This is a genomic window from Streptomyces sp. NPDC001204 (assembly GCF_053598035.1).
Genome location: NZ_JBSFJL010000023.1, coordinates 1 through 115,343 on the forward strand (window position 1 = coordinate 1; position 115,343 = coordinate 115,343).

Below are 115,343 nucleotides of genomic sequence, written 5' to 3' on the forward strand. Positions count from 1 at the left end.
ATCCGCCGCTACATCATCTGGCGAAACAAGCACGCTGCCGACGAACGCCTCCGCAAGGTCGTCAACAGGGCGAACGTTGCCTGATGCGGCACTAGGCTGATACTGCTCGGGGGCTGGAGGTGTGTCATGCCCGCGAGCGTGTGGAATGGTGCCATCTCGGTCGGGCTGGTCAGCGTCCCGATCGCCGTCCTGGGCGCAACCGAGGATCACAGCGTTCGCTTCCGCCGGATCCACACCGTCGACAACGGCCTGGTGCGCAACCGCTACTGGTGCGAGATCGAGGACCGTGAAGTCTCGTACGGGGAGATCGGCCAGGGCTACGAGATGGCCGGCGGCCGCATCATCCCGCTCACCTACGAAGAACTGCGGCAGCTGCCGCTGCCCACGGCACGCGCGATCGAGCTGGTCGGCTTCCTCCCGACCGCCGACATCGACCCCCTTCGGATCGGCCCCGGCTACTACCTCCAGCCAAAGGGCAGCATCGCCGCGAAGCCGTACGTGCTGCTGCGCCGGGCACTTGAGCGCAGCAGCAAGGTCGCGGTACGCGTGGCACGGCCGTGAACGACTCGGCCTGCTACGGGTCCGCGGGGACGTGATCGCGCTGCACACGCTGCTGTGGCCAGACGAGATCCGTGACCCTGCCCAGGTAACCCCCGGCCCCGTTCATCTGGAACCGGGCGAGATCGACGAGGCCATGACCCTGGTTGAGGTCATGTCCCGCGACAATGTCGACGGCCCGGAGTTCACCGACCACTACACCCAGGCCCTGCGCGAGGTCGTCGAAGCCAAGCAGGAACACCGCCGGCTGCCACAGGCTCCGCATCCGGCAGCCCAGCCGGGCCAGCTGGTCGACCTCATGGCCGCGCTGCAGCAATCCGTCGACAAGGCCCGGACCGCACGCGGCCACAACAGCGCGGACGTCTCCAGCCCGCCGACAACCCCTGCCCAGGTGACCGGCTGCCCTGGTGTCGTGATCTATGAGCCCGGCAGTGCCATGCGCCAGATGCGCGCCCAGACGGAGGCGTACTGCCGTACCAGCCGCCCCGTCGTGTAGGGGACGCCGTGCTTCTCGCACAGTGCGCGCACCCGTGGGGCGATCCTGGCGTAGCGGTTGCTGGGCAGGTCGGGGAAGAGGTGGTGCTCGATCTGGTGGCTGAGGTTGCCGGTGAGGATGTGAAAGACCGGGCTGCCCTCGATGTTGGCGGAGCCGAGGGCCTGGCGCAGGTACCACTCGCCGCGGGTCTCGCCCTCGATCTCGTCCGCGGTGAAGGACTCCGCGCCGTCGGGGAAGTGGCCGCAGAGGATGACGGTGTGCGCCCAGATGCTGCGGGCCGTGTTGGCCGTGAGGTTGCCGAGCAGACAGGGCAGTGCTGAGGGGCCGGCCAGCAGCGGGAACAGCAGGTAGTCCTTGCCGGCCTGCCGGGCGGCCTTGCGGAGCATGTCCGTCAGGTCGCCGAGGAAGACGCGCAGCGGTTTGCGGCCGTCGAGGACGGCGTCGTGCTCCAGGTCGTACAGCGCGATGGTCCACTCGAAGACCGGGGCGATCGCGGCAGCGTAGAGGGGCTGGGCCAGGTGGGCGGGGTGCCAGGGCTGGTCCGCGCTCATTCGGAGGATGGTGTAGCCGAGGTCGCGGTCGCGGCCGACGACGTTGGTCCAGGTGTGATGGAGGTCGTTGTGGGTGTGCTTCCACGCCGCGGACGGGGTGGGAAAGTCCCATTCCCAGGTGGTGGAGTGGATGGCCGGGTCGCGCATCCAGTCCCACTGGCCGTGCAGGATGTTGTGGCCCAGCTCCATGTTCTCCAGCACCTTGGCGACGGTCAGCATCGCCGTGCCGGCCAGCCAGGCCGGCGGCAGCAGGGAGACCGCGAGCGCGGCACGCCCGCCCGCCTCCAGGCCGCGCTGCACGGCGATGAGGGTGCGGATGTAGCGGACGTCCTCGGCCCCGCGTTCGGCGAGGACCTCGCGGCGGAGGGCGTCCAGCTCGCGGCCGAAGGATTCCACGTCGACGAGGGCCTCGGGGGCGCTGGATCGGACGGCGTACAGGGGCATGGGATCGCCTCTCACTCTCTCGGTACGGTGGCTGTGTGAACGGGCCGCGCAGATCTCGCGGGTCTCACAGGTCGAGGGCAACGGCGCCCGCGGCGGCCGACACGCAGGTCTGGACGAGTTCGCCGGGCTCGCCGGAGACCTCGCCGGTACGCAGGTCACGGACCCGCCCCGCCACGAGGGGGCTCACGCAGCTGAAGCAGATGCCCATACGGCAGCCGCTCGGCATGAGGACTCCGGCGGCCTCGCCGATGTCGAGCAGCGGCGTGTTCGGACCCGCGTCCGTCTCGACGTCGCTGCGGAGGAAGCGCACCCGGCCGGGCGCCCCCGTGCGGGCCGGGGGAAGCAGCGCCAAAGGGCGGAAGCGTTCGAGGCGCAGCCGGTGCCCGCTGCCTTCGCGCTGCCAGTGCTGCTGGAAGGACTCGAGCATCGCATCGGGGCCGCACATCCAGGTGTCCCGCTCGCGCCAGTCGGGGCACAGTGCGGACAGTCGGCCCACCGTGAGGTGCCCGGCAGGGCGGGTGCGGTGCTCGTACAACCGGAACCACGGGAGCCCGGCGTGCAGTGCGCGCAGCTCCGCCCCGAAGACGGTGCGTTCGGCGTCCGGCGCACTGTGCACCATCACCACGTCCACGTCCGCCGTGTCGTGACCCCCGGACCGGGCGAGGGCGCGCAGCATGCTCATCACCGGCGTGACGCCGATGCCGGCGGTAAGCATCAGCACCTTCCCGGGCAGCGCCCCGGCCGGCAGGACGAACTCCCCTTGGACCGGGCCGAGCCGCAGCACGGTGCCAGGGCGCACGCGGCGTGCCAGGTGCGTCGAGACCCGGCCGCCCGGAAGCGCCTTCACGGTGATGGCGAACGGCTCTCCGGGCCGCCGCCCGGGGGCAGAGGAGATCGTGTACGTACGCCAGGTGAGCACCCCGTCGATCTCGGCCCCGACCGGCACGTACTGCCCCGGCCGGTGTCCGGACCAGCCGCGCCCCGGCCGGATCACCAGGGTCGTGGCCTCCGGGGTCTCCTGCAGCATGGCCTGCACCCGCCCGGCCGGCCACCTGGCCGACAGGAGGGGGTCGAGCAGCGCCAGATAGTCATCGGGCAGGAGTGGAGTGGTCAGCCGGCCCGCGGCCTGGTGCGCGAGCCGCCCCGCTTGATCGCGCAAGGTGGAGAGAACGGGCAACGCCATGCTCTGGATTCCTTCGTTCGCCCCGGTCGCGGGGTTCGATCGTCGGCGGTCCAGCCCGGTGAGATTCGGACACCACAGTGAGGCGTTGCTGTCCCGTCCGGGATCAATCGTGCGCCAGTCGTACGCACTCCGCGAACCGGGCGGGCGCGTTGGCAGGATCACCCGATGGGCCTAACAGACGCGGTGCTGTGCGCGGGCGGCCCGGTGGTGTCGCTGCCGGAGTTGTCGCTCGAGGCGGTGCACCGGCGTGGGAGTCGCACAACGGGCCAGGAGGTCGCCGGTGTCGAGTATTGCCGCTGGAGCCGCTCGCCGGGAGGCTGGACCGGGTCCGGGCAGCTCGGCGGTCTGCTGGTCGTTGAGCCGTTCGGCAATGTCCTTGCCTGCCCGACAGGTCGCCAGCGCCCGGGCTGCGGCCGGGAAGTGGCACACCAGTCGCCCCATCAGCGGCGACGACATCGCTGGGGCGCTCAAGGAGCAGCCCGGCGGCAACTGCGTCACCGCCCTGTAGGACCGTCGCCGTGGTCGCCTACATCGAGGTGTAGCGACAAGGCGGGCGGGCCCGTGCACTCGCCACTGTCGTTAGGCGCCCAACTCGAGTACGGCCGCACGTATAGCGGGTATGCGAATAATGCCCGCTTTTATAGTCATGGCCGCGGGTAGGCCACCGTGAATGGGAGGCATTGACCTGAATCCCCCTGGCCGCCGGGTCTCTTTACGCGGTTCAGGCGGTCCGACAGGCACGCCGGTCGTGGGAGGCGTCATGAGGTGGTCCAGCCGAGCGACGACGGCCGAGCCGCAGGTGCTACCTCTGGGCCCGTGCCGCCGCGCCTTCAGCGTGCCGACGGAGCCGGCATCGGTTCATCAGGCACGCGTCTGCACGCAGGCGGCGCTCGCGGAGTGGGAAGTGGCGCCAGGTTCCGCTCTGGTCGACGCGGTGCTGCTGGTCGTCAGCGAGTTGGTCACGAACGTGGTGAGGCACACAGGTGATCGCTCTCCCAGCGCACAAGTCGTCATTACGGTGGGTGCCGATTACCTGGTGGTGGGTGTCGCGGACCGTGACCCACACATTCCACCCACAACGCGCGCGGACGAGGGCGAGGGGCTACGCACGGTTGTCGACCTCGCCAAGCTGTACGGAGGCGGAGTGACCGTTGCTCCGGTTCAACACGGAGGCAAGATCATCTTCGTCCACTTCCGGTGCCCCGAAGCCCTTGCCTCCCACAATGCATCGCTCCAGCTGTGATCTTGACCTGCGGCTCCCCATTTCCGCCTGTGTCCCGCTGCCGGACCTTGCCTGAAAGCCGCACAGTCCGGTGGTCCACGTAATCGGGAGGGGCTGGGCGATCGGGCGGGCTGCAGGAACCGTCCCGCCCTCGCTCCGCCCGCAATCGGGCGAGCTGCTCAGGAGGAGCGGGCCGCGGCGGTGGGTCCCGACTTGTGGGACCGCCGCGGCCCGGTAGCCATCGGCGCTCGCGTAGAACGCGGAGTCGGCGCGCAGGACCAGCAGGCCGTGGTCGGTGACGGGTCCCTTGCTGGTTGGCGGCGCCGTGTCGGGGCACCCTTCGGCCATGGAGGACAGCCGGCCCACCCGCCCGCCGACCCGTGCCTTCGTGCTGGGCGGCGGCGGTGCACTCGGCGCCTACGAGGTTGGCATGCTCAAGGCGCTCTTCGCCGCCGCCGTGCACCCGGACCTCGTCGTCGGCACCTCGGTTGGCGCGATCAACGGCGCCGCCGTCGCGGCCGACCCGTCGCGGGCGTCGGTAACCCAGCTCGCTGACCTGTGGACCGGCCTTGGGCGTGCCGGCGTATTCTCCGGGTCGCTGCTCGGGCGGCTGAGCACCGCCGTGCGCAGTGGCACTCACCTGTACCACCCCACGCCGCTGCGAGAATTGCTCTCCTCCCACCTTCCGGTGACTGATATCGAGGGTTTGGCCCTGCCGTTCCAGTGCGTCGCGGCGAACATCGAACGGGCCGCCGAGCACTGGTTCGCCGCCGGGCCGCTGGTGGACGCGGTACTCGCCTCGTGCGCAGTGCCCGGGCTGCTGCCGCCCGTCCGGCTCGACGGCGAGCACTTCGTCGACGGCGGCTTGGTCAACAGCATCCCCGTCGGCCGCGCAGTGGCCCTCGGCGCGACCGAGGTCTACGTCCTGCAGGTCGGCCGTGTCGAGCGAGCCCTTTCCCCGCCGCGGGCTCCCTGGCAGGTGGCGCTGATGGCGTTCGAGATCGCTCGCCGACACCGGTTCGCCCGCGACATGGCGGACCTGCCGCCCGGCGTTACGGTCCGCGTGCTGCCTTCGGGCTCGGGCCCCGAGGAGGGCACAGCCACTCTGCGGCAGCTGCGGTACCGCAGCTTCGGCCGGACTGCCGAGCGCATCGAGCGCGCCTACGCGGCCACCTCCCGGTACCTCGAGACCGCTCTCAGCGCACCCGACGGCGCGCCGTGACCGATGCGGGTGTGCCCCGAATACGCCCGGCGCGGCTGACCGGTGCGGTGGTCACCGGGCTGCGCCGCACGACCACCACCGCGCTGCTGGTCGTCCTCATCCCCATGGTGGCCGCGCTCCTCGTCGCCTCGGGCGTGCTCTGCGCGCCGGTCTCGCTCGCCACGCGCGGCCCCTGGAGGCCGGTTCGGATCACCGGCTTCGCCCTGGTGTACCTCCTGGTGGATTTGGCCGGGCTGGTGGCCGCCACCGGCCTGTGGGCGCGGCGACTGCCCGACAGGCGGGACCGCCAGGAGCGGCGCGCCGCCGATGCATTCGCCGTGCTGGAGAGGCTGCTGCGGCTGCTACGACATGCGGGCGAGCGGGTCTTCCGGCTCCGGGTGGAGGTGACGCCCCCGCCGCCAAGCGGGACCGGAAAGGCGGCGGCGCCGGTCCTGATCTTCGCACGGCACGCCGGGGTCGGCGACTCCTTCCTGCTGCTTCAGACATTGCTCAGCCAGGTCGGACTGCGCCCCCACACGGTCCTAAAGCGGACACTACGCACCGATCCCGCTCTCGACGTCCTCATCGGGCGGGTCCCCCACTGCTTCCTTCCACCCTTCGGCGGCCAGGCCGAGGACGCGATCAGGGGCCTGGCGGCCGGGCTGGGCCCGGGTGACGCCCTCGTGATTTTTCCGGAGGGCGGCAACTTCACGCCGCGCCGCCGCCGACGCGCGATCGCCTCGCTGCGGCGCCGGGGGTTGCCGCGCCGGGCGTCCCGCGCGGAACAAATGCACCATGTCCTGCCGCCGCAGGACGCCGGTGCCCTCGCCGCGATCGCCGCCGCGCCCACGGCCGACGTGGTCTTCGTCGCCCACACCGGCCTCGACGTCGTCCACTCGGCGCGCACCGCTTGGAGCCGGCTGCCGCTACGCGACAGCGTGCGAGTGTACTGGTGGCGCATGCCCCCAAGCCGCGTCCCGCCGGGCGACGATGCCCGCAGCGAGTGGCTGCTCGCCCAGTGGGCCCGCGTCGACCACTGGATCGCCGATCACGCCACCCCGGACGCGACGCACGCGTGAGGTCCAGACCCGCACTCCCCCAGCCCCGGAATCCACCAACTCCCGCCCACGCAGGCGTCATCCACCCCACCCGGTGAAACGACAACAATCTTCACCAACCAGACGACACCATCAACACCAACCACCCACCACAACCCGCCCCGCAGCAGTGAAAACAGATGACGCCCATCAGCGACCATCAAATCGAGGCCGTGAGCGCCATTGTGCGCGGCTTCGATATCCCGCCGGTACTACAGCCGGAGATCTTGAGGGTCGGTGATCGGCGGGATAGGCCGGTGGCGCTCCCAGGGCCGCAGGCGGGGCGGTAGCGGGTCGCCGCGGCGTCGGTAGTGGCTGACCATGGCACGGGTCTGGTGCAGGCGGCGCCATAACTCGCAGGTCAGGACAGTCTCGACGGGGTGGCGGGGGTTGAGGTGGGTGGCGGCCAGGCAGTGCCGGATGGCGTGGACGGAGGGCCGCAGGAGCGGGCCGGGGATCAGCCGGTGGCCCCGCTCTCGCCGGTGCTCTGGTCTTTTCCCAGGTCAGGAGCTTGTTCCAGCTCGGGGTCCTGGTCGGGTTCGGGGAAGGCGGCGCGTTGGACGGCAAGGAACGCGGTGGCCAGCATGCAGGCGGTGACGTGGCGGTGCCAGGGGGTCCACTTGCGGACCTGGTACTGGGCCAGGCCGACGAGCTGCTTGTTGATCTCGTTGTCCTCCTCGATCTGCCAGCGGCCGCCGGCCCGGGCGATGATCTCCGAGATGGCAGTGTCGGCGGGGGCGTGGACGAGGAAGTAGGCGATCTCGCGGTGGAGTTGGCCGTCCTTGCCGCGCCGGTTGGGGTGAAGGGACCGTCGCAGCACCAGCCAGTGTGTGAAGGTGTCGGCCGGGTCCTCGTCCTTCACGGTCACGGCGAAGGCCGTCCAGTCGTAGAGGCGGGTTGCCCTTGGCTCCGTCGCCGCAGTGGAGCAGGTCATCGGCGCGCTTCACGGCTGGGTGGCGGGGTTTGCCGGGCGGGCCGTCGAGGGGCAGGTTTACCGGGACGCCGAGTACATAGGGCACCACTCGTTGGTGACACCAGGCCCGCAGCTGCGGGTCGCGGCCGTAGCCGGCGTCGGCCAGCACCCAGGCGAACGGAACGCGGGCCGCCCGGGCCTGTTCGAGCATGGCGATGGCCAGCTCGGGCTAGGTCGCGAAGGCGACCTCGTCGGGGACGCCCGCCTGGCGGCACCGCTCCCGGTCGGCGGTCCACTCTTCGGGCAGATACAGGCGGCGGTCGATAAAGGCGTGTCCGGCGGCGGTGGCGTAGGTGAGCATCACCATGGTCTGGCAGTTGCGGACATCGCCGGTCAGTCCGCAGTGCTGGAAGGCCACCCCGACCGATTTCGTGCCCTTCTTCTGGGCCTGGGTGTCGTCGATGACCAGCGAGGCGTCCGCATCGCCCAGGTGCGAAGGCACGTAGTCACGCACCGCGTCGCGCAGCCGGTCCGCCTCCCACACCGAGCCGTTGAGCAGCCACTGCATCCGGTCCGCGGTGACATGCCCCGCCCGCTCCGACAGCGTCCAGCCGTTCTTCTTCGGCAGCTCCGCCAGCAGTCCCTCGATGAACTGCGCGAACACCACCCGCGGCTCCGGACGGTTGAACAAATACCCCAACGACCCGGTCAACACGGACAGTTCGGCATGCCACTCGGCTATCTGCTCAGCCGTCACACCCAGCATCATGCCCGGTCAACGACGCGCCACAGAACCCGTCACAAGATCTCCGGCTGTAGTACAAGGGGCGGTGCAACACACATGCTCCGCCGAGCACTCTCTCACAAGATTCGTAGTTCGGCTTGATGCGGAGAAAGCGAGAACACCACCGCTGGCGATGAAGTGGAGTTGCCCCGGTCTGACAGACACTGATGGGCTTGCGCGCTATGCGGCTGCGTAGAGCACTCTATGTGGTGTCTTCGCGGCGTGACGACGTTCGTACTCGGCCGGGCTGAGCTGGCCGTTCGCCGAATGGCGGCGTCGGGGATTGTAGAAGCCTTCGATGTAGGCGAAGAGGGCCTGCTCGGCGCGGTGTCGGGTGGGGAAGGCGGTTCGGTCGATGAGTTCGGTTTCCAGGGAGGCGAAGAAGCTCTCGGTGACGGCGTTGTCGAAGCACGAGCCGGTGCGGCCGGTGGAGGGCCGGATGCCTGCTTCCTCGCATCGCTGACTGAACGTCAAGCTCGTGTACTGGGAGCCTTTGTCGCTGTGATGCACGAGGCCGGGGCGGGGTCTGCGGGCCGTGACTGCCATGGCGAGGGCATCGGTGACCAGCTCGGTTCGCATGTGGTCGGCCATCGCCCAGCCGACGATGCGGCGGGAGAACAGATCCATGATCACGGCGAGGTAGAGCCAGCCCTCGTCGGTGGGCACGTAGGTGATGTCGGCGGTCCAGCGCAGGTTCGGCGCGCTCGCGGTGAAGTCCCGGCCGATCAGGTCGGGAGCCGGCTGGGCCCGTCGGTCCTGGCGGGTCAGTGATGCCCTGCCGGTACGGCGGTGCACGCCGACCAGCCCGGCCTGGCGCATCAGGCGAGCGACACGCTTACGGCCTACCTTCAGGCCGTCGATCTCGCGCAGGTCGGCGTGGATGCGCGGGGCGCCGTAGGTGCCGTGGGACCGCACGTGGTGCCCGCGGATCTTCTCGGTGATCTCGGCGTCCTCGCGCCGCCTGCGGGACGGGCCGCGGCCGCGCCAGGAGTAGTAGCCCTGCCGCGACACACCCAGCAGCCGGGCCATGAGGGAGACGTCGTGGTGTGCCCTGTTCTCGTCGATCAGCCGGTAGCAGATCACCGGCTGGTCTCCCGGACGAAGAAAACCGTGGCCTTGCGGAGGATCTCCTTTTCCTCGCGCAACTGCTTCACCTCACGGCGGAGTTGGGCGAGCTCCTCCCTTTCGTCGCTGGTCAGTTCCGGGCGTTCCCCGGCGTCCACACGGTCCTGGTTGGCCCAGGTCCGGATGGTCTGGGCGGACGGCTCGAACTCCTTCGCCAACTCCTCCGGCGAACGGCCGGCCCGAACCAGCTCGACTATCTGGCGACGGAACTCCGGCGGGTAGGCCGGACGCGTCCTCGGCACGATGAACTCCTCCTTGCGGGACCCAGTGTCCCAAAGCGAAAGGTTGTCCATCAAACCGGGGCAACTTCAGAAGGACTTTCGGAGGAGCTCAAGGCCAATGCCGCAGCCGAGCGGCAGCTTGCGACCACCGCCAGGTGGACCCCGCTGTACGAGACGTTGCCGCGGCTTCCTCCAGCGCCGAACACACCAGAAATTGATTGTCACACCTCGAGCAGGGGAAGCATTACATCCTCCTCTCCGCCCGGACGTTTCGATAGAATGCGCCAACTCTCTAAACAGCCAACTGGTAGGACGCAGCCGAGGCCCCGGATCGCAGAAGCTGGACCGTCGGTTGAGAGAGAGCCACCTCAATCCCTGATCGGGTCCGTGTGAAGTTCCGTTGCAGCCGGAGCCTGACGTCCAGGGGTCCGTCTACCCATCCGCCATCCCGTGTGATCTTGCGGAGCCAAAGGCACAAACCCCATGAAGTCAACTCCATGTAGATAGGGCCAACGGCGGGTGCAGATCGGAGGGTGAACAGGAACGCCGCTTGAGGAGCTTCCCTATGACGCTTGCGGACGATTGACTCGCGGCAGATCATTCCGAAGTGGCAGCCACAGAGGCACCCGTACCTTTCATTTCGCATCACCCCTCCGCCCTCATGACAGGAACATTGCTCACCCGCCCCGTCCAAGAGCTCCCGGCCGCCAAGCACGGAGCCAGTGTCTTTTATTCGTATCGCAACCTCATCCGCCAGGACAGTCCGTACGAGCCCACAGGATTCTGGAGACCCGTCAGACCGCTCCGTCGGGAGGGCTTCGGCGATCGCCTGGTCGACCAACCGGTCTCGCGACGTGATCGTCCACACCCCATCGGAAGCCGTGTGATCAACTCACAACTCTGCCACTGCACTCTCACGCAGTTTCGCCTCGTCCATCCAGCCGCCTCACTCGCCTTGCCGCTTTTCCGCCGTGTTGAAAGCCTGGCAGCGATACTCGGCTTGCATAGGCCGGAGTTGCGCGGTAGTGGGCTTACGTGGGTGATCCGCCCGTCGGCGCATCACCCACGTGAGTCTTCCCCTACAGCGTGTCCGTCGAACTCTGCTCGGGGCCATGCAGGAAGCCGGGCACCCAGCGAACCGGTGCGATGGCCGGGAAGAGTGTTACCCGGACGCCGAAGTCGATCAGAATCTCCTTGCGGGCCTGCACGTCAGGAGCACCGAACCAGCGGTCGGCGACGGTCTCACCCGTCGGCCGCCGGACCATGCCGGGTGCCCGCTGGGGCTCAGCCTCGAGCGCAGCCAACTCACGACCCAACGCAGCGTACCGATCCCGGAACCAAGCGGCGTCGTCCGGCGAGTCGTAGAGCCCGGCCTCACGGTCGGCTCGAAGTCGTTCGCGGCTGGCTCGTGTCTCCGCTATCCGCTCGGGGATGCCGTTTCCCGGGTCGTACACCGTCTCGTAGATCAGGCCGTCTCCCAGCTCGCGGAGAAACCATTCCTCAACGTACGAGTCGAGGAGGTGAGCGTTGATGAGCGGTGCAGGACGACAGTGCTGGGCGTGCCGCCAACCCTTGTTCCGGGCTGTACAGGTATAGCGCGGAGGTGCATCCTGCGACGTCTGGGTGTACAAGCGCGTGTGGCACTGTCCGCACAGGGCGACGTACGTCAGCAGGTAGTCACGGTTCGAGTGACGCGTCCAAGGAACCTTCCGGTCGAGTACAGCTTTCTTGAGCGCCTCATGCGTCGCCCGGTCCCACAGTCCTTCGCAGAGCTTTACGGGGTTGCCGTCCCTCCCAAGCACCGGCTTGTTCCGGTGCATCAGGTAGCCGAGCGTGGCCTCCGACAGGAGGATGTTCTTCAGGCTCTGCGGGGACCATGGCCGACCCCCGGCCAACTTGCCGTACATCACGGCCAAATGATCTGCGGGCGACAGTTCCCCAGCACGGTTGAGGCGGGCAGCCTCACTACTGGTGGTGTTTCATTGTCGGGATCGGCCACAATGCGACGCGCTACCTCGCGTATCACCTCGGAGGCATGCGGGTGCAGTTCGACGTGGTCGATCTTGCCTCCCATCACCTTCCGCACGTACTGGAAGCCATAGGACGGCTTGCCCTTGGGGCGGCCGGCCGCACGGGTCTTGATCGTCGCATCGCGGTTCCGGCGCTGGATCGCGCGGAGTTCCATCTGTGCGCCCCACGCTTCCATGGTGAAGCGATTCTCGTCAGCGGGGTCATCAAGATCCCAGGCGCCGTCATGCCCATACGTGACGAGCATCTTCTTCTCGTCCCGCATCTTGTATCCGGTGTTCAGGCAGTCGACGACGTTACGGCCGAGCCGGTCCACCGCGGCCGCCACCAAGCCGTCGTAAGGTCCACTCTCATCGCGGAGCCAGGGGCCGAGCTTCGGGCGTGTCATGGGGTCGGTGGCGCCCGAGACCTCCCAGTCGTCCGCCCAGCCGACAATGTGCGCGCCGACTGAGGCGGCGGCAGTGAGCACGTTCTCCCGCTGACGCTCGGGGGACGACGTCGCCAGCTTCACGCGCGACAGCCGCCTCACTCCGAGCAGACATTTGCCGCATCCGTCATAGGGGCGTTCGATCACACTTGGGTCCGTACCGCGCAAGTTTCTCTCCGTTCGCGCACGCATGGTACGGAGAATTGGCGGCACGGCCCCCGGCAGCGATCTTGGTCAGCCGAGGAAGCTCAGACGAACCTGACGGTTGTCTTTAGAGATGTTCGTGTCGGGAGACGACACGTCCGGGATCCGGGTGATGCAGGTCGTCGCTCCGGCGGGCGTCGACATCAGCGGTCTGGGCATCGAAGTGATGGTTGGCGCCGGTGAAGGACTGCCGTTCGAAGGCGTGCTGCGGCTCGCGTTCCCGCGCCCAGGCTTCACCCCGTGCACATGGCTGACCACTGTGTCCCGGGACGACCTGATAGAGCGGGCGGCCGTCCTGTCCTCCGCGAAGCTCAGCGAGATTGACGACGCCCTCCGACTCGCTGAACAAGCGCAGGAGCGGACCCCAGCGACAACCGCGAAGCTCAGCGAGATAAGGGACGCCCTCCGTCTCGGTGAACTCGGGTAGACGAGAAGGAGCCGACGCCCGCGACGGCGTGGCGATATCGGCCAGATGATCGACGCTGGCCACCTGCCGCCTCAGCGCCCCTCACCATCGAGATCACGATCTACGGCTGGAGTACTAGGTTCGAAAATGCAGTGCCGGTCCGGCCGTTTCGGTGGTCGTGGGGTGGGCGTCATTTCCCGGGGTGGTACTGGGCAGCGACGACGGGCAGCACGTCGGCTTTGAGTCGTGGTTGGAGCGGGACCGGCTGGTTCTCATGGACTTCGGTCCTGCGACCGGCCGCGCTCCTAGCTTCCGCGCAGGACGAACTACACACGTACTTGGACGCCAGCCGGGCCATTCGCCCCTCACCAACAAACGACGGCGGCCCAACCTCAGCGGCGCCCTTCCCGCCGGGCAGTTGAGTTCGCGACGTCCGCTCCCCCCGCACAGCCGTGCGCGCCGCCCCTTAAGATCGCAGGTCACGGTGGAGCACAGAAGGCGGGGAGGGCGGGGAGAGCCGTGCGATTCGCAGTAATCAATGACGACCGTCGCTGGGCCGACGGTGGCGCCATACCGGAGGACGCCTTCGATGCGCTCCTCGTCCGCGACGCCTGGGACGACTTCGGGTACCGCACCATGTTCACGTTGCGCGTTCGTACGAGGGACGGCTGGACCGAGGTCGGCACCGTAAAGATCGGCCACGTGGCGATGGACGGCGAGGATGGAGCCAACGTGCTGCTACCGGAGCGCTTCAGCCGACTGGACAGCTCGCGGTACTTCTCCGTGGGCCAGGATGAAAGCTATTACTACACGCTGAGCGAGATGCCCGGCGCCGTCCGGGAGGAAGTGCTCACCGCGCTCCGGGACATCGCCTACGACGAGAACTCCTTCCGCCTCGCGCGGAACCAAGATGTGACCCGCACTTCACTCCTGCGCTTCGTCAAGATGTCGACCGTGCGCGGGCAACTGCAGCGCATCGCACGCGGTGGAGCGCGCCGGGTGAACTTCGACATCGCCTACGAGCCGCCGCTGCCGCCGGCGACGGATCCCGTGCGGTTCCGATTCCAGGTCGAGCCCGGTTCCCGTCCGGCCAGCAACGTGCACGCCCTGACCGGGCGGAACGGCGTGGGGAAGTCATACGTCCTTTCCCACTTGGCCCGCGCCGTCGCTGCGGTCGAGCCGCAGCCGCAGGAGCTCGGGCAGATCATCGAGTACGGCCGCGAGGGCCGCTCCTTCAACAACCTGGTGGCCGTCTCGTTCAGCGCCTTTGACGACTTCCCCCTCGTCGAGGGCGACGAGATGTTCATCGCTTCCTATGTGGGCCTGCGTGTTCAGGGTTCACGGTCCCCCAGGTTCAAGACCCCCGGCGGGCTCAGGAAGGACTTCGCGCAGGCCATGAAGGCATGTCTGACGCGTGAGCGCAGCCCACAATGGATCAGGGCACTGCGCACCCTCGACTATCCGGGCAGCGGGCTCCTGGCGGAGGGCTGGCTAGAGAACTTCGAGAACACCGCCAGCCTGAACAGCCGCGAGAACAAGGCCCGGCAGCTCTTCCGCCGCCTCAGCGCCGGCCACCGGCTCGTTCTGCTCACCATGACCCGGCTCATCGAGCACGTGAGTGAGCGGACCCTCGTCATCATCGATGAGCCGGAAACCCACCTCCATCCGCCCCTGTTGGCCGCGTTCATGCGTGCGCTGTCCGATCTGCTCGCCGAGCGCAACGGGCTGGCCATCGTCGCCACGCACTCGCCGGTTGTGCTCCAGGAGATTCCGGCCCACTGCGTCTGGAAGCTCTGGCGCTACGGCGGGCAGCTCGGAGCCGCACAGCCCCGCATCGAGACGTACGGCGAGAACGTCGGCGTGCTGACTCACGAGGTCTTCGGTCTGGAACTCACCGAGGCTGGCTTTCTGCACGAGCTGCGGCGTCTGGTCGACGTCGGCTACTCCTACGACGCTGTCCTGGAACATTTCAGCGGACGGCTGGGCAGCGAGGCGCAGTTGGTGCTCAGCGCCTTGCTCGGCCAGCGCGACGACGTGGAGGGGCACGGCTGATGCAGCACATAGACCCTCCGCCCTTCGACGCTCGCGACGTCTACACCACCTGCATCGGCAACGCCCGCCCCAGCAGCCGAGAACGGCTGGAGTCGTTCACCGACGCGGTGGCCGATGCGGCAAGCGCGTACGAGGTAGCCGCTCAGGGCCAGGCCCTTCACACCCTCACCGGCCTCGCCGCCGCGCCTACTGCCCCTCGCGACCGCAAGGCCCTGGAGGGGGTCTACACCGACCGGATGGTCAAGGACCGCACTCCGGGCCGCCGCATCTACGAGGCGCTCAGAGGTACGACCGACGAGGAAGGCCGTCGACGGGACAACCGGTGCCCCCTGTGCGGGGAGGGCCTGGTGACCACGCTCGATCACCACCTACCCAAAAACAAGTACCCGCTGCTCAGCGTGGTCCCGGTTAACCTCATTCCGGCCTGCCGCGACTGCAATACAGGCAAGCTCGCCACAGTCCCCGTCAAGGCGGGTGATCAGACCCTGCACCCCTACTTCGACGACTTCTCCCACCACCCCTGGCTCCGCGCTCGCCTAAGGAGGCCACGCGGCAACGAGCAGCCGTCCATGAAGTTCTTCGTATCCCCCCACTCCGATTGGAGCGACACACTCACCGAACGCCTCCAGACCCACCTGAAGGTGTTCGACCTGGATTACCGGTACAGCCTTCTGGTCAGTAGCCATATCGCATCCACCAACTACGACCTCACGATGACGCACACCAACGACATCGCCTTCTGGCTTGAGCGCAAGGCCGAGGGCTGGCGCTACCGGGGTAACCCCAACACGATGGGCTATGCCCTGTTCAAGGCCCTGGCTGCCGACGAGTGGTACGTCAACGGCGGCTGGCGCGGCTCAAGCGCGGAGACGAACCCGCCCGGCCGCCAGTCTCCGAGGCCGATATGAGGGCATGCCACCACTTCGGAGAAGACGGTGCCACGGCTCACGGGGGCTGGACGTGACGCCGCCACCTTCCGAGTTGACCTCCACGACATGAGATGTCTTCGTGGTCAGTCCGCCGCGGGACCGGCCGACGGCGTGGTCATCGGGTTCGCCGACCGGGGCCCCCTTTTACGAGCCCCGGCCACGTGCTGAGGTCGACGGCTTGTCGTCGGTCCTCTCTCGTGTCGTGGTTCTGGGCGCGCCAGATGCGGCACGACTCGGTTCGATGGCAAAACGACTGGGTTCGATGTCAACGGACAACTGCCACGCTTCCTCGCTGCAGGTGGCCCTCCAGGCAGCGCCGAGCGCAGCGAACCGTCCTCGCAGCACCTCTCGCTCCTCCAGATCCTGCGAGGTGGGCGAGAGGAGAAGGGCATTGTCCCGGCAGAGACGGAACCCGATCTGCTCCCATCCGTGGGTGATCTTGGCGTTCACGCAGTCTCACTCGGCACGGCCCTCGGTATGAGAACGCTGTTGCCACGGCAGCAAGCCGCGCACTGAAGGGCTCACTGGCGTTCGGTCTTCCGTGCCCCGGAGGGGCAAAGTTGTTCACTCTTGAACGGTGAAGGCCCTTACCGTCTCCGCAGATTGGCTGGGCTGACCAAAACTCTCGGCAGCGTGGCGATCCTCTGCGGTGAGGATTCGGTCACCGCGGCAGCCTGGCCACCCTCGAGGCGACCGGCTCCCGTGCCGTCCAGCATGAGGTGGCCTCTGGTGTCAGCGGCCGTCAGTATCGTGCCCGTCGTGACGGTAGGAACTGAAGAGACTCGGCTGATCGTCCTGCGCGGCAACAGCGCCTCGGGGAAGTCGTCCATCGCGGCTCGCCTACGCGAGCAGTTCGGCCGCAACCTGGCCCTGGTCGGCCAGGACAACTTGCGCCGCGTCGTGCTGCGCGAACGCGACCGGCCCGGCGCAGCCAACATCGGCTTGATCGATATGACAGCGCGCTACGCGCTGGACGCCGGATTCCACTCGGTCGTCGAGGGAATCCTGTATGCCGACCGTTACGGCGCGATGCTTGAGGACCTCGTTCGTGACCACCGGGGCACCTCTCGCTGCTACTACCTGGACGTGCCGTTCCAGGAAACGCTCGTTCGGCATGCGACGAACCCTAATCCGGCGTACCTGGCGCAGGTCACCGACCAGCAGCTGCGTGATTGGTACCGCGAGCGGGACCTGCTGCCCAGCGGGATCGAGACCGTCATCGACGCCGGCAGCACCCTGAGCGAGACCGTGGAGCGCATCATGCACGAGACCGGCCTGGACCGGGTGCCAGCCATCGACCGCTGAGGACATCGGTTGCTGGTGCAGGACGCATCCAATTCCGCGCCAGGAGGTTTGCGGACCTGCCAGATGCTGGCTGCGGGCATGCCAAAACCCCCGAAATCGTAAGGATTCCGGGGGCCAGGTTCAGTGGGACAGGCGGGTCAGCCCTCGTCGGAGCCGTGGTCGTCGGAGTCGTCGGTGCGGCGTCGGCGAACGGCCACGACAACGCCACCACCAGCAACGAGGAGCAGTCCGGCTCCACCGAGGAGCCACGGGGTGGCGTCAGCTCCGGTGTGCGCGAGGGATCCGCTGGGGGCGGGGGCTGAGGTACTCGACGCGGTCTTGCCTGTGATCGGCGTATGGGACGGGCTCTTCGACGGGGCCGAGGAGCTGTCGTCACCGGACTTGCCCGTCGTCGGCTTGTCGGTCGACTCGTGCGTGGTCTTGTCAGTGGGTTTATCTGAGGGGTCGGAGCTCGGCGGTGTCGTATGGGTCTTGGCGTTCGTGAGGGTCACGGTGACCGGGTCGCCGGGCTTGGCCTTGAAGTTGATCTGGCCCTTGTAGAGGTCATATCCGGTCGGCGCCTTGATCTGCTTGACCCAGAAGTCCGTGCCGATGCGGCTGGTGACAGGCAGCTTCGCGGTGGCTGTGCCCTCGGCGCCGGTGGTGAGCGTGAGGAGGGTCTTGTCACCGCTGCCGATGTTGACGGTGGCACCGGGCAGCAGCTTGCCGGTCTTGTCGTCCTTGGCCTTGAGGGTGACCTGGGCGGGTTTGAAGGGGTCGACGATGGTCACCTGGGCGATGGCGCCGGGGGTAACGATCACGTCCTGATCTGCGATGACCTCGTGGAACGGGCTGCCCGAGGCGGTCTCCTTGAGCCGATAGACGCCGGGTGGGAGGCCGGTGAAGGTCAACTTGCCGTGGGCGTCGGTCTTGCCCAGGCCCGCTTCCTGGCCCGTGGCGTCGAGCAGGAGGAACGTGGCTCCCTGCAGGACCTCCCCGGCCGGATCCTTCTTGGTGATGGCGACGCTGCCGGCGTCGGGCTCGGGGCTCTCCATGGGGGCGCTGGGGGTGGAGGGCGTCGGCTCGTTCGGCAGGGCGGACGCGATGGGGGCCGAGGTGAGTGTGCCGGTCACAGCGGCGGCGATGGCGGTCGACCGGACGGCACTGCGGACGATACGGGCGTGCACGAGGGAGGGGGCTCCTTGATCGGTTAGAGAGCGAAGTCAGCGGGTCCGGCTCGGAGCCGAGCACGGCGGGGACGGGACCTTGCAAGCGGTCCGAGCGGTAGCACGGACCGGCGCGGGCGGCGGCCAGGAGCCGGGGAACCAGACGGAGGCGTACTGCTCGATGGCGTACCGCAGTCCGTTGGTGTGGGCGCCTTTCCACGGCACCCGGTCAGGGGCGTCCCTGTGCTCCTTGAGCACGGCGTATCCGGACGTACTTGGCGTCCGGCCGTACGCCGAATCGCGGTGGTCGAAAGTCTTATGGTCCGCGAACCGCAGGTGGACGACGTCGAGTTCGCCTCGGTCCTGGTGGATCGTGGCGAGCCGCAAGCCGTCGTACTCGCCTGCGCGGATGGTGGGGCTGAAGTCGATCCGCAGCCGCAGCGGCCCCTCGGCCGTAGGGGTGGCGTAGTAGGTGTTGCCGACGACGGTCGCGTCGGCGAAGGGAAGGTTCAGTTCGGCGAAGAACTCCCGGGCGTACATCGGCATGCGGGTCTCCGGGTGCTGGTCAGCGACGGGGTCCCGGTAGAGCCGGGCGGCTGGTGGTGCTCCAGCGCGGGACGCTGGAGGCGGGGAGGGCGGCCGGGCGACGGGCCGCGGCGCGCTGGACGTCGAGCGGCGTCGGGGCCGGTGGGCGCGGCAAGAGGATCGGGGCGAGGCGGGCCATGCTCTCGACGTAGCTGTAGGTGTCCTCCCGCCAGCGGGGCAGGGGTGCGGGGTCGGAGACGCACTCGGTGACGGCCCGGACGAGGGCGACGGGGGTGTCGGTGCTGGCGGTGGCATACCAGGCGGGGCGGTCGATGGAGGTGCCGGCCCACAGCTGCCAGCGGGCGTCGCGGGTGGTCAGCTCGGCTTCCGGGTCGAGGCCGCCGGTGGTGAACTCCAGCCCGGCGAGCCCGTCGGCGGACTGAACGGCGAATACTCCCCAGCGGGGGCGGTCGATCTGCCAGCCGCGGTTGATGAGCGGTACGACCGCGAGGAACGGGTCTCGGTCCTTGCTCCTGGGGTCGGGGGCGGCGAGGTAGGCGCCGGGGCCCTGCTCGTACGCCTCGGCGAGCGCGGTGGTGAAGGCGGTGACGAACTCCGTCGGACAGGAGTCGTTGAAGCAGACGCCCCAGGCCGGCGGTCCGAACGGGTCCTTGTAGGCGTTGATGCGCCACAGACCGTCGTCCTCGCCTTCCGGGAGGTAGCCGAGGCGGACCTTGCGGTCCGGCGCGTTCAGGTAGGCGTTGCCGAGATCGTCGTTTGCCAGTTCCCAGCCAAGGTCGCGGAGCGGGGCGAAGCCGGGGTCGCCGATCGCCGTGGCACGGGCGAGGTAGCGCGGGGAGACGTAGACGTCCCCGTCGATGGCGTGAAGGTCGTCGTGGAGTGGCACGCGGCTCCTGAGGGTGGACGGGGATGGGTCAGCCGGTGGTGGTGTGCAGGAGGGCTGTTTCGAGGGCGTCGGGCCGGCCGGTGTAGTGCAGGGCGCGCAGCCCCAGGCTCCGGGCGGCATGGCAGTTGTCGGCGCGGTCGTCGATGAACAGCACACGCTGCGGGTCGCTGGCGCCAGTTGCGGCCAGGGCGTGCCGGTAGGCGTCCGGGGCGGGCTTGCAGATCTCCAGCCGGGCCGAGTAGAGGGCGCGAGTGATCAAGTGGCGGCACCAGTCGGTGGTGTCGAGGACGTCGCTCAGGTGGTGCGGTGCGTTGGACAAGAGCACCATCGGCAGCCCTGCCTGATGGGCGCGGTGCAGGACATCCAGGACGCGGTCGTCGGTGGCGGTCCACATGTCGGCGTCCGCGGCGCGCAGTTCGCGCAGCAGGCGGGGGCCGGGGTGGGCGCCGAGGACCTTGGCCCAGTACGCCAGGTCGCTGAGCTGACCGGCGTCGTAGGGCTCGCGTGCGCTCCAAAAGGCGCGCTGGAAGCCGGTGAGGTCGTCCTCGGGCCAGGATGCGGTGCGCGCGAGGCGGAGCCACTGACTGCGGGTGGGCTGGAGGCCGATGACGCCGTTGTAGTCGAGGACGACGGCGTCGAGGGCGGCGGTGTTCGGTCTCACGGGGTGGGTTTCTCCAGGGCTCGGTGGGCGAGGGCGGCGACGGTGGCTGCGAGCAGGGCGGGCAGCAGCAGTGCCGTGGGCAGGGTGGTGATGCTGGCGATGGCGCCGATGAGGGCGGGCCCGGCGAGTAGGCCCAGGTAGCCGGTGACGGCGACCGTGGCGACGGCGCCCGGGCCGCCGGTGCCGGCGGCGCTGATCAGGCAAGGAACCGTGGTGGACAGGCCGAGTCCGAAGAGTGCCCAGCCGGCCAGGGCCACGGAGGTGGTGGAGGCGAGGACGCCGGTAGTGAGCCCGGCCGCCGCGAGGACGGCTCCGGCCCGCACCACCGCAGCGGGTCCGAAGGCGGCGGTGAGCCGGTCGCCGGTCAGCCGCCCGGTGGCCATGGCCGCGCTGTAGAGGGCGAAACCGGCGGCGCTCACGGCGGCGGATGCGTCCAGGCTGTGCAGATGGACGGCCGCCCAGTCGGCGGCTGCTCCTTCGCCCAGCAGGCTGGCGGCAGCCAGCGCCCCCAGCAGCCACAGCTTGGCGGACGGCAGCAACGCTCCGCTCTCGTCCTGCTCCGTGGTGGCTGGTGGCCGGTCGGTGCCTGTCAGCGTCCGGGTTACTGGGGCGGCGGCCAGCGCGGCGCCGGCCAGGACCAGGCCGGTCGTCAGGAAGAGGGTGCGGTGCGTGGTGTGAGCGGTGACCGCGGCCAAGGCGGCACCGCCGAGGGCGCCGAGGGAGTAGGCGGCGTGCAGGGACGACATGATGGGCCTGCCGTAGGCGTTCTGGCAGCGCACCGCCGCAGAGTTGGCGGCGACGTCCAGCACGCCATGGGTGATCCCGAAGGCGAGAGCGGCCGCGAACAGCGAGGGGAGGTTGCCGCAGCGGCCAAGGAGGGCGAGGCAGCCGGCGAGGCTGGTCGCGCCGCAGGTGAGCAGTGTCGGCAGGCGCTCGGGGCGGGCGATCCGTCCTCCGGCCTGCAGCCCCGCCACCATGCCGAGCGCGACGGCCAGCAGGACCAGGGACAGTCGCGCGGTGCTCAGGTGGGCAGCCTGCTGGACGGCCGGCATCCGGGCGCCCCAGACGGCCATGATCATCCCAAGACCGAAGAAGTAGCCCGTCAGCAGACCGCGGCTGCGCCGGACGGAGTCGGTGGCCCGGTTCATGCGTTCGGGCCGCTGCGGGAGGTCCCGCCCGCGGTGCGGGGAGAGATCTGGATGCCGAGGGCACGAACGGCCCGTTCAGCGCGGGACTGGGCTAGCACTGCCGTGGGCGCTGTGGTGATCACGTAACCGATGCGCGCGGTGAACATGTCGCCGCCGTCGCCGGGCAGGACCAGCTCGTCGCCCGGATGGTGCTGGAGGTGGACGCGCTCCAGCCACTGCGGGCGGGGCCCGTCGAGGCGGAGGCGGGTGAGGATGCCCGAGGTGTCGGGGTAGATCAGGCGGATCGCGGCGGCGGAGGACCTGGTCGGGGTGAGGTCGGGGGCGCGGTCGCAGGCGATGTCGGCTGCGGCGCGCGGCAGGTCGATGCCGGTGGCGAGGCGGGCCAGGTGGCCGATCATGTCCCCGGCCAGTCGGCCGTTGACCTCGACGAGCCGGGGCCGTCCGCCGACGAGGCGCATCTCGACGTGGCTGACGCCGTCGGTGATCCCCAGGGCACGGATCGCGGCCCGCGCGACGGGTGCGACCTGGGCAAGGAGCGGGTCTGCGGCATCGACGGAGTGCGCCAGTTCCTCGAAGTACGGCGGGGTGCTGACGGTCTTGCGGGTGACGGCGACGACGGTGGTCTCGCCGCGATAGGTGACGCACTCGGCCGAGACCTCGGGTCCGTCGAGGTACTCCTCGACCAGCACGGCGGTGCTCTCCAGGCCCAGGCCGGCGGCCCGGTCGGCGAACGGGTAGGCGGCGATAAGCTGGCCGGGGTTGTCGACGCGGATCACGCCGATGCTGGCGGCGTGGGCGGCCGGCTTCAGGACAACCGGGTAGCCGATCCGCGCGGCCGCGGCCTGCGCCTCATGGAGAGTGCGGACGCTCACCGATGCGGCCGACGGAACACCGTGGCGGGCGAACAGGCTCCTCGCGGTCGCCTTGTTGCGGCATGCCTGCATCACCTCCGGGGCGGTGGTCGGCAGGCCGAGCTGGCGTGCGAGGCGGGCGACCGGGACGAGGTACCACTCGGTCCACGTGAATACCCCGGCGACATCGTGGCGTTCGGCCAGGGACCGGCCTGCGGCGGACAGTGCCGCCTGGTCGGTCGGGTCGGGCACAACGATGCAGTCCCGGATGTACGGGACCTCCCACGACGGCTCCTCGCCGGTGATGAGGACGACGTCGTAGTCGGCAGCGACGCTTTCGAGGCAGTAGCCCCGGTAGCCTTCGGCTTCCATGTCGGCGGCAGCGACGAGCAGGACGACGGGACGGTCGGACAAGAACAGGCTCCTTGAGGGTTCTGAGGGTGGAAGGTTTGTGTGTGCTGCCGTTCACGGGCTACGCCGGCGGACCTCGATGGCGGGGGCTCACTCGGGGTGGGCGGCGAGCAGTTCGCGTGCGTACGGGGCCGTGTAGTTGTTGTTGAGGCCCTTGACTCCGTGCGGGTGGTGCTAGCGCAGGGCCTCGAACAGGGCTTTCACCCCACGTGCTTCGCGCCTGCGGCGAGCTGTTCCAGGGACCGGTAGACCCATGGGTGTTAGGAGTCGAAGGCGTGGAACTGCTCGGTGATGGTCGGCCCCTGAGGGGAAGCGAAGGTCAGCATTCCGTCCTGGCTGATGGTGGACATGAGGGACGGGGACCTTGTCGTGCAGAGGGTCAGGGCGCCGGTGTCAGCGGGGCGGGCAGGGTGCGCAGTCGGATGAAGGCGGTTGCGAGACCAGCGGCTTGGAGCAGCGCGGCGACGGTGACGGCGTGCCCGAGCTGGGAGGGTGGGAGGGCGGTGACGAGCAGTCCGGCGGCGGGGAACGGCAGCAGGAGCAGCAGGATCGTCAGGCTGAGGGTGCTGCCGAAGACGTCGGCTGGGATCAGGTGGGAGCGCAGGGTGCGCAGGACGACGGTGAGGCCGCCTTCGCCGGCCATCAGGACGGCGATCAACAGCAGGTAGCTGTGGTAGGCATCGGCCTGGGAGACGGCGAGGGTGGCTCCGGCAGCGAGAACGGCGGCTGCGGTGCCGACCGGCCACAGGCCCCAGCGGTCGATCGCCCGGCGGGCGGCGGTGATGGCGAGCAGGGAGGCGACGGCGGCGGCGGACCAGATGAGTCCGGCGTCCGCACTGGAGCGCCGCAGTTCGGTGACCACGATCACCGGCATGGCCGCCTGCAGGACGGCGATGGCCGTGTTGGAGACCACGAGGCCGCCGACCAGCCAGGCCAAGGCGGGCAGAGAGCGCAATGTCGCCCACCCCGCCCTCAATCCTCCCTTGGTCAATGCCGCGCTCGTCGGCGTGTTCCGTTCCCCGGATCCAAGGGCGGCGGCGAGCAGGGAGAAGGCCGCGAGCGTGTCGAGCATGGCGGTCGGCCCGCCGTGCTCCAGCAGCAGGCCAGCGACCAGCGGTCCGGCGAGCATGGCGGTCTGGTCGATGCCCAGCAGCATGGACTGCACCCGGTGGGCCTGAGCGCCCGCGCTCCGGCTCGCGGCGCCGCCGGCGGTCTCGGCGGCCACGTAGCTGAACTCGGTGAGGATGCCGGTGGACGCGGCCAGCAGCATGACCGTGGCGGTCACCGCCAGCGACCCGGCGTCGAGCGCGGTCAGGACGCCGGCGGCGGCGAGCACGGCCAGGGCCCGCGCGAGGCAGGCTACCTGGAAGACGCGGGCCGTGCCGTGGCGGTCGACGACGGTGCCGGCCACGGTGAAGGCCGCAATGCGCGGAATCCATTCCAGTGCGAAGGCGAGGCCGGTCAGTGCGGCCGACCCGGTAGCGGCGAGGACGAGGAGGGGGATGCCGTAGGTGGCCATCGCGAAGGCGGCGCCGTCGGCGCTGCGCGGCAGGTAGATCCCGCGCAGGAGGCCAGGGGTAGATGTCACGCGGCGACGCCGTGGGTGCCGCGGGTTCGCTGGTGGGTGTGGATCCACTCGGCCAACAGCCGGTGAACACGGTCGAGTTCGGCATCGTGCTCGCTGTCGGAATTCTGCGTGTCGGCTGCCGGCGTGACCAGGAGGGCGAAGGTGTGCTGGATCCGTCCGGCGAAGTCGCACAGCGAAGCGGGATAGTTGTGCCGCCGGGCCCACCGCGCGGTCGCGTCGTACACGTCGGCGAGGTCTCGGCCGGCTGCCGAGAGGCCCACGCTGCCGGGAGTATGGGTGAGGAGGCCGAGGGCTTCTGCCTGTTCGATGGCCTGGCGGATCTGGTGGGTGGAGAGGTCCGCGAGGGTGCGTGTCATTGCGCGCATCGGTATCGCTCCGTGGTCGTCGATCTCGCTGACCAGGCGGATCAGGCCGGCGGAGGACAGCGCCGTGCACGTGTCGCGGAGCTGCTGATGGGAGAAGGCAGGGATCATCGGCGGGCTCCCCCAACCAGGAGGGCGGTCTTCACTTGGGCGGGGATGGCGTGGGAGAACAGCTCGCTGGGCTGCCAGCCGGGGCGGCGTGCGGGCTGCGGCGGTACAGCAGGGGCCCAGGGGACGGCGAGGGCCGGGAGCCGCGACTGGTGGCTTGTCCAGGCGCGAGCAAGAGCCATAGGTTCGGGGACAGGTTGCCCCCAGAGCGGATGCCGGGCGGCGTGGTCGAGTGGTCGTCCGGCGGACCACATGGACAGGGCTCCGAAAACGGGGCCGAGCGCGTCACCGGCCCGCGAGAGGCGGTAGGGCTGTCCGTTGCCCGTGGTCTTCACAAGGCCGTCATCGATGAGTTGCCGCAGCGGCGGGTAGATGTTGGTCCAGTAGCCGTCGGGGATGACGATGCGGGCCAGGGCCCGAGCACTCACCTCCTGCCGTGACTTGAGCACCCAGAGGATCGCAGGGGCCTGTCGGCGGGTGAGGAGGGTGAGGCTGTCCTCGACCTGCTCGATCACGGAAAGCGGCTGCTCCGACTTCTCCAGGTGTTCCTCGGCCCAGGCGGCCATCACGGGGAGCACCGGCAGGAGCTGTCGGCCCCGGGTGGTGAGGCCGTAGGTGACGTGACGCGCGGAGTGTTCGGCGCGCTCGGCCAGGCCGGCGTCGCACAGCGAGCGGATCTTGGGGTGCAGCTGGCCGCTCTGGAGGTACGGCAGCTTGGCTGCGATCTCCGTATAGCGCTGGGGCGGCTGGTTCAGGGTCAGCAGGATCCGCACGTTCCAGCGCGGGGTGATCATCTGGAGAGCTTCGGTGACCCGGGCGACGTCGGCGTCGTCGGCGGGCGGCAGACCGGTGGTGGCCAAGGGGGTGAACTCCTGTGTGCAGAAGGCCGGGCGCTGTCGGGTCAGCGGCTCGGGGCGGGGCTCGCGGCCGGTACGGGCGGAGGGGGAACGGGTGCTGCCGCCGAGGTGGTGGGCGGCTCCGGTGCCGGAGTGCGGCCGAGGCTGCGCAGGACCGCGTCGGTGGTTGAGGCTTGTGTGTCTCGGACGGCGACGGCTTCGGCGAGGCGGCGGGCGCAGTCGAGGATGTGGGAGACCTCGTGGGCACCGATCTGCCGCTCAGGGTGGGTCAGGTGCTGCAGCCGCTCTCGGTGCACGGTGATGCTCTGCTCGGCGAACGCCAGGGTGTGGTGGCTGCCGAGGAGCGCGGCCAGCATGCCGGGAGCCTGGTCCTGGGCGTGTGCTTCGAGGCTGGGCAGTTCGGCGCCGTACAGGTCCTCGATCCGCGCGGCGATCTCAGCGGCGGTGGGGTGGGTCAATCGGCGCTCATCGTCTTCGGCTGCGGGCCGCCCCGGCACGCGCGAGTGCTGGGGCGGCGGAGGCCGGGGGCAGGGTGGTGGTGACCGTCTGCTGGGCGAATCGGGCGGGGCGGGCTTGCTGGTGGAGCGGGGGCATGGTGCGCAGCAGGTCGTCCAGCGCGGCGCGGTAGCCGTCGCGGGCTGCCAGCGCTGCTTCCAGCCACTGCGTGTCCATCCGCAGGTCGTCCGCAGACAGTTCGTCCATGTCGCGGTCGGGCGCCATTGCCTCGTGCACGCGGTCACGGATCCGGGCGACCTGCTCCTCGGCCAGGGCGAGGAAGCTGCGCAGTTCCAGGGCTCGGGTGATGGCCGCGGAGGCGTCCGGGTCGGCTGCCTGCTCGTACAGGTCGGTGACCGGAGTGCCGAAGACCTCGTGAAGCCGGGCGTCCTGGGTGCAGGGCTTGTCGCGGACGCTCATCGCAGGGCTCCCCGGCCGGTGGTCGGCGCCGTCGCGGACCGGGCCGGTGCGCTGGTGGGCACGGCCGGGCCCGGACGCTGGCCGCGGTTGAGGCGGGCCAGTCGGTCGGCTTCGGGGCTCCGTTTGCCTGGTGCGTGGGCGAGCAGCCACCGTACGACCATGGCCCGCCCGTCGCGGGCGGTAACGGCCGTGTTGACGCGGTGGGCGAGGTCCATCGTGGGGTCGTCGACCTCGCTGGGCTGCGTTTCCAGGGCCCGTAGCAGGTCGTCCTCCGCGCGCTCCAAAGCGGTCTGGGATTCGGTGAGCAGACCGTGCCAGCGCACGACGTCGGTGGCCTGGAGATTAGCGTCCGGGGCGGCTGCGACGGCGGTCTTCAGCACGCCGATGCTCATGCCGAAACGTTGCTCGATCTGCTCGGTGAGCACGCCCACGACATCGTCTGCTTCGTCGGACACAGGGCTTTCCTTCCTGGGAGGCACACGGGATACAGGCAGGCAGAGTTCGAACGCTGGGTCAGTCCAGGCACATGCGGACGTCGCGGTAGACGTAGGTGCCGGAGACCCAGCCCTTCACGCCGGTGGTCGTGTCCGTGATGTAGTGCCAGTTCCCGCTGGTCTTGTGGACGGTGAAGCGGTGGCCGCGGTAGAGGATGCCGAGTCGGGTTGACTTGGCCGACGCCTTGGAGCGGATGACGACGGCCTGCGTGCCCACGACCCAGGGGCCGGGCCGGTCGCATGCCCGGGTGGCCGACATCGTGCTCGGCGCGGAAGCCGGAGCTGCTGTGGCCGCCGTCGCGGACACGAGCGGGAGGGCGAGCGCGCCAATAACGGCGGCGGACAGCGCTATTCGGGTTGAGCGCATGCGGAAGTAACCTCCATACGGAAAAAGGGGAATGCAGAGGCAAGTGGACCGGGCATTCGCCCTGTCGGCCGCTACTAGAGTCCACGGATTCGCCGGTTTGGCTAACCGGCGATCGTCGTCTATATTTCCGGCCGCTTCACGGGCTTGACTTCAGCGGCTGCGGCCCGTGGGGCGTTGGGCGGGGGCCGGAAGGGAATAGTCCGACCGTGGGACGGACCGGGCCGTGGGCTGGACTGGCGGCAGAGGAGGAGCCTCGCCGCTGAGGGCGTCTTCGCACCACTGCAGGGCTTCTGCGTAGGTGGCAAAGCCGCCCTCGCGCAGGGTGTGGGTCCAGGAGTCGGTGTCCACGTCCTCGTGGAGCACGCGAAATGGAGAAGGGCTGCCCTCGTCGAGGGAGCGCAGGACCACGACGGTCACGGCGTTGTCGGGGTCGTCGTCGGTGTAGCTGTGCAGAAGAGCGAAGTGATCGCCATCGTTCCTGAGCCGCTGTTCCAGCGCACGGGTCGTCTCGTCCGCTGGGGCGGTTCCCATGCCGGGCGCCAGGCTGATCTCCTGGGGCGGGCAGCCGCGGTGGATGAGCCAGGATTGTGCCATTGCCGGCAGAGGCAGTGTCGCGTGAGCGAAGCGGAACGTCTTCGTCTCAAGGTCGCGCTGCAGGTGCAGGGCGACGAGCTGTGGCTCCCCGGGGGTGCCCCAGGTGACGGCACCATTGTGGAGGACGTGGTAGCTCGCGCCTTCGGGGGCGTGATGCTCGGCCAACGGGGTGAGTTCGCTCTGCTCGATCTGGATCGCGTGCCAGAACGCTTCCTGGGTCTGCTCGTCGGCGGCTTCAAAGCCGTCCAGACGAAGGTCGAGTTCGGGTGGATGCATAGGCCCTTTCGGTGGGCGGGGCTGGGGCTGGTGTCAGTGGCGGCTGCGTGGGGTACCTCTTCAGGTCAGCGGGCCTGACGGTACGTGGGCGCCTGAGCCAGGCGGGGAGGGCCGGGCATCGCGGAGGGCAGCGGTCCGGGCTTTGGAATGGGCCCGCGGGTGGTGAGCTGCGGGGAACGGGAGCGGGCTGCATGGGTCCGGGCGCTGAGCGGCCTGCGGCTCATCTCCAAGCGCTTGCCGACGGTGTCGTATACGTCGTTGCCAGCCCGAGGCCGTACCGCGACAACGTGGATCTCCCGTCGGTGTGCGGACGTCTCGGGCGCCGGGCGGATGCCGTAGACGACGCGCCACTCCTTGCGGGAGTCCACGAACAGCTTCCGGTAGCCCTCCAGGTCGCCGGTGAGTCTGGTTCCGAAGCATTCGGCGTTCACGACTTCTTGCAGGTGGGCGAGGGTGAGGTCGCGGATGTCGCTGGGGGCCTGGACGAGGTCGGTCAGGGCGCGCGGGTCGAAGCTGAGCCCGAAGGCCGACTGCTGCCCGGCGCTCATGACGCCGGCTCGCCCGACATGCCGGCCTCCGACGCGTTTTCCTTCTCCGTGCGGGCCGAGGGCGGCGGGGCGGGCAGGAGGCGGTGCGCGGGCCGGTCCGGTGAGGTCATGCACGCCGACAGCGGACCTCCCGGTCCTCTGACGGCGACCATGGTGTGGGTGAGGAAGTCGCGGTGCCACACGAGCAGACCGCTGAGACCGGCCTCGGGGTCCTTGTGCTGCTGGTAGGCCAGCCACAGGGCGTGCAGCCAGGCCACGACGTCGCTGTGCTCCTGCCACTGCAGGCACCACGGGGCGGCCGTGGTGACCTCGGCCCCGTAGACGGGCAGCAGGAAGTCGTCCACCCAGTCCGACAGGGCATCCAGTTCGTCCTCGTACTCCTCGCCCTCCAGCTCCAGGATCGGCCGAGGCTCCGGCGGCGCCGCCGGCGGTGGTCCGCCGAGTCCCGGCATGCCGAAGGCGGCAAAGGGCGACGCACCCGTGTGCGGTGCGGGGGCGGAGGCGAGGTGGTCGAGCTGCTGGGCCTGCTGGGCGGACTGCTCCATCAGTTTCCGGACGCTGGCCTCGATCCCTTCAAGGTGAGGATCGGGGATGCGAACCGGCTCCAGCTCGCCCTCATCGGGCGGGTTTACGGGTTCAGACATGACGGGGCAGGGCCTCCTTACGCCGTGGCTGTCGGGGGAATGCGGCACCAATGAGCCGGCACCGGCTGGTGAGCTGCGGTGGTGTCAGACGGTCAGGACGACGTCGTCCTGGGTCAGGGTCTGGCGGACGGTCTCGGACAGCCGGTCGGCCGCGATGCTGGCGTAGTGCTCGGTCTTCTCCACGCCGATGAAGTCGCGCCCTTCCAGCAGGGCAGCGACACCGGTGGAGCCGGAGCCGGCGCAGAAGTCGAGCACCGTGCCGCCTTCGGGGCTGATCTTGACCAGCTCGCGCATCACCTCGACCGGCTTCTGCGTGATGTGCTGCCGCTTCGAGCCCGACGGCTGGGAGGCGGAGTACAGGCCGGGCAGGTAGACCGGGTTGCGGGAGCCGTCGATCGGGCCCTTCGATGCCCAGACGATGAACTCGCAGTTCTGGGTGAAGCGGCCCTTTTGCGGCCTGGCCTGCGGCTTGTGCCAGACCAGTACCCCGCGCCACAGCCATCCGGCGGCCTGGATCGCGTCCGTGGTGATGGGCAGCTGGCGCCAGTCGGTGAACAGCAGGGCGGTCCCGCCGGTCTTCGTCAGCCGGTGGGCTTCGGTCATGATCTGGGTCAGCCAGAAGCCGTAGCTGCGCTGGTCCATGTTCTCGCCGGTGAAGTCCGGCAGGGTGTGCTTGGCGTCGGCGGAGGTGTACTTCTGCTTGGCCGAGCGGGACGTGCGCTCCTTGGCGGTCCTGCCGCCGGAGTTGTACGGCGGGTCGGTGATCACGGAGTCGACGCAGTCGTCCGGCAGCGTGGACAGCACGCGCAGGGCGTCGCCCTGATGGAGAGAAAAAGGCAAAGAGATACCCCGATTCGGGTATGAGGGATTCGAGGGGACACCCCTCGCGCAAGGGAATCCGGGCGGGTTGGAAATCGGGTATGCAGGAGCCCGGGAAACCGCGAACCGGAGGGCGAGGGGAGTCCCAAAACTGTAGGGGCGAATTGGCCGCTCACCAAGAAGTGCCCTGCAGGGGAACGGATTCCAACCCTTCACGGCGACTTTTTGGTCAACCGCCGATCTGGGCCTACTGTTTTCGAACCGCCCGGCGCGCACCGCCGCTGGCACCTTCCCACCACACTCCGCGGAGGTACCCCCTGCCCCGGCATACCTCGCTACCCCGGCCCGCGGACTGAGCGGCAACTCGTCCGCAGGCCGGCGCCTCTCGATCGCCCACCCCGGCCGCCGCGCCCTTCCACTCGCCTCCACGCGTACGCGGCACGCCGGACACCCTCTCCGAAGGAGACCTTCGTGACGTCTCGTTACCCGCCCCTGCCCGCATCCTCCATGGTGCGAGGGGGCCGGGCAGGTTGAAGGCGTTCGCCGCCGGCATCGGCGTCGTCGTCCTCTCCCCCTTCCTCCTCGGCGGCGCGGCCATGATGATGGCCACGTCCAGCGAAGCCGCCGCACAGAGCAGCGCGTTCTTCCAGTGCCTGCCCGACCTGGACACCGACAGGGTCACCGAACAGGTCACCAAGATCCTCGACGGTGCGGACGCCTCCGACGTCGACGTCGAGGGCCTGGACCTGCCCGGTGAGCAGGTCCCGAACGCACAGACCATCGTCGCCACCGGGATCAGTCTCCACGTGCCCAAGCGCGGGCAAGTCGTCGCTCTCGCCACCGCCCTGCAGGAATCCCGGCTGCGCAACCTTGCCTACGGAGACCGCGACTCCCTGGGCCTGTTCCAGCAACGGCCCAGCCAGGGCTGGGGCACGGCCGAGCAGATCCGCGATCCCGTCTACGCGTCCGAGAGGTTCTACAAGGCGCTCCTGCAGCTGAGCGGCTGGCAGCAGATGACCGTGACTCAGGCCGCGCAGGCGGTGCAGAAGTCCGGCTACCCGGACGCCTACGCCCAGTGGGAGCCGCTGGCGACCGCGCTGCAGAAGGCCATCGCCACCACCTTCCCCGGCGCCAGCGCCGATGCCGGCCAGGAGACCGGCGCCGCCACCTCGCTGTCCGACTGCACCACGCAGGACGGCTCGCCCTTCGGGAAGATCCCGGAAGGCGCCGTCCCGAAGGGTTACAAGATCCCCAAGGACGCCGACCCGCGTGCCCGCAAGGCGATCGTCTGGGCGATGCATCAGCTCGGCACGATGTACCAGTGGGGTGGCACCTGCACCGCGCCGCACGGACCGGACCCGATGGGCCGCTGCGACTGCAGCTCGCTGATGCAGCAGGCGTACGCCAAGGTCGGCATCCAGCTCACCCGCACCACGTACACGCAGGTCAGCGAGAGCAAGGCCGTCTCCGTGAAGGCCATGAAGCCCGGTGACCTGATCTTCAGCCGCGGCACCGCCGTACGTCCCGAGCACGTCGGCATGTATCTGGGCGAGGGGCTCGTCATCGAAGCACCGCGCACAGGCAAGCCCGTGCGCATCACCCCGCTCAAGGACTGGGACGTCCTCGCCGTGCGCCGCGTCCTGTGACGCCCACCTCCGCCCGACCCGCCCCTTCCGCTTCCTACTTCGGCCCCCTGGCCCGTGTACGCAAGGAGCCTTGCCGCACCCATGACACCTCTCGCCGACCGGCTCTATCTCGCCTTCGACCCCGGGATCACTCCCAAGGGCGGTGGCCTGCCGGGGCTCTCTGTCCTGAAGAACGTCGTCTCCAGCATCAACATGTTCGGCATCATCGCCGTGGTCGGTGCCCTCGCCGTCAGCCTGGCGGTGTGGGCCTGGGGACACCACACCGGTGGCCACCAGGCCGAGGCGAACGGCAAGAAGGGCGCAATCGTGGCCGCGGGTGCCGCCCTCGGCCTCGGCGCCGCGAACGGCATCGTCGCCTTCTTCTCGGCCCTGGGGTCGCAGGTCCACTGATGAAGAAGCGATTCTCCCTGTCGAACTACGGCATCGGCTGGTCGGCAAACCGCCGCATCTTCGTGATCGCCGTGGTCTTGGTGTCGCTGCTCGCCCTGGCCGGTGTGACCGCCTACGTCACCGGCCGCAGCGGGCAGCATCACTCTTCGGCCGGCCCGACGCCGTCGGCACCGCCCGGCCCGGCATCGTCGGCCCCCTCCTCCAAGGAACCGGGAGCCGAGACGGGGTCGGTGCCCGCGCCGCCGCAGATCTCCGATCCCGTCGCCTTCGCCAAGGCCGCAGCCGAGATGCTCTGGTCGTACGACACCCGCGACACCAGCCGCGAGCAGCAGCTTGCCGGCATGGAAGCGTGGATGACGACGGAGAGCGAGTACAGCGACTGGTCCTCGATCTCCGCGCAGATGCCCGACCCGACCCTGTGGTCGCGCATGGCCGACCAGAGGCAGCACGCCACCGCCACCGTCGCCGAGGCCCACTATCCGGCCGCCTTCAAGCAGGCCCTGGCCGAGGCCCCTTCCGCGATCACCGAGGCGTACATCTACGCCGTGACCGTCACCGGCAAGCAGACCATCGCCTGGGCCAAGGGCGGCGGCGGGGCGGAGGACCGCTCCATCACCCTCGCCGTGCAGTGCCGGCCCTCGGCCGACTGCTCGCTCGTCGCCATCGCCCCGAACGTCGCGCCCTGACCGAAAGGAGTCCCCATGGGGTTCTGCGATCTCCCCCTCGCAGGCACGGTCTGCGCGGTCGGCGAAGCCGTGGATTTCGCCTCCGACCCGGGTAAGGCGATCGGTGACTGGATGGCTCGGAGCGCCGGCGAACTCGCCGCCGCCTCGGCCGACCTCGCGGCCAGGGCGGTCGACTCCACCACTCGCGTCGACCTCAACGCGGGCTGGTTCCGCGACAACTACGAGACGATCCTCCCGATCGCCCTGGTCGTTCTGGTGGCCACGTTCTGTGCTCAACTCGTCCGCGCCGCGATCAGACGCGACGGCCAGGCCCTGATGCAGGCATTCACCGGCACGGCCTCCGGCGTGCTCTTCGCGTTCGCCGCCATCGCCCTGACCACCGTCGCGGTCGAAGTGGTCGACGCCCTGTCCGCCGGCCTGCTCAAAGCAGCGAACCTGGACATCGAGTCCGCCGTCCGCCGCATCGTCAAGGTCGGGCAGCTCGGCGCCGTCAGCAGCCTGGGCTGGCTCGTGATGGTGTTCGCCGCGCTCGGAGCCGCCATCGGAGCGCTCCTCTACTGGTGCGTGATGATGGTCCGCAAGGTCGGCATCCTGGTCATGGTCACGCTGGCCGCATTCGCCGGGGCCGGCGGCGGCTGGGAAGTCGCACGCCGGTGGCGCAAGGGCTGGATCGAGGCCACCGCCACCCTCGTCGTCTCCAAGCTGCTGATGACGATCATCTTCGTCCTCGGCGTCGCAGCCATGGGCAGGACCGAGGCCGAGGACGGCCTGGCCGCGCTGGCCGATGTCCTCGCGGGCATCGTGATCATGATCCTGGTGCTGCTCTGCCCCTACGCGACCTTCAAGTTCGTGCACTGGGCGGCCGAAGGGTCCGACGGGGAAACGTTGCACCGCGCCGGCGGCGCCGGTGCGCAGCTCGCCAAGCAGCATGCCGAGCGCACCGGGAGAAAGGCGGCCGCGATGGCGGCCACCGCCGGAACCGGCGGTGCGGCAGCCGGCGCGGGCGCCGGGGCCGCTCCGCAGGGGCCGGACACCATCCCCGGAAGCGGCGGGTTTCCCGGCGACATCGCGCCTGGCCCGAGCGGCGGAGGCAGCAGCCAGGAGAGCGCGCAGTCCGGCGGCTCGGGCGTCTCGCCTGGCGGAGGCGCCGTCAAGTCCGGATTGGAGAAGGCCGTGCAGCCCGCGCCGACCAGCGTCACCGACGATGCGAGCGGCCGGGTCGGCGGCGGTCCCGCCGGTGGCGGCTCACGATCCGGTGCTGCGTCCGGTCGGGTCGGTGGGTGGAGTTCCACGCCGCCGTCCACCACGCCTCCGCCGCAGGACGCCCCACCGTCCTCCGGCTCGCAGGCGGCCGGTGCCGGCAGCGGCGCGGCATTCCCTCCGCCTCCCACGACCAGCCTCTGATCGCCCTGGCCATGCCCGGGGGCGGGACGGGCACCTCGCTCCCCGCACCCGGGCCCCGCCAGCGTCCCTTGGACCAGCCCCTTGTCTGATCTCTCCGTCGCCCCGGTCACGGTGAAGTTCCCGCACCGCTCCCGCCGCGGCATCCTCCTCGGCCTCTCCCTCCCCCAACTCGTCCTCGTCTCCTGCGCACTGGCGCTGCTGCTGGTGACAGTGGTCTCCACCGGCCTGCTCGGCGCCGTGGCGCTGGCCCCGCTGTGGGCGGCCGTCGCCGCGCTGGTCACGATCCGCCGCCACGGCCGGTCGCTGATCGACTGGGCGCCGATCGTCACCCGCTACGCGATCCGCCGCCGCGCCGGGCACACGCTCTGGCTCGCCCGGCCGGTCAGCCGGCCGCGGCGGGACGGCATCCTGCACCTGCCCGGCACCGCCGCGTCCCTGAAGGTCGTCACCCCCGGCGATTCGGCCAACGGCGCCGCGGCCGTCCACGACCCGCATCGGCAGACCCTCACCGCCGTCGCCCGCGTCACGTCCCGTGCGTTCGCCCTGCTCGACCCGGCCATGCAGAACGTGAATGTGAACGGCTGGGGCCGCGCGCTGGCCGGCATCGCCCGCACCGGACACGTCGCCACCGTGCAGGTCCTGGAACGCACCGTCCCCGACTCCGGCGACACCCTCTCCCGGCACTGGGCGCAGCACGGCCGGCCCGAGGCCCCGGTCGCCGGGCAGATCTACTCCGAGCTGGTCGCCTCCGCTGGACCGGCAGCCGCCCCGCACGAGACCTACCTCGCCATCTCTCTCGACCTGAAGGCCGCCAAGCGGCTCACCAGCCAGGCCGGAGGAGGGATGCCCGGCGCATTCACGGTCATGGAGCAGACCACCTCCTCCATCGCCCTGGCCGCCCGCGACGCCGGCCTCATGGTCACCGGTTGGCTGTCCGCCCGGGAGATCGCCGCCGTCATCCGCACCGCCTACGACCCCAAGGCCCTCGCCGCCCTGCAGCAGTGGTCCTACACCGGTCGGGCGGAGGCCGATCCGGCCGCCGCCGGCCCCGTCGTCCAGGTCGAGGAATACGACCGGCTCGCCACCGATACCGCGCGCCACGCCACGTACTGGGTGGAGAACTGGCCCCGCACAGAGTCGCATGCCGGTTTCCTGCACGGGCTCATGTTCACCGCAGGCGTCCGCCGCAGTCTCTCCCTCATCTACGCCCCGCAGGCGCTCGAGTCCGCGCTCCGCGATGTCCAGCGCCGCAAGGCCGCGATCATCGCCGACGCCAGCGAACGCGCCCGCCGCGGCCAGGTCGACAGCGAGGAAGACTCCGTCGAATACGCCGACGTCAAGACCCGCGAACGGCAGCTCATCGCCGGGCACGCCGACGTAGCCCTGACCGGCCTGGTCACCGTTACCGCCGAGACCGACGCCCTGCTCGACGCGGCCTGCGCACAGATCGAAACCGCCGCCGTCACCGCCTGCGTCGACCTGCGCCGCCTCAACTACCAGCAGCCCGAAGCCTTCACCCTCGGCGCACTCCCCCTCGCCCGCACCGCCCTGTGAACGACACCGTCCCCCGCCGGACCATCCGCCCACCCTGCCACCGGCTGGCGGCAGGAAGGACCGTCCTCTTTGACCATCACGACCTCTCCCGACGACACACATCCCTACCTCCGCGCCGCAAGCGCCGGAATCCGCCACCACCGAAAGGTCGCGCAGACCGAGCGCACGGCGGTCGACCGCGGGCACCTCGACGTGCTGCACGCCCACCTCATCGCCGTGCACCAGCTCGTCGACCAGCTCGCCGACACAGCCCGGTCCTCTCATCCGGCCGCAGGCCGGCGCCTCACCACCGCCCAAATCCGGCTCTGGCAGGCCACCGCAGAGATCCACTCCGCCTTCCACCTCCTGCCGGCAGCCCTCGCCCCGACCAGCGCCCAGGCCACCGAGTGCCGCCCCGAACGGCTCCCCGAGGGACCGCCGGTGCTGACCATCTGCCAGCGCCACCTGGCGGCCGGACACATCGTCCGCCGCAAGAACACACCCACCGACCTCAACCGCCCGCCGCACACCACCGCGTGCATCCGATGAGCACCATCCGCCAATCCGAGAGCCCCCGATGAGCCAATGGCCCGCACGCCGAGCCCGGCGCGCCTCAGCCTCTCCCCTGTTCACCCCGCACGGAACCGACCGGGCCAGCCGCAAGGCAGCCCGCCGCCAGCTCGCCGAAGCCGCTGTCAAGGCCCGATCCGAAGCCGCCGTCCATGCCACAGCCACGGCCCCCGCCGAGAACGAGAACCCGACTCCTCTTTACCCGCCCAGCGGACGCCCCGGCCCCGCCTCGGCCCGCGGGAACCGGCTCAAGATCCCCGCCCACCGCATGACGACCGCCATTGCCGCTGGGGCATATCCCTTCCTCGCCGAAGGCGGGCTCGGCGCCGAGGGCATCTACATCGGCCGCGACGTCCACGCGGAAGCGAGCTTCGTCTTCGACCCGTTCGCTCTGTACGGCAAGGTCGAGGGCTTCACCAACCCGAACGTCCTGCTGGCCGGGGTGATCGGGCAGGGCAAGAGCGCGCTGGCCAAGAGCTTCGCGCTCCGCTCCGTCGCCTTCGGCTACCGCGTCTACGTGCCCTGCGACCCCAAGGGCGAGTGGACGCCCGTGGCCGCCGCGCTCGGCGGCACGTCCGTCGCGCTCGGCCCCGGACTTCCCGGCAGGCTGAACCCGCTGGACGCCGCACCGCGCCCCGCCTCCGTCTCGGAGACCGACTGGGCAGGGGAGATCCGCAAGCGCCGGCTGCTCCTGCTCAGCTCCCTGGCCCGCACCGTCCTGGGCCGGGACCTGCTCCCGATGGAGCACACCGCCCTCGACGTCGCCCTCGACGCCGTCGTCACCCGGGCTGCCGACACAGGCCGGACACCGCTCCTCGGCGACGTCGCCGCCGCCCTCAACAGCCCCGACCAGCTCGACGAGGCCGCCGGCCTCATGTCCGGACGGCTCGGGGACGCCGCACGCGACCTCGCCCACGCCATGCGCCGACTCGTCCACGGCGACCTCGCAGGCATGTTCGACGCCCCCAGCACGGTCGCCTTCGATCCCAACAGCCCGATGCTCACCATCGACCTCGCGCGGCTGGGCGGATCCGGCGACGACACCGCCCTCGTCCTCGCCATGACCTGCGCCTCCGCCTGGATGGAATCCGCCCTCACCGACCCGCGCGGCGGCCGGCGCTGGATCGTCTACGACGAAGCCTGGCGCCTGATGCGCCACCCCGGACTCCTCCAGCGCATGCAGACCCAGTGGAAACTCTCCCGCGGCCTCGGCATCGCCAACCTGATGGTCATCCACCGGCTGTCCGACCTGCTCACCGCCGGCGACGCCGGATCCCAGGGCCGCGCCCTGGCCGAAGGACTCCTCGCCGACTGCTCCACCCGGATCATCTACCGCCAGGAGACCGACCAGCTCCACGCCGCAGCCACCCTCCTCGGCCTCACCTCCGTCGAAGCCGAAGCCATCGCCCACCTCAACCGCGGACGCGGCCTGTGGAAGGTCGCCGGCAGGAGCTTCATCGTCCAACACCTCCTCCACGCCCACGAGCTGGCCCTGTTCGACACGGACGCCCGCATGCACTGAAAAGTCCGTGAGTTCACGGATACCGATCCGCGGTCTCGGCCACTCATCTGCACCGCGCCGCTGACGGTTTCGCCCTAGCCGATCACTGCCCCGCTGCACCCAGGAGGACCCCTGCATCCACTCCACCTCGGCACCTTCGCCACAGCACTCGCAACGCACCTGCCCGGACAGTGGCACCGCAAGTACCTCGGTTTTCCCCCGCCCTCAGGCCAGCCACATGTGGCCGACCGGATCTGGGACTGCGGGCCGGCCCACTCGGCCCTGCTCGACTGGCCCGACACCCCTACGGCCTTCCTCGAAGGACCGGACGGCGAGCAACTCTGCGTGATGGAACGCCCCCGCTATCCCCACCAGTACCTGGTGGCCCCCGTGCAGTCCGACGGATTCCAAGCGCACCACTTCAGCGGGGTCGACGAGCCCAACGGGATCGCAGTCCCCGACGATCCGGTCCGCGCCGCAGCCGCCGTCAGCCGGCGGGTCCTGCCCCGGCTCCAGGACGCCCTGGCAGCCGTACAGCACAACGCAGCCGTACAGCCCGAGCCGCCCCACCTGCCCGAACCACCGCAGGTGGCGCGCGTCGTCACCCTGACCTGGTACGAGGACGGCGCCCTCGGCACGCCTTACAAGAGCGTCCCCGAGGACGCCCACACGGACTTGTACGGGCTCGGCTTTCAGTACCACCCCCACCAGGCCGCGTTCCTGCTTCCTGCCGCGTACGGCGAGGACGGCCGCGACCTGCGCCTGCGAGCGCTGGTTCACCAGCTCGCCCAGAAGGGCATCGGCGTGAACCTCCGACACACCCCAACACCCACCGCTGCAGTCCCGCGTCCAGCCGTCCCCATACCGACAAGCCCTTCGGTGACTGCCCACCGCCGATGACCCGACCGCTCGCCGCGCCCTTTCCCGTTCCCAGCCAAGAGGAGCCCCCATCCGCCCCGCCCGCCGCACGCTGCCCCTGGTCACCGCCGCTGTCTGCGTCGCTCTCGCCGCGACCGCCTGCTCCAGCGACACCGACGGCAACACCCCGGCTGCCGCAGGCCACACGAAGTCGCCCAGCGTCGCACCAAAGCCGGCCCCCGCGCTCACCCCGGCCGAGGCCCGAGACGCCATCGCCTCCTACTCGAGGACGAACAACCTCGCGTACATCAAGCGCGACCGCGCGCTCCTCGACACCGTCGAGGGCGGCCCCCGGTACGCGATGTCGCTGGCCAACCTCAAGGAAGACGACGCCCTGCCGAAGGCGGACCGAAAACCGTACCGGCCGTGGTCGTACGACCTTGCCGCAACCGACCTCTACATCCCGCGCCTGAAGCACGGGCAGCAGCGGTGGTTCGCCGCCGTCACCCGGGCCGGCAGCAACAAGCAGCACGCCCGCGTCCTGGTCCTGGCCGAGAACGCGAAGTCGAAGCGGTGGGAGATGGTCGCCACCGTCGACCTCGACGACCCCTCCCAACTCCCGAAGATCATGCTGGACAAGGACGGCTACGCCACCGCAGTCGACCCCGCCTCCAAGTCCCTGGCCGCTCCCGTCGACCTGCTGCGCTCGGCCGTGATCGACAATTTCGCCACCGGAGGCGACCTCACCGGGCGCAAGGTGCTTGCCCCCACCGAGGCCGCCAAGCGGCAGGTCAAGGTCCACAACGACACGATCCACAAGTTCGGCACCCGAGGCACCACCCAGTTCGCGTCCGCGGCCACGCAGTTCCCCGACAGCTACGCGTTGAAGACCTCCACGGGCGCGCTCGTCGTCTTCTCCCACAACCACACCCAGCACGACGCCGTCGCTGCGCCGGGTCTGATGATCGTGCCGGACAAGCAGGACCGCGCCTGGCTCGGCACCACGCCCCGCCCCGCCTTCACCTACACCTTCACCTGCTCGGACGTCGCCGCCATTCCGACCGCGCCCGAGCCGTCCAGGCTGCTGGGCTACGGATGCCGCCGCACGGACGCCGAGGCGAGCGGGCCCAGCACCGCCGTCTAGGAGACCGTATGCAACATCCCGACTTCGAGCTGTACGACAACGTCGGCCGCGACGGCGACCAGGTCGCCGCCGCCCGGTACGGCATCGCCACCCGCGACGACCTGCTGCGCTGGGCGAAGCGGGACGCCGAGCCCTTCCTGGCCGAACACCCGCTGCCGGACGAACCGCTACCGAGCCCCGACCTCGCTCCCTACCTCAACGCACTTGCCGCCGCCGAGACTCTTGCCGAGGTCAGCGCCGTCACTCAGCATCTGCTGGACGCCGCCGACCCCGTGCTGCGCGCGGTGAGCGACTACCTCGTGGCCGCCGCCCAGTGGCGCGGCCAGAACCGCGGAGCAGAGAAGGGCTCGCCGCCCAAGCTGCTGATGGAAGCGGCCAACCGCAGCCTGTCTGTGCTGGCCATCGCGGACGAAGCCGACCTGGCGATCCTGCGTGCCGAGTACGACCCCGCACCGGCACCGCCGAAGGCACCCGCCTCCGGCCGCCCCCAGGCACCGTCCGGTCTTCCCCCGAGCCCACCGCCCACCCCGCGCACCGGCCCCGCACCCGGCCGGTAGCCGCTTGACGCCACGGAAGGCCAACCTGTCGACCCGAGCGTTCATCGCCCGCCCCACCGAGACCGGATACGCGGGCATCTACGTCCACTTCGACGGCGTGCCCAGCCACCACCTGCCCCTCCTGCTCACCGCATACCAGCACCGCTTCCGGCGGGACATCGAGGCCATGTCCCGCCACCTCGTGGACGACGTCGCCGTCGGCTGGGATGAACTCGGCACCGACCTCCTCGACGGCGCCCCGCCCGAGATCATCACCGCGCTGACCGGCGGTGAACAGTGGCTCAGCAGCACCTTGGACCACCTGATCACCCCGGACGGCTCTCCACCGACCCGTATGACGGTCACCAGCGAGACCGCGGAGCAGCAGGACCTGCAGTGGGGCTACATCCTGCGGCCGCACGGCATCGAAGTGATCAGCGTGGCCCATGCCAACACCGGTCCGGTCGTCGCTTGGGACACCGATCCCCGCACTCGCTTCAGCGACCACCCCGGGCACTGGCCCGCCCCAGCCCCTGCGCCCGGTATCGCCTCCACCCGCGCCGCCCGGCCACCCCTGACCTTTCCCGCAGCGGCGCGTGGAAGCTCCCGCACCGCGCGACCGGCGACCCGCCGCTGACTCCGCCCTGTCCACTCCTGGCCCGGAGATCCCCCTGACCTCGTCCACCATGCCTTTGATCACGGTCGTCATCGCCACGCGCCTGCGAGAGGACCGGCTCGCCTACCTGGCCGCCATGCATGCCAGCCTCCAGCGCCAGTCCGTGGCGTGGGAGGCCGTGATTGCCCTCGACGGCGCTGACTCCGATCGCCTGCCGACACCCCTCTCGAACGACCCACGTATTCGCACCCTCACGCTGCTTCGACCCGTCGGCGCTGCATGCGCCCGCAACCTCGCCCTCAATGAGGTCCGCACCCCCTACGTGAACTGGGCCGACGACGATGACGAGTTCACCGACAGGACTATGGAGACCCGCTTGTCCACCCTGGAGACCACCGGGGTGGGATGGTGCGCCGGGTGGAGCGAAGACCTCCATCTCGATGACACCACCACGCTGTGGTGCTGTCCCACGCCGCCCGGCCGACACGAGGCCGGTGACGTGTGGACCTATTGGCACTCGCCAGGTGCGACCATCCCGATCGGGCCGACCACGATCCTCGCCCGCACCGAGCTGGTGCGCGCGGCCCCGATGGGCGGCCTCGTCCAGGGCGAGGACTACATCGCGGCCGTCGGCGTCACCAGCCTCGCCCCTGGGATCCTGCTGCCGCTGCCGGTCTACCGCTACCGCAAGCACCCCGGACAGATGACCATCCAGGCGGGATACAACCAGCTGGAGACCGCAGCCCGGGCACACACCTGGCAGTACGGACGCGCCCTGCGCTCCGCCTTCCACGGCCGGGTGCCAGCCCATGGCTGACGCGCAGATCATCCTCGCCTACGGCCGCGACACCGGGATCGTCGCCATCGGCCACGGCGAGAGGTACAAGGCCGCCCACCAGGCGCTCGCCGCATCCGGCTTCCGCCGTGGCGACGACTGGGTGTACCACCTGCCGAACGCGGACGAGAACGCCTCGCGCGCCACCGTGGCCGATCTGGTCCGCCATGCCACGGAGCACGGGGCGGAAGTGACGACCAGCAGCCGGCGGTTCATCGGCGACACCGCCCGGGAGATCGCCCGCCTGCTGCCCGGCCAGTGGGACGCACGCATCGAGCTCTACTCCCATCCCGTGTGGCAACAGGACCTGGTGCCATGGCTGTGGGACAGCGGCGAACTCGTCCGCGCCGTCCAGAACGAGCGGATCCCCTACGCCGCCACCCTCACCGACACAGCCGGGACGACCCTGCTGCTCGTTGAACGTCCCGGCCACCAACTCGGCTATCTGGTCGGTGCCTTCGCGCCCGAACCGTTCGAGGAGGGGTACGGCGACCCGCACGCCCCGTGCAGCATCGCCCTGCTACCGTTCGCCGGCCGCGCGGCCCGGGCCATCGCGGACCGGTTCCTGCCTGCCTACGAGCGCGCCGTCCACGCCCGCCGGATTGCAACCGTCGCCGAGGCCCTCGACCGTATCCGCGCCGAGCAGGACGCCTGGGCCGCCATCGTTGCCTCGGGCCGGTACAGCGCCGCGGCCCCGCTCGGCGCCGCGGCGCTCGACGAGGCGGCCGAGAGGTTCCTGAACCGGGTCTGGGCCGAGTTCCTCACCGTCATGCGGCATGCTCCCGCCCTCCTCGACCGGTGCCGCCCTGCGGCCACCAGCTGGCCCGAGGACGCCCGTGTGCTCGCAGAGCTGGCCGACGCCCTCACCGATGCCGACAGCCTGGACAGGGACGCGTCGCTCACGCGACCAGAGCGGGACGCCCAGCTCTGGGCGGCCCTGGGCACCTGGCTCACCCACAGCGAACCGTTCCTCCGCCAGGTTCGCGCGGCAACTCCCCCTCGGCAGCGCACGGTCCCGGCCATCGCCCCACCGCACCAAGCCCTCCCACACGGCCAACACACACCCCGCCGCTGACCCATCCCACTGCCCACCGTAAGGAAATCTCCTCTTTGGATCCCGGCACGCACTTCGTCTTCGGCACCCACAAAGATCACGGCTTCGTCGCCTCCGCCACCGCCTCGATGCCCGCCCACCTGGCCCACTGGTTCCTCGTGCGGGAGCAGTTCGAGCCCGTACCCGGCAAGCCGGGCCTGTACCAGCTCACCGACCCCGAGCGTGACGGACCGCGCCGCACCCGGCAGGCCGCCCAAGATCTGCACCGCCACGGCTACGTCGTGCACGTCGACGCTGACATCGCCCTTGCACCGGCCAACCCGCCACGCCCGCACCGGCCGAACGGACTTGCCGAACGCCACAGCCGCATCGCCCAGGCCGCCGCCAGCCAGTCATCGCAGCGCCGCGCGGCGCCGACCACCTCGCAGCCGCCCGCGCGTCCCATCCCGCCGAAGCCTACCTACGCGCCGACCGTTCACCCGACCGCTTCCGCCACCGGACGGTCCCGGTGAACCCCGACACCGAGCCGATCCGCATCACCCGTGGGCCAGGGGGCGAAGTCGAAGCCGAAGGCCGCTTCGACTCCTTCGCCGCGGACATCCTGCGCCACGCCGGATTCCTCTTCGAACCAGCCCTGTGCGGCCACTGGATCCGGCTCCCCTTCGACATGGGACGCGACTGGGAGAACCAGCACGCGACCTGGGCCGCAGAGATGCTCACCGCCGCCCGCTACCCCGTACATCTCGCCCCCGACCTGCGTCCAAGCGCCCCCAAGTCGTCGACGCCACGCGCACCGGCCATGACGGCGCAGGCTCCGCCTGGGCGACGGCCTCGCCGCTGACACCGACCACCAGGAGGACCCGATCCCGGACACCCCCACGCCGGACACCACGCAACTTGCCGCCCGAACAACTCGCCTTCCTCGCCGCGAGGTTCAGAAGGTTACCGAGGATCTCGGCGCGACCGTCGCCGTCCTCCCGCCCCACCGCACGCCACAGCCGCCGCGAACCCGCCCGCGTCCCGCCCTGGACACCACGCCCCCGGCTCCGCCGCACCGGGCCCCGGTGCCCGCACGCCGCCCGTCGCACCCCCGAACCTAGGAGATCTCTTCATGGCTGTCCGCACGCAGTGGACTATCACGCACGACTGCGGCCACGAGGTCGTCCACGACCTGTCCAACCGCCCCGCCGACAAGCGGGCCGGATTCGCCCGCTGGCTCGCGGCCAGGGACTGCACCGACTGCTGGAAGGCCGCCCGCGACGCCGACACCGAAGCCAAGGAGCAGTGGCTCGCCGCCAAGCGGGCCGAGGAGCAGCAGGCCGCCGCCGAGTGGGCCGAACGCTTCGACATGCCGCCGCTGGAAGGCCCCGAGAAGGCCCTCGGCTGGGGTGAACGCTCCCGCCACCAGTTGATGGTCGCCGCGCACACCGCGCTGGTCGTCGAGGGCCCCTGGGACGAGGCCGACTGGGCGGAGCTGGAGGAGAAGGCCCGCGCGATCACCAGGGCCGGATGGTGGATCGACCAGCGCGACGCGGAAGGATCTGACCTGCTCGAACTCCTCGATGCCGCCACCGAGTCGGACCGCGGAACCGAGAACCCCTACCGGTAGAGACGGCCCGGAACATAGCCGTGGATCGCCGGTTGGCCAAACCGGCGATCCACCGGACCATTGATCCTCCCGCCGCCGCCCGACCTGCGTGGATAGGACCTTCTGTGACCGAGCCCTGCCTGCCCCCGACCACTCCGGCCTTCGCGCCGACGCCTGACCCGCTCACCCCCACCCGGGACGTCACCCACGCCCACTTCGAGGCCGGCGACCAGGTCGTCGTCCTCAAAGGAGTCGCCAGCGGCGAGCTGTGGGGAGACGCCATGCGTGTCGTCGCCCCCTCCTGGCACACGCCGACCGACGAGGACGGGTGGCGGCTGCGCGACGCCACTGGAGGCGCCCAGACCTACATCACCGGCCACCCGCGCTACCTCGTGCACCTCTCACGCCGCTGCCCGGACTGCCTGATCTACCTGCGCGCCATGGAGGACCACCTCCTGCCGAAGTACGCAGGGCAGGACGCGTTGATCGACTGCGGCTGGTACACCACCACCGCCCTCGGCCAGCTCGTGCACATCGCCGACGCCCGGCGCGGCCAGTGAGCCTGCCCGTCCGCCGCCCCGGCGCGCGAGCGCTCCCTGATCACCGCACTCCGCCCTCGACCCCCGCCACCCAGGTCGCCAAGGCCATCGGAGCAACAGCGACGTGATCCCCCGGGTCAACGCCCGCACCCACACTTCCGCACGACCCGCTCAGCGAGGCCCTGGGACGCCCGGTCTCACCCCAGGAAGGGCTGACCGAGCACACCGTCGTCGCCCACTGGCCCGGCCTGGACTTCTACACCCTGGACGACGAGCAGGTGACCTGGACCTCCGCCCAGTGGGCCGAGCACCTCGAAGACCCTCTCTTGGAGCACCCATTCACCGCCAGTCCCAGCGGTGACCGGGAGGCGATCTCCCACCTCGATGCCCGGCTCTGCCCCGACGACCGCGACCTGTCCGGTGCGGAATGGGCCGAGACCGCCTACCGGCTCGCCCGCGCCGCCGGCATCGAGATCCCGGGTGATCCCATGGGCTGTCGCTGAATCGCCGTCCAGGCCACGCCCGGCCGCCTCGACCTGATCGCCAACCTGATCCGTCTCGACGGAACCTGGCAGCCCCAGCCCGCCGATCTCCTCCGCCGCGTCTCGGCCGAGGCCCGCCGCATCGAACAAGACCTCCGCCTCACCAGTCCTGGCCCCAACCTTCCTGGGCCGCAGGCCACCCAGCCAGTTCCGACAGCGTCGGTGCACCTCGTGTCTGTTCTGTCGCAGCTCGCCGACGAGCGGTCCGGCCCGCTGGCCACAGTGCGTGGGCTCGTCGAACACACAGCTCACCGACTCGCCCGGCAGGGAGGCCGCCGACCGCGACACCGCACACCGCCTGGTGTTGATCGCGTATCGCCTCCACCGGATCCAGCAGGATCTCGACTCCACGGCAGCTCGCCTGGACAGCCCGCCACGAACCACTGTTGCCACCGCCCCACCCGCAATACGAAACACCCCACGACGATCACCGTAGGAGATTCGCCCCTTTGCCTCTGGCCGACCGATTCCTGGCCGTCCGCCGCGACCCTCACTCCGATGAGGTCCTCGCCCGGGGCGGCGACCCCGAGGCCCACAGCATTCTTCAGCGCGCAGGGTTCATCCCCGTCGTCCGGCTCCACGAGACCTATCACCGCGCACCCACCGACCTCACGACGGATGAGGAGACCCGCCTCGCCATCGAAGCCGTAGCCCGGCTGCGAGCCGTCGGCTACCACGTCGACTACGACGAGAACTTCCAGACCGATCGGCGTCCGCCTCACTATCTGCCGCTGGGCGCCCAGGTCGCACAGCTCGCCGAGTGCATCCGCAAGGCCACCACCACCGACGAGGTGGCCGAGGTCCTCACCGAGCTGACCGCCTCCCACGACGGGATCCTCACCGCCCTTGCGGAGATCCTGCAGGCCACCGCGGACTTCCAGGACGGCATGGACGAAGCCGCCGACCCGCATGTCGCCCGTCGCTTGCGCTACCTCGCCGACGAGCGCCTGCACGTCATCCGCACCGACCTCATCCACACCCGGAACAACCTCGCCGACCGGCACACCCATCACCCCGGTCGCAGCACCTGCGCCGAAGAGGTCCCCGCCACCGAGCGCGAACGCTCCACCGTGTGCGCCTGCCCGCCCCCACCACATGCCGTACCGGCACCACCTCCGCCCGCCGCCGGACTTCGCCGCTGACACCATCCCATCTGATCAAGGAAGATATGCACGATCACGACTCCGAACGCCTTGCCTCGTTCGCCGACGTCCTCGCCGGTGAACTGCCCGATGTCTGGACCAGCAGCCACCACCCGGCCGAGGACAAGGACGACCTCGCCGATCTCACCGACCGCATCTGGGACATGGACCTCGTCGCCCAGTCCCTCGTCGAGCACCCGCTCCAGCAGGCGGCAGTCCTCACCCGCCAGGACGGTGCGCAGCTCGTCGTCCTCGACCGGCCCGGACGGAACGGGTTCCTCATCGCCGCCGTCGCCCCCAGCGACCTCCCCGCGGAGGCATTCCGGGGCCTGCGTGAACCGGACGGGATCGCCCTGGCGGACGACCCGTTCCACAGCGCCGAGCTGGTCACCGGCGACCTGCTGGCCCGCTTCGACACCGCTCTCGCCCAGGTCCGCTGCAACGCCGCAGGCATCCAGCCGTCCCAGCCGGACCTCGTCGTCCTGACCTGGCAGCCGGACGGCAGCCTCGCCGCCGCTCCTGTCAGCGAGAAGGCTGCCAAAGTCCTGACCGCCAACGGGTTCATCCGCGACGACAGCGGCATCTACCGCCTCAGCGGCGACGACACCACCGCCCAGGCTCGCGCCGTACGGGCGATCGGTCCGCAGCTCGACGCTCACGGCATCACGACCGCGCTCCAGCACCCCTCGGGCCGGATCCCGCCCACCGCCACCCCGCCGACATCCATTCCGGCCCCGCCCGCCACCAGGACCTCAGCCGGGAGGAGACGGTGACGCAGGACATCGGCGAGCGCACCGGTCCGCCGACCGACACCCGGCGCGAGACGCCCCAGCCCTGGCAGATCGGCCACCGCCACCACTGACCTTGCCCCTGGCTCGGGAGAACTATGCCCCACACCGCCCCCTACCCGGTCCGGCTGGCCGACGAGATCGCGCGCCAGCTCGGCCGGCTCATCGACCATCTGTCTCAACTCCCCGCGCACGAGGCCGTCCAGGTCATCGCACGAGTCCTCGAACCGCAGGACGGTGTCCTCGGCCGCGTCACCCACCTGGTGGCCACCGGCTCCCACTTCGCCAAGGACCAGGCCGAACGCGGCATCCTGCCGGCCGAGGTGTGGCTCGCCCTCGGCCGGGCCGCGAACGAACTGCACGACATCGCGCTCGACCTCGACGAGCACACCGACGCACTCACCGAACTGACCACCCGCCCCGCAACCACTCCCGCACCGCCCCCGAACGCCGCACCGCTCGTCGTCCGGCGGCGCCGGTGAAGAAGAAGCAGTGGCAGGGCTGGGGCCCCGGCGAGCAGGCCGAGCAGCACTACCTGGTCGAGCCCCGTGCCCTCGCAGGCGGCGGAGACATCCGCCACGTCTCCGAGTTCCTGCGCGCCTGCGGGTGGCGGGACCGGTCAAAGCCCGGCGGGCCCCTGCTCATGGACAGCCCCGACCGCAGCATCCGCATCGCATACGACCCCTTCGTCCACCCCGGCGGATGGACCATCCACGGCAAGGCCACCGCCCACCAGGAGGAATGGACAGCGATCCTGGGCCGGCAGGCACCGGTCGAAATCGTCGCCGGGCTCACCGACGCACTCACCCGCCCCCGCTCCGCGCACGCCCCCAACGTGTGGTCCCCGCTCCAGGAACAGCGCTGGCACACCCCACCCGGCGCCGGGCACGTCACCGCGGTGAGCCCCGACGGATTGGCCTGGATGCAGTTCCACCAGGACCCCGGCGGCCACGCCATGTGGTGGTCCGGAGCCCAGGATCAGCAAGGCAACGGCTGGACAGCCCAGTTCACCGCCACCACCCCGATGCACCTCGTGCAGAGCTACGCCGCCGCCCTCGCCAGCCCCGAGCCCGTCATGCGCCCCCGCGGACGTGTCCCCCACAGCGCCCGGATCCGCACCACCTCCGTCTCGGTCCTCCCCTCGCAGCTCAGCGCCTGGCAGCAGGCCCGCGTCACCGCCGCCCGCGCCGCCACCTGGGCCCGCAACTCATGGAAGACCAACCGGCCCCGCACCACCGCGCGCCCCCACGCCCAGCGCGGCGTCCGCGCCCACCGCTGATCCCTCCGCCCCCTTCACCTCCAAGGAGTCCCGTGCCCGCACCCACCCTTGGCGACATCCACGTCGCCACCGAGACCCTGGCCCGGCTCACCGAGTACCTGCGCGAGAATCCCGAGCCCGCCGAGGCGCTCGGCCTCATCGAGCCGCTGCTGGATGAATACACCGGTGTCCCCGTCCAGCTCGCCGACGTCCTGCGCGCCCTGGCCCGAGCCGTGCAGGAGCACCCCTCCACTCCCCGCACCGTCGGAACCGACCTTCTGATCCAGGAGTTGCGCACCGCCGCGTGGGAGCAGGCCGACCAGCACACCCTCCACTACGTCCTGGACGACCTGCGCGGCCTGTACCGGAAGGCGCCCGAGACCATGCCGGAGTGCGGCCTGTGCCCGTGAGCGAACGGCAGCTGGCCGCCTTCGCCGACACCCACGCCTGGCGCGTCCCGTTCGACACCAGTCCGCGCCACCTGGCCGGCCCCGGCGACGGCCGGCACGTCACCCACGGCCTGGCCGCGGCCGGATGGACCCTCGCGTCCGACCCGCTGAGCCCCGAGATCGTGCTGACGAGCCCGGACCACCGGCACAGCCTGCAGTTCGACCCGCAGTCCGCCACCGCCGCTCGGTGGCGGCTGCGGGCCGAGCCCACCGACACTGAGCCAGGCTGGTACGCCGAATTCGGCGAACTCGTCCCCGCCGAGGTCCTGGGCGCGGTCACCGATGCCCTCGTCACCCCCTCGGCCGCCGAGCCACCAGACCCCCTGGACGCGGCGGACGCCGCGGGCTGGCTCATCGATGCGCGCGGTGCGGCCAGCTCGCCGGACGCCGCGTGCCGCGTCGAACGGCGCCCCGAACGGAACGCCGCCGTGTCCTGGCACGTGGAGGCGCACGAGCCCGGACACGGTCCCCGTGGCCTCCGGCTGTGGCACGCCTGGTTCGATGCCCAGACGCCCACCCGCCTGGTGGACGCCTTCGTCACCGTACTCGCCGACCCGGCCCCGCTCCAGCGCGGCATGTTCGACCGCACCGCCCACGGCGCCGTGCAGGAGCCGAGCCCCCTGTCCCCGCAGCACGTGGTAGACGCGCACACCGAGCGCGTCCGCGCCCTTCGTGCCCGGGCCCGTGCCGTCCGGCGGCACCCCCAGCCCGAGACGGCCAAGGCCCCCGCTCCGCCGCCATCCCCGCCTGCCTCCCTGCGGCGCTGACCGCCGAACGGGACTCCGAACGTCACCGCTCTTCAAGGACCCGTCATTTCCGCCATCCCCGCCTCCCACCGCGCCGCGCTGAAGCGGCTCTCCGCCTTCCTGCGCGAGAGCGCCTACATCCTGGCCAACTGGGACTACTACTCCGAAGAGAACACCGACCTCGACGGCTGGCCGTTCGACGAGCACGCCTACGGCCTCCAACAGAGCCAGCGCGACCGCGAGACCGCCGAGGCGTTCGAGGCCATCCGCCCCACCGCGCGACAACTCCTCGCCACCGCGGAAGAACAACTCGCCCAGCTACCCGCCCGCGCGGTCCAAACCCGCTGGGCCTGGCAGCTCGGCACCCTGCGCGACGCGCTCGACCGCCTGGACGCCCTGCACCAGCAGTGGCAGCAGACTCGCGCCGACCTCCCCCTCACCGCCCGGCCCGGCGCGCCGGCGTACGACGACGCGCTCGCCGACCACGACGCCGAGGCGTGGAGCTACCTCGACGACTGGGCCACCCACGGCCACGCCGTCATCGACATCAACACCGCTGCCCGCGGCACCCCGTCGCCCCTGGCCCCGCCGCCGACAGCGAAGCCGGCGCCCGTGGCCGACCGGACCGCCCCGGTACGGAGGTAGTGGTGCCCTCGTCTCCCGAGACCGTCGAGATCGAGTACGTCACGCCACGCCACCTGGCCGGCGGCGGTGACCCCGCCTGGATCACCGTGCCCCTGCACCGCGCCTGCGGCTGGAGCCACGGCGACGACCCCTTGATGCCGCGCGTCATCCTCACCAGCCCCGACCAGAAGGCCCAGCTCCGGCTGGATCCCGTCCCCGACGGACAGTGGTGGATCCTCCACCACGCTCCCGGCCGCGGCCGGCCCGCCTGGTACGCGAGCTTCGGTGCCCACACCCCGGTCGAGATCATCGCCGGTTTCGTCGACGCCCTCACCGACCCGCGCCCCACGCACGACGAGGAGGCTGATCCGTACGGCCCGCTCCGGCAAGCCGACTGGGAGCCCGCCTGGGCTCAGAACGGCCTCGTCTCACCCGACGCGACGGCCTACTTCCAACGCCCCGTCGGCGAGGAGACCGGCCCCTGGGCCGCCACGGCCACGCTCGGTGAATCCCGCCCGGTCTGGCAGGCCCGCTTCGACGAACACACGCCCCCGCATCTGATCGCCGCGTTCACCGCCACCCTCGCCGCCCCGACCCCGGCCATCCGCACCGCCCCGGGACGCCTGCCGACCCTCGACCCGAACCGCATCACACGGACCGAGGCGAAAGTGCCCGTCGACCTGATCGCCTTCGCCCTGGAGAACCGCATCCGCACACTCGCCGCCCGCCACGGCATACCGCCGGCGGCCTCGAGCGCCCCGCGACGCCCGCCTGCCCACCCGGGCCGCACCCGCTGACCTACGCCGCCCGCCCTCCGCCCGGAGGCACATCGCCCTTGCCCCCTTCCATCAACAAGTCCTCCGACGGCTACGACATCGCCTTCCGTCTCCTCCTGGGCGTGGCCGCCGTCGTCGTCCCCCTGTCCCACCTCGCGTGGCTGTCCGGCAACATCACCTCCTGGCTGACCGGCCGGCCCTGGGCCGCATATGCGCCCACCACTGCGCTGCTCCACCCCGACCAGCTCTGGCCCCACACCGGCGAAACGTCCCTGCTCATTGGGGCCCGCATCGTCCCCGTCGCCGCGCTGCTTGCGCTCGCCGCCGCGGCCGGCGTCCTGTGGTCTCGGCACAAGACCAGGGGAGGACGGAAGAAGAAGATCGCCGGCATGGCCAAGCCCCGGGACATCGAGCCGTTGATGGCCAAGGCCATCACCGACAAGGCCCGCTCGCTGCGGCCGAGCCTGAAGACCGCCAAGCGCATCGATGCCCGTGACACCGGCATCCTCCTCGGCAACCTGCAGGGCACGAAGCACGAGGTCCGCATGGGGTACGAGGACGTCGCCGTCGCGATCATGGCCCCGCGCTCCGGCAAGACCACGTCGCTGGCGATCCCCTCAATCCTCCACGCACCCGGCCCGGTCCTCCTGACCTCGAACAAGGCGGCGGGCGACGCCTACACCGCGACCCTCGACGCCCGGGCCGCAGTGGGGCGGGTGTGGTCGATGGACCCGCAGCAGATCGCCCACGCCTCCCGCGAGATGTGGTGGAGCCCCCTCGCCGACGCCAAGACGCTGGACGGTGCCGGCCGCCTGGCCGGGCACTTCCTCGCCGCCTCGGTGGACGCCTCCCAGCAGGGCGACTTCTGGTCCAAGGCCGGATCCAACATCCTGTCCCAGCTCTTCCTCGCCGCCGCGCTCGATGACCGGCCCATCACCGACGTCATGCAGTGGCTCGCGTTCCCCGCCGACCGCACCCCACTGGACATCCTCCGCGACCACGGCTTCACCGCCGTCGCCGCCCAGCTCAAGGGCACCGTCGAGGGCCCGCCGGAGACGAGGGACGGCATCTACGAGACCGCCCGCCAGTACGCCGCCGCCCTGCTGAACTCCGAGATCGCCGCCTGGGTCACCCCGCAGAAGGACGTCCCCGAGTTCCGCCCGTCGCAGTTCGTCGCCTCCACCGACACGCTCTACCTGCTGAGCAAGGACGGCGGAGGCGGAGCGAGCGCGCTGATCGCGGCGTGCGCGGACTCCGTGATGCGGGCCGCGACCGCCCAGGCCGAGCGCGCCGGCGGACGCCTCGACCCGCCGATGCTCGCGATCCTCGACGAGGCCGCCAACGTCTGCAAGATCTCCGACCTGCCGGACCTATATTCCCACCTCGGCAGCCGCGGGATCATCCCGATCACCATCCTGCAGTCCTACCGCCAGGGCCAGAAGGTCTGGGGCGACGCGGGCATGGACGCCATGTGGTCCGCCTCCACCGTGAAGGTCATCGGCTCCGGCATCGACGACCCGGACTTCGCCGACAAGCTGTCCCGGCTGATCGGCGACCACGACGTCGAGACCACCTCCACCTCCCACTCCGAGTCCGGCAAGTCCACCTCGGTGTCGATGCGGCAGGAGCGGATCCTGCCCGCCGACGCCATCCGCGCCCTGCCCAAGGGCACCGCCCTGTGCTTCGCCACCGGCATGCGCGCCGCCATGCTCGACCTGCGCCCCTGGTACCTGGAGCCCGGCGCCGACGAACTGTCCGCGGCTTCCACTCTCGCGTCGAAGGCCATCACCGCCCGCGCCGTCGCCAAACACGCACCCCAGCAGGGCGACTGCGGCACGGCCGTCTAACCGGGCTGCACCACACACCCGGATCACGCTCGCCGTCTTCTGATCGTCCGGAGCACCATGGCGCTCACCGACCACCACGACGTCTTCGTCGGCTCGACCGGCGACGGATGGACCTTTGTCGTCCTCAACCGCCCTATCCGCAACGCCGCCCGCATCCTGACCGGCGCGGGATTCACCGCCCGCGAGCATCAGGGCCGCACCCTTTACCTCCTGCCTCCCGATGCCGCCGAGGACGCGCACGAGCGCGCCGGTGTCGCGGCCTACGGGCTCATGGCCTACACCCTGGACCTCGCCGACCTTGCCTGGACCACCCGCCAATACGGCGCAAGCCCGGCTGCCCTGCCCGATGTGGCCATCCGCTTCACCGACCACGCGGTCACCGCGACCGCGGCCACGGACCAGGCCGGCGCCGTCCTCGTCCAGCACGGCTTCGCACCAGCGGGGGCGAAGCAGCAGTACACGCTGCCACCCGGGCTCGGTGAACGCGACGCGCTCAGCGCCGTTGTCCGCGCCGAGGCCCACCTCTACACCGACGGCATCAGCGTGCGCATCGACCTCGGCATCGCGACCGTGCGGGACATCCCACCGGCACCGACTCGCCCCGCAGCCGCCCCCGCACCGCCGCCCACCGCACCGGTCCAGCGGCGCAGCCCCTGACCGCCGTCCCCTCCCCCGCACCCGGAGCAGCACCATTCGCACCATCGACCTGCAAGCAGAGATCACCCAACTGCGGCAACTCGGCAGCGCCTTCGCGGACTTGCACAGCGAGATCCGTTCACTCACTCCGGCATCCGGCACCGACGCCCGCCAGCAGCTCACGTCGAAGATCGTGGCCACGCACGAGCTGGTCCGCCGTGCCATGGAACGCCTCGCCGCCCTCGACGGCAGCCAGTACACCGCCGTACCCGGCAGCCGTCCGGCCCTGGAGGCACTCGCCTCCGTCGTCTCCGCCGCCAGCATCGCCGCGTCCGACCTGGCCTGCGCGCTGGAGGCCAACCCGCTGGAGGGCGCCCCGTTCCCCGGCCCGCCGGCCGATGAAGCAGCCGTGCGCAAGGCACGGCACGCGGAGGCGGTCCCCGTCATGGCGGAGCACCTCGCGGACGCCGCCCACCAGCTCGGCCTGGCCCACACCGGCTGCTCCTACCTCGCCACCGGCATCACCCGCGACCTGAAGCAGCACGCCGAACAGAAGCAGGCGACACCACCGCCGAAGCTCACAGATACCCAGTACGCCGTCCTCGCCCGGCTGTCCGCAGGGGGCGGCACCCTCTACGAGACCAGCCGGTACGGCGCTGCCAAGGCCGTCGATGCGGACCGGGCCACCGTGAACGTCGCCACCCTCAACGCCCTGATCAAGCGAGGACTCGTCGAGGTGGACGCCTCGACGTCCCTGTACCAAGGCCAGTGCCTTCACGTCACCGCCGAAGGCCGCCGTGCCCTCGCCCAGCACAGGCCCACCACGATCCCCGCTCGAGAGCGGCCGTGGCACTGCCTGCGGCGAAACAGGCCGCCGGACGCACACGATGACGGGCGTCGCCCCGACGGGCCGCCACCTGGCCGGTGGCGGGTTGGAAGGCCCGGCGGCGTGCTCAGCCGACTTGAGCCACCCGCTTGGCCGGCCCCGCGCCCACGACGCGACTACTGGCCCGCCGCAATAGCGAGCCCTGCTCCTCCGCGGACAGCGAAAGCGGCCGTGGCGCGCCGCTGACCGTTCACCGCTGTTTTCCCCGGCCCAGGCCATGCCCCTGCGCACCGCCGATGGCGGCGCGGCGCCTGCCACCCGTGTGGTGCACGCCGTGCCGCCGACCCCACTGTTTCTCCTCCCGAGGTCTCCTTTGTCTCCCTCCTGTTATGCCACCGAGGCATTGACGGCGTATGCCAAGGACGGCACCCGGCTGACCGCCTACCACGACACCCCGGCCCGCCCGCGGTCCGACGGCGCGACGATCGCGCTGGTGCACGGCGCGTCGGTCACCGCAGACCTATGGCGCGTCCACGTCCCGCATCTGACCGGCCGGGGCTTCAAAGTCCTGCGCTACGACCAGCGCGCGCACGGCCGCACCCCGCGCGGCCATGCCCCGCTGACCGTCGAGCAGCTCGCCGACGACCTGGACCAGCTCCTGCGCGCCCTCGCCCCCACCGGGCCGCTGGTGCTCGCCGGCCATTCCCTGGGCGCCCTCGTCCTCCAGGAGCTCGCCGCCCTGCGCCCCCAGCTCCTGCCCCGCATCCGGGGCATGGTGCTGCTGTCGGCCACCGCCCACGGGGCGAGCGTGCTGCCCGGCCGCACCCCGCGCGCCCTGCTGCTGGCCGCCGCACGCGGCCTGTTCGCCCTTGCCTGCACCCACGCGCCCCGGGCCGTGGACCGGGTGCGACGCCTGCTGCCCGACACCCACCGCTACACCCTCACGCCCCACCCCGCTATGGGGCCGGATGACGGACCGCCGCCATGCCGCCACGGCGTACGCCACACCCCCACCGCCGATCTCGCAGCGCTCTGGCAGTCCCTGCGCGGCTACCGGGCACGCCATCTGGCCGTACTGGAGCAGCTCGGCGGGCGGCTGCTGCTGATGGCCGGCGCGGACGACCAGCACATCCCCGCCGCCCACACCGCGCAGCTGGCCGAGCGCCTGACCGCCGCCCGGCTGGAGATCGTCCCCCGCGCCACGCACGCCCTGCCCGTCCGCCACCCCGCACTCATCAGCGCCCGCATCGCCCACCTCGCCGCCGGGCCCCACCCCCGCCCGCACCTCCCCAAGGACCTGTCATTTCCGAACTCCCCGCTTTCCGAGCACTTTCGCTAGGCGCCGGTATTCAGTCCAGCGCGATGCTCGCCCTGTCAGCAAAAGGCATCCTCCCGAGGTTCTCGTGAACAAAGCCACTGCCGTATACGCCCACCTCGACCGTCTCGAAAAGGAGATTGCCGCACCCGCCGGAATACCCGTGCTGCGCGTCTCCGCTGGCAACATCCGCGACGATGCACTCGACCCGAATCGCCGGTTCGCCTCCATGCCGCTCTACATCCTGAACCAGGACGGGAAGCAGGGCATGACTCGGCGCCAGTGCACGGGCGAGTACAAGATCAAGCCGATCAAGAAGAAGGTCCGCGAACTCCTCGGACACCCCTACCCGCAGCGCATCCCGAAGGGCGTCTTCGTCGAGCAGTGGATCGGTATCTCCACCGACGAGTTCCACCGCGCCAAGGACGCCGACGTCCGCTACATGCGCAACGTCCATCCCCTCATCGACCTGGGCTGGTCCCGCAGTGATTGCGTCCGCTACCTGACGTCACTGGGATTTGCGGACACTCCGAAATCATCCTGCCTCGGCTGTCCTTTTCACGGCAACGCGCAGTGGAGGAAAATCCGGGACACCAGCCCGGATGAGTGGCAGGACGTCGTCGAATTCGACGCCGCGATCCGCAAGGGCAACGCCCGCGCCAACGCCGCCGGAAACCAGCTACTGGGGCAGGCGTTCCTCCACCGCTCCCGCGTGCCCCTCAGTGAGGCGCCCATCGACCACGTCACCGCCGCCGAACGCGCCGCGCTCCACGGCGAGCCGACCGGTACGGAGGAGCTGGAGCACGGCGTGGTGGACGGCTGCTCGCCGTGGGCGTGCCGCGGGGACGCGGACGCGCTTTCGCAGGACGACTTCGGGCTGGCCTCTTGATCCTCGACCTCTTCGCGGGACCGGGCGGCTGGAGCCACGCCCTGACCATGCTCGGTGTGCGGGACGTCGGAGTGGAGTGGGACGAGTGGGCCTGCAAGACCCGCGCCGCCGCCGGGCAGTTGACCATCCGAACCGACGTGGCACTGTATCCGGTGTGGCCGTGGGTCGGCCGGACACAGGGACTGATCGCGAGTCCGCCGTGTCAGGCGTGGTCGATGGCCGGCAAGCGCCTCGGACTGGTGGACCAGCCACTCGTGCACGAAGCGGTCGCCGACCTGGCCGACGGCCAAGACACGCGTGACCGGCTCCTCGCCGCCTGCCAGGACGAACGCTCACTCCTCGCGGCCGAACCGATGCGCTACCTCCACGCCCTGAACCTCGCCGGGGAGCCGGAGTGGGTCGCCATGGAGGAAGTGCCGGACGTTCTGCCCCTATGGAAGCAGTACGCGGCCATCCTGCGGTCCTGGGGCTTCTCCGTATGGACCGGCATCCTCAACGCCGCCGACTACGGAGTGCCGCAGACACGACGGCGGGCGATCCTGCTCGCCTCCCGCGTCCGCACCGCCGAACCGCCCCCGCCGACACACGCCCGAGAGACAGAACCCGAGTCGCTGTTCGGGCCGGGCCGGGCCCGCTGGGTCAGCATGGCGGAGGCTTTGGGCTGGGGCGCGACCGACCGGCCCGTCCCAACCGTCTGCGCCGGCGGCGGACCAAATGGTGGTCCAGAGCCGTTCCCGTCCGGTTCCCGCAAGACGCTGTCAAACGCACGCGACCGCGGTACCTGGACTCCCCAGTCGGACGGGGTCGTCCTGCAGTCCCGCCGCGAAGGCGCCAGGTGGGCCACCCGTCATGGCATCCGCGAGAACCGCGCGGTCACCGTCCCTGCACCGACGTTCACCGCTGAAGCGCACCGCTGGTCCTGGTCCTTGCTCAGCAACAACCAGGCCAACGCCACCGTCAGACCGGTCGAGGAACCGGCGGGGACGCTGTTCTTCGGCCACCGCGCGAACGAATGCACCTGGATCGCCGAGCCCGCCGCCGCACCGCCGCAGGACGCCGAGTCCCCGGCCGCGCCGGAGCCGATCCGGATCACCGCCCGGGAGGCTGGCCTGTTGCAGACCTTCCCCGCCGACTACCCCTGGCAGGGGAACAAAGGACAGCAGTTCTCGCAGATCGGCAACGCCGTCCCCCCGTTGCTCGCCGCCCACCTCCTCGCCCCGCACCTGCACACCCCCCTCAACCCCGACGACTTCACCCTGACCGCCTGATGCCCCGCACCCGCGACCCCGACGAGGACAACCTCGATACGACCCCGCCGCCGCAGCCGGTGTTCTACGCCGAGCAGGCCCTCCTCGGCGCGCTCCTCCTGGAACCGTGGCGATTGGACGACGTGGCCGGGATCGGCCCCGAGGCGTTCTCCAGCGCCGCGCACGCCGCCGTGTTCGCCGCGATCCGCTCCCTGCCGGCCCCCGACCCGGCCCAGCACGCCAGGAACACCAGGTGGCTTGAGGCGGTGCTCACCGCCGCCCGCGAGCAGGCCCGCGGCCTGACCGCCTCCCACCTCCACACCCTGATCCAGGTCTGCCCCTGGCCCCGGCACGCGCCCGCGTACGCGCGGATGATCGAGGCCGAGCACGCCCGTCGCCGCCTGCGCACCGCCGCCCAGCGCCTCGCCCAGACCGCGCAGGACGCTTCACTCCCGCACCCCGTGCCCACCGCCCTCGCCGCAGTCGACGCGCTCGCCGCCGTCGTGGACAACGTCGCCGCAAAGTTCCCCCCGCACTCCGACTCCCTGCCCCGCACGCCCGCACCACCACCGGCCCCCCTCCCCCACGACGAAGAGGCAGCCGACGAGGAGCGGCTGCTGCTCGCGACCGCGACCGCGCACCCCGGCGACGCCGAGCAGATGAGGTGGCTGAACGCCAAGGACTTCACCCACCCCCTGCACGCCGGGCTGTGGCAATGCCTGACCGCCCTGACCCGGCGTCGTGCCCCCGTCGATCCCGTGACCGTCCTGTGGGAGGCCCAGCAGCGCGGCCTTCTGAACACCGGAGCCGATCCGAGAGACCTCCTCAATCTCCTCGCCGGGACAGTCGGCTCCCCCCAGCACTGGGGCGAGCGCATCCTGCAGCGCTCCCTCCTCGCCACCGCCCACCACACCGGCCGGCACATCGAGGTGCTCACCGACGACCCGGCCACCACGCCGTCCCAGCTCGTCGTCGGCAGCCGCCGCGCCCTGGCCGACCTGTCCGCCCTACGCACCCGCTGGCACCACGCCAGCACGCCGACGCCGCCGGCCAGGCCCGCGCGTACCAAGGCTATGGCCGCGCCCCGAGCCGGCCCGCCGCAGACCACGGCCGCCCCCGCCAGTCGCATCTCCCGCTGACCCCGAACCCGCCGGTGGCCGGACCGTAGGGCCGGCCACCGGCAGAAGAGAGCACGCCTTCGTGACGACACCCTCCGTCGACGCCCACGTCCGCCTCGACACCCACCCCGTCCATCCCAGCGCCGTGACCGCCACCGTCACCGGCACCCGGCAGGACCTGGCCTGCGGCCTGCTGACCGCCCACGGCTTCGAAGCCCTCGACGACCGCACCCTCGTCCTGGCCCGCATCGACCGCGAGGAGCCCTACTGGGCCGAGAAAGCCGCCCAGGCCCTGACCGCCGAGGGAATCAGCACGGAGATCACCGCCCGGCTCCGCGAGGCCATCGACGAGGAATGGACCTGGGCCAACCACCCCATGCCCTGGTGCACCCGCGAGGAAATCCGGGAGGTCTCCAACCAGGCCCAGAAGATCTACGACGACATCCGCCACGGGCGGCTCCTCATCCACGCCCACGCCCAGGACGGCCGCACCACCGTCGCGGTCGGCACCTACCTCGACAGCGGCACGAGCGTCCACCTCCACGGAGAAAACCACCTGCGCCAGATCGCCGACACCTTCGACTCGCCCGCCCAGGCCCTGATGTCCTTCGAACGCGCCCACGAAGACACCATGCGCCCCGGCCCCGCGCCGATGACCGACACCGAGCGCGAGGCCGCCCAAGCCCGCACCTCACTCGGCACACCGCCCACCAAGCCCGCACCGCGAGCGCCACAACCGGAAATCGTGCCGGTCTACGCCGCCGACCCAGGCGACCACGACGCCATCCTCGACGAGTTCCTCGCCGCACACGACGACTGGGAGAAGTGGCGCACCTGGTCCGACGACACCACCCACGCGATCCACGAATCGCAGACCCTGCGCATCGAACGCGTCCACGAAGCCCACCTCCGCGAGACCGCCTGGACCGTAGCCGCCTACGAGACCCCCGTCTCCGACCGCATGTGGCACCTCACCCTCACCGGCGCCACGCCCGCCCCCGTGCTCCAGGCGCTGCTGAACAGCCTCGCCGAAGGAGACGCCTGGGAGACCGCCATCGGCAGCCCCATCACGGAGAAGACCGTCACCCAGGCCACCCGCGCCCTTACCGACGCCGGCTGGCAGCACACCGTGGACGGACGCTGGATCCGCTGGGAGACCACCCAGGGCGACGCAGGCGTCCAGTTCGACGCCTTCGCCGCCCAAAGCCCGCGCACCACCCTCGCCACCTGGACCCTGTGGGCCGGCCCCAGCATCGACCACCCCAGCTGGGCCATCCACGCCTCGCCGTACACGCCCGCCCCCACGATCGCCCGCCTGACCGAGGAACTCGCCCACGGCACCGGCACTCGCCAACCCCAACCCCGTGCACGGCAGCGGCGCTCCCAGCTCACCACCGCACCGCCCGCGGTCGCTCCAGCCGCCCCCAGCACGCAGCCGAGCCCACACCGCTGACCGGCGCTGACACCGCAGCAGCCTCAACTCGCGGACACGCACGTGACCCCGCGAACGGGGGATATCGCGGGGTCACGTGCGCAGCGTACCGCGCGCGAGCCCCGCAGGACTTGTGCTACACAAAGGCGTCACGGGGTACGAGCTCTGCTGACGAAACTGAACGGCAGTACGCCCCCTATAGAGCCGTTACTGTAGCTACTAAGGGCCGCCTCAACCCACTCTGACGGCTCTGTGTCCCAGGTGCGGCCCTAGGCAGTGTCTTCAAATGATCTTGAGTGGTGGATCATGGTCGGGTGATACGTCGCCATGAACTGTCCGATGCGGAATGGGAGTTCGTCCGGCCGTTGCTGCCCGTGTCGCCGCGTGGGCGCAAGCGGCTGGATGACCGCAGGGTCCTCAACGGGATCGTGTGGAAGTTCCGTACGGGCACGGCCTGGCGGGATGTGCCCGAGCGGTACGGGCCGTGGGCCACGCTGCACACCCGTTTTCGCCGGTGGGCGGCGGACGGCACGTTCGAGCGGATGCTGCGCGCCGCCCAGGCGAAGGCGGACGCCGCCGGCGACATCGACTGGTTGGTGTCGGTCGACTCCACGATCGTCCGAGCTCACCAGCATGCCGCCGGCGCCCGAAAAGGGGGCTCCGCAGCCCGGCCCTCGGACGCTCTCGAGGCGGCCTGACCAGCAAGATTCACCTGGCCTGCGACGGTGTGGGCCGCCCGCTCGCCTTCACCGTCACGGGCGGCAACACCAACGACTGCACCCAGTTCACCGCCGTGATGGAGGCGATCCGGGTGCCCCGCACCGGCCCGGGACGACCGCGGGTGCGGCCCTCGCATGTCCTGGGCGACAAGGGCTACAGCTCCAGAGCGATCCGCACCTGGCTGCGGCGGCGCGGGATCAGCCACACCATTCCCGAGCGAGCCGACCAGGTCCGCAACCGGCTGAACCGCGGCAGCCGAGGCGGACGACCCCCGGCCTTCGACCGCGACACCTACAAGCGGCGCAACGTGGTGGAACGGTGCTTCAACAAACTGAAGCAATGGCGCGGCATAGCCACCCGGTACGACAAGACCACCGAGTCCTACCAAGCAGCCGTCACCCTCGCAGCCCTGCTGATGTGGGCGTGACATTTGACGACAGGCCCTAGGACCTCCGGTCCACAAGGCGCTTGCGGTACAGCACAGAATTACAGCAACCGTGGCAGCCGCCATGGACCGTCCCGAACCGCTACCACCCTTGTGATCAGGCCAATTGACCTCAGCGACCTTCGTGCCCGTAGATCGCATCGAGGGGGTGGTGCGTGTCTACGGTAGGACCAGATCCGACTGCATGGCGACGAGCTGCGGAAGTGCGTGCAACCTCCTCGAAGTGCGCGTGCAAACGAAGCAGTACCTCGGCGTCGAGGGCGGCGTAAGTCACCTGGCTCTTGGTGAGAGGTCGCCGGGTCCAATCCCCGGCCTGCTCCCTCTTATCGAGTTCCATGCCGAGCTCACGCGCGCAGACTTCGCGAAGGCTGTGGCCCCTGGCAGCGCGGCGGAGCTGAATCGACACGTCGCGCGTATCCAGCACGGCATCCAAGGCGAAACCGTGCCGGCCGAGGACCTCACGCTCGAATGAGGCGTAGTGGATCAGCTTCGTCGTTTCGGCGCTCGAGAGCAGCTGGCCGAGAGGCTCCAGATCGGGAAGCTCTAGCGCGTCGATGAGGTAGGTCGCCTCGCGACCCGCCACCTGAATCAGGCAAAGCGTACGATTCGCGAGCGTGGTTTCGACATCAAGACCGACGACGGGTTCGGACACCAACGCGTCGACCGCTGCCTTAAGTTGCGGCAGCGTGCGTACCCAGATCAGCGGTCGATCATTCTCTCGACGCAGGAGGGGCAGCTCCGCTAGTGCCCCCTCAAGCTGGGCGACACGCTCTGCGTCACCACGCGTCAAAGTCCGAACGCCATCGGGCAAGCGAGGTCGACTGGCTTCGACTCCCGAAAGCCATCGCCAGGCACCGCCGACATCGAGCAAGTAGCCGGCGACCACCTCGCGCTCGACCCACGGCGGCATCAGCGGTTGGAACTTGCTGAGACGGTAGCTCGGGAGCGATTCGGCGACCTCTGCCCAGAGGCGGTCATTCTCCCAGAACTCGGGCTCCGCCAGCTTGGTGAGCGCGTCGCGGAAGCGGTGCCTGCCAATATCCTCACCCCGCACTTTGATCAAGAAGTTGTCAGGGATGACCTTCCAATCTCCCGCGACTGCTTCGAGCGCGTACCGAAGCGTCGCATTGATGCGTCCTCCCGCGAAGGTCCACCAGCGAATCTCCCCATCGTCGAACTCTATGCCTCCGCGCTGGGAGTTGATGGTCCCGCGCATGGAAGCGCGATGCTCGGCGAGTACCGCCCATGCCGCATCGTCGAGGTATGGATAGCGCTCATCGCTCAGGAGCACCGACAGAATGCGCTGGCAGACGTCAAAGTCGAGGAACTGCGGGAGGAAGCCTCCCCACGTGGGCTGCCGTCCACGTGGAGCCGATTCGACGACCACGCGGCGGTCGTCGTGCCGTACTCGAAGGACGGCCCATGCGCGTCCTCCGAGCAAGAAGCTACTGACTCCATCGACGAGTCGGTCGACGAAGGCTTGGTTCAAAGAGCCCAGGGGCTGGCCGCCGGCGGTTTGTACCGTGTAGGTCTGCGGGCTCGAGAAGACTGCGAAGAGCTCCATGAAGTTCTTGCGTCCGAAACGACGTTCCGTTTTAGGCCCGAGGACTAGCCGGCCCCCTACAAGCCGCAATGCGCCGTCTCCTACCATCCATTTCAACAGACGGTCGTATTCGGCCCGGTGAATGCCTTGGAAGTCTGGTACGCGCGCCAGGTGCTCCCAGGCGTCGTCGGCGGAGATCCCGTCACTCGCCAGCGCCATGGCGAGCAGCTGGTGGATGAGCACTGGCCAGCAACGGCGCTCTACCTCGACCGCTTCGACCCAGCCGGCCTTGGCCAGCTCGATCAGGGCGATGGCCTGCAGTACGCCCTCGGTCGTCTCACAGAAAAACGTGGTGTTGGCTGCTTGCCCCGTTCGCCGCCCCGTTCGCCCCATGCGCTGTAGGAACGAACTCACGGTGTCCGGCGCTTCCGCCTGCAGGACCCTATCGAGGTCGCCGACGTCGATGCCCAGCTCCAGTGTGGAGGTGCACACGATGCAGGCGTCACTGCCGTGGTGAAAACGCTCTTCAGCGAGTTGGCGCTCTTCCCGAGACACTGCGCTGTGGTGGACAAACACGGCGGTGCCGGCGCGCCTCATGTATTCAGCGACCGCCTCCGTCATTGAGCGGGACTGGCAGAAGAACAGGCTCTTCTGCCCCGTCGCGACGCGCGCCGCGTCGCGGGAGAGCTCTGCGAGATCCTGGCGATGGGCGACCAGGAGCTGCCGACGCCCTGGTTGCTTTGGAGGGTTGACCACGCGTCCCGGCCGATTCGATGTGCCCTGGACCCAAGTGAGAATTGCCTCTGGGTTGCCCACGGTCGCGGACAGTCCCACGCGTTGAACGTCATGCTTGGAGATGCGTGCCAGGCGTTCGAGCACGCTCATCAAGTGGGCGCCTCGGTCGGAACCGGCCAACGCGTGGACCTCATCGATGATCACGATTCGTAGATCGGCGAAGAGCTTGTTCTCATCCACTCGCGGCGACACCAACATCACTTCGAGCGATTCCGGCGTCGTCATCAAGAGCTCGGCTGGCTCTCTGAGAAACTGACGGCGGGGGTGGTCCGGCGTGTCGCCGTGCCACACGAAGCGCCGTAGGCCGACCATCTCGGTGTAGAGCCCGAGTCGGTCAGCCTGGTTGTTCAGCAGCGCCTTGATGGGCGCGATGTAGAGTGCGCCTACCCCTTCTGGCTCGTTATCGACCATTTGAGAAAGGGTCGGGAAAATCGACGCTTCGGTCTTGCCACCAGCGGTGGGTGCCAAGATGACCGCGTTGTCACCAGCAAGCAGTACCTCGCCCGCCTCTTCCTGCACCGGGCGCAGGCTCGACCAACCGAGCCGGGAAACGATCGCCTGTTGTAGGCGCGGTGCGAAGCGGGCGAAGACACTCACCACACATCCTCGGCCGGCACGAGCCCTTCCGCCTCGTCGTCCAGGTCAACGAGCGAGGCGCCGGAGAGGACATGCTGCTCCTCAGGACTGAGCTCCTTGGCCTGAAAACCATACTCGGACATGGGCTCGTATTCCGCATGTTCCTCGACCAGGTCGAGCTGGGTGATGAACTCGCGCAGGAACTGGCGCGGCACCACGCCGACGTCACCCTTGAAGCCCGCGGTCACCTCCGCCACCAGCCGCTCCACGAATGACGTGCTGATCTTCTGGTCGAGGCGGCCACGGTCCGACGTGGGGAACAGCTCGCGGAGACGAAGGGCGACCGACCGAAGCCGATCGGCGTCGAAGGGGGCAAGCTCGAGCTGGGCCTGTCGCAAGCTAGCGAAGCGGCCCTGCTTCAGGAACCTGATCCGGTCGTGGAGCGGCGCGAGGCCAGCAACGCCATGCCGCGTGTCGAAGAACTCCGGCGTACCTGTAAAGACCCACAACAAGCCCGGATAGGAGCCCGATGCGTCGGCGATCTGCCGAATCCCATTGAGCGACTTGTGCCGCGAGTCCGAACGCATGCGGAGGATGGTCTCGGCCTCGTCGATGACGACGATGAGCCCCGCGTACCCGGCAGCCTTCACGATCTCGAGCACGCCCCGCAGGTAGTCGAGAGCATCGCGGCTCCCAATGTCCCCCTTGATGCCTGCGGCCTTCTTGGCCGATGCGGCGACGTTGCCGCTGCCGCACAACCAGGAGATGAGAGCTCCTGCCTCTGCAACCTCTCCCTTCTGCTTCAGCTCGAAGATGGTCTGAATGACGCGAACGAAGTCCTGAGGCGCTTGACCGCCCGTCATGGCCGCGAGGTCCTCGTCGAGGCGCTTCTGCACCTTGGCATCGAAGGCGGGGTCCGAGTCGTCCTCTCCGGCCGCGACGAGGCTCTCTTCCACGCGGCCAATCCAACGGTCAAGGACGTCGCCCAGGGCTCCTCGTGGGCACGAAGCGGTCCCGAGTTCGGTCAGCACCTTGCGATACACATCGTCGAATCGGTGAAACTTAAGATCATTATCGGAGACCACGACGAAGCTGGTCGCGAACCCCCGAGCCTGCGCATCCAGCAGCGCGAGGCGCGCCATGAACGTCTTGCCGCAACCATAGCCGCCGCGGAGGAACTTGACGGTGCCCTCGCCACTCCTCGCCAGGTCGAGCTGTCGATGCAGCTCTCCGCGTTGCTTCTCGATGCCGACGGCGAACGCGTCGATTCCCCGCTCGGGCACCAGGCCTTTGCGCAGCGACTCAAAGACGTGCTCGACGTCCTTCTGGGTCAGGGTGCTCATCCGCTTCCCTCACGTACGTATCGCTTCACTCCGGCCACAACGTCGATGCGCACGCCGAAGGGGACCTTCTGAGCATATGCCTCGAACTGGAGGGCAAAGCGCCGCAGGCCACGCGGGCCGCCCAGCATCACGGCGGCCTCGTTCTCCGTAACCGTGCCATGCGCCGCCAGGTGCTCGAACACCTGCCGGACCCCCGACTCGGGGAGCTGCTCCAACCAGCTCGCATTGCCCGCCCCGATGCCCGCTGCTGGTGTGGATGGTGGTGACGCCAGCTCCCGCGTCGCCGTGACCGCGAAGCGAGCATCCGGTACGCACGGCACCACGTCCGCCACAGCGCTCGGATGGTAGATCTCGATGAGCGCACGCGCGTCGACGGCTCCGGAGAGCCGGAAGAAGAGCTCGAAGCGTTCACCAACGGTCGCGACGACCACGCCGCCCGCGATACGCGCCTTGCCGCGTGTCTGGCAAAGCTCGACCTGTACGCCCTCGGCGTCAGGGACCCGCAGCGCGAGCTCGATATCCTTTGGGCTTCCGAAGTCCAACGACCGCTGCGCGAGGACTTCGACCTTGGCTTCGATGCAGTGCATCCCCGCTACGCCCTCGCTGGCCTCGGCTTCTATGCCGTACTGCACGCTGCTCCCACCAGCCGCCGTGCGATGCACCACGGTCAGCACCGGAATGACGCGCTCCTGCAGGCTGTTGCCGCCATGAACAAAACTCATGGACCGCCGGCCGGTATCGAAGACCGCCGTGGTCTCCGGAAACATCAAGTGCCCGTTCACCCCCTCGTAGCCGAGGTCCGCCAGCGCGACCCTGACCTCTCCCGCGTGATCCGCCGCCACCGGAGAGAAGACATGCCTTCGTTGCGGATCGATGCGACGACCGTGGGCTTGGGCGGATGCGACACTGTCCTCCAGCAAGAGGAAGCCGTGGTCGCTGGTGAAGACGAACCGACGCACGCCCGCGTCTCGAAGCAGATGCCAAGCGGCACGCAGCTTCTGCATGACATGGTCGAACACGGCGGGGCCGACACCTTTCTCGCCGGCGTTATCGATCTCCTGGCTGTGTACGACGACCAGTCGTGCCTGCGCAACCGAGCGCTTGAGCGAGGTGCTGTCGCGGCTGACCACCTCTTCGAGGGTGAGCCATGGACACGTCCCACCGCCGACCCGATCGTGCATGGCCCGCCTGCGCGTTTCAGGGTCAGACACACGAAACTCACCCGTCTGAAAGCCCTGAACCCTTCCGGTGTCGCTCGCCATCGAAACGTGCAGACGACCGTTCTTCTCGACGGGCGCGAGCACGTTCATGCCCACCTCGGTCACGGTGGGGAGCTCGGCAAGCCGGGGTTTGAGCAGCACAGTGGTGGCGGGGGTGCCTTCCATCTGGCGGTAGAGCTCCTCGCCCATCTCAAACCGCAGGGCGTCGACGACGAAATATGCGGTCGTTCCGGCTTCCTGGGTCAGCGGCTTGACCACATCATCGAAGAGCATCCGCTGCTGTTGCGAAGCACCTGCAAGGAAGCCATGTGCCTGGCAGAGCGCGTTGAACTCGCGCGCCCAGGCATCGGCCCACACGCGCCAGGCGCGGCGCATCCCGTCGAGGCGCGTCCGCAGGGTCTCGAACTCGGGAAGCTGCGGGTAGAGCAAGGCCATCCGCCGTTGCTCCAACTGCCGATGCGCTTGATCGACGGCGGCGCCGCGCTCGACGTAGGCGCTCACGGCGGCTTCGAGGCCACCGCCGTCGCTCGTGCCGACCCCGATTCGCTCGCCCGCACGCGCAATCGTCTGACCCAGACGGGCCGCGTCGCGGACAAGCTGCCAGGCGGACTGCCTCGCGGGATCGTCTCGAAGCCAGAACGACGTGCTCGTCGGCTTGGCGTCCACCCGCATATCGGACCATTCGGCGGCGAGGTCATATGCCGCGCGATCGAGGGCAGCCAGCGCCGCCTTAAGAACCTTGTCCTCCTCGAACCGGAACGTGTCGACCTTACCGAGATCTTCGGCCCGGGCCGCGTCGACCTCATCGGCGAGCAATGCCTCGGTCTCGTCTGCCGTCCGCTGGTAGAAGCCTGGGTGACGCTCCCGGAGATGGGCCGCCACGGCGCGGCAGGTTTCGATGACCGGGCGCGGCAGGTCGGCGACGCGCGCCAGGTGTTTACTGACCGGCGCACGCTTCAGATCGTCCACGTACTCCACGCAGAGCGCCCAACTCGCGGCGACGAACGCCACATCCTCGGCGCGCGGCCGCGAAGGCGGAAGCGTGGTATCGCGCCAGGAACCAGGGAGGCCGACCCAGGCGCCGAAGCGTTCCCAGAGCGCGTCCTCGTCGTCAAGCTTGCCGATTCGTCCGGCGACGAACCCCCCCGTGAGCAGGTCGTCGAACACGGCCGTCGGTTTCATGGCCTGGAGTTGCGCCGCGATGCCCCCTTCGGCGTCATCCAGGAGTGCACTCAGCCAGGCCTCGGCCCCCGCGAGCGTCATGTCGGGCTGCGCCTTGAAGGAGGCGATCTGATCAGGGCGTACCCGTCCCGCGGCGGCCTCGGTGACGAGGGTGTCGAGCGCCTTCCGGTACCGCACACCGGCCGCGTAGAGCTCGAAGAGCGGCGTTTGCCGCACGGTCTCCTCGGTGAAGCCTGGCAGGTAGATGACTAGCGGTACCTTTTCCGTTCCGGCAGCCACCCCGTCGAGTGCCATCATCAGCGCCAGGTGACTCCCTCGGAACGCGCAGACCTCGTAAGGCAGCGCACCGGCGTCACACAACGCCTGGAGGCGGTCGACGAACCCTCCATAGTGCCCGGCTTGGTCGAGCCACACGACAACGCCTTGCCGGCGCACCCACGAGCGCAGGTCCGCCTCAAGGCTCGCGGACACAGGGCCGCCGAGCCCCACCGTCGATAGCTGGGGTGCTGCTGTCGTCGTCACGTGTCGTCCCCCTCGCTCTCCTCAGCGTCGTCGTAGGCGTCCTCGTTCTCAAAGAGGTCGGGCGGGACGAGAGTGGCAAGGAAGTCCTTGCGCGCGCGAACCTTCTCGGGGTACTGCGATTCGAACGCCGCGCGGGCCTCGGGCTCATCAGGGGCAAGGATGCGGAGCTCGGCGCCCTGCTTCTCGGCCAGGCGTAGCTCCATCTCCCAGAGAGCCTCGGCGTGGGCTGACCAAAGACCCGTCTCGAGGATGCGCATTTCGGGTACGAGCTTTCGGCTCTTGCCACGTCCCATGCGCCGTGCGGCCTCCTTCTCGATGGCGGCGAGGGCCTTGGCCGGGTGGTCGCGCAGGAAGGCGTCGCGGTGGGGGCGGTCGCCGCTGTCACCAAGGTCGCGTCCACCGAGTCGGTAGGGCGCCTCCTCGATCTTGAAGTCGGGGCCTACCTCGTCCTGGAGTCGCAGCTCCCAGCCCCAGGCGCGCTCGGGGTGATAGCGCCAGAAGCAGCCGTGGGCGACGGCAAGGCTCGGGTCCTGCTGGCACTTCCGGTCAACCCGAGTCGGCCAATAGCGCATCGCCAGGTGGGACCAGTCATAGTCCTTGCGGCCCTGCGCGGTGGCGAGTTCCTTCCACCACTTCTTGGGGTCCTTCCACTGCGGGTCGAGCAGCGGCCACAGCGCGGCGGAGTTGATCATCACGCCGTCGTCGAGGCTAGGCGCGTAACGGGCGTCCTGCTCGCGCGGCAGGCACTTGTTGTCGGTCGGCGGCGCGCCCCGGTCGGCGCACTGCTCGACGTCGGCCATGAAGGCTTGCAGTTCGTCCCTAGTTTTGAGCACCCGGTTGTATTGCCGCTCGGCAGTGCGGGAGGCCTTCTTGTCGGCGCTGTCGCGGGCGGAGCGCAGGTCGGAGAGCTCGCCGTCAAGGCGGGCGAGCGTCGGCACGAGGTGGTCGGCGAGCAGCACCCGCAGGGTTTGCTCATTCATTCGGTGGATGTTTACCCAGGCGACGAAGGTCTTGTCTGACGAGGAGAGCGGCCAGTGGATGGGCCGGTTCTCGTACATGCCCTTGTGGACGTCCTTGAAGAAGTCGAGGGCCAGCCAATCGCGCAGACCTCGCTTCGTGCCGATGGCCAGGCCGTACTCGCTCCAAGCGGCGTGCAAGGGCGCTGCGGCGGGGTGGCCGAGGCTGTCACGGCGGTCCTCGGCATCAAGGGTCCCGTCGAGGAAGAGGACGCCGTGCGGCAGGGTCTGGGAGACGTCAGCGGTGGTCGGGTCCAGCACCCCCTTTCCCTCGGGATCAAAGCGCCCGAGGGCCACGCCGAAGGCGAAGCTCAGGTGGTCGGCGGGGGTCTCGCGGTCGAGCTGTTCGATGTAATCGGGGAGCGGCTCGTCCTCAAGGCGGTCCACGGCGGTCTGAGCCCAATCCTGGGCATGGCGCCAGGGGGAGGGGCCGGGGTATTTGAACTCGACGGAGGGCTCGCGGTGGGATTCGTGGGTGGCGAATGCCGCCTCGACCTGCGCGAAGATGGCGCTAGCGTCATCCACGGGGAATAGGGGAAGCCGATTCACATCCCCAACAAGGAAATCCATTCCTGGGTTGAGTGACGAAAGTACGGATCGCGCGAGTGATGAGTTCAAAAGGCAGACGGTTGAAGCGAGATTTTGCTCACCCGGAAACACGGATGCACCCTTGTGTCCAAAGACCGAGCGGTGCCGATGGGCTCTTGCGGTGAACCCGCTACCGATGAGTGAAAATGCGACGCCTTTCTCGAAGTAGTGAACTTCGTTCTTGACTGTCCGAGAGTATGACCCGTACAGCTCCTCATTGAAGATCTTCACTTCCATGCCGAAGTGTGAGAAGCGCACTATATCCCTAGCGTCCTCAAGCCACGCCCGTCCTTCTGCTCCCTTGATGTATAGGGCCCAATTCGCGCGAGGGCAGGGGTCCAAGGCGCCCATCCCAAGATAGAGGTGAGACGGCAACACTTCCCACGCCAGACGAAGAAATCGGGTGTTGTTTTGTGTGGACAGCCCATTCCGCACTGGTGCAGCGTCAGCCAGCTTCGCAAGATTTGCGTATTGCCTTATGAAGTCGCTTTCCCACCAATAAACCAGCGGCCACTCTGGCACGACCTTCAGCGCGGCCGGGTCGAAGGTATGGAGGCCTTCGTGGCAGAGAGTGGCCGCACGTTTCCGTCGGGTTCGCGCTCGATCATAGGACGTATCTTCTGGCGGCGTGGGTTGCTGAGCCACACCGGACTCCGGTCGGTGCGTCGACCGATGAACCACACTCACGGTGACGCTCAACAGGTCGTTGGGAACCTCGTCGAAGGCACCCACTGCGAAGTCACCAAGCCCACGCACGTCGAAGTTGCTGAGGATGCGTTCCCGCAGCCCTGCATACTGCTTGATGAACAACCAATTCCGCATCGTGAGCATCGCCGACACGCCGCCGTCGCGCACTAGTTCCAGCCCGCGCAGCAGGAACGCCGCGTAGAGGTCTGCCTTGCCGAGCGGGTATGTCTTCTCGATGTACTTAGTGTCCGCCATCTTGCTCGTGCCCTGGTACGGCGGGTTCGCCACCACCAGGTCGTAGGCCCCCTGGCGCACAAGCCGCACGAAGCGCACACCCGCCGCGAGCTGCTCACCGCGCAGTCGCAGACCAAGGTCATCGCCGCCTGTGTGCTTCGCCAGAAAGCCCTCGAGCAGGCCGAGCAGGGTGGCCTTGGCCTCGTCGCGTCCGATGGCGACGCGCTCGGGCTGAGGTTTGAAGCCGGTGAACAGGTCACCCTGCTCGGCCACCGCCCGCCCCAGCACCGCCTCGTGCCGCTCCAAGGCCTCATCCACTGCCGTGTCCACTTTGAGCAGGCTGCCCAGATGGTCGGCGCCGCGTAGGGCGTGGACCAGCGCGTCGGTCAATTCGCCCGGAATGCCGGTTTCGCGCTCCACCTCACGGCGCAGCTCGATGAGCGCTGGGTCGTCGTCGGGCAGGCTCGCCAGGCGCAGGTTCGACGCCACCAGGTTCAGCCGCTCGGGCCGGGCGTCGGGTGCGACCTGCCGGGCCTTCAGCCACAGCGCGGCGGCCGCGATCTGCGCCGCCCGCGGGTCCAGGTCGATGCCGTGCAGGTTGTGGGACAAGATGCGTTCGACGATGGCCCGGTTGGACCAGCGCTCCTCACCTGCCTCACCCCGATGCCGGGCTTCCTCGCGGTAGAGCGCCACCAGCAGGTCGAGCGCCACGACCAGGAAGTGCCCCGAGCCGACCGCGGGGTCGAGTAGCTTCAGCTCGCGCACGGTCTCGGGCGCCTGTGCCACGGCGTCCTCGGGGATCGGCTGCGGCACGTAGTAGGCCCAGCGGCGTTCAGCGTCGGTGTGGAGCGGCATCAGGTCGGTGAGCGCGACCTCGCGCGACGCGCGCTTGGCCCGCCACTCGGCCCTCCGCTCTTCCAGGCGGTCGAGCGTGCCGTCGGCCTGAACCTCGGGCGTCCACCCGTGCTTCTGGCACATGGCCAGCCACATCGCCCCGAGGCTGTTCTGGAGCAGCCAGTCCACCATGTAGCGCTCGGTGAACATCTGGGTCTTGCTGGCGATCTCGTGCGGTTCGACTTTGCCGCCGCCGTTGAGCTTGTCGTCGAGCGCCTCGCGCTCGGGATCGTTCCAGTACTGGTAGACCCAGCCGAGCGTCATGTCGTCGGTCCAGCATGTCTCGAGCGCCTCGGTGTTGAGGGCGTCGATGACATGCCGCAGCGTCGCCGCCGGGATCGGAACGAGGTCGGCCACCCCTGCTGGCCCGTAGAGACCGGGCAGCTCGGTGGCGAGATCCTCGAAGGTCAGGCGCAGCAGAAAGGCGTAGCCCTCGGTCTCATCGCCACGCACGAGCTCCGGCGCGAGCTGCCGGAAGTCCCTGTAGGCGCGGCTTTCCCAGCCTCCGGTCACCACGGCGGGCGCGCGAAGCGGTTCGCCCGAGGGGCCCGGCGCCTCCATGAGCCGCAGCATCACTAGCCGGTTCAGCAGCGTGTAGGCGGCTTGCTTTTCGGCCTCGCGGCGGAAGTCATCCTCGGACCGGTTTCCCTTGGCCTTGGCGGTGCCCTGAGCTCGCAGCTGCTCGGCTACCCACGCCTCCAGGCGGCCTCGCCGGGCGCGCGCAGCCTCGTCCAGCCCTGCGTCGCGGGCGTGCACCGAGAGCCGGTAGGCCGTCTCGGTGGCGGCGTGGAGGTCCTCGAGCAAGCGAGCACGCAGGGACTGGATGGTTGACGAGAGCGCGCGCTTGGCGTCGGAAGTCATGGGCATGGTCGTCATCCTCCAGTCACAGCAGCCGCACGCGCGCGCCAGCGCGGACCTGCTCGAGCAGGCGTTCCTTGATCTCGTCGACGAGTGCCTGCACGTCGGTCTCCGTCGCCACCTCTCGATTGCGCAGTTGCAGGTCGACCCGCGCGATGAGCGGCTTCTCACCCTCGCTCAAGATCTCATCGAGGAGGTCGTTCGCCTGGTCCTCGGCACGCTGCAGCGCGAGCATGAACGGGTCCTTCAGGGAGACGAGCGGTGGTGCGATTGCCTCGGCGGTGGTGTCGGTCACCGCTAGCGCGAAGGGTCGGAGCACGCGGTGTGCTTGCTCGCCCGTGAGGGTGCTAAAGCCGTCCCGCGCCTTCACGCGGGCACGGGCCGTCTCCGCCTGCTGCTCTTGCCACTGGAGCAGCAGCTGCCTCTCGGCGAGGTAGCAATTGCGGATCTCAGCGAGGTCCTCATCGAGCGCACCGATGTCGCGCCAGGGCCGCTCGGCCTCGAGCTGGGCAGCGACGCGCGTCGCGGCTGCCTCGACCTTGGTGGGCTCGACGCCGAGGTCCTTAAGCTGAGTTGCCTGGTACGTGAGCACATCATGGGCGGCTGTGACGGCCCGAATGGCATCGACCGTCAGCTCCGCGTCGTAGAGCTGCAGGAGCTGGACGCCGTCTTGCAGCGTGTCGAGGTGCTTCTTGACCAGCTTTACGGTCGGCTTGGTCTGCCGGCAGGTGCGGATGCACTGCTCGAGCGCCTCGTCGAGCTTGCCGAACACAGCTGGCCCCTCAGGCGAGCCTGGGAGCTGGTTGAGCTGGCCCTGTACGCCGCGGAGCTTCTGCGCGAGTTGCGGGAAGTGCTGGGCGACCGCGTCGGCGATGGCGTGGTCTTCGCGATCCATGCGGTGGCTGAGGCGTTCTTCGAAGAATTTGCAGATGCGCGCCCGCGACTGGAAGCCGATGTCGTCTTCGCCGGCCGGGAAGATCGTTGTGCGTCGGAAGGCACGGTCCTTGTCGAAGAGGTCGCGCACTCCCGCATCGCGAATGGCGGTGATTTCATTGCCGCCATCGGGCTGCAGACGCACCTTGCCGGCGCGGAGCAGGCCCGCGATACAGGCCTTCACGACGTTCGGCGTGTAGCCGTAGGGTGGGCCGCCGAAGTGGGCGAGGAGTGTCGTCCCGCCGAGGCCCCCCTCGGCTTCGATGTATTCCTGGATGCGGCGTGCCACGACGCCGCTGCACGAGGGGACGTAGCGTCCGGAGTCAAGTTCGAGGATGCCGAGGTCGCCTGTGAGGAACTTGGGTGACGGGCCGGAGAGTTCGGCCTCGACGAGCTGAAGCAGTTCGGAGGGCTGGACCTGCGTGGCGGTGAAGTGCGGGAATAGCTCTGGCAGCACCCGGGTGGCCATTGCGTGGAGCGCTACGGCGAACGACGCGCCTTGCTCCTGTGGCGAGATGCTCCGACCTCGGAAGTACATCTTTCCGGCCATCCACGCCGCCGCGATGTCGTCCCGCGCGCGCTTCTCGAGGTCCTCGGCACGGTTCTCCTCCTGCTGGAGCAGGAGCTTGCGGGCGGGATTCAACGACTCGCGGCGCGGCTTGTACTTCTTGACCATGGCTCGCGAGCGGTAGAGCTCGCGCGCGCGGTGGTCCACGTTGTCGATGTCGCCGCACAGCCAGACGAGGCGGTCGTGAAGTGCGGTCTCGCCGCTCTTCTTCACCCAGGTGCTCTCAGTGCGCTCCTCGCGGGCCAGGAAGCGAAAGTCGACACGGGCGGCAGCGTCGTCGCGTGGGTCGACGAGGTTGGCGTCGTCCGCGCGGCGGCCGTCGGAGAACTGCCCTGCCCAAGGGAATGGCCGTCCTTGAAGTCGCGGGCGGTCCGGAGTAGCGAGGAGAAAGCGGAGCCCGTCCTGCACGATCTCGCTGATGGCTTCGCGTGCGACGCCGATGTCGCGGCGCTCACGCTCCCACTCTTCACCGGCTGAGGACTGGACCTTGTAACCGTGCTTTTCCGAGTACCCGAGGAGGTTCCTGCGGCGCAGCTCCTCGAGCGCCTCGGTTACGGCAGCCACATGGTTGCCGCGGTCGACTCGGTCGTAGAGGCACTGCGCCACGAGTTTCGCATCGGTGGCCTGGGTGTCCTGAATGAGCTCGAGCAGTGCCACAGCCTTGGCCGCGCGCACCAGGAGCCCGTCCGCATCATCGGTGCACTGGCTCAGCACGCGGGCCATCGACGCTTGCACGTCGGAGTCGAGCGCAGTGTGCTGAACCTCGTAGACCTGGTCCAGAGTCACGAGCGCGCCCACTGGCTGTTCGGCGAAATTCTGGTCGCGGAACAGCTCACCGAGAAGCTGGAGCAGGCCGCGGATGGCCTGGTCATCGCCCTGGGCACGGGCCGAGCGTGTGCGCAGGGCGCTGGTGATCTGCAGGATCAGGTCGATCTGCCCGGGCAGCATCGGGTAGACCTCGACGAACTCCTCGGGGGTCACCGACTCACAACCGTAGGCGTACAGCTTGAGGTCGGGCCGGTGGCTCTCGAAGAGCGCGCGCAGCTGTCCCTCGGCGTCGGGTCGCTTCTGGAGGAGTCGCTTGTGGACGACGTCCCGGATGTTCGTGGCCGCCAGATGGACGCGGAACTTGGAAGGGAAGCGGTCTTTCGCCCACACCAGGAAGGAGTCGTCCGCCTCCTCGTCGAGCTTCTGCTGCCCTAGCGCCAGCAGCCAGGCTTGGCCGCGGAGCGTGGAGCCGATGGCGGTCGCGAAGGCACGCAGCCGGTCCACACGGTCTTTGTTGGATAGAACGTATTGGGAGACCTCGTCGACAACGAGGAACAGCGTCGCGCTCGGGCGACGGAACTTGAGCATGTCGCGAATGGCCGCCACGGCCTCCTCGGGGGACTCGGAGCGCGCATGGGTGCCGCCGCGGCTGGTGAACCAGCTCATGGGGTCGGTGTACCGGTCGGGATACATCACGCTCATGACATGCGAGAAGTCCTCCTCGGCCAGCGCCTTGTCCTTCACGCTGGCCCATGGCGTGCCGAGTGTCTCCCGGGCCGTCTTCTCGAAGCGGGACCACTCGCCGTCACGCTCGAGGCCTAGCTCGAAGTCCGCCACGAGGGGCTCGGTGCTGCAGTAGCCGAGCCGTCGTTGGACCTGCCGAACGGTCGCGGCGTGGATGTGCTCGTTGTCGCGCGCGATGCCGCCAATGTCGAACACGACGGCCAGCGGATCGATCTTCTGGCGAAGAACACGCCATGCCTCGCGCAGCTCGGCAGACTTCGGCGACGTGTCTCGCTGAAGCCACGCCTCCGCGAGTGATCCTCCGTCCGGCAATGCGACGCCATCGAGGGAGAGCCCGAGCAGCTTGGCGAAGCTCGACTTACCGGAGCCGTAGAAGCCTGAGATCCAGGCGTTGGGGAGTTCGGGCCCACCTGCCTTGTCGAGCTCCGCAGCGATGTTCGTAAGTAGCCGGACGTACTGCTCATGGATGCCGCTCGGCACACGACGATGGTTCGGGTGATCCTCGGGCCAGCCGCCGGTGATGATGTACTCGGAAACCTCGGCGGCGAGCTTGTCCGCGCTCTGCTCGTGAAAATACACGACCGGCGGGATGTCCCGTGTGACGTCAGAGAGAAAGAGGTCGCGAATCAGCATGTCGTCCCTCATGGATAGATTCGAGGCCGGTAGTCGTTGTCCGGATTGAGAATGCCCATGAACGAGAGCCCTGCCGGTCCTCGTCGTTCGCCCGGATAGAGCAGGACCACCGGCACATTTCGCGTCCTGCCGTCGAGGTGACGAAGAAGAGCTGATGATCGAATGAATGGGTACAGCGCGCCCGCGCGTCCGATGAAGGCCACCGTCCGGTCAACGGTGTCCGGGTGCCTGTCGGCGTACTCGCAGATCAGGCGGCTGCAGTCCGCCGCGATCCCGTCGGGCCCTTCGATGAGTGGCCAGAGCTTCGACTTCAGATAGTTCAACCCGCGCTCCGGTTCGATGCCGGCCATGCGCTCTTCCATCTGCACGACGCGGTCGACCCACTCCAAGCCCTGCGCTCTGACACGGTCGAGAAGGAGCTTTTGAAGGCTGATCGAAATGACCATCCAACCGTTCGCGACGAGGTCTGCGGTCAAGCGCTGCACTTCGCCACGGAGCTTGAACTCATCGGGCGGCTCGTACTGCATTATGGCGAAGCGATAGTTGCGCATCGTGCTTATGTGCGGGCCGTCCTCGTGGATGAGATCTCGGCGCAGCGCGGCGAACGCCTCTTGCAGAGGAGTCTGTTGAAACAGGGGAAGGGTCATAGGGCAGCTCCAGCCAGGCGCCGCTCATCATTGCGGAGGTTGACGTCGGCCCACATCCGCAAGTCGTGATGCCTCCAGCCGAAGTCGATGAGGTCACCCTGCCGCCTGAAAGCGAGCCCAGGGAGCCCACGCAAGCGCTCCTCAAGGATGGCACCCTCCAGGCCGACCGAACTCGTGTACGGGTTGTCGAGGAGACTTCCCTCGAACTCCGTCTCTCGCAGCAAGTACATGAGGTACTCGAGTGCTTCGTCCGGCACACGCGGCATACCGATAGGGCGAGGGTCGCGGTTCGAGGTGACCAAAGCGGCCGAGTACGCCGCGGAGAGGAGCTTGCTGGCGAACTGGATTCGCATCGACATCATCCAGCGGCCGGGTCCTTGCTGTCCGACCCAGGCGACGACGAGATCGCGAGTCACCTCGGGCCGAGGCCCAGAGCGACGCGCCACCAGATAGGATCCCGTGAAGCGTCGATAGAGAGGGTCGGTGAGTTGCAGATGCCAGTGGCAGATGGCTCTGCGTGTTTCCGGTGACATATGTTGCCAGCTGTGGAGCACGGCGAGCGCCGATGGAAACGCACTGAATCGGGCACGCATGTTGGTGAGAAGCACCTCGACGCGCGCCAGACTCCGAGCGCCAAACCAGTACTCGTCGAAGGCCCGTTGGGCGTTCACGTCAGTGGTCTCGTCGGCGCGGGCCCAGAAGGCGCGCGAGTCATCGACCTCGAGGGCACACTTCGAGAGGCGTGTGTGCATTTCCGTCACCTCTCGTGGGCGGCCCGTCATGATGCTCTCCTGTAGTGGGGAAGCGGGTAGGTCTCGGTCGCTGGGGCGAGCCCCGCGACGAGCTTCCGCACCCGTTGATCCAAGGCGGTCGGAGGGCTCCCCTTGAGTCGCCGTCCGACCGGTGAAGCTGCCGCATCAGCCTCACCGTGGCCGATGACCCAGTCCCAGAAATGATCCCGGTGCCAGCCGTCACTGATAACTGCCAGGCCCGGTAGCGCCTCGTCCGGCGTGCGGCCCGAGCGCTTCAGATCCTGGAAGCGCTCCTCGATTCGCTCGTCCAGCTCGAAACCCAGGCTGAAGAGCGAGACGATTCGGTCAGGATCGTGGTCCTGGCGCCGGAACTCCGCGTCCATCCGTCGGGCAGCCTCTCTCGCGCCCTGAAGCACAGCCCAGCGCCAGGTGCCCGGCAGCAGCCGGCGGAACAGGTCCTCACCGCCGTACTCGGAAACGAGGTCGGAGCGCCACCAACCAAGCCCGCGCTCTTCTCCCGTCTCGCCCGCCCACGCCACCACGAGCTGCGAGGCGAGCGCCGTGTCGATGTCCGACATCGGAATCGGCGTTCGTTCGCTCCCGGCCGGTACGTTCTCGACATCGAACATGCTTATGGCTCGACCTTCTCGTTATCCAACGCCGCTGCTCCACCGGCCTCAAGCCGAGCGTCGCCCTGTGCGGGCTTGAATTTCCACAACCGGCCCACCCGATGCGCGGACAGGGAGGGGGCTGCTTACGGATCGACTCCAGTACCCGCTTCTCATGCCGGAACTCAGACTCGGTGACGGTCGTCCACCGGCCCTTTTCCATCGCTCCTCGCCATCTTCGCCACCCGCCCCGGTGCGATCACGCCGATGACCGCGGTACATCGTATCGTCGTCGAGGGTCTATCAGGAATCAGGGTCTGTCCCGTAATCGGTGGTAGCGCTGTGTAGTGATCGCTGGAGGAGGATGCGGTGGCGGAGCAGGCGGAACCCGGCTCGGCCGTGCATCTGCCTCATGATCCGCTTGGTTCGCGTGTTGACACCCTCGGCGCGGCCGTTGTGGTACGGGAGAGTGAGTCCGGCGTCGACGGCGGCGCGGTCGAGTTCGAGGCCGTTCGCGAAGGAGTGCAGGTGGGGCAGGTCGGCGGCGCAGACCGTGGTGATCCAGTCGGTGAACTTGGCGTCGTTGCCCTCTGCTGGGGTCAAGCCAACTCGCCGGTGAGGCGGGCGAGTTTACTCAGCTCGGGGCAGGCTTCGGTGAGTTCCCGCAGTAGTGCGGTGTCCTTGTCGCGCAAGCTCTCGGGGCGGGTGAGAAGGAAGCGGGCGAAGCGCTGCGGGGTGGTGACCGGCTTGTCGCTCTCGGCGCGGCCCTGGGTGATGTAGCGGTAGAGCAGGTTGAGGCTGCCCGTGTATCCCAGCTCCTTGATCTCCCGGAACAGTTGCTTGACGGGGACGGCCGGGTCGGCAGCGTGGCGGGCGCGCAGGTGGTCGCGGTAAGGGTCGACGAGCGTGGACTTGTATGGAGGCGGCGGGCGCATTCGAGCAGGCCGACGCCCTGGTCGAGCAGATGGTGGACCCGCTGCCGGCGCTCGCGGGTGGTCTGCTCACGTACGCCCCGGGGTCGGGCGGGGTTTACGGCGGTCGCCCGGCAGGCGGCGTGGGAGCGGACCTCGGCCAGGACCTTGCCGCACAGATTGCTCCACAGGTGCCATCTGTCGCTGACCTGCACCGCTTCGGGGAGGGCCTGGCGGATCGCTTCGCCGTAGGAGCCCGAGCCGTCCTGGCAGACGTACTCGGTCCCGGGGTGCTCGCGCAGCCACGCTGCCACGCTCTCGGCGGTGCGGTCGGGCAGGACGTCGGTCCGCTCGCCGGTCTCGGCATCGATCACCATGGTGGCATAGCGGTGCCGGCGCTTGAGGGCGAAGGCGTCGACGCCGAGCACGCGCGGGACGCGCAGCGGCGGTGCCGCCCAATCGTCGCCAGCAGGTCGGTGACCACCTGCCGGGAGGCGGCGGGCAGTGGCAGCTCATCCAGCCAGACGCGGCCCGGTGCGCTCAGCAGCTGGCCTCGCGGTCGCAGCCGTGGTGGGCCAGCACCACGTGGATCCGGTTACACAGCAGCGGCGGAGCCGCACCAGCTGGGCACGGTGACGCAGCACAGCCCGCTCTTCGCGGACCTACCGCGGGGCAATCCATGCCTCCGGCAGCAGGTCCCCGCGCAGCAGATGGGCCAGCGTCGCGGCATCGACCTTGTCGTTCTTCAGCCGGGCCGAGGCGATCGCCTTACACTGCAGGGAATGCGCCATGTGCACCTCGAAACCATGGTCCTGGAGCAGTTCAATCAGCCAGCCCCAGCCGAAGGCGGCCTCGAACGCCACCGGCGTTCCCGCCGGAAGGTCCCCGATCACCGCGAGCACCGGCTCCCGCCCATTGAGCACATTCCGGTTCACCGCGATCTTCCCGCCCTCATCCGTGACCGCGACCTGCGACCGGCAACGGTGCACAGCCGCGCGAACACTGACCCACGCTTGTCTTTCTATCCTCCGGTGGGTCTCCGCCACGGAACAAGATCAGCCTGACGTCCCAGTAGGTGTCCAAGAGCGAGGGCAATCTCGGTAGGGCCGTCAGTGAAGGCCCAGCCGCGCAGCGGGGTGCCTTGCGCTGCGAGCATCTCGGTCATCTTGAGATGCCAGTGGTGATGGACATATCGAATGAGAGCCTCGTACACGTCCCGCCGATCGGGGACGTTGCCCGATCGAGTGGCGAAAATAAGTGCACCCACGCAGTGTTCTCGGGCAGCCGAGGTTCCCGGCAGAAGATACTCGTCATGTCGGCCGTCACGTGCGGCGGCCAACGCCTTCTCCCGCGTACCGGCCAGGTGTCCGGCCATCGGCAGGATGAGAGCCATCCGCCGCGCTGCACCTCCGTCTGGCCTTGCGAATGCATGCCACTCCGGGCCTTCGGTCTCTGGATCTCGTACCAGCACGTCGCGCAGTGTCTGCATGTCTTTGGCATCGGGCTGGCGGGTGAGACCGCTGTGTAGGCGGAGAGCCTCGAAGATGCCGACACCGTCCTCGTGGGACTGCCTTATCAGGCGGAGCGAGGTGTGCCGCTGGTCTCGGAGGAGGTCGCCCAGCCGGTAGGCATCGTGATGGCGCGCAGTTACGTATAGGGAGACGTTTTCGTACGGCTGCTCAGCCTCCAGGATCCGGGCCTGGATGACGCGGTGCGCGAAGCGAACACGGTCGTGGGAGTTGCCGGAATCCTGTTGTTCGCTCCCGTTGTCGCGGCCGAGTAGCTCGGAGACATTGACGGTAAAGCAGCTGGGGTGCCGCTCCAGGGCGTCGGCCCGCAGTGCGCGCAGCCGCGTGACGTCCCACCCTCGTTCGCTCACGATGACGACGATGCCCACCCCCTCTTTCCCGTGAAGCAAGGTGGCGCACACCGCGAAGAGCAGCACGGCGGCAACGGCGACAGCCGCGAGCCACCACAGCTTTCCTCCCACCCCTGGCACTGCTTGTACAAGATTGGGTAGCAACCCCACTGCGAGACCGGCTGCTGCGGATGCCACGACCGTCAACAGCCCCTGCGCGGATGACAAGAACCGCAGCAACCAAGTCACTCTCTGAGACGCCACAAGCTCCCCGATTCCCTGTTACGCACTGGAGGAACGAGCCCCTGTGTACGCCTTTCACCCGGCCTGGAGGGTTGGAGAGACGTACGCCCAGATGCGCGCTACCAGTCCCATCCGAGCACGCTGACTCCACCTCAAATTTCGTCAGGCCGACAGTGGATTGTAAGCGGGCAGAGCTGCCCCCGGGCCGCAGAACGTGCTTCGATCGTTTCGTCGGCGCGGTGCACCAGCAGCAACAGTGGCTGGCTGTACCCACGCGAGGCGTTGCAAATTGACTGCTCATCCTGGCTGCTTGGGCCGCAGCGTGCAGGATGGGTATGCCAGTCACCGACATAGCCGAGCCAAGGATGGTCCAAGTCCGCGAGCGCTCGGTCCAGGGCGTCCTGTGCTCGGTGATGCGCCCGTGTCCAGGAGGACGTCGTCGCATCGGGGTCTGGCACCTCGATCGCGTACCGGACCACGAGGGCGTCGCCCTCCCACCAACCGAGCAACAAACCTCCGGTCTCGGTGCGCCCAGAAGCAGATGCGGCTGCTCGGATGACGTCAAGAGCGTTGGAGTAGAGGACCGCCTCCAGGTGATGACGTTTCATTTCCCCACCGTGTTTTGCGACTCGGATTCCGGAATCACCAGCCCAACGTGGGTAAACGGCTCCTCCGATTGGGGGCGGCCGACAAACGCGACGGAGTCAGGGAGCATGGAGGGCACCGCCAACTCGTCCAGCACCACCTGGCAAGCCAATCCGGCGGCACCTACAACAGCCGTTGGCGAGGTACGCGACACGGCACTCCCACAGCCCTGCTCTCGCAACTCGTTCGGTTCATCGCGAGCAGGCAGTGGAGGGAGATAGGTCTCTGCGCTCCGCGCCGGAAGTCGATCGACTCGTACGACATCTCCGTCACGCTGAGAGCACACAGTGACAACCGCCTTACCCGCGTCGGCGCCGGTGGTGTTCGCGGCGAACGCGAGCATGCTCGTAGCGCGTGCACTGCCGGTGGCGTCCACCACGATGCGGTGATCTTCGAGCAGCCGTACGGCCTGGTCAGTCGAGGAGATCGCCGTTGGCATGGCCTGCACTGCGTCCACCGCCGGGTCGATAGTCGAGAGGCAGTTTCGAACGGCGACAGACTTCCAGGCGCCGACCTGTTCAAGACCAGCAAGGTGTCTGACCACGTTTCCGGGACGCAGTCGTTCGTGATCAATAAGGGTGAGGCGCCGGGCTCCCGCGCGGAAGAGCAAGGCCGCCGTGAATGATCCGATGGCGCCGCATCCAACGATGGCGATAGGTACGTCTGCCAGGAGCGCCGCCGTTGTGCCGGCCCGCATCTGGCGTGTGTGACTGCTCGTGTCGGCGCTCTCGCACGCCTGGGCCTCGATCCCATTGGCGGTGTACTTCACCGTCAGGGCCAGGACGGACTGCTGGCTGCCGCGTTGGTAGCTGAGCAACATCAGATTCACCACGCCTGCCGCAACGAGTCGCTCCACTGGCGTTGCACGTTCTTCAAGTACGTCATGAATATCAGACCAGCGCCGGATAGGTCTGTGGATCTGTCCAAGGTTCTCCACCCACGCCAGCTGTCTGTCCGCCCGGCTGAAACCAGGACGCCCTGAACGCTTTTTCAACCGGTGCGGGGTATCCCCGATCTCCTTAGTTCCGGTCGTGGAGCCCGCACGGACGCGAACAGCGTGACCTTCGAGTCGAGCCAAGTGCTCGGCGTTGTACAGCACGAACGTCGTCGGGTCTGGTTCGAGGTAGCGCTCTAGATCGCAAACGCTGTCTCCTGGCCATCCGGCCGCTGTCAGCTCGAGCCAGCCGGCGATTCGGGAAAGCAGCTCGTCGGCCTCCGTCCACGGTGCTCTGTCGGCCGGCCATACGTCGTCCCACAAACACAAGTTGCCGGAGACTCCGAGACGTGCTGAACGGTCGACATGAAAGGTGACCTCCAGCGGTGCACCAGGGTCAAGGAGCCGGACCTGCGGTGGATGGAAGGGGAAGCGCTCGTCGACTTCGATCTCCACGCGCGCTCGAACCTCGGCAAGAGCCGGAGGGCTCCAGAGAACGGGTCCGCGCAGGCGTACCCCGTCGTCGGTGAAGCCACGTACTACCAAGCCCTCGCGCAGCCGGTCAGCTTCCCAGCCATCGTTACTGCTCACGCGTAGCGGTCCTGCCCCGCCGGGACTGCTGACGCGCCCTTGATGACGCTCCTGTTCTTTGTCGTGCCGTCCAAGTTGCAGTAGTCGGGTAGCGGAAAGACATCCTCCGCGATCGCCGTGTTCTGGGTTGTGCCCAGGAGCTGGCGCCACTTCACAGCTGCCACACACCGATCTTCTTCACCAAGTGCCTCCTCAGCAAGATCCGCGGCCTTCGCCATCTGATCCGCGGCCGCCTCGATCTGCTCGGCCGTGGCCTTCGTCTTGATCGTCTTGGTGGGCAGTGTTGGATCGACCGGCCCTTCATCCACATACTCGGGCAGCGTGTCGGCGATCCACCGCAAGATGCAGGTGAGATATGCGGCAACCGTCTGCTCGTCCGGCTGCAGTACCTGGAAAGCGTGGTAGGTCAAGACCTCGAAGTAGTAGCCACCCGGTTGGTCATCGACCCACGTGCGACGGACCTGTCGGACGAGCTTGACGATCGGTACGTAGACACCGCTGTCCTCATCGTCGTCATACAGAAGGAACGACTTGTTCGCCTCAGTCGTCAACTCCGTCATCCTGGTCGGATTGGTCTCTACCCACCGCGCGCGACCGTCTTCCTCGATCCGTTGAGGAATTTCCCAGTGATCGCCACACGGTCGTGCGATCACCACATCCACCGACAGGTCGTAGTCGGGGAAGTCGACCTTGACCGAGCGATGCTGGCGCTCCACGTTCCCCGGGAACGCGGCGTCAAGAATCTCCGCAACGTGATCAAGAATGGCCCCTGGCCTGAGAGATCCGTCGGCCTTCGTCAGCCGGGCGAAGACGTCAACGTCCTTAACCCGCTTGATGGAGACGTGCCGCTTGTACGACCCGATGAGCAAGGGATCGACCCCAAGGCCACGCAGGCGCTCGTCGCCCTCCAGCACTTCCGATACCTGCGCGTGTGCGTCTTGCGCGTGAGTGGCGTCGCCATCTGGCTCCACAGCGCTAAGAGCCTTTCCGAATTGAGTGGGAAGCGTGGCCATCCCTGATCCTCTCTTCCAGCGGTGCGCCGCTCTCGGAAGACGGCTCAGCCGCGAACCACACCCGCCCGCTGCGCCCCTCACTCGGCTCCGTGCCGAGCACGCACCACATCGTTCCCAAGAGGCTACGACTCACCACTGACAACGCCGGCCTCGTGACGACCAGCCGCGCACCATTTGCCCCCAAACCTCCCGCAGTCGGACACACCACTTCGAACTAGGGTAGAGGAGGCAATCAGACAAAGGTCCAGACCGGCAGCCGAGTTGCCGGGCGGACACCTCGTACGCTCGGTCGTCGAAGAGGACGACCCCACTTCTGCGACGCTCGTCGGAGCGTCCCGCACCGTTTCCACCGCGATGCGAGCCGCATCGTCCACCGGTACACGCCGGTGGAGATCGCTGGGAACGCGACCGTCCGGGCACCCAACTCGCGGCTACACGAAGCGACTCCCGGTAACAGGAGGCCACAAGCGCGGTGCCGCCTCCGTCAATCTGCCAAACCGAGCCCCCGCTGTGGATCACCCACCGGCGTCCAATCCCCCCGCGCCGGCACCCCGCCGGGGCAGCTTGCCCGCGCCCGGAGCATCAGGGCTTCGCTTCCCATCGTCCCCATCACGGCCGCTCCGCTTGGAAGCACATTTGCCGCTGACGTCCGGACCAGGTCCCAGCAGAGATGGACCCTGGTGATGACATCGGAGACCAAGATCCGGACCATACGCGGGCCAGCCTCCTTCCGACCTTCTCCATGGCCGCCATACCGGCTGATCAACGGCTTACATGGCCTGTACCACCAGCAGACGAAGAACCTGCTGGCGCCCCTCCGCGCAGGAAACCTGCGGCATTCGCTCAGCATGCCTACAGCAACTTGTCAGATGGACTGGCTACCACCCATCGCACGATTGTGCGCATGGTGTGCTGGGCATGCGTCCAAGCGCTCTCTACACCAGAAACATGCAGGTCGCCGAGCACTCGCGGCTTCCATCTCCGCCCACGCCATGTGGTTCCACCGGCCGTTCCGTGCGGACGAGTGGTTCCTGTACGACCAGGAGTCTCCGATCGCGACGGGCGGCCGTGGCCTGGCCCGCGGGCGCATCTACGACCTTCAGGGGCGCCTGCTCGTGTCGGTCGTCCAGGAAGGGCTGTTCCGCGCGGTGTAGGCGGACGGACGCTCTCTCCGCCGTGGTCCATCGGACTCTCCGCCGTGCTCCGTCGGGTTCTCCACGGTGGTCCGTCGGGCGGTCCGACCAGTCCGGGGCCGGCGTGCGTGGCTCAGGTGGTTCTGCGCAAGAGCCTGCTCAGCAGACCGTGTGACCGTCGCGGATTCTCGGAGGGCCGGGGTCGATCGCAGTGCCTGGGCGCGGGCGGACGCCGGTGCCGTACCGAGTGCGGGTGTGCGTCCGGCTGCCGGTGTGGGTCCTGGCCCGGGTGCGGGTCAGGGTGCCGCGAGGCCGGGCGGGGCGCGGGCCGGTGGGCTCGCGCCTCCCGCACCGACCGTGCCAGGTCCGTACGGAGCAGGTCGATCTCGTCGGCGTCCTGCGCCGTCGTGATCCGCTCCGTGAGGTGGGCGGCCGGCGAGCCGGGTGCGCCATGGGCGGGTGGCGGCGGCCGGAAGCGGCTCAGATGGGAGCGCTCGTAAGGATCCGTGACGATCTCGGAGATCTGGACCGGGTCGAGCAGCGAGGCCACGACGCCGGCTCGCTCCCATGGGTCCGCGGCCTGACACAGCAGGAAGCCGAGGTGCCGTCCGCGCCAGTTGCGGGGGCGCAGGTCCAGGCCGGTGTCCAGTTGGGACCGCAGTGTCTCCGGCAGGGGCCGGTTCAGCAGCGGGGCGTTCTTCGCGTCGGCGGCGAACTCCACCAGTTCATCGGCCAGATACCGCCAGACCACGGCCCGGTAGCGGTTGAGGTGGAATGTGACCGGAACCAGGAGGCCCAGTCTGGCCAGACGGGTGAACCGGGCGGCGGCCACCTCCATGATCGCCGAGCCCTCCCTCGTGCCCACGGTCGCCACCCGCTGCCGCAGCATCTCCGGGAAGCCCTCCTGCCCGCGCAGCCGCTCGACCTCGGCGCGGTCGACATGCCGGCCGCCTCCGGCCTCAGCGGGACGGGTGCGGATGTGACCGAGGTGCACGGCCAGGTCGAACTCGCTGCGTTTGAGCCCCAGTTCGCGAGCCGCCCGGCTCTGTGAGAAGGGCGCTCGGCCCCTGGTGGCGGCCGTCCGGGCGGTGGGCGTGACCTCGTGTGTGGCGGTGTTGCCGGACATACTCGTCTCCCCCGTGGAGTGTCGGGATCGCGCCGTTTGCGCTCACCTGCGAAAAACGGTAGCCGGTGGCGGGAATCGGCGGCGCGAGCCTGTGGACAACTCCGCAAAGGATGACGAAGGATGCAGCTCAGAGGTCTGTGGACGACGTCCCTTCAGGCCGGCGGGCATCCACGTCGAGGTGCTCGCCGACCCGGTTGACGAGCAGGGTCATCTCGTAGGCGATCTGCCCGATGTCGGCCTCCGCTCCGCTGAGGACGCACAGGCAGCTGCCCGCGCCGGCGGCCGTGACGAACAGCACCGCGTCGTCGAACTCCACCATCGTCTGGCGCACCCCGCCCGCGCCGAAGTGGCGTCCCGAGCCTTTGGCCAGGCTGTGCAGACCGGACGAGACGGCCGCGAGATGCTCAGCGTCCTCGCGTCGCAGTCCCGTGCTCGCCCCCGTGACCAGCCCGTCGGTGGACAGGACTAAGGCGTGTCGTACGTGTTCCACCCGTTGGGTCAGATCGTCGAGCAGCCAGCTCAGTGTCTGGTTCTGCGCCATGATGCGGTCTCCCCGTGTGATCTCTTCCCCCCTGACCGGAGGATCTGCCGCCAGCCTTCCCCACCACCGCTGTCCCGGCAAGGAGGATGGGCGCATGGCAGACAAGATGACCGACGAGGAATGGCGGGCGTTCGTCTCGTACGGCACCCGCACCGGCAAGCTGTCGACCGTAAGAGCCGATGGAAGCCCTCATGTCGCGCCGATCTGGTTCCTGCTCGACGGCGACGACGTGGTGTTCAACACCGGGAAGGAAACCGTGAAAGGGCGCAATCTGGCCCGTGACGACCGGGTGGCCCTGTGCGTGGACGACGAACGGCCGCCGTTCACGTTCGTGGTGCTGCAGGGTCGCGCCCGGCTGTCGGAGGACCTCGACGAGGTCCGGCTGTGGGCCACCCGCATCGGCGGCCGTTACATGGGCGAGGAGCGCGGCGAGGAGTTCGGAGCACGCAACGGCGTACCGGGCGAGCTCCTGGTCCGGGTCAGGATCGACAAGGTGGTGGCGGTGAAGGATCTCGCGGACTGACCCGCCACCGGCGGGCTCCCGCCCGTCCGGCCGTACGCGGCCGGTTGCATTCGGCCGCGTGGAGTCGAGGAGCCGGGTGGTGCGATCCTGCGGTCCACCCGGCGCACTCCACGAGCCGGACGAGCATCCGCTTCCCGGGCGCCGGTCCGCCCCGGTGAGGGATCATGCGGACATGAGCGACGACCACACACACGTCCAGGAGTTCTTCACGGCCCGCGCCGCCGACTGGGACAGCCGGTTCCCGGACGACGGCCCCGCCTACGCGGCCGCGGTCGCCGAACTCGGGCTGCGTGAGGGCGACCGCGTCCTCGACGCGGGCTGCGGCACCGGGCGCGCCCTGCCCCCGCTGCGCGCCGCCGTGGGCGCGTCGGGCATCGTCGTGGGCGCCGATCTGACGTGGGCCATGCTGGAAGCCGCCGTACGGGCCGGGCGGGACCGGGAGGGACTGCTGCTGCTCGCCGATGTCGGCGTGCTGCCGCTCAAGTCAGGGTCCTTCGACGCCGTGTTCGCCGCGGGACTCATCGCGCACCTGCCCCATCCCGCGGAGAACCTGCGGGAGTTGCGGCGCGTCGTACGTCCGGGTGGCGCCCTGGCGCTGTTCCATCCGATCGGCCGAGCGGCTCTCGCCGCACGCCAGGGCCGGCAGATCACGCCGGACGACCTGCGCGCGGAACCCAACCTCCGTCCGCTGCTCTCCCGTTCGGGATGGCGCATGACGTCCTACGCCGACGAGGACGCGCGCTTCCTGGCGCTGGCCGTACGCGAGGACTGACCGCCGTCCGACCGCACGGGCCCCACGGTGGAGAACCGCAGGCCCGGCTGTGCACCTGAGTCGTGACAACGGCCTTCCACCCGCACTAGGGTGCGCGCCGTTGAGGGAACCGATGGGGAGGTTGAGATGGCCGGGACTGACGAGGAGGTCGCCGCCGCGGACGACGCTCTCTACGTGCTCACGGCGGTACTGCTGACGCCCGCGCAGTTCCCGAGCGTTCTGGGCGACGACTACCCGGAGGCCTGCGCCGCGCTCGGCCTCGCACCGCTCGCCGACGGGTACGGTCTGGTGCTCGGTCAGGACGGCGACGGGGCGCGGTGGACGGTCGTCGTCGACGACGTGTCGCTGGTCGCCGTGGCCATCGCGTCCTGGGACTGCGGCATGGAGTACGACCTGTCACCCGACGAGCGCAGTGTGGTGGCCGCCCTGCCGGGCTGGCCCCTGGCCCTCGCCGTGGCGGCTCCGGGCGTGGCCGCGCCGCACGACCCGGACCCGGAGTCCTCGGGCGGGCCCGCGCTGTCCCCGCCCGACACCAGCGTCTGGGGGCCGGCCCAGCGCCGTCTGGGCGCCGACGAGATCGCACTGCAGTGGGCGGTGTGGCGCGAGCAGATCGACGACGCGGAGTTCCTCGCTCCCGCAGACCGGGCCGGAGCCCAGACCGGGAACGACGACGATCCGTCGAGCGCGTCGACCGACGGGAGCGGCGAACCGCGGAACAGGACGGGTGGCGAGGCTTCTCCGAGCCACAGCGGCATCCGCCGCGTCCTGGCGGAGGCACACGCGTACGTGGACGCGCCGCCGCCGCTGGGCCGGGTCCGGTCATCCTTCGCGCCCGGCGAAGCGCGCACCCTGCGGGCCGACGGCCCCGGCTGGTCGATGGTGGCCCGCACCGACGACATCGCCTTCGTGCTCCTCGACGACGAGCCCGGTGAAGTCCTGCCCGTCGGCCGGGGGCCGGAGCTTCCGGGTCTGCTGGAAGCCCTCGACAGGCTGGCGGTACGCCCCCTCTGAGACCTGGTGCCAAGAGAGCGCATCCTCTTGGCACATGTCTTGCCTCTCCATGACGAGCCCCGGCTCCATGTGGTGCCAACCCATGGATGACGGGGTGGCCAGTCCGCACGATGGGGCAGCCCTGGGCGCTTCACACGCCCGTGCTGTACCCGCCGTCCCGTCGTGCCACTGGAGGCCGTCATGCGTCTGTCCCGAGGATTTCCGCTCGCCGCCGCCGCTGTGATGGCGGCGGCCGTCATATCGCCCGCTCCCGCCTCGGCTGCCGCCGGTGCCGGCACCGGCGGCCATTGTGCGCACCAGGAGCGCGTACGGGTGCCGGGCGCGGCCCTCCAGCAGACCGCGTGTCTGCCCGATCTGACCACGACCGGGCTGGCCGGTACCCCGTACACCGATCCGAACGACCAGGCGGGGCTCACGGCGCGGGCGACGCGCACACCGTCCGGGGTGCCCGGGACGCAGATCGACGGCTACTTCCCGGACTCCTCCCACTTCAACACCACGCACGGCTGGGACCATGACGCCCAGTTCGTGATCAGGCTGCCGGACCGCTGGAACGGCGGCCTCGTGGTCACCGGGGCGCCCGGTACACGCAAGCAGTACGCGACGGACAGGGCGATCTCGGACCAGGTACTGGCGCAGGGCTTCGCCTACGCCGCGACCGACAAGGGGAACAGCGGAGCCGACTTCTACCGCGACGGCAGCCGTCCCGGCGACGCGGTCGCCGAGTGGAACACTCGCACCACCCAGCTCACGCGGGCCGCCAGGCGCGCGGTCGCCCAGCGCTACGGCCACGCGCCACGCCGTACGTACATGACCGGTATCTCCAACGGCGGCTACCTCACGCGCTGGCAGCTCGAGCACCATCCGGAGCTGTACGACGGCGGCGTGGACTGGGAAGGGGCGCTATGGACGGCCGACGGCCCGAACCTGCTCACCTCACTGCCGACGGCCGTCGCACGGACCCTGGGCTCGGCAAGCGACGCGGACCTGTACTCGGTGGGCTTCGCGCGGGGCTCGGAGTTCCTGTGGCCTTACCACGGGCAGGCGTACTGGGGCGTGACGCAGAAGACCTACCGAGCCGCGTTCGACCCGGCCTACGACCCTGCCTGTCCCGGGCCGTCCGCCGGGACCACGCCGGAGCAGATCCTGGCGCCCTGCGCCTCGGACGCGGTGTACGACTACGCGTCCCGCCCCGCCTCCGTGCACCGCGCCGTGGCCCGCGTGGCCCTGACCGGACGGATCGGCAAACCCCTCATCACGCTGCACGGCGATCTGGACGCGCTGCTGCCCCGTGCGGCGGACTCGGATGTGTACGCCCGCATGGTCGACGCGAGCGGACGGGGCGGGCTGCACCGGTACTACACCGTCCAGGGCGGAACGCACGTCGACGGACTGTACGACACCCATCCCGACCGGTTGCGGCCGATCCTGCCCTGCTACCGGTCGGCGTTCGACGCGCTGGTGGCGTGGGTGGAGCGCGGTGTCCGGCCGCCCGCGGACCGGACCGTCGGCAGGCCCGCGAGCGGCGATGTGGTCGACTCCTGCGCCCTGAACGGGAACGCGCGAGGGCGGTAGTGCTTCAGCGGCCGAGCTCCTTGCGGGTGACGCGGCGAAGCCGGCGTCGCTGCGAGGGGTCCAGGGCGAGGTACGCGGCGGCCGGGACTCCGAGCACTATCAGGACGGCGGCCCACCAGGGCAGCCAGATCAGCAGGATGAGTCCGACCGCCACTCCTCCTGCGGCGATCTTCGCGTTCTTCGACATCTGTCGCCTCCTTCGCGGCCACTGCCGCTCTCTGTCCTGAGAACGGGCCCACGCTCCCGGCGGTTCCGGACCGCGACCCTGAGTCGTCCCTGAGGCGCACCCCTACTGGTCGCGCGGGGCCCGCTCTCCTCGGCCCCGCGCGACAGCCCGGCCCACTGCACCCTGGGACCATCTCGCGGTGGCCCGCGCCACCGCACCAATCATTCCCGGTGGGCCGCCGCTGTGCTGTACCCTCGGCGACCCGACTTCAGGTAGTCAAATTTGAGGAATCAGGTTGGCTGTGCAGAGAACTCCCGCGGCATCACCGTCCGAGATCTCCGAACTGGCCCGCTGCTGTGCGGTGTTCGTGCCCTCGGACCCCGCCCGCACGGGCCGGGTCGCCTTCTGGCATCCCGACGGCCGTACTCCGCCGGCCGTGGTCCCGGCGCCCGTCGAGGAGCTGACGGTCGTCCTGCCCCGCAGCGGTGATGTGGAGGCGGTGACCAGGCCGGCCGTCCTGCTTCCCGTGCGTGCGGCCCTGCCGGTCCTCACGCACGCGCGTGTCGCCGGGCACGGGCACCGGGCCACCGTGTTCTGGGGCGCTGCGTCCGTCCTGGGCCTGCACCTCGTGGCACGAGGGCTGCTGCTTCCCGGCCTGTCCGCCGGTGACCACGACGCCTGGCGCGCGGCACCGCTGCGCGGCCGGGACGCCGAGCACGTCCGGGCGCTGGCCGCCTCGATGCCGCCCGAGGCGCACGCCTTCCCGCTCGACGGCACCGAGCGGCTGCGGCTGCCCGACCCCAAGCATCTGCTGCGCGGCTTCCTGGACGCGGTGGCCGACACACTGCCCCGCTCCCCTGCCGCACCCCTCCTCACGGGCGGCCCTGCCTACGCCGCCCGGGAACCGCGGCGCGTGCCGGAGCTGCGGGCCTGGACCGCCGATGTCGCCGCGGGCCACGACGCGGGCGCGAGGATCTCGCTGCGCGTCGAGGTGCTGGGGCTCGAGTCCGCCGAGCGGCACGAAGCCGAGCCGCGGTTCCGCGCGGTGCTTCAGGTGCACGACGTCGGCGATCCCGCGCAGGTCGCCGACGCCGCCGAAGTGTGGACCGGATCGGGCCGCACGGGCGAGACGTTCGGCCCCGGGGTGCGCACGGACGTCCTGCTCGCCCTGCGCCGCGCGGCCCGTTCGTGGCCGGCGCTGACGCCGCTGTTGTCGGCATCCGTGCCGGACGCCGTCGAACTCGTCGCCGAGGAGGTCGCCGAACTCCTCGGCGAGGGTGCCCGGACCCTGGCCGCCGCAGGGGTGGACGTGCACTGGCCCACGCAGCCGGCCCGCGGACTGGTCTCCGGTCTCACGGTCGGACCCGTGGACGAGGACGACGGCTCCGGCAGTACCGGCGGCACACCGCCGGATCCCCGAGCGGCCCTGTCCGCGGACGCCCTGCTCGCCTTCGACTGGTGGTTCGCACTGGGCGGCCAACGGCTCACACGCGAGGAGCTGGACCGCCTGGCGGAGGCCAACCGGCCCCTCGTGCGGCTGCGCGACCAGTGGATCCTCGTCGACCCCGCCGAACTGCGCCGCGCCCGGGACCGACAGGACCGGAAGATCAGCCCCGTGGAAGCGCTGGGCGCCGCCGTGACCGGCTCGGCGGAGGTCGACGGCCGCCAGGTCGAGGTCCGCCCCACGGGATGGCTTGCGGCCCTGCGGGACCGGCTGGCGGACCCGGAGGCCGGGGAACCGGTCGGGCAGCCCGCCGCGCTCGCCGCCCGCCTGCGCGACTACCAGCTGCGGGGGCTCGACTGGCTGGTCCGGATGACGTCCCTGGGATTGGGCTGCTGCCTGGCCGACGACATGGGGCTCGGCAAGACGATCACCCTGATCGCGCTGCATCTGCACCGCCAGAGCGACCCGGCGTCCGCCGGACCGACCCTCGTGGTGTGCCCGGCGTCTCTGATGGGCAACTGGCAGCGGGAGATCGAGAAGTTCGCGCCCGGCACGCCCGTACGGCGCTTCCACGGCTCCCGCCGCGATCTGGAGGCGCTGGGCGACGGCGAGTTCGTCCTCACCACGTACGGCACCATGCGCCTGGACGCGCCGCGCCTGGCCGAGGTGGCGTGGGGCATGGTCGTGGCGGACGAGGCCCAGCACGTGAAGAACCCCTACTCGTCGACGGCGCGGCGGCTGCGCTCCATCGGCGCACGCGCGCGCGTGGCGCTCACGGGCACCCCCGTGGAGAACAACCTCTCCGAACTGTGGGCGATCCTCGACTGGGCGACGCCCGGACTGCTGGGCCGGCTCGGCACCTTCCGCACCCGCTACGCGGCGGCCATCGAGAGCGGCCGGGACCCGGCCGCCGCCGAGCGGCTGACCCGGCTCGTCGGCCCGTTCCTGCTGCGGCGCCGCAAGTCCGACCCGGGGATCGTGCCCGAACTGCCGCCGAAGACCGAGACCGACCGCGCGGTGTCGCTCACCGTGGAACAGACGGGCCTGTACGAGGCGCTGGTGCGCGAGACACTCACGGCGATCTCCGGCGCCGACGACATGGCGCGCCGCGGGCTGATCGTGAAGCTGCTGACCGGTCTGAAGCAGATCTGCAACCATCCGGCGCAGTTCCTCAAGGAGGACCGGCCGAGGATCGCCGGCCGGTCCGGGAAACTGGAGTTGCTGGACGAACTGCTCGGCACCATCCTCTCCGAGGGGGCGAGCGTCCTGGTGTTCACCCAGTACGTGCGGATGGCGCGCCTGATCGAGCGGCACCTGGCCGCACGCGGTGTGCGGTCGCAGTTCCTGCACGGCGGCACACCCGTCGCCGCGCGGGAGGTCATGGTCGGGCGCTTCCAGGCCGGCGAAGTGCCCGTGTTCCTGCTCTCGTTGAAGGCCGCGGGCACCGGACTCAACCTCACGCGCGCGGAGCACGTCGTGCACTACGACCGCTGGTGGAACCCCGCCGTCGAGGCACAGGCCACCGACCGGGCGTACCGCATCGGGCAGAGCCGGCCCGTGCAGGTGCACCGGCTCATCGCCGAGGGAACGATCGAGGACCGTATCGCCGAACTGCTGCACCGCAAGCGGAACCTGGCCGACGCGGTGCTGGGGACGGGCGAGAGGGCGCTCACAGAGCTGACGGACGCGGAGCTCGCCGACCTGGTGGAGCTGCGAGGAGGATCGCGATGACGGATCACCGTGCCGACCAGGAGCGCACGTTCGCCGCCCTGCCGCCCGCGCGGGGGCGGGGTTTCGCCCACACGTGGTGGGGCCAGGCCTGGCTGAAGGCGCTCGAGGACACGGCCCTGGACGGCGAGCAGGTGAGGACCGGCCGCAGGCTCGCCCGCGCGGGCGCGGTCGGCGCGGTCTCGGTGCGCCCGGGCCGCGTCACGGCCGTGGTGCACGACCGCGATCGTACGGCGCACCGCGCGGACGTCCTGCTGGAGGAACTGTCCGACGGCGAGTGGGACCGGTTCCTGGATGTCGTCGTCGAACGGTCCGGGCACCTGGCGGCGCTTCTCGACCGCGACCTGCCGCCGTCTCTCGCCGAGGACGCCGCAGCCGCGGGGATCGAACTGCTGCCCGGGATCGGGGATCTGGAACCCGAGTGCGACTGCGGCGCCTGGGACCACTGCGGGCACACCGCGGCGCTGTGCCACGTGGTGGCGCGGCTGCTGGACCAGGATCCGTTCGTGCTGCTGCTGATGCGCGGCCGCGCTGAGCGAGTCCTGTCCGCCGAGCTCCAAGGCCGCGACACCGCGGACGACGGCGGGCCGTCGGCGCCGGACGGCGTGGACGCCGCGGAGGCGTACGCGGCGGGGTACGCGCTGCCTGCCCTGCCGCCCCTGCCGGAGCTGCCCGCGGAACCGGGCCTGCCGCCCGGCCTGGACACCGAAACCCCGCCGGCGCCGGGGGTCGATCCTTCCGCCCTGGAGATCCTGGCCGCACGGACGGCGGTGGCGGCGCGCCAGTGGCTCGGCGAGATGCTGGACGCCGGGACGGCGGCGCACTCGCCGGTCACGGAGCCAAGCGTCGCCCAGGACGCCGTACGCCTGGCCGCGGGCGCCACCGACAGCGCAGTGCTGGACCGGTTGGCCGAGGGCTCGGGCCGCAGCGGGGAGGAGCTGACACGGGCCGTGCTCGCCTTTCGGCTGGGAGGCGCTTCGGGCCTTTCCGTGCTGGAGGAGGAGTGGGCGCCGGACGGCGACGACCACGCGCGCGCGTGCGCCGCTGTGGAGTCGGCGTGGGAGGAGGACGAGAGGCCGTCGCTGCGGGCCGAGAACAACCGCTGGACCGTCGACGGGGAGGAGCGCCAGCTCCGCCTGGGACGGGACGGCCGCTGGTGGCCCTACCGGAGGCGGCAGGGCCACTGGGAGCCCGCCGGGCCACCCGCCCAGGACCCGGCGACGGCGCTGGCCGTGACGGCCCGTGCCGAGGGCGGGGAGGAGTAGCCGGGGAAAAGTGATCCGCGTACGGCAGCCCTGTCCGGTCCGCTGCACGTCCGGCAGCCCCGCCCGGTCCGGCCGGCCGTGACGGCGGGCCACCTCCGTCCGGTCAGGGAAGCAGCGATTGGAGATCACTCGGGATCTCGCTCGGCAGACCACTCGGGAAGCCGGAGGGCAGGGAGCTGGGGAGCCGGGTCGGCAGCTCGGTGGGGAGGCTCAGGGTCGGGGCGGGCGAGGGGCTCGTACGCGGGCTGCTGCCGGAGGGCGGGTGCTCGTCCCGCGAGCCGCTCCCCGAGAAAGCGAGCACCAGCACCAAGGCGACCGCACCGGCGGCCGCCAGCACGGTGAGGAGGACGAAGAGCGGGTTCCTGCGCTTCGGCGGCCCGGGCGGCCGAGGCGGTACGGGCGGGATGGCCATGGCACCCATCGTCGCCGCCGGCCGGACAACGCGCGGGCCCCGCGCGGAAGTCGATACGAACCCATGCTGTGGATCGCATGGTTCCGCGGCATTCCGCGCGGGGACCGGTCACGGACGGCGTGCCGCCCGGAGCGCCCACGGTGCACGCGCGCGTGCGGACCCCTCGGCACGCACGCGCGTACGGCCCCTCCGACACCGCGCGTACAGCCCCTCCGGGGGCACACGTACGCGTGTGTGCCCTCGGGAACCGGACGCCTCCGTGTCAGCCGCGGGCCCCCAGCAGGTGGTCCATCGCGAGCTGGTCGAGCTGCTCGAAGGCCATGCCGCGAGCGGCGGCCGCCTCGACGTCGAAGCCCTCGAAGGCCGAGCGGTCCGCGAGCAGCGCCTCCAGGCCGTCCGCCGCCGTGGGCTGCGCCAGCTGGTCGAGCCGGGCGGCGCGCAGGGCCTCCTGGACCTCCGGGTCGGCCCGGAAGGCAGCCGAACGCTCCTTGAGGATGAGGTAGTTGCGCATGCAGCCGGCGGCCGACGCCCACACGCCGTCCAGGTCCTCGGTCCGCGGCGGCTTGAAGTCGAAGTGGCGCGGGCCCGCGTAGCCGGCGCTCTCCAGCAGGTCGACCAGCCAGAAGGCGGAGCGCAGGTCACCGGCGCCGAAGCGCAGGTCCTGGTCGTACTTGATGCCGGACTGACCGTTGAGGTCGATGTGGAAGAGCTTGCCCGCCCACAGCGCCTGGGCGATGCCGTGCGGGAAGTTGAGCCCGGCCATCTGCTCGTGGCCGACCTCGGGGTTGACGCCGTACAGCTCGGGGCGCTCCAGGCGCTCGATGAACGCGAGCGCGTGGCCGACGGTGGGCAGCAGGATGTCGCCGCGCGGCTCGTTCGGCTTGGGCTCGATGGCGAAGCGGATGTCGTAGCCCTGGGAGGTGACGTACTCGCCGAGGAGGTCGAAGGCCTCCTTCATACGGTCCAGAGCGGCCCGCACGTCCTTGGCGGCGCCGGACTCGGCGCCCTCTCGGCCGCCCCAGGCCACGTACGTCTTCGCGCCCAGCTCGACGGCCAGGTCGATGTTGCGGATCGTCTTGCGCAGCGCGTAGCGGCGCACGTCGCGGTCGTTGGCCGTGAACGCGCCGTCCTTGAAGACGGGGTGGGTGAAGAGGTTCGTGGTGGCCATCGGCACGGACATGCCGGTCGCGTCGAGTGCCTGCCGGAAGCGCTTGATGTGCGACTCGCGCTCGGTGTCGGAGGCCCCGAAGGGGATCAGGTCGTCGTCGTGGAAGGTCACGCCGTGTGCGCCGAGTTCGGCCAGGCGCTGCACCGTCTCGACCGGGTCGAGGGCGCGGCGCGTGGCGTCGCCGAACGGGTCCCGTCCCTGCCAGCCGACGGTCCACAGGCCGAAGGTGAACCTGTCCTCGGGGGTGGGCTGGTAGCTCATGCCGCGGCTCCTTGCTCGCTTGCGACTATTTCGTCATGGCGATTTACAAATTAGTATGCCGACGCATCCCTGGGAAGGGAACAGAGGGCCCCGACCGGGACGGCACCCGCGTCGCCGGGCCGTGTACACCATGAGAACCGCAGGTCAGATCGCGCGAGCCGCGGAAAGAGGGAGAGCCGATGTCAGCAGCCGAGGGTCCGCTCGTCGTCGGTGTGGACTCGTCCACGCAGTCCACCAAGGTGCTCGTCGTCGACGCGGCCACCGGGCAGGTCGTGGCGAGCGGGCAGGCGCCGCACACCGTCTCGTCCGGTGACGGCCGCGAGAGCGACCCGCGCCAGTGGTGGGACGCGCTGTGCGAGGCGCTGCACCAGTGCGGGGAGGCGGCCCACGAGGCCGCCGCCGTGTCGATCGCCGGCCAGCAGCACGGACTGGTGACCCTGGACGCGCAGGGCGCCCCGGTACGGCCGGCCCTGCTCTGGAACGACGTGCGCTCGGCCCCGCAGGCCCGCCGTCTCGTCGAGGAGCTGGGCGGTCCGAAGGCCTGGGCGGAGCGCACGGGCAGCGTGCCGGGAGCCTCCTTCACGGTCACGAAGTGGGCCTGGCTGGCCGAGCACGAGCCGGAGGCGGCGCGCTCGACGGCGGCGGTCCGCCTGCCGCACGACTACCTCACCCAGCATCTGACGGGCGAGGGCACGACCGACCGGGGAGACGCCTCGGGTACGGGCTGGTGGGCGTCCACGACCGAGGGCTACGACGAGGAGATCCTCGCCCTTGTGGGACTCGATCCGTCGCTGCTGCCCCGGGTGGTGCGCCCCGGCGAGGTGGCGGGGACCGTGCGTGACAGCCACGACCTGCCGTTCTCCAAGGGCACGCTGGTGGCGGCCGGCACCGGTGACAACGCCGCCGCCGCGCTGGGCCTCGGACTGCGGCCGGGAACCCCGGTGCTGAGTCTCGGCACCTCCGGCACTGTGTACGCGGTGTCGCGCCACCGGAGCGCCGACCCGTCGGGAACGGTGGCGGGTTTCGCCGACGCGCGCGGTGACTGGCTGCCGCTGGCCTGCACCCTCAACTGCACGCTCGCCGTCGACCGGGTCGCCGCCCTGCTCGGCCTGGACCGCGAGGCCGTGGAACCCGGTACGTCCGTCACCTTGCTCCCCTACCTGGACGGCGAACGCACCCCGAACCTGCCGAACGCCTCCGGGCTGCTGCACGGGCTGCGCCACGACACCACGGCCGGACAACTGCTCCAGGCCGCCTACGACGGCGCCGTGCACGCCCTGCTCGGCGCGCTGGACCTGGTGCTCGACCAGGACGCCGACCGCACCACCCCGCTGCTGCTGATCGGCGGCGGCGCCCGGGGCACGGCCTGGCAGCAGACCGTACGGCGCCTGTCCGGGCGGCCCGTGCAGATCCCCGAGGCCCGAGAGCTGGTCGCGCTGGGCGCCGCGGCCCAGGCCGCGGGGCTGCTCACCGGCGAGGACCCGGCCGCGGTCGCCCGCCGCTGGCGGACCGCCGACGGCCCGGTGCTGGAGGCGGTGGACCGCGACGAGACGACCTTGAACAGGATCTCCGGGGTACTCTCCGATGCGGCACCGCTCCTGGAGCGCGGGACGCGGACCCCCTGACGGACGCCGGCCGTCGGACGGCCGTCCGACGGCCGTCCGCCCGCATCGCACCGCTCGGCGCGGATTCGCCGGCGGACACCGACCAAGGACGACGGAGGCATGACCGCACCGCTGCACGAGGCCCGCCCGGCCGGTCCGGGGCGCGCGCTGCCCGACACCCAGCAGGGCATGCGCCGCCGCAACCTCGCCCGGGTCATGCACACCGTCCGCGCCGACGGGCCGCTGTCGCGGGCGGCGGTCGCCTCACGCATCGGACTGACCCGTGCCGCGGTGTCGACCCTCGTCGACGAACTGGTCCGGACCGGGCTGCTGGAAGAGCTGGGACCCGAACGGCCCGGCCGGGTGGGCCGCCCCGGTTCGGCGCTGGCCGTCAGCGGCCACGGCCCGGCCGGGGTCGGCGCGGAGGTCGGGGTCGACCACCTCGCGGCCTGCGTGGTCGACCTGCGCGGCCAGGTGCGGGCACGGGCGGTACGCCACGGAACCAACCGCGGCCGCTCGCCCGAACCTGTGACGCGCGAACTCACCGCGCTGATACGACAGGTCGTCGCCGAGGCGGAGCGGCAGGACCTGTGGCCCGCGGGGCTCTCGGTCGCCGTGCCCGGACTGATCGCACGGGACGGCCGTACGGTCGTGCGGGCTCCCAACCTCGACTGGAACGACACCGACCTCGGCGCCCTGCTGCCTCCCGGCCTGCCCCTGACGGTGGACAACGAGGCGAACTTCGGCGGGCTCGCGGAACTCTGGCTCGGCGAGGACACTCCGCGTGACTTCCTGCACGTGTCGGCGGAGATCGGCATCGGTGCCGCCGTCGTGGTCGACGGGCGGCTGCTGCGTGGGACGCGCGGTTTCGCGGGCGAGCTGGGGCATGTGCCGGTCGAACCGGAGGGGCTCGTCTGTCCCTGCGGCGGGCGCGGCTGCCTGGAGCAGTACGCGGGAGAGGAAGCCGTACTGCGGGCGGCCGGCCTGGAGCCGGGCGAAGGCCGGGTTGGGCTGCTCGCCACCCGCGCGGCCGAGGGCGACGAGGACGTACGGCGGGCCCTGCGCGAGGCCGGCAGGGCGCTGGGCGTCGCGCTGACCGGGGCCGTCAATCTGCTCGACCCCCGGAGCGTCGTGCTGGGCGGTGCCCTGGCCGCACTCGCGCCCTGGCTGCTGCCCTCCCTGGAGGCCGAGTTGGCGAGCCGGACCGCGGGGCCCGCCTGTCCGGTGTCCGTGTCCCGGCTGGGCCCCGAGGGGCCGCTGCTGGGTGCCGCGCACGCGGTGGTGCGGGCCGTCCTCGACGACCCGGCGTCGGTGGCCGAACGCGCCTGACCGCAGGCCCACTTCACCCGATCGAGTGGCGGAGTTTTCCACATTTCCCCGGGTGTCCACCGAACCCCGCCGGGCTCTTCTGCCCAACCCGCAAGCCCCGTAACGTGATTCACGCGAGGTGCCGCCGTCGAGTCGGGTCGACCGCGGATCTCAGGTGGACGAAGGGGTTCACATGACGGGGGAAACACGAGCTGTCCCGGACACGCACGTCCTGTCCGCCGGCGCCGCACACCGGCCGGTGGACGCGGTCCGGATATCCCGGGTCGCCGCGGTGAAGTGACTCGTGCGCGACCGCGGGTTCGGCAGGCCGGACCCCGGCCACCCCGGCCAGTCGGCCACCCGGACCGACGCGTCCCCGTTGGCCGATCCGTGCGACACCAACTCCGGCCGTGGCCAAGCTCCGCAAGGAGCGGCCGTCGGTGAGCGAGACTCACCGCGGACCGCACGACCACCCCACACGCGGACCGCACGACCAGCCCACCCAGCGACCCCCCGCACCACCTCCTCACCGACCTCCCGCACCACCTCCCCACGGACACCCGCACCACCACTCCCCCACAGAAAGGCCACCGCCCATGGAACGGGCACGACCTCTCCCCAGCCGACGAAACCTGCTCAAGGGTGCCGCTCTGGCCGCCGTCCCCTACGCCCTGCTTCCCGCCGCACCGGCCGGCGCGCGACCCCGGGCGGTGGACTACCCGGAGGCCGAGTGGCAGCCGGCGAGCAACTCCAACTACACGGCGTCCAGTCGGCCCATGAGCTACTCGGTGGACCGGGTGGTCATCCACGTCACCCAGGAGCCCTACGCCAGCACCCTGGCGATCTTCCAGAACCCGAAGAAGGAGGTGTCCGCGCACTATGTCGTCCGGTCCGCCGACGGACGCGTCGCGCAGTGCGTCCTCGAGTCGGACGTCGCCTGGCACGCCGGGAACTGGGACTACAACACCCGCAGCATCGGCATCGAGCACGAGGGCTGGGTGGACGAGCCCGCCTACTTCACCAACGCCCTGTACGAGGAGTCGGCCAGACTCACCGCGGCGATCTGCGACAGATACCGCATCCCCAAGGACCGCGCGCACATCATCGGGCACTATGAAGTACCGGGCACGGACCACACCGATCCCGGGCCCAACTGGGACTGGATGCGTTACATCAGACTGGTGAACTTCGCCTGACGGCGAGCCCGGGCGAAGAGGTTGTCCGGGGGCGCGCCGGGAGTGACGATGTCCCCAGCCGCATCGCCATCCGGGGAGGCCGCATTGACCGATCCGTGGGTGGCCCTGGAGCCGGGGGCCGACCCTGCCGAGCGTGTTCGGGCCCTGCGCCGGGCACACGAGACGTTCACCGCGGTGGGCGCGGTGCCGCGCCCGGTGCGTCCGGTGGTGGCCGACTCGTGGCGGCGGTCCGCGCGGGCGGGTGTCGGGCCGGACGGCACCGCGAGCGTGGAACTCGCCGACAGCGACCTCGGCACTTACCGGGCGGAGCATCCACTGGCGCCGGTGATGCCACTGTTCCGGGAGTTGCTGGGCACGTTCGCCGCCGACGGGGAGCATCTGCTCGCGGTGTGCGACACGCACGGCAGACTGCTGTGGGTGGAGGGACATCCGGAGACGCGCCGCAAGGCGGGCCGGATGAACTTCGTGCCGGGCGCGCGCTGGTCGGAGTCCGCCGTCGGGACGAACGCGCCGGGCACGGCGGTCGCCCTGGACCGCCCGGTACAGGTGTTCGCGGCCGAGCACTTCATCCGGCGTGTCCAGCCCTGGACGTGCGCGGCGGCCCCGGTGCACGATCCGCGCACGGGACAGGTGCTCGGAGCGGTGGACATCACCGGTGGGGACGGGCTCGCCCACCCGCACAGCCTCGGTTTCGTGCGGGCGGTGGCGCGGGCCGCCGAGTCGGAACTGGCGCTGCTCGCCCCGCGCCGCCCCGCCGCCGACGCGGCCGAACTGACCGCGCTCGGACGGGACGAGGCCCGACTGGTGGTCGGCGGTCGCGGTGTCCGGCTGAGCCGTCGGCACAGCGAGATCCTGGTGCTGCTGGCCCGCCACCCGGAGGGTCTGACCGGGGACGAGCTGCTGTGCGCGCTGTACGAGGACGAGTCGGTGACGCCGGTGACGCTGCGGGCCGAGCTGGCCCGGCTGCGCAGGGTGCTCGGTCCGGGACTGCTCTCCTCGCGCCCGTACCGGCTGTCCGTGCCGGTCGGCTCGGACGTGGCGGTCGTCCAGCACCGGCTGGAGACGGGGGCGGTCGCGGCGGCCGCCGCGGCGTACTCCGGTCCGCTGCTGCCCGGCTCGCAGGCCCCCGCGGTGGTGCGGCTGCGGCAGCGTCTCGCCGACGGCATGCGGAGCGCGCTGATCGCCCGGCGCGACCCCGACCTGCTGGCCGACTGGGCGCACGCGCCGTGGGGCGAGGACGACCTGGACGTGTGGCGGGCCCTCGTCGCCGTACTGCCGAGCGTGACGGCCCGGGCCCGGCTCGCCGCGCTGGAGGCGGAGCTGGCGGCTCCGCCCGGCTGGCCCCGTACGGCACCCCGCTGACGTCTCCGGCCCGGCACGGCCCGCGGTGGCTCGCCGCAACGTCCTTGCAACGTCGGCATGTCTAGCCTCGCGCCGAGAGCTGCCCAACGGCGGGCAGCGCTGCTGAGGAGGCAGACCAGGATGACCCGTTACGCGGCGCCCGGCACCGAGGGCGCGATCGTCTCCTACCAGACGCGCTACGACCACTTCATCGGCGGCGAGTACGTGCCGCCGGCCCGCGGACAGTACTTCGAGAACCCGTCGCCGGTGAACGGGCAGCCGTTCACGGAGATCGCGCGCGGAACGGCGGAGGACGTCGAGCGGGCGCTGGACGCGGCGCACGCGGCCGCCCCGGGCTGGGGCCGCACGTCCGTGACCGAACGCTCCGACATCCTGCTGAAGATCGCCGACCGTATGAAGGCCAACCTCGAGTCCCTGGCGGTCGCCGAGAGCTGGGAGAACGGCAAGCCGGTCCGCGAGACGCTGGCGGCCGACATCCCGCTGGCCATCGACCACTTCCGGTACTTCGCGGGCGCGATCAGGGCGCAGGAGGGTTCGCTCGGGGAGATCGACAACGACACGGTGGCGTACCACTTCCACGAGCCGCTCGGGGTGGTCGCGCAGATCATCCCGTGGAACTTCCCGATCCTCATGGCGACCTGGAAGCTGGCACCCGCGCTCGCCGCGGGCAACGCGGTGGTGCTCAAGCCCGCCGAGCAGACCCCGGCCTCGATCCACTACTGGATGAGCCTGGTCTCCGACCTGCTGCCGCCCGGCGTGCTGAACATCGTCAACGGCTTCGGTGTGGAGGCGGGCAAGCCGCTCGCCTCCAGCCCGCGGGTGGCCAAGGTCGCGTTCACGGGCGAGACGACGACGGGGCGGCTGATCATGCAGTACGCCGCGGAGAACATCAAGCCGGTCACGCTGGAGCTCGGCGGCAAGTCGCCGAACATCTTCTTCGACGACGTCTCGGCGGCGGACGACGACTTCCGCGACAAGGCACTCGAAGGCTTCACGATGTTCGCGCTCAACCAGGGCGAGGTGTGCACCTGCCCGTCCCGGGCGCTGATCCAGCGCGGTCACTACGCCGAGTTCGTCGAGGCGGCGGTCGCCCGCACCAAGCTCATCACGACGGGCCACCCCCTCGACACCGACACCATGATCGGCGCCCAGGCGTCCAACGACCAGCTGGAGAAGATCCTCTCTTACCTGGACATCGGCCGACAGGAGGGCGCGCGCGTCCTGACGGGCGGCGAACGCATCGAGCACGACGGTGAGTTGAAGGGCGGCTACTACGTCCAGCCGACCATCTTCGAGGGCGACAACCGGATGCGTATCTTCCAGGAGGAGATCTTCGGCCCGGTGGTCTCGGTGACGTCCTTCGACGACTTCGACGACGCCATCAAAATCGCGAACGACACGTTGTACGGCCTCGGCGCGGGCGTGTGGACCCGGGACAACGGCACCGCCTACCGCGCGGGCCGCGCCATCCAGGCGGGCCGCGTCTGGACGAACTGCTACCACGCGTACCCCGCGCACTCCGCCTTCGGCGGCTACAAGCAGTCCGGAATCGGGCGCGAGACCCACAAGATGATGCTGGACCACTACCAGCAGACGAAGAACCTCCTGGTGTCGTACTCCCCGAAGAGGCTCGGCTTCTTCTAAGGGCACGAGAAAAGGCGCCTGACCTGGGCTTTTACACGTCAGGCGCCTTCCGCTCGTCCCACTCAGGCCTGAGCCTGATTTATATCGCGACTCCCAATTCGTCCCGCTGGTATCCCACGCTTGACCATCTGTTCCGGACCAATCGCGGACCAAAGCCCTGGCTCCCCCGTCAGGAGCGACACCAGGGCTGACCCGTTGCCACTCCTCAAGCGACTGCTCAATGAGATTGTTGGCCCGATCCCGCACACCGTCCAAGAACTTGGCGTGGTAGCGGAAGAGAACCTCCCATGCTCTGACCCGCGCGGCGAGCAACATTCGGCCGGGTCCAGGCCGCAGTGCAACCAGAACGAGATCCCGGCATGACAAAGGTCGTAGGGCCGCTTGGCCAGCCCAGAAGAGAGTTCCGTGCGGGTCAGCACGTACTCCCGTGCCCTCGCCCACATCAAGCCATACGCGAACATGTCGATGGAGTTGCCTCCTATGTTGCGCGCCGCATCACGAACCCGACGTCTGCTTGGGTCCGCCGGCGGCGAGGGCAAGCCGATATGAGCGCAGGGCTCGGGGTGCGCTGTCCGAGACGACCGCCAGCAGGCCGCCGTCCGTGAGCCGGTCGAGGCTTCGCGTAGCGCGGCGTTCGGGAATCCTCATTCGCCCACGGCAGGCAAGAATAGCGCCGAAAGGGCCATGCCAACGTACAACGTCCCGCAAAACACCAGGCCAGACGGTGCTACTACTCGGCTGCGATCAAGTTTCCGAAACTGCCCGGAATGACGCATTGCGTGAGTTGCCCCGCTGGCGAGGCTCCTACTTGGGAGGCCGTCTGTCTGAAGCCGCCATCCGGTCCGTCTGCTTCACTTCACCCAGACTCTTTTGTCCTTGGCGGACTGAACGCTCGGGTCGGCCAAACGGCGGGTTACTACCTTGCGGTGTCCACTGGGCTCTGCGTCTGGATCCGCGCGGCCGGTCTGTTCGGTGAGGGTCTCTTGCAGCGGAGATGCCCGCGGTGATCGTGTCCTCCTCGCGTATGTTGCGGGGCATCCCGGTGCCATAACACGGCAAGTGGCACAGGGCATAAGGTATGGTCACGTCAAGTCCGTGCCGGGGCGCCCCTCCGGCCGCCATAGTGAGGACCTGAAGATCGTGCAGTGGCCACAGGCCACAGCGTAAGCCCTACCCGCTGGTGGGCGATTCGACCGGGTCATGGCCCGGATCGCGGGCCGGTTCGGGCGGGTTGAGCCGCGGAAGACGGCTCGCCCCCATCTGCTCGGGCTGTTGTCGGGCGTTGAGCGGAAGAACTGCCGGCAGCTGGCCGAACAAGCCGGCCACGCCCGGCCCGGACCGATGCAGCGCCTGCTGCGCGATGCCCGCCGGGACGCCGATGCCGTCCGCGACGACCTGCGCGCCTACGCCGCCGAACACCCCGGCACCGACGGCGGTGTCCTGATCGTGGACGAGACCGGCTTCCTGAAAGAAGGGCCGGACCTCGGCGGGCGTGCAGAGGCAGTACACCGGCACCGCCGGACGCATCGAGAACAGCCGGGTCGGTGTGTTCCTCGCCTACGCCACCCACCGGGGAGGGGCGTTGATCGACCGCCGGCTCTACCTGCCCGAGCACTCGTGGTGCACCGACCCCGAGCGTCGTCGGGCTGCCGGGATACCCGACGAGGTGGACTTCGCCACCAAACTCCGCCTGGTCGGCGAGATGATCGCCGCCGCGCTCGACGGCGGCATCACCGCCTCCTGGGTGACCGGCGACGAGGCCCGCGGCCAAGACCCGCAGCTGCGAACAGCCCTGGAGAAACGCGGCATCGGCTACGTCATGGCGGTCACCCGCTCGACCCGGGTCCGCATCAACCACGGCCGCACTCCCGTCCGCGCGGACACCACCACCGGCCGCCTGCCCGCCACGGCCTGGCACCGTCACCAGCCGTTCGAGCCAGACGAACGTATGGCCGGAAGCGGCATCAGCTCAGCCCGAGCGCCTCCAACCTCGGAACCGGACTCACCGCAGGCGTCACACTTGCCAGCACAAGGCAGACGAGCACCGCGAATGGAGCAACAGGGTAGACAGAACGCATAACGGCCCCTCACAGTCAGCACATAGTCGAGCAGATGCCGCTCCGACCGGATCGACACCCCACTGCGGAGGTCGGGCGCACAGGTGCACAGACATCGGGCGATCACCGCGATACCCCGGCGGCTTTACCCCGACTCTGGGCCTCACGGGTGGGTCTCAGCGACCGCTTGAGCCGTGCTGACCGAGGAGGACGTATGCGAGGCAAAGGAAGGGCCGCGGAGACAGCGGACTCCGGCTACCCGCGGCGAGTGTTGACGTGGCTGATAGCGGCGGTGGCGCTGCTGGCCGGCCTGATGGCGACAAGCTCATCCGCCATGGCAGCCGACCTGCCGTACGGGCCGTACACCTGCGCCGCGGGCTACGTGTGGCGGGACGCGTACCCGGGCGACCAAGTCTGCGTGACGCCGGCGATCCGCACCCAGACCGCGACGGAAAACGCGCTGGGCCCCTCACGCCGCGAGCCGAACGGCGGCATTTACGGCCCGGACACCTGCAAGCAGGGCTTCGTCTGGCGCGCAACGCGGCCCTCGGATCACGTGTGCGTGCCGCCGGACAGTCGCGACCAGGCCAGCAGCGACAACGCCAACGCCGCCTTGCGGCTGGCTGATCCGGGTGCGACGCCGCGCGGTGGGGTGTCCGTCACCACCACGTTGTCTCCGACCGGCGGTCGCCTGTTCGCCACCGGCAGTGGGCTCACGCCCTACGGCACGGTGCGGTTCTACAGTGCCGGGACCAGTGGGCCGGTCTCGCTGGGCCGACTGACGGCCGACGCCGCCGGCAACCTGCCGGGATGGCAACAGGTTGTGGACCTCCATTGCGACAGCGGACCGTATCCAGCCACCATCGTGGTCCTTGACCAAGGTACAGGCCTCGTCACCACCGCCGGCACCACCGAAGCATTCCACCCCTGCTTCTGAGTCGGCACGCCGCACAGGATCGGCGGGCAGCAGGCCCCTTATCGGCAAAGCTGTCGTAGCAGGCAGGTGTTTGTTGCTGAAGAGCGTGACGTGGGTAGTCAACTCCGCCAGCACTGCGCGGGCCTGGAAGAACGGCTCCAGGTCCACGCCTCCGCGATCAGCCTTCATGTACGCGTCTTGGGCCCGTCAGTGCAGAGGGACGTCTCAGTGCAGTGCAGCAATTCCTCTGCGGACCGTCGTCACTGCCTCGCGAAGGAGTCGAAGCTCGTGCACCCGCCGGTCCGCCTCGATGGGGAAATGGCTGTGGGTGCGTTGAAGGGCGATCACGGCGGCGTCGGCCAGGTGGCCGCCGACGTGCGCGAGCAGGTCGGAGCGCAGGCTGCGGATCAGTGCCGAGGGCTCTCGTGCGCCCAGGCTGCGGCACGTTCGGCTAGGGGGTAGAAGACGCCCCTGCGCGGCGGGCCTCGATGACGCCGTCGGTGTGCATCAGCACATCCCTCGGCTCCAGGGTGAAGGTATCGACATGGTAGTCGGGGGGAGAGATCTCATGGTGATCAAACACCTGGTAGGGGAGCCCCTCCCACGAGCTGAATGACTCCACGACGATCAGTGGCGAGCAGTCAGCGACGCTTACGACCGCCCGGCTGCTGCTGTCTCTGCAGACGACCGTCCGCTCATCGTTGGATCGGCAAAAGAACTGGTCGAATGCCTTGCCCGTGTCACGCTGGTGGCCGTAGGCCGCCTGGTTCCTGATGGCGATGGGTACACCAAGCTACTTCCTTTCCACAACCCTTGAGGCAGCGTCGAGGTCTTTGCTCTTCCAGCAGAGGCACATAGAGATCATCACCACCACCGGCACCCCCGCCGGGTGCCGACATCCACCTCAGCGCCCAAGCCGCCCGCCGCCTATGCCACTTCGTGCGCATCCCACCCGCGCACGTGGCCGTCGGGACGCGGTCCTGTTCCCTGTCGGAGCAGCGTCAGCCCGGACAGTTCCGCGGTGGCTGCCACAAGCAGGTCGACAGGGCCGGCGGAGCGGTGCTTGCCGGCGTCGGTGAACAGTTGCTGCACGCGACGGGCGCGCGCAGGCGTTGTCCGGCGTGGGAACCAGCGGCGATCCGCAACTCGCCGCGGTCGATACGCCCCGCCCGACCAGCCCTGAGCGGATCAGGCCAACCGACCCGGTTCCGGCCGCCGCTCGCCTTGCTGTCCGCGCCCCGACCAACTTCTGCACATTACGGCATGTTCACGCCATGTTGCGTACCGTATTATCCGTACGACGATTGGACGGGGTGTGCCGGTGGACGGGCTGCTGTCCGGGCCGACGGCCGAGGTACGGGGGATGGGGCGATCGCCACCGTAGCCGTCGTCGGGGATGTACCTGCGCCGCGCTCACTGCCGGACCACAGCGGGAAGGGGCCCCACTCGGCGGTCTGGGCCGCTCGCCCTCGTGAGGGGGATGACACGGTGCTGGTAACGGAGTTCCGGACGCTGGACCTGCCGATAGCCGAGAGGTTCGCTTCCTGGCACGACATGACGGTCAGCGCACTGATACCCAGCGCGGTCCACACCGACCATGAGGGGGACTTCCAGGCGAGTGCGCGGGTGCTGAATTTGAGTGGCGTTCAGGTGTCTGCGCTGACCTACCCGTCGCTGGAGACACGTCGGACAGCAAGGATGATCCGGCGCTCTGATCCCGAATCCATGCAGCTGATGCTGACTCTGCGCGGCGGCCATCGGATCCTCCAAGGCGGCCAGGACACCACCATCGGCTCCCGTGAGATGCTGCTCTTCGACACCTCGCACCCCTGGCACGGCTGGGCGAGCGCGGACCGTGACGCGGTGGAGGGGGTGTTGGTGCAATTCCCCCGGGCGCTGCTGCCGATCCCGGCGAACAAGGTCAAACGGCTCACCGGGATGCGTCTGTGCGGGCGTGAAGGGGTGGGCGCCCTGCTGTCCGCCTACCTCACGCAGCTCAGCACGGGCGCCGCCTCGTACACCACGGCGGACAGCCCCCGACTGGCCACCCTCACCCTCGACGTGCTCACCGCCTTCCTCGCTCACCACCTCGACGCCACCACGTCAACGCCGCCCCAAAACCGCCATCGCTCCCTGCTGATGGAGATCCACGCCTTCATCCAGCAGCACCTGGACGACCCGGACCTGTCCCCGGGCACGATCGCCGCCGCCCACCACATCTCCCTGCGCTCCCTGCACCGCCTCTTCCACAACCATGCCCACGGCGCCACGGTCGCCTCCTGCATCCGCCGGCAGCGCCTCGCACGCGCGCGACGCGACCTGGGCGACCCTCGCCTGGCCACACGACCTGTCCACGCGATCGCCGCCCGCTGGGGCTTCCTCCGCCCTGCCGACTTCACCCGGGCCTTCCGCACCATCTACGGCTCCACCCCCACCGAATACCGCCAGGGAATCTTGCGCGCAGGTGATGGCGTCCCTCGCTAAGCGTTTGGCACGCACTGCTATCCACATGCCGGCAGCACCCGGGAATGATCGGGCAAGAAGAGATGCGCCGTGCATGGTGCACATCCATGACGCCGCGCCGTTTCCCATCTCGTCCAGGAGGACACCATGCGCACACGCACGCTGCTCGCACGATCCGCGGTGACCATGCTCTTCGCCTCCGCGGCCATCATCGGCATGACCTCCCCCGCCAGCGCCGCCACCTGCTCGGGCTCGTCCTGCGACGGCAAGGACCCCGGCGCCTATTGCCAGTCCGACGCGAGAACCGTGCAGAGCCTGAAGCTGGGCCAAGCACTGCTCGAGCTGCGGTACAGCTCCTCGTGCCGCGCTGCGTGGGCCCGGATCAGCAATGCGTCGTTCGACACCCGTAGTCAGTTCACGCCTTACGCGACCGTCCACCGCAACAGCGACGGCCGCCAGTACAGCTGCTCGGTGAGCACCACCGGTTCGTCCTGTTACACCTTGATGGTCAACGACGCCAACGTCACTTCGTACGCGCGCGGGATGTGGGACAGCGGTGCGAACATCTACGAGGGACGCACCGGCTCCTACTAAGGCCCGCCTGCGGGGCGGCGGCGCCGGGTGCGCCGCACCAACCAGTTGCCACACTGCCTGCCGGGCGCGACGGCCTGGGAACACACCGGGCAGTGGCTGTCGGCGACAGGCTGGAGGGTGCGTCCGGCGCAGTCGGAGCACAAGCGTGCGGTGCCGGTGACGAGGCAGCGCACCACCGGGCAGTCGGGGGAACCTGCCGGATCGGGAAGACCTGCTGTCACAGGCCGGCCAGGGCGAGCTGCTGGCGCTGCTGGGCGGCTGCCTGGATATCGGCGGCGCGTCCGAGGCGGTCGGTGATGTCGCTGGAGGCGGTGACCAGGATCGCCCGGTGCTCGTCCAGCATCTTCTTGGCCCAGGGCTGGGCATCGACGATCGCAACGCGTCGGTACGACCACCATCAGCACCTGCAAGAGCGTTGGCGGATACGCCTTGACCCCCTCACCGACGCCAACCCCCACATCCCCTCCGGCCCGGCCTCCCTCCACTCTGACCTGTCGGAACCTGATCACCTACCCCGAGACCCTGAGCCTCGCCGCAGCCCTCGACCGCCTGCCCCCGCACTCCCTGAAACGCGCGGAGCAGACCGCCTCCTCCACCACCTGGCCAGCCGCCTCCAACTGCCCCGCCTCGCACCCGCCGACCACGACCTGCTCTCGCAGCGCCTGCACACCCACTGAACCAGCGACCGTCGCGGGCTGTGCCAGGCATGGCGCCGGCCAGGCCGACTCCCACCGCCAGGCCGCCCACTGCTCCGCGTGCGCGAAGACGCCGAGCGGGTTAAGTCCAGGCCGAGGTGAGGTTGCTGTAACAGGCGCGGGTCCGGCCGCCGGGCAGGGTCATCGTCGGCAGGTGGGTCCACCGTGCGGCATTCGTTCTCAGAAGCTTGTCTGGCGGCAACATGTCAAAAAGAGGGCTTAAAGACGTCATTGTTACCCGCACCCGGCTCCGCCATGCTGGTCCGGCGTCCACTGCGCAGAACTCTCTGCGCGCGGCAGGGGAGGACCATTGAAGAGACGAAGGATGATCGCGCTCGCGGCGGCGAGCACCGCCGCGGCCGGGCTGTTCCTCGCCCCGGCACCCACGGCGTCCGCGGCGGCCACGTCGTGCTACGGCAGCGCCAAGACCATTAACGGCACCGACGACAACGGCCACTGGCCGCCCGGCGGTTCCACGTACACCACGTCCAACTGCAACGACATCAACGTCAAGATCACCCGGACGATCGACGTGCAGACCTGCTTCGCGCCCTCGAGCGGCGGCTACTACTGCAACGGCTGGCGCACGGTCTACGCCAACACCTGGGGGCTGGCCGCCACCGACGTCAAGGACGGCACCAGGTTCTGGCTGCTGTTCACCAGCACCGACGTCCACGGACTCGCCGCCTACTGACCCCCAAAAAGCCCAAAAGGGGCTCAAGCGCCGATCGCGTGCGCCGAACCCCCCGGTCAGGTGGTGGTGCGGCGAGCCGGGCTCGGCGCGGCCTGGCGGCCCGGCGCGGCCGGACCCGCCACCGCGGGGAACGCGTGACGTCGGCGCCGTCCGCGGCGGGAAGGTCCACACGGTGCTGCAGTCCGAGAGCGGCCCCGGCACGCCCCCTGCCGGGGCAGATGCTGGTGGTCCGGCGACTGCGGCCGCCACGGGTTCAAGGCCGGGCACGGGCTGCCAGCCGGGCGTGCCCGGCTGGTGCATGAGTGGCCAGAAGGCCTTCCGGTTCCGGTAGGGGAAGGCCGGCAGTCGGCCGTCCGCCGCCCAGGCGGTATACGGTTCGGGCGGTTGCCCGGGGGTGGGCCGGACGAGGGCACAGGCCAGCCAGGTGGGTGGTGTGCGCATCAGCCAGCCGGGCGAGGCGGCCTTCCGGAAGCGGTTCGCTGCGTGCCATGTCTCGTCCCGCTCCAGGGCATCCGCGACGCGCAGACTGCTCACTCGAGATGGAGACCGAACAACTCATCATCGAACCGCTCCACGGCCCCACCCGGACGGCCCCAGCCGGCCCCGGTTCGTGAAGGGACGACCCGAAGCGGCCCCGGCCCCCTGCGTTTGACCTTGCCCGTCCGCGGCGCCTCCTCGTGCCATCCTGGGGCCCAGGATCACGGGAAAACTCCACTGGAGCCGCGCAGCCACCGTTCAGCGTGAGAAAAGGTATGCGACCACCACCACAGAATTTGCCGGGTCGCGGTGTGGACGAGCGCGAGTTCGACGCCTTCTACACCGCGAGCGTCGGCCGGCTCGTCGGCCAGTTGTACGCGATGACAGGTGACCTGGCTGAGTCTCAGGACGTGGTGCAGGAGGCCTTCGCCCGGGCCTGGGAACGCTGGGCCGAGTTGGACCTGAACGGTGCCCCCGAAGCGTGGGTGCGCACGGTGGCCTGGCGGCTGGCGGTCAGCCGGTGGCGGCGGGCGCGCACCGCGCTGGCCTTCGCCCGGCGGCAGCGTCCGCCCGCCGCCGTACCGCCGCCCGAACCGCACCACGTGCTGCTGGTCCAGGCACTGCGGCAGATCCCCGAGGCGCAGCGGCGGGCCGTGGTGCTGCATCATCTGTGTGATCTGCCGGTGGAGCAGGTGGCTGCCGAGACCGGTTGCCCCGTCGGCACGGTCAAGGCGCACCTGAGCCGCGGACGGGCGGCGCTGGCACGCCTGCTGGCCGATACGGAGCTCGATCTGCGGACGACCCGGCTGCCGGAGGTGAGGCATGGCTGACGAGACTGAACTGGAGCGGTGTCTGGAGCGGAACCTGGCCGGGCTCGCCGAGTCGGGCCGGCAGCAGGTGGTGCCGCTCGCCGCGCACCGGGTGCGGGCCCGTGGTGAGCAGCGCGTGCGCCGCCGGCGGGCGGCCGTGGCGTTCGGCGGCGCGCTGCTGGCCGCCGCTCTGGTGGTGGGCGGTCTGTCGATGTTCCGAGCCGGCCGGGTGCCGGAGCCGGCCGCGATCGTGCCGGCGCCGACCGTTTCAGGCTTCGTGCCGCCGTCGCCCGCACCGGGCGAGGAGTACGCCAGTGAACTGGGCTATGTGTACGGCGCGGTGGCGCAGGGCGACATGGTGCGGGTCACCGTCGAGCAGCTCCGTACCGTCCGGGGGACCGCGGTGCCCACGGGTGTGGTGCACACGCTGACCCTGCCGCTGGCGACGCTGGTGGAAGCACGGCGGCTGTCCGGCGGGTCCCCTGCGGACATGCGGCTGGAGCAGTTGGTGAGCCGGCTGGCTGCCGGGCCGCGGTGGATGTTCGCGATCGACTACGACAGCGAGGGCCGGGTGCAGTCCCTGCGGGAGACCGACTGAGGCCGCCGGGTGAGGCCGCCGCAGCATTCGCGGCATCGAGGTGCAACCCAGAGGCGGGCCAGGGCGTAGAGCTCATGTATCCCGACTGCATCTGATCCGATGGGACCTTGCCGTGCTCACTTCTCGCCGCCGAACCGGCGCCCTTCCTCTGGCCGCTCTCGCCATGACCGCTCTTGCCCTGACCGCATGCACCGGCAAGGGAGGCGAAGGACAGGCGGACTCCCCTGCCCCGGCAACACCGGTGACGGCTTCAGCGTCGGCGCCCGGACAAGCCGCCACGCCGACCCCGCCCACCGCGACGCACCCGGCTACTGCGACGACCCCGCCGGCCGCGCCCGGCGAGGGCACCGCCCCGGTCGGCACGACGCGCTGGGCCGGCACCAAGCAGTTCATGCAGATCCGCGAAGCCTGGACCGACGGCGGACGGAC

The 115,343-nt window shown here is 69.8% G+C and carries 104 protein-coding genes and 10 pseudogenes (1 of these 114 running past the window's edge); 65 read left to right on the plus strand and 49 right to left on the minus strand.

Annotated features, from left to right (window positions below):
* The 3 genes and pseudogenes from ACWC91_RS27410 to ACWC91_RS27420 all read left to right on the plus strand — a co-directional run.
* Positions 1-84, plus strand: a pseudogene (locus ACWC91_RS27410) (transposase); the annotation flags it as partial.
* A 42-nt stretch (positions 85-126) separates the two neighbouring features.
* Positions 127-561: a Ku protein gene (locus ACWC91_RS27415; protein ID WP_390877688.1), complete on the plus strand. Its 435-nt coding sequence runs from the start codon at positions 127-129 to the stop codon at positions 559-561.
* A 31-nt stretch (positions 562-592) separates the two neighbouring features.
* Positions 593-1,054, plus strand: a complete 462-nt coding sequence (locus ACWC91_RS27420; RefSeq protein ID WP_376408473.1) for a hypothetical protein — start codon at positions 593-595, stop codon at positions 1,052-1,054.
* Here ACWC91_RS27420 and ACWC91_RS27425 read toward each other — a convergent pair.
* Entirely contained in the window at positions 976-2,043 is a 1,068-nt protein-coding gene (locus ACWC91_RS27425) for a fatty acid desaturase family protein (RefSeq protein ID WP_376608838.1), read from the minus strand. The genes ACWC91_RS27420 and ACWC91_RS27425 overlap by 79 nt on opposite strands.
* A 70-nt stretch (positions 2,044-2,113) precedes the next feature.
* Positions 2,114-3,232 (minus strand): ferredoxin reductase, encoded by a 1,119-nt coding sequence (locus ACWC91_RS27430; protein WP_384440495.1) that lies wholly within the window; start codon positions 3,230-3,232, stop codon positions 2,114-2,116.
* 370 nt (positions 3,233-3,602) lie between these two features.
* Between ACWC91_RS27430 and ACWC91_RS27435 the strand changes: the two genes are divergently transcribed.
* The 4 genes from ACWC91_RS27435 (at position 3,603) to ACWC91_RS27450 (ending at position 6,734) form a co-directional block, all read left to right on the plus strand.
* Positions 3,603-3,740, plus strand: coding sequence for a hypothetical protein (locus ACWC91_RS27435; RefSeq protein ID WP_172633069.1), 138 nt, complete (start codon positions 3,603-3,605; stop codon positions 3,738-3,740).
* Between the two features lie 252 nt (positions 3,741-3,992).
* The gene (locus ACWC91_RS27440) at positions 3,993-4,475 is read left to right on the plus strand and encodes an ATP-binding protein (protein ID WP_390730028.1); all 483 of its coding nucleotides are present in this window, start codon (positions 3,993-3,995) and stop codon (positions 4,473-4,475) included.
* A 325-nt stretch (positions 4,476-4,800) separates the two neighbouring features.
* Positions 4,801-5,676, plus strand: a complete 876-nt coding sequence (locus tag ACWC91_RS27445; RefSeq protein ID WP_390877689.1) for a patatin-like phospholipase family protein — start codon at positions 4,801-4,803, stop codon at positions 5,674-5,676.
* 11 nt (positions 5,677-5,687) lie between these two features.
* Complete coding sequence (locus ACWC91_RS27450; protein ID WP_390877690.1) at positions 5,688-6,734, plus strand: lysophospholipid acyltransferase family protein; 1,047 nt, start codon at positions 5,688-5,690, stop codon at positions 6,732-6,734.
* A gap of 475 nt (positions 6,735-7,209) precedes the next feature.
* Here ACWC91_RS27450 and ACWC91_RS27455 read toward each other — a convergent pair.
* From ACWC91_RS27455 to ACWC91_RS27470, 4 genes and pseudogenes are all read right to left on the minus strand, one after another.
* Positions 7,210-8,422 (minus strand): annotated as a pseudogene (locus ACWC91_RS27455) (IS701 family transposase).
* A 207-nt stretch (positions 8,423-8,629) separates the two neighbouring features.
* Positions 8,630-9,816 (minus strand): IS3 family transposase gene (locus tag ACWC91_RS27460; protein WP_390877691.1). Its coding sequence is split into 2 segments (ribosomal slippage): positions 8,630-9,570 and positions 9,570-9,816, totalling 1,188 coding nucleotides; the frame shifts between segments, so codons are not numbered across the junction.
* Between the two features lie 1,058 nt (positions 9,817-10,874).
* Positions 10,875-11,705 (minus strand): hypothetical protein, encoded by an 831-nt coding sequence (locus ACWC91_RS27465; RefSeq protein ID WP_450640044.1) that lies wholly within the window; start codon positions 11,703-11,705, stop codon positions 10,875-10,877.
* Positions 11,702-12,397, minus strand: a complete 696-nt coding sequence (locus ACWC91_RS27470) for a recombinase family protein (protein WP_390873387.1) — start codon at positions 12,395-12,397, stop codon at positions 11,702-11,704. The genes ACWC91_RS27465 and ACWC91_RS27470 overlap by 4 nt, the downstream gene beginning before the upstream one ends.
* A 130-nt stretch (positions 12,398-12,527) precedes the next feature.
* Here ACWC91_RS27470 and ACWC91_RS27475 point away from each other — a divergent pair, with 130 nt between their 5' ends.
* From ACWC91_RS27475 to ACWC91_RS27490, 4 genes and pseudogenes are all read left to right on the plus strand, one after another.
* Positions 12,528-12,881 (plus strand): hypothetical protein, encoded by a 354-nt coding sequence (locus ACWC91_RS27475; RefSeq protein ID WP_390729993.1) that lies wholly within the window; start codon positions 12,528-12,530, stop codon positions 12,879-12,881.
* Between the two features lie 86 nt (positions 12,882-12,967).
* A pseudogene (locus ACWC91_RS27480) lies at positions 12,968-13,150 on the plus strand (hypothetical protein); the annotation flags it as partial.
* Between the two features lie 229 nt (positions 13,151-13,379).
* A complete protein-coding gene (locus tag ACWC91_RS27485; RefSeq protein WP_390873386.1) occupies positions 13,380-14,912 on the plus strand; it encodes an AAA family ATPase in 1,533 nt (510 codons plus the stop codon).
* Positions 14,912-15,820: an HNH endonuclease gene (locus tag ACWC91_RS27490; protein WP_390873385.1), complete on the plus strand. Its 909-nt coding sequence runs from the start codon at positions 14,912-14,914 to the stop codon at positions 15,818-15,820. The genes ACWC91_RS27485 and ACWC91_RS27490 overlap by 1 nt, the downstream gene beginning before the upstream one ends.
* A 72-nt stretch (positions 15,821-15,892) precedes the next feature.
* Here the strand turns inward: ACWC91_RS27490 and ACWC91_RS27495 are convergent.
* Positions 15,893-15,985: pseudogene (locus ACWC91_RS27495) on the minus strand (IS5/IS1182 family transposase); the annotation flags it as partial.
* Positions 15,986-16,555: 570 nt separating this feature from the next.
* On the opposite strand from ACWC91_RS27495, the gene ACWC91_RS27500 reads away from it, so the two are divergent.
* Positions 16,556-17,146 carry a phosphotransferase-like protein gene (locus tag ACWC91_RS27500; RefSeq protein WP_390873400.1) on the plus strand — a complete coding sequence of 197 codons (591 nt, stop codon included), beginning with the start codon at positions 16,556-16,558 and terminating at the stop codon, positions 17,144-17,146.
* Positions 17,147-17,283: 137 nt separating this feature from the next.
* Here the strand turns inward: ACWC91_RS27500 and ACWC91_RS27505 are convergent, their stop codons facing one another.
* The 17 genes from ACWC91_RS27505 to ACWC91_RS27585 form a co-directional block, all read right to left on the minus strand.
* The gene (locus ACWC91_RS27505; protein ID WP_390873384.1) at positions 17,284-18,312 is read right to left on the minus strand and encodes an MSCRAMM family protein; all 1,029 of its coding nucleotides are present in this window, start codon (positions 18,310-18,312) and stop codon (positions 17,284-17,286) included.
* Positions 18,313-18,348: 36 nt separating this feature from the next.
* Positions 18,349-18,837, minus strand: a complete 489-nt coding sequence (locus tag ACWC91_RS27510) for a hypothetical protein (RefSeq protein WP_390873383.1) — start codon at positions 18,835-18,837, stop codon at positions 18,349-18,351.
* 19 nt (positions 18,838-18,856) lie between these two features.
* On the minus strand, positions 18,857-19,723 hold the full coding sequence (locus tag ACWC91_RS27515; RefSeq protein WP_390873382.1) for a DUF317 domain-containing protein: 867 nt from the start codon (positions 19,721-19,723) through the stop codon (positions 18,857-18,859).
* A 28-nt stretch (positions 19,724-19,751) separates the two neighbouring features.
* Positions 19,752-20,384, minus strand: a complete 633-nt coding sequence (locus ACWC91_RS27520) for an HAD family hydrolase (RefSeq protein ID WP_390873381.1) — start codon at positions 20,382-20,384, stop codon at positions 19,752-19,754.
* Positions 20,381-21,532, minus strand: coding sequence for an MFS transporter (locus ACWC91_RS27525; protein ID WP_390873380.1), 1,152 nt, complete (start codon positions 21,530-21,532; stop codon positions 20,381-20,383). Before ACWC91_RS27525 ends, ACWC91_RS27520 begins: the two co-directional genes overlap by 4 nt.
* Positions 21,529-22,755 carry an ATP-grasp domain-containing protein gene (locus ACWC91_RS27530; protein ID WP_390873399.1) on the minus strand — a complete coding sequence of 409 codons (1,227 nt, stop codon included), beginning with the start codon at positions 22,753-22,755 and terminating at the stop codon, positions 21,529-21,531. The genes ACWC91_RS27525 and ACWC91_RS27530 overlap by 4 nt, the downstream gene beginning before the upstream one ends.
* A gap of 418 nt (positions 22,756-23,173) precedes the next feature.
* Entirely contained in the window at positions 23,174-24,382 is a 1,209-nt protein-coding gene (locus ACWC91_RS27535; protein WP_390873379.1) for an MFS transporter, read from the minus strand.
* Entirely contained in the window at positions 24,379-24,855 is a 477-nt protein-coding gene (locus ACWC91_RS27540) for a hypothetical protein (protein WP_390873378.1), read from the minus strand. Before ACWC91_RS27540 ends, ACWC91_RS27535 begins: the two co-directional genes overlap by 4 nt.
* Positions 24,852-25,712, minus strand: coding sequence for a winged helix-turn-helix transcriptional regulator (locus ACWC91_RS27545; RefSeq protein ID WP_390873377.1), 861 nt, complete (start codon positions 25,710-25,712; stop codon positions 24,852-24,854). The genes ACWC91_RS27540 and ACWC91_RS27545 overlap by 4 nt, the downstream gene beginning before the upstream one ends.
* Positions 25,713-25,753: 41 nt before the next feature.
* Positions 25,754-26,167, minus strand: coding sequence for a hypothetical protein (locus ACWC91_RS27550; RefSeq protein ID WP_390873376.1), 414 nt, complete (start codon positions 26,165-26,167; stop codon positions 25,754-25,756).
* Positions 26,168-26,174: 7 nt separating this feature from the next.
* Positions 26,175-26,624, minus strand: a complete 450-nt coding sequence (locus ACWC91_RS27555) for a hypothetical protein (protein ID WP_390873375.1) — start codon at positions 26,622-26,624, stop codon at positions 26,175-26,177.
* On the minus strand, positions 26,621-27,079 hold the full coding sequence (locus ACWC91_RS27560) for a hypothetical protein (protein WP_390873374.1): 459 nt from the start codon (positions 27,077-27,079) through the stop codon (positions 26,621-26,623). Before ACWC91_RS27560 ends, ACWC91_RS27555 begins: the two co-directional genes overlap by 4 nt.
* 58 nt (positions 27,080-27,137) lie before the next feature.
* Positions 27,138-27,485 carry an SH3 domain-containing protein gene (locus tag ACWC91_RS27565; RefSeq protein ID WP_390873373.1) on the minus strand — a complete coding sequence of 116 codons (348 nt, stop codon included), beginning with the start codon at positions 27,483-27,485 and terminating at the stop codon, positions 27,138-27,140.
* Positions 27,486-27,635: 150 nt separating this feature from the next.
* Complete coding sequence (locus tag ACWC91_RS27570; RefSeq protein WP_390873372.1) at positions 27,636-28,355, minus strand: hypothetical protein; 720 nt, start codon at positions 28,353-28,355, stop codon at positions 27,636-27,638.
* A gap of 65 nt (positions 28,356-28,420) precedes the next feature.
* On the minus strand, positions 28,421-28,903 hold the full coding sequence (locus tag ACWC91_RS27575) for a hypothetical protein (RefSeq protein WP_390873371.1): 483 nt from the start codon (positions 28,901-28,903) through the stop codon (positions 28,421-28,423).
* Complete coding sequence (locus ACWC91_RS27580) at positions 28,900-29,448, minus strand: DUF4913 domain-containing protein (RefSeq protein ID WP_390873398.1); 549 nt, start codon at positions 29,446-29,448, stop codon at positions 28,900-28,902. Before ACWC91_RS27580 ends, ACWC91_RS27575 begins: the two co-directional genes overlap by 4 nt.
* 183 nt (positions 29,449-29,631) lie before the next feature.
* On the minus strand, positions 29,632-30,387 hold the full coding sequence (locus tag ACWC91_RS27585) for a DNA-methyltransferase (RefSeq protein WP_390873370.1): 756 nt from the start codon (positions 30,385-30,387) through the stop codon (positions 29,632-29,634).
* A 509-nt stretch (positions 30,388-30,896) separates the two neighbouring features.
* On the opposite strand from ACWC91_RS27585, the gene ACWC91_RS27590 reads away from it, so the two are divergent.
* The 17 genes from ACWC91_RS27590 (at position 30,897) to ACWC91_RS27670 (ending at position 45,287) form a co-directional block, all read left to right on the plus strand.
* Entirely contained in the window at positions 30,897-32,012 is a 1,116-nt protein-coding gene (locus ACWC91_RS27590; protein ID WP_390873369.1) for a C40 family peptidase, read from the plus strand.
* Between the two features lie 81 nt (positions 32,013-32,093).
* Complete coding sequence (locus ACWC91_RS27595) at positions 32,094-32,402, plus strand: DUF6112 family protein (protein WP_390873368.1); 309 nt, start codon at positions 32,094-32,096, stop codon at positions 32,400-32,402.
* A complete protein-coding gene (locus tag ACWC91_RS27600; RefSeq protein ID WP_390873367.1) occupies positions 32,402-33,088 on the plus strand; it encodes a hypothetical protein in 687 nt (228 codons plus the stop codon). The genes ACWC91_RS27595 and ACWC91_RS27600 overlap by 1 nt, the downstream gene beginning before the upstream one ends.
* A gap of 15 nt (positions 33,089-33,103) precedes the next feature.
* Positions 33,104-34,492 carry an SCO6881 family protein gene (locus ACWC91_RS27605; protein ID WP_390873366.1) on the plus strand — a complete coding sequence of 463 codons (1,389 nt, stop codon included), beginning with the start codon at positions 33,104-33,106 and terminating at the stop codon, positions 34,490-34,492.
* Between the two features lie 81 nt (positions 34,493-34,573).
* Complete coding sequence (locus tag ACWC91_RS27610) at positions 34,574-36,046, plus strand: SCO6880 family protein (RefSeq protein ID WP_390873365.1); 1,473 nt, start codon at positions 34,574-34,576, stop codon at positions 36,044-36,046.
* Between the two features lie 69 nt (positions 36,047-36,115).
* Positions 36,116-36,574, plus strand: a complete 459-nt coding sequence (locus ACWC91_RS27615) for a DUF6238 family protein (RefSeq protein ID WP_390873364.1) — start codon at positions 36,116-36,118, stop codon at positions 36,572-36,574.
* A gap of 28 nt (positions 36,575-36,602) precedes the next feature.
* On the plus strand, positions 36,603-38,117 hold the full coding sequence (locus tag ACWC91_RS27620; protein WP_390873363.1) for a VirB4 family type IV secretion system protein: 1,515 nt from the start codon (positions 36,603-36,605) through the stop codon (positions 38,115-38,117).
* Between the two features lie 219 nt (positions 38,118-38,336).
* Positions 38,337-38,996, plus strand: a complete 660-nt coding sequence (locus ACWC91_RS27625) for a hypothetical protein (RefSeq protein WP_390873362.1) — start codon at positions 38,337-38,339, stop codon at positions 38,994-38,996.
* Positions 38,997-39,315: 319 nt separating this feature from the next.
* Complete coding sequence (locus ACWC91_RS27630; protein ID WP_390873361.1) at positions 39,316-40,098, plus strand: hypothetical protein; 783 nt, start codon at positions 39,316-39,318, stop codon at positions 40,096-40,098.
* Positions 40,099-40,106: 8 nt separating this feature from the next.
* Positions 40,107-40,655, plus strand: a complete 549-nt coding sequence (locus tag ACWC91_RS27635; protein WP_390873360.1) for a hypothetical protein — start codon at positions 40,107-40,109, stop codon at positions 40,653-40,655.
* Between the two features lie 4 nt (positions 40,656-40,659).
* Complete coding sequence (locus tag ACWC91_RS27640) at positions 40,660-41,271, plus strand: hypothetical protein (RefSeq protein WP_390873359.1); 612 nt, start codon at positions 40,660-40,662, stop codon at positions 41,269-41,271.
* Between the two features lie 49 nt (positions 41,272-41,320).
* Entirely contained in the window at positions 41,321-42,067 is a 747-nt protein-coding gene (locus ACWC91_RS27645) for a glycosyltransferase family 2 protein (RefSeq protein WP_390873358.1), read from the plus strand.
* A complete protein-coding gene (locus ACWC91_RS27650) occupies positions 42,060-43,160 on the plus strand; it encodes a hypothetical protein (protein WP_390873357.1) in 1,101 nt (366 codons plus the stop codon). The genes ACWC91_RS27645 and ACWC91_RS27650 overlap by 8 nt, the downstream gene beginning before the upstream one ends.
* Before the next feature lie 35 nt (positions 43,161-43,195).
* Complete coding sequence (locus ACWC91_RS27655) at positions 43,196-43,651, plus strand: hypothetical protein (protein ID WP_390873356.1); 456 nt, start codon at positions 43,196-43,198, stop codon at positions 43,649-43,651.
* A complete protein-coding gene (locus tag ACWC91_RS27660; protein WP_390873355.1) occupies positions 43,648-43,980 on the plus strand; it encodes a hypothetical protein in 333 nt (110 codons plus the stop codon). Before ACWC91_RS27655 ends, ACWC91_RS27660 begins: the two co-directional genes overlap by 4 nt.
* A 270-nt stretch (positions 43,981-44,250) precedes the next feature.
* On the plus strand, positions 44,251-44,748 hold the full coding sequence (locus tag ACWC91_RS27665; RefSeq protein ID WP_390873354.1) for a hypothetical protein: 498 nt from the start codon (positions 44,251-44,253) through the stop codon (positions 44,746-44,748).
* A 104-nt stretch (positions 44,749-44,852) separates the two neighbouring features.
* Positions 44,853-45,287, plus strand: a complete 435-nt coding sequence (locus ACWC91_RS27670) for a hypothetical protein (protein ID WP_390873353.1) — start codon at positions 44,853-44,855, stop codon at positions 45,285-45,287.
* 176 nt (positions 45,288-45,463) lie between these two features.
* On the opposite strand, the gene ACWC91_RS27675 is transcribed toward ACWC91_RS27670, so the two are convergent.
* Positions 45,464-46,051: a hypothetical protein gene (locus tag ACWC91_RS27675; RefSeq protein WP_390873352.1), complete on the minus strand. Its 588-nt coding sequence runs from the start codon at positions 46,049-46,051 to the stop codon at positions 45,464-45,466.
* A 206-nt stretch (positions 46,052-46,257) separates the two neighbouring features.
* Between ACWC91_RS27675 and ACWC91_RS27680 the strand changes: the two genes are divergently transcribed.
* The 6 genes from ACWC91_RS27680 to ACWC91_RS27705 all read left to right on the plus strand — a co-directional run bounded on the left by ACWC91_RS27680 (position 46,258) and on the right by ACWC91_RS27705 (position 50,212).
* A complete protein-coding gene (locus tag ACWC91_RS27680) occupies positions 46,258-46,950 on the plus strand; it encodes a hypothetical protein (RefSeq protein ID WP_390873351.1) in 693 nt (230 codons plus the stop codon).
* Between the two features lie 26 nt (positions 46,951-46,976).
* Positions 46,977-47,723 carry a hypothetical protein gene (locus tag ACWC91_RS27685; protein ID WP_390873350.1) on the plus strand — a complete coding sequence of 249 codons (747 nt, stop codon included), beginning with the start codon at positions 46,977-46,979 and terminating at the stop codon, positions 47,721-47,723.
* Positions 47,724-47,836: 113 nt separating this feature from the next.
* Positions 47,837-48,220 (plus strand): hypothetical protein, encoded by a 384-nt coding sequence (locus ACWC91_RS27690; protein ID WP_390873349.1) that lies wholly within the window; start codon positions 47,837-47,839, stop codon positions 48,218-48,220.
* A complete protein-coding gene (locus ACWC91_RS27695; protein WP_390873348.1) occupies positions 48,217-49,017 on the plus strand; it encodes a DUF317 domain-containing protein in 801 nt (266 codons plus the stop codon). The genes ACWC91_RS27690 and ACWC91_RS27695 overlap by 4 nt, the downstream gene beginning before the upstream one ends.
* Positions 49,018-49,049: 32 nt before the next feature.
* Entirely contained in the window at positions 49,050-49,406 is a 357-nt protein-coding gene (locus ACWC91_RS27700) for a hypothetical protein (RefSeq protein WP_388475705.1), read from the plus strand.
* On the plus strand, positions 49,397-50,212 hold the full coding sequence (locus tag ACWC91_RS27705; protein WP_390873397.1) for a DUF317 domain-containing protein: 816 nt from the start codon (positions 49,397-49,399) through the stop codon (positions 50,210-50,212). Before ACWC91_RS27700 ends, ACWC91_RS27705 begins: the two co-directional genes overlap by 10 nt.
* Before the next feature lie 297 nt (positions 50,213-50,509).
* On the opposite strand, the gene ACWC91_RS27710 is transcribed toward ACWC91_RS27705, so the two are convergent.
* Positions 50,510-50,719 (minus strand): hypothetical protein, encoded by a 210-nt coding sequence (locus tag ACWC91_RS27710; RefSeq protein ID WP_390873347.1) that lies wholly within the window; start codon positions 50,717-50,719, stop codon positions 50,510-50,512.
* A 119-nt stretch (positions 50,720-50,838) separates the two neighbouring features.
* Here ACWC91_RS27710 and ACWC91_RS27715 point away from each other — a divergent pair, with 119 nt between their 5' ends.
* From ACWC91_RS27715 to ACWC91_RS27760, 10 genes and pseudogenes are all read left to right on the plus strand, one after another.
* Positions 50,839-51,612, plus strand: a complete 774-nt coding sequence (locus ACWC91_RS27715) for a DUF317 domain-containing protein (protein ID WP_390873346.1) — start codon at positions 50,839-50,841, stop codon at positions 51,610-51,612.
* 38 nt (positions 51,613-51,650) lie between these two features.
* Complete coding sequence (locus tag ACWC91_RS27720) at positions 51,651-53,438, plus strand: type IV secretory system conjugative DNA transfer family protein (protein WP_390873345.1); 1,788 nt, start codon at positions 51,651-51,653, stop codon at positions 53,436-53,438.
* A gap of 57 nt (positions 53,439-53,495) precedes the next feature.
* Positions 53,496-54,095, plus strand: coding sequence for a hypothetical protein (locus ACWC91_RS27725; RefSeq protein ID WP_390873344.1), 600 nt, complete (start codon positions 53,496-53,498; stop codon positions 54,093-54,095).
* Between the two features lie 100 nt (positions 54,096-54,195).
* Positions 54,196-55,146: a hypothetical protein gene (locus tag ACWC91_RS27730; protein WP_390873343.1), complete on the plus strand. Its 951-nt coding sequence runs from the start codon at positions 54,196-54,198 to the stop codon at positions 55,144-55,146.
* Between the two features lie 157 nt (positions 55,147-55,303).
* On the plus strand, positions 55,304-56,239 hold the full coding sequence (locus ACWC91_RS27735; RefSeq protein WP_390873342.1) for an alpha/beta fold hydrolase: 936 nt from the start codon (positions 55,304-55,306) through the stop codon (positions 56,237-56,239).
* A 23-nt stretch (positions 56,240-56,262) separates the two neighbouring features.
* Positions 56,263-57,104 (plus strand): annotated as a pseudogene (locus ACWC91_RS27740) (hypothetical protein).
* Positions 57,101-58,372 carry a DNA cytosine methyltransferase gene (locus tag ACWC91_RS27745; RefSeq protein ID WP_390873341.1) on the plus strand — a complete coding sequence of 424 codons (1,272 nt, stop codon included), beginning with the start codon at positions 57,101-57,103 and terminating at the stop codon, positions 58,370-58,372. The pseudogene ACWC91_RS27740 and the gene ACWC91_RS27745 overlap by 4 nt, the downstream one beginning before the upstream one ends.
* Entirely contained in the window at positions 58,372-59,490 is a 1,119-nt protein-coding gene (locus ACWC91_RS27750) for a DnaB-like helicase N-terminal domain-containing protein (protein WP_390873340.1), read from the plus strand. The genes ACWC91_RS27745 and ACWC91_RS27750 overlap by 1 nt, the downstream gene beginning before the upstream one ends.
* Before the next feature lie 61 nt (positions 59,491-59,551).
* Positions 59,552-60,922, plus strand: a complete 1,371-nt coding sequence (locus ACWC91_RS27755) for a DUF317 domain-containing protein (protein WP_390873339.1) — start codon at positions 59,552-59,554, stop codon at positions 60,920-60,922.
* Positions 60,923-61,218: 296 nt separating this feature from the next.
* Positions 61,219-62,048, plus strand: a pseudogene (locus tag ACWC91_RS27760) (IS5 family transposase).
* 130 nt (positions 62,049-62,178) lie between these two features.
* Here the strand turns inward: ACWC91_RS27760 and ACWC91_RS27765 are convergent.
* From ACWC91_RS27765 to ACWC91_RS27835, 15 genes and pseudogenes are all read right to left on the minus strand, one after another.
* Positions 62,179-65,001, minus strand: a complete 2,823-nt coding sequence (locus ACWC91_RS27765; protein WP_390873338.1) for a DEAD/DEAH box helicase — start codon at positions 64,999-65,001, stop codon at positions 62,179-62,181.
* A complete protein-coding gene (brxD, locus tag ACWC91_RS27770) occupies positions 64,998-66,323 on the minus strand; it encodes a BREX system ATP-binding protein BrxD (protein WP_390873337.1) in 1,326 nt (441 codons plus the stop codon). Before brxD ends, ACWC91_RS27765 begins: the two co-directional genes overlap by 4 nt.
* Complete coding sequence (pglZ, locus tag ACWC91_RS27775; protein ID WP_390873336.1) at positions 66,320-69,247, minus strand: BREX-6 system phosphatase PglZ; 2,928 nt, start codon at positions 69,245-69,247, stop codon at positions 66,320-66,322. The genes brxD and pglZ overlap by 4 nt, the downstream gene beginning before the upstream one ends.
* Complete coding sequence (gene pglX / locus ACWC91_RS27780) at positions 69,244-73,533, minus strand: BREX-6 system adenine-specific DNA-methyltransferase PglX (protein WP_390873335.1); 4,290 nt, start codon at positions 73,531-73,533, stop codon at positions 69,244-69,246. Before pglX ends, pglZ begins: the two co-directional genes overlap by 4 nt.
* Before the next feature lie 16 nt (positions 73,534-73,549).
* Positions 73,550-77,182: a BREX system P-loop protein BrxC gene (gene brxC, locus ACWC91_RS27785; protein ID WP_390873334.1), complete on the minus strand. Its 3,633-nt coding sequence runs from the start codon at positions 77,180-77,182 to the stop codon at positions 73,550-73,552.
* Positions 77,179-77,817: a DUF1788 domain-containing protein gene (locus tag ACWC91_RS27790; protein WP_390873333.1), complete on the minus strand. Its 639-nt coding sequence runs from the start codon at positions 77,815-77,817 to the stop codon at positions 77,179-77,181. The genes brxC and ACWC91_RS27790 overlap by 4 nt, the downstream gene beginning before the upstream one ends.
* Positions 77,814-78,569: a hypothetical protein gene (locus ACWC91_RS27795; protein WP_390873332.1), complete on the minus strand. Its 756-nt coding sequence runs from the start codon at positions 78,567-78,569 to the stop codon at positions 77,814-77,816. Before ACWC91_RS27795 ends, ACWC91_RS27790 begins: the two co-directional genes overlap by 4 nt.
* Before the next feature lie 26 nt (positions 78,570-78,595).
* A complete protein-coding gene (gene brxE, locus ACWC91_RS27800) occupies positions 78,596-79,198 on the minus strand; it encodes a BREX-6 system BrxE protein (RefSeq protein WP_390873331.1) in 603 nt (200 codons plus the stop codon).
* 282 nt (positions 79,199-79,480) lie between these two features.
* A pseudogene (locus ACWC91_RS27805) lies at positions 79,481-80,537 on the minus strand (ISL3 family transposase); the annotation flags it as partial.
* Between the two features lie 213 nt (positions 80,538-80,750).
* The gene (locus tag ACWC91_RS27810) at positions 80,751-81,134 is read right to left on the minus strand and encodes an IS110 family transposase (RefSeq protein ID WP_450726084.1); all 384 of its coding nucleotides are present in this window, start codon (positions 81,132-81,134) and stop codon (positions 80,751-80,753) included.
* On the minus strand, positions 81,110-82,078 hold the full coding sequence (locus ACWC91_RS27815; RefSeq protein WP_390873330.1) for a hypothetical protein: 969 nt from the start codon (positions 82,076-82,078) through the stop codon (positions 81,110-81,112). The genes ACWC91_RS27810 and ACWC91_RS27815 overlap by 25 nt, the downstream gene beginning before the upstream one ends.
* Positions 82,079-82,341: 263 nt before the next feature.
* A complete protein-coding gene (locus ACWC91_RS27820) occupies positions 82,342-82,797 on the minus strand; it encodes a Mov34/MPN/PAD-1 family protein (RefSeq protein ID WP_390873329.1) in 456 nt (151 codons plus the stop codon).
* Positions 82,794-84,359 carry a ThiF family adenylyltransferase gene (locus ACWC91_RS27825; protein ID WP_390873328.1) on the minus strand — a complete coding sequence of 522 codons (1,566 nt, stop codon included), beginning with the start codon at positions 84,357-84,359 and terminating at the stop codon, positions 82,794-82,796. The genes ACWC91_RS27820 and ACWC91_RS27825 overlap by 4 nt, the downstream gene beginning before the upstream one ends.
* Positions 84,356-85,372, minus strand: coding sequence for an SMODS domain-containing nucleotidyltransferase (locus tag ACWC91_RS27830; protein ID WP_390873327.1), 1,017 nt, complete (start codon positions 85,370-85,372; stop codon positions 84,356-84,358). Before ACWC91_RS27830 ends, ACWC91_RS27825 begins: the two co-directional genes overlap by 4 nt.
* A 255-nt stretch (positions 85,373-85,627) precedes the next feature.
* Positions 85,628-85,951, minus strand: a pseudogene (locus tag ACWC91_RS27835) (macro domain-containing protein); the annotation flags it as partial.
* A 290-nt stretch (positions 85,952-86,241) separates the two neighbouring features.
* Between ACWC91_RS27835 and ACWC91_RS27840 the strand changes: the two are divergent.
* On the plus strand, positions 86,242-86,526 hold the full coding sequence (locus ACWC91_RS27840; protein ID WP_450726086.1) for an acyl-CoA thioesterase: 285 nt from the start codon (positions 86,242-86,244) through the stop codon (positions 86,524-86,526).
* A gap of 112 nt (positions 86,527-86,638) precedes the next feature.
* Here the strand turns inward: ACWC91_RS27840 and ACWC91_RS27845 are convergent, their stop codons facing one another.
* Positions 86,639-87,631 (minus strand): DUF6397 family protein, encoded by a 993-nt coding sequence (locus ACWC91_RS27845; RefSeq protein WP_450640029.1) that lies wholly within the window; start codon positions 87,629-87,631, stop codon positions 86,639-86,641.
* Between the two features lie 127 nt (positions 87,632-87,758).
* Complete coding sequence (locus ACWC91_RS27850; RefSeq protein WP_225078456.1) at positions 87,759-88,172, minus strand: roadblock/LC7 domain-containing protein; 414 nt, start codon at positions 88,170-88,172, stop codon at positions 87,759-87,761.
* 94 nt (positions 88,173-88,266) lie between these two features.
* Here ACWC91_RS27850 and ACWC91_RS27855 point away from each other — a divergent pair, with 94 nt between their 5' ends.
* The 4 genes from ACWC91_RS27855 to ACWC91_RS27870 all read left to right on the plus strand — a co-directional run bounded on the left by ACWC91_RS27855 (position 88,267) and on the right by ACWC91_RS27870 (position 92,053).
* A complete protein-coding gene (locus tag ACWC91_RS27855; protein WP_450640028.1) occupies positions 88,267-88,695 on the plus strand; it encodes a PPOX class F420-dependent oxidoreductase in 429 nt (142 codons plus the stop codon).
* A gap of 172 nt (positions 88,696-88,867) precedes the next feature.
* Positions 88,868-89,467, plus strand: coding sequence for a class I SAM-dependent methyltransferase (locus ACWC91_RS27860; protein WP_225078454.1), 600 nt, complete (start codon positions 88,868-88,870; stop codon positions 89,465-89,467).
* A 126-nt stretch (positions 89,468-89,593) separates the two neighbouring features.
* Positions 89,594-90,478 (plus strand): hypothetical protein, encoded by an 885-nt coding sequence (locus ACWC91_RS27865; protein WP_281155029.1) that lies wholly within the window; start codon positions 89,594-89,596, stop codon positions 90,476-90,478.
* Between the two features lie 180 nt (positions 90,479-90,658).
* On the plus strand, positions 90,659-92,053 hold the full coding sequence (locus tag ACWC91_RS27870) for a tannase/feruloyl esterase family alpha/beta hydrolase (protein ID WP_281155030.1): 1,395 nt from the start codon (positions 90,659-90,661) through the stop codon (positions 92,051-92,053).
* A 4-nt stretch (positions 92,054-92,057) separates the two neighbouring features.
* On the opposite strand, the gene ACWC91_RS27875 is transcribed toward ACWC91_RS27870, so the two are convergent.
* Positions 92,058-92,240 (minus strand): hypothetical protein, encoded by a 183-nt coding sequence (locus ACWC91_RS27875; protein ID WP_141363527.1) that lies wholly within the window; start codon positions 92,238-92,240, stop codon positions 92,058-92,060.
* A gap of 280 nt (positions 92,241-92,520) precedes the next feature.
* On the opposite strand from ACWC91_RS27875, the gene ACWC91_RS27880 reads away from it, so the two are divergent.
* Entirely contained in the window at positions 92,521-95,394 is a 2,874-nt protein-coding gene (locus ACWC91_RS27880; protein WP_450640048.1) for a DEAD/DEAH box helicase, read from the plus strand.
* The gene (locus tag ACWC91_RS27885; RefSeq protein WP_450640027.1) at positions 95,391-96,656 is read left to right on the plus strand and encodes an SWIM zinc finger family protein; all 1,266 of its coding nucleotides are present in this window, start codon (positions 95,391-95,393) and stop codon (positions 96,654-96,656) included. The genes ACWC91_RS27880 and ACWC91_RS27885 overlap by 4 nt, the downstream gene beginning before the upstream one ends.
* A gap of 103 nt (positions 96,657-96,759) precedes the next feature.
* Here ACWC91_RS27885 and ACWC91_RS27890 read toward each other — a convergent pair whose 3' ends face one another.
* Together ACWC91_RS27890 and xylA are read right to left on the minus strand one after the other, a co-directional pair.
* Positions 96,760-97,068: a hypothetical protein gene (locus tag ACWC91_RS27890; protein WP_450640026.1), complete on the minus strand. Its 309-nt coding sequence runs from the start codon at positions 97,066-97,068 to the stop codon at positions 96,760-96,762.
* 262 nt (positions 97,069-97,330) lie between these two features.
* A complete protein-coding gene (gene xylA, locus ACWC91_RS27895; RefSeq protein ID WP_225078449.1) occupies positions 97,331-98,497 on the minus strand; it encodes a xylose isomerase in 1,167 nt (388 codons plus the stop codon).
* Positions 98,498-98,676: 179 nt separating this feature from the next.
* Between xylA and xylB the strand changes: the two genes are divergently transcribed.
* From xylB to exaC, 5 genes are all read left to right on the plus strand, one after another.
* The gene (gene xylB, locus ACWC91_RS27900) at positions 98,677-100,122 is read left to right on the plus strand and encodes a xylulokinase (protein ID WP_225078448.1); all 1,446 of its coding nucleotides are present in this window, start codon (positions 98,677-98,679) and stop codon (positions 100,120-100,122) included.
* A 99-nt stretch (positions 100,123-100,221) separates the two neighbouring features.
* The gene (locus tag ACWC91_RS27905) at positions 100,222-101,430 is read left to right on the plus strand and encodes an ROK family transcriptional regulator (RefSeq protein WP_281155034.1); all 1,209 of its coding nucleotides are present in this window, start codon (positions 100,222-100,224) and stop codon (positions 101,428-101,430) included.
* A 575-nt stretch (positions 101,431-102,005) separates the two neighbouring features.
* Positions 102,006-102,605: an N-acetylmuramoyl-L-alanine amidase gene (locus tag ACWC91_RS27910; RefSeq protein WP_225078446.1), complete on the plus strand. Its 600-nt coding sequence runs from the start codon at positions 102,006-102,008 to the stop codon at positions 102,603-102,605.
* A gap of 48 nt (positions 102,606-102,653) precedes the next feature.
* Positions 102,654-103,967: a GAF domain-containing protein gene (locus tag ACWC91_RS27915; RefSeq protein ID WP_281155035.1), complete on the plus strand. Its 1,314-nt coding sequence runs from the start codon at positions 102,654-102,656 to the stop codon at positions 103,965-103,967.
* 120 nt (positions 103,968-104,087) lie between these two features.
* A complete protein-coding gene (exaC, locus tag ACWC91_RS27920) occupies positions 104,088-105,611 on the plus strand; it encodes an acetaldehyde dehydrogenase ExaC (protein WP_450643149.1) in 1,524 nt (507 codons plus the stop codon).
* Positions 105,612-106,106: 495 nt separating this feature from the next.
* Here the strand turns inward: exaC and ACWC91_RS27925 are convergent, their stop codons facing one another.
* Positions 106,107-106,259 (minus strand): hypothetical protein, encoded by a 153-nt coding sequence (locus tag ACWC91_RS27925; RefSeq protein ID WP_450643147.1) that lies wholly within the window; start codon positions 106,257-106,259, stop codon positions 106,107-106,109.
* A 552-nt stretch (positions 106,260-106,811) separates the two neighbouring features.
* Here ACWC91_RS27925 and ACWC91_RS27930 point away from each other — a divergent pair.
* Together ACWC91_RS27930 and ACWC91_RS27935 are read left to right on the plus strand one after the other, a co-directional pair.
* Positions 106,812-107,589: pseudogene (locus ACWC91_RS27930) on the plus strand (IS701 family transposase); the annotation flags it as partial.
* 371 nt (positions 107,590-107,960) lie between these two features.
* Positions 107,961-108,605 (plus strand): hypothetical protein, encoded by a 645-nt coding sequence (locus ACWC91_RS27935; RefSeq protein WP_376505970.1) that lies wholly within the window; start codon positions 107,961-107,963, stop codon positions 108,603-108,605.
* A 966-nt stretch (positions 108,606-109,571) separates the two neighbouring features.
* Here the strand turns inward: ACWC91_RS27935 and ACWC91_RS27940 are convergent.
* Positions 109,572-109,688 (minus strand): annotated as a pseudogene (locus ACWC91_RS27940) (PIN domain nuclease); the annotation flags it as partial.
* Positions 109,689-110,138: 450 nt separating this feature from the next.
* Here ACWC91_RS27940 and ACWC91_RS27945 point away from each other — a divergent pair.
* Both ACWC91_RS27945 and ACWC91_RS27950 read left to right on the plus strand, forming a co-directional pair.
* Positions 110,139-111,068 carry an AraC-like ligand-binding domain-containing protein gene (locus tag ACWC91_RS27945; protein WP_450726088.1) on the plus strand — a complete coding sequence of 310 codons (930 nt, stop codon included), beginning with the start codon at positions 110,139-110,141 and terminating at the stop codon, positions 111,066-111,068.
* A 126-nt stretch (positions 111,069-111,194) separates the two neighbouring features.
* On the plus strand, positions 111,195-111,641 hold the full coding sequence (locus tag ACWC91_RS27950; protein WP_281155038.1) for a DUF2690 domain-containing protein: 447 nt from the start codon (positions 111,195-111,197) through the stop codon (positions 111,639-111,641).
* A 217-nt stretch (positions 111,642-111,858) separates the two neighbouring features.
* Here ACWC91_RS27950 and ACWC91_RS27955 read toward each other — a convergent pair whose 3' ends face one another.
* Positions 111,859-111,984: a hypothetical protein gene (locus ACWC91_RS27955; protein ID WP_263638327.1), complete on the minus strand. Its 126-nt coding sequence runs from the start codon at positions 111,982-111,984 to the stop codon at positions 111,859-111,861.
* Positions 111,985-112,646: 662 nt separating this feature from the next.
* Between ACWC91_RS27955 and ACWC91_RS27960 the strand changes: the two genes are divergently transcribed.
* From ACWC91_RS27960 to ACWC91_RS27975, 4 genes are all read left to right on the plus strand, one after another.
* A complete protein-coding gene (locus tag ACWC91_RS27960) occupies positions 112,647-113,030 on the plus strand; it encodes a hypothetical protein (RefSeq protein ID WP_281155039.1) in 384 nt (127 codons plus the stop codon).
* Between the two features lie 752 nt (positions 113,031-113,782).
* Positions 113,783-114,337 (plus strand): SigE family RNA polymerase sigma factor, encoded by a 555-nt coding sequence (locus ACWC91_RS27965; protein ID WP_281155040.1) that lies wholly within the window; start codon positions 113,783-113,785, stop codon positions 114,335-114,337.
* Positions 114,330-114,914 (plus strand): hypothetical protein, encoded by a 585-nt coding sequence (locus tag ACWC91_RS27970; RefSeq protein ID WP_450643145.1) that lies wholly within the window; start codon positions 114,330-114,332, stop codon positions 114,912-114,914. Before ACWC91_RS27965 ends, ACWC91_RS27970 begins: the two co-directional genes overlap by 8 nt.
* A gap of 241 nt (positions 114,915-115,155) precedes the next feature.
* A protein-coding gene (locus ACWC91_RS27975) for a hypothetical protein (RefSeq protein ID WP_450643143.1) crosses the window boundary here: on the plus strand, positions 115,156-115,343 show its 5' portion. Its footprint extends 289 nt past the window's final position; the window shows 188 of its 477 coding nt (coding positions 1-188); the start codon lies at positions 115,156-115,158; its stop codon lies beyond the right edge, outside the window.

Bases quoted from the DNA above. Each gene is read 5' to 3' on its own strand.
- ACWC91_RS27580 (WP_390873398.1), bottom strand. From the start codon at position 29,448: ATGGAGCAGTCCGCCCAGCAGGCCCAGCAGCTCGACCACCTCGCCTCC.
- ACWC91_RS27850 (WP_225078456.1), bottom strand. From the start codon at position 88,172: ATGGCGCAGAACCAGACACTGAGCTGGCTGCTCGACGATCTGACCCAA.
- ACWC91_RS27490 (WP_390873385.1), top strand. From the start codon at position 14,912: ATGCAGCACATAGACCCTCCGCCCTTCGACGCTCGCGACGTCTACACC.
- ACWC91_RS27725 (WP_390873344.1), top strand. From the start codon at position 53,496: ATGGCGCTCACCGACCACCACGACGTCTTCGTCGGCTCGACCGGCGAC.
- xylA (WP_225078449.1), bottom strand. From the start codon at position 98,497: ATGAGCTACCAGCCCACCCCCGAGGACAGGTTCACCTTCGGCCTGTGG.
- ACWC91_RS27665 (WP_390873354.1), top strand. From the start codon at position 44,251: ATGGCTGTCCGCACGCAGTGGACTATCACGCACGACTGCGGCCACGAG.
- ACWC91_RS27530 (WP_390873399.1), bottom strand. From the start codon at position 22,755: ATGGAAGCCGAAGGCTACCGGGGCTACTGCCTCGAAAGCGTCGCTGCC.
- ACWC91_RS27510 (WP_390873383.1), bottom strand. From the start codon at position 18,837: ATGCCGATGTACGCCCGGGAGTTCTTCGCCGAACTGAACCTTCCCTTC.
- ACWC91_RS27795 (WP_390873332.1), bottom strand. From the start codon at position 78,569: ATGCACACACGCCTCTCGAAGTGTGCCCTCGAGGTCGATGACTCGCGC.
- xylB (WP_225078448.1), top strand. From the start codon at position 98,677: ATGTCAGCAGCCGAGGGTCCGCTCGTCGTCGGTGTGGACTCGTCCACG.
- ACWC91_RS27605 (WP_390873366.1), top strand. From the start codon at position 33,104: ATGGGGTTCTGCGATCTCCCCCTCGCAGGCACGGTCTGCGCGGTCGGC.
- ACWC91_RS27875 (WP_141363527.1), bottom strand. From the start codon at position 92,240: ATGTCGAAGAACGCGAAGATCGCCGCAGGAGGAGTGGCGGTCGGACTC.
- ACWC91_RS27555 (WP_390873375.1), bottom strand. From the start codon at position 26,624: ATGAGCGTCCGCGACAAGCCCTGCACCCAGGACGCCCGGCTTCACGAG.
- ACWC91_RS27620 (WP_390873363.1), top strand. From the start codon at position 36,603: ATGAGCCAATGGCCCGCACGCCGAGCCCGGCGCGCCTCAGCCTCTCCC.
- ACWC91_RS27750 (WP_390873340.1), top strand. From the start codon at position 58,372: ATGCCCCGCACCCGCGACCCCGACGAGGACAACCTCGATACGACCCCG.
- ACWC91_RS27430 (WP_384440495.1), bottom strand. From the start codon at position 3,232: ATGGCGTTGCCCGTTCTCTCCACCTTGCGCGATCAAGCGGGGCGGCTC.
- ACWC91_RS27435 (WP_172633069.1), top strand. From the start codon at position 3,603: ATGTCCTTGCCTGCCCGACAGGTCGCCAGCGCCCGGGCTGCGGCCGGG.
- ACWC91_RS27915 (WP_281155035.1), top strand. From the start codon at position 102,654: ATGTCCCCAGCCGCATCGCCATCCGGGGAGGCCGCATTGACCGATCCG.
- ACWC91_RS27645 (WP_390873358.1), top strand. From the start codon at position 41,321: ATGCCTTTGATCACGGTCGTCATCGCCACGCGCCTGCGAGAGGACCGG.
- ACWC91_RS27540 (WP_390873378.1), bottom strand. From the start codon at position 24,855: ATGATCCCTGCCTTCTCCCATCAGCAGCTCCGCGACACGTGCACGGCG.
- ACWC91_RS27885 (WP_450640027.1), top strand. From the start codon at position 95,391: ATGACGGATCACCGTGCCGACCAGGAGCGCACGTTCGCCGCCCTGCCG.
- ACWC91_RS27890 (WP_450640026.1), bottom strand. From the start codon at position 97,068: ATGGCCATCCCGCCCGTACCGCCTCGGCCGCCCGGGCCGCCGAAGCGC.
- ACWC91_RS27650 (WP_390873357.1), top strand. From the start codon at position 42,060: ATGGCTGACGCGCAGATCATCCTCGCCTACGGCCGCGACACCGGGATC.
- brxD (WP_390873337.1), bottom strand. From the start codon at position 66,323: ATGAGCACCCTGACCCAGAAGGACGTCGAGCACGTCTTTGAGTCGCTG.
- ACWC91_RS27790 (WP_390873333.1), bottom strand. From the start codon at position 77,817: ATGACCCTTCCCCTGTTTCAACAGACTCCTCTGCAAGAGGCGTTCGCC.
- ACWC91_RS27440 (WP_390730028.1), top strand. From the start codon at position 3,993: ATGAGGTGGTCCAGCCGAGCGACGACGGCCGAGCCGCAGGTGCTACCT.
- pglX (WP_390873335.1), bottom strand. From the start codon at position 73,533: ATGCCCATGACTTCCGACGCCAAGCGCGCGCTCTCGTCAACCATCCAG.
- ACWC91_RS27865 (WP_281155029.1), top strand. From the start codon at position 89,594: ATGGCCGGGACTGACGAGGAGGTCGCCGCCGCGGACGACGCTCTCTAC.
- ACWC91_RS27910 (WP_225078446.1), top strand. From the start codon at position 102,006: ATGGAACGGGCACGACCTCTCCCCAGCCGACGAAACCTGCTCAAGGGT.
- ACWC91_RS27595 (WP_390873368.1), top strand. From the start codon at position 32,094: ATGACACCTCTCGCCGACCGGCTCTATCTCGCCTTCGACCCCGGGATC.
- ACWC91_RS27820 (WP_390873329.1), bottom strand. From the start codon at position 82,797: ATGAAACGTCATCACCTGGAGGCGGTCCTCTACTCCAACGCTCTTGAC.
- exaC (WP_450643149.1), top strand. From the start codon at position 104,088: ATGACCCGTTACGCGGCGCCCGGCACCGAGGGCGCGATCGTCTCCTAC.
- ACWC91_RS27845 (WP_450640029.1), bottom strand. From the start codon at position 87,631: ATGTCCGGCAACACCGCCACACACGAGGTCACGCCCACCGCCCGGACG.
- ACWC91_RS27905 (WP_281155034.1), top strand. From the start codon at position 100,222: ATGACCGCACCGCTGCACGAGGCCCGCCCGGCCGGTCCGGGGCGCGCG.
- ACWC91_RS27600 (WP_390873367.1), top strand. From the start codon at position 32,402: ATGAAGAAGCGATTCTCCCTGTCGAACTACGGCATCGGCTGGTCGGCA.
- ACWC91_RS27925 (WP_450643147.1), bottom strand. From the start codon at position 106,259: ATGAGGATTCCCGAACGCCGCGCTACGCGAAGCCTCGACCGGCTCACG.
- ACWC91_RS27415 (WP_390877688.1), top strand. From the start codon at position 127: ATGCCCGCGAGCGTGTGGAATGGTGCCATCTCGGTCGGGCTGGTCAGC.
- ACWC91_RS27965 (WP_281155040.1), top strand. From the start codon at position 113,783: ATGCGACCACCACCACAGAATTTGCCGGGTCGCGGTGTGGACGAGCGC.
- ACWC91_RS27500 (WP_390873400.1), top strand. From the start codon at position 16,556: ATGAGGTGGCCTCTGGTGTCAGCGGCCGTCAGTATCGTGCCCGTCGTG.
- ACWC91_RS27840 (WP_450726086.1), top strand. From the start codon at position 86,242: ATGGACTGGCTACCACCCATCGCACGATTGTGCGCATGGTGTGCTGGG.
- ACWC91_RS27635 (WP_390873360.1), top strand. From the start codon at position 40,107: ATGCAACATCCCGACTTCGAGCTGTACGACAACGTCGGCCGCGACGGC.
- brxC (WP_390873334.1), bottom strand. From the start codon at position 77,182: ATGAGGGACGACATGCTGATTCGCGACCTCTTTCTCTCTGACGTCACA.
- ACWC91_RS27630 (WP_390873361.1), top strand. From the start codon at position 39,316: ATGTCGCTGGCCAACCTCAAGGAAGACGACGCCCTGCCGAAGGCGGAC.
- ACWC91_RS27565 (WP_390873373.1), bottom strand. From the start codon at position 27,485: ATGCGCTCAACCCGAATAGCGCTGTCCGCCGCCGTTATTGGCGCGCTC.
- ACWC91_RS27575 (WP_390873371.1), bottom strand. From the start codon at position 28,903: ATGAGCGCCGGGCAGCAGTCGGCCTTCGGGCTCAGCTTCGACCCGCGC.
- ACWC91_RS27955 (WP_263638327.1), bottom strand. From the start codon at position 111,984: ATGCTGGACGAGCACCGGGCGATCCTGGTCACCGCCTCCAGCGACATC.
- brxE (WP_390873331.1), bottom strand. From the start codon at position 79,198: ATGTTCGATGTCGAGAACGTACCGGCCGGGAGCGAACGAACGCCGATT.
- ACWC91_RS27475 (WP_390729993.1), top strand. From the start codon at position 12,528: ATGTTCGTGTCGGGAGACGACACGTCCGGGATCCGGGTGATGCAGGTC.
- ACWC91_RS27525 (WP_390873380.1), bottom strand. From the start codon at position 21,532: ATGAACCGGGCCACCGACTCCGTCCGGCGCAGCCGCGGTCTGCTGACG.
- ACWC91_RS27685 (WP_390873350.1), top strand. From the start codon at position 46,977: ATGCACGATCACGACTCCGAACGCCTTGCCTCGTTCGCCGACGTCCTC.
- ACWC91_RS27860 (WP_225078454.1), top strand. From the start codon at position 88,868: ATGAGCGACGACCACACACACGTCCAGGAGTTCTTCACGGCCCGCGCC.
- ACWC91_RS27970 (WP_450643145.1), top strand. From the start codon at position 114,330: ATGGCTGACGAGACTGAACTGGAGCGGTGTCTGGAGCGGAACCTGGCC.
- ACWC91_RS27870 (WP_281155030.1), top strand. From the start codon at position 90,659: ATGCGTCTGTCCCGAGGATTTCCGCTCGCCGCCGCCGCTGTGATGGCG.
- ACWC91_RS27690 (WP_390873349.1), top strand. From the start codon at position 47,837: ATGCCCCACACCGCCCCCTACCCGGTCCGGCTGGCCGACGAGATCGCG.
- ACWC91_RS27570 (WP_390873372.1), bottom strand. From the start codon at position 28,355: ATGCATCCACCCGAACTCGACCTTCGTCTGGACGGCTTTGAAGCCGCC.
- ACWC91_RS27855 (WP_450640028.1), top strand. From the start codon at position 88,267: ATGGCAGACAAGATGACCGACGAGGAATGGCGGGCGTTCGTCTCGTAC.
- ACWC91_RS27950 (WP_281155038.1), top strand. From the start codon at position 111,195: ATGCGCACACGCACGCTGCTCGCACGATCCGCGGTGACCATGCTCTTC.
- ACWC91_RS27445 (WP_390877689.1), top strand. From the start codon at position 4,801: ATGGAGGACAGCCGGCCCACCCGCCCGCCGACCCGTGCCTTCGTGCTG.
- ACWC91_RS27945 (WP_450726088.1), top strand. From the start codon at position 110,139: ATGACGGTCAGCGCACTGATACCCAGCGCGGTCCACACCGACCATGAG.
- ACWC91_RS27830 (WP_390873327.1), bottom strand. From the start codon at position 85,372: ATGGCCACGCTTCCCACTCAATTCGGAAAGGCTCTTAGCGCTGTGGAG.